The following is a 111,079-nucleotide window of genomic DNA, read 5'->3' on the forward strand; positions in this document are numbered from 1 at the left end:
GACCCTGTCCAAGGCGCTCGGCAGCCAGGGTGGCGCGATCCTCGGGCCGTCCGCCCTGCGCGAGCACCTGGTCAACCGGGCCCGCCCGTTCATCTTCGACACCGGGCTCGCCCCGGCCCCGACCGCCGGCGCGCTGGCCGCGCTGCGCGAGGTCCGTGCCCGGCCCGGCCTGGGCGCGACCGTGCGAACGCGGGTGGCCGCGCTCGCCGACGCCCTCGGCGTGGTGGCGCCCGCGGGCGCGGTGCTCTCGGTGCCGATGTCCTCACCCCAGGCAGCTGTCGCGGCCCAGGCCGCCGCGCTGGCGTCGGGCCTGCGGGTGGGCTGCTTCCGCCCGCCGTCGGTGCCCGACGGCATCTCGCGGCTGCGGATCACCGTCACCGCCGGCGTGCCCGCCGCCGACTGGGCCGACGCCGTCGCCACCCTGGTCGCGCTCGTCAAGGAGCACCAGTGACCCGGCTCGTCGTGGTCACCGGCACCGACACCGGGGTCGGCAAGACCGTCGCCACCGCCGCGCTCGCGGCCCGCGCGGCCGCCGGCGGCAGCCGGGTGCTGGTCGTGAAGCCCGTCCAGACCGGCATCGGCGGCGCCGACCCGGACGTCCCCGACGTCGACACCGTGCGTTCTCTCGCCGGCGTCGAGGCGGTCCAGCTCGCGGCCCTGGACGAGCCGCTCGCCCCCGACACCGCCGCCCGCCGCCAGGGGGTCGCGATCCCGTCGGTGGCCGAGCACGCCACCGCGATCCACGACCTCGCCCCGGCGCACGACCTCGTGCTCGTCGAGGGCGCCGGCGGCCTGCTCGTCCGCATCGACGCCGACGGCGGCACCCTGCTCGACCTCGCCGCCCTCCTGGCGGCCGAGGTCGTCATCGTCACCCGGGCCGGCCTCGGCACGCTCAACCACACCGAGCTGACGGTCGCCGCGCTGCGCCACCGTGGCATCGAGCCGGCCGGCCTGGTCATCGGCTCCTGGCCCGCCGCGCCCGGCCTGGCGGAGTCCTGCAACCGTGCCGACCTGCCCCGCGTCACCGGGGTCCCGCTGCTCGCCGTGCTGCCCGAGGGCGCCGGCTCGGCAGCCGACTTCCGCACGGCCGCGCCGGGCTGGTTCACGACAGCCTGACGGATTTGCGGCAAAGCGCCGGTCCAGCCTGCCGCACCCTGCCAGACTCTGTCATCCCCGCTTGACCGCACGGGCGGGGCACCACCGTCGACGGGTCACGGATGGGGGCGGCATGCCGGTCTCGGGCATCTCCCTGAGCCTGTTCGGCATCCCCTCGATCGACGTCGGCGGCGAACCGCACCCGCTCACCTCCAGTGCCGCGCGGCTCTCGACGTACCTGGCTCTCGGACCGCGGGCCGGCCGGCTCCGCTCGCTCGCCGCGGCCCAGCTCTACCCCGACTCACCTCCCCCACTGGCCCGGCGGCGGCTCAACACGGCGGCGTGGCGGCTGAACAACGAGATCCGGGCGTCGTACGGCAACGACCTGATCGTCACCCCGCAGGGCGCGCAGACCATCGGCATCGACGAGACGGCGCCGGTCAGCGTGGACGTGTGGGCGTTCACCGACCTGGTCAGCGGAGTGGTCCGGCTGCGCCCCGGCGCGATCACCCTCGCCGACGTCGACCGGCTGGAGCGCGCCGTCGCCCTGTACGGCGGGCGGCTGGCGCCCGCCGTCGACGACGAGTGGGTGCTCGGCGAGCGCGCCCGTGTGGAGAACCTCTACCTGGTCGCCCTCAGCCACCTGGTGCGCCACTACGGCACGCTCGGCGACGTCGCCTCCGTCGCCCGCTGCGGCGAGCTCGCCCTGGAGGTCGAGCCGGTGCGCGAGGACATCCACCGCGCGCTGATGCGGGCCTACGCCGAGGCCGGCCGCGGCGACCTGGTGGAGAGCCAGTTCGAGCGGTGCCGGACCAGCCTGCACCACACCCTCGCCGTCGACCCGATGCCGCAGACCGTCGACCTCTTCCGGCGGCTCACCGGGCCGAGCACCCTGGCCCGCGAGGAGGTGAGCGCGCTGCTCGCCGACCTCACCCAGGCCCGCCGCGACCTGGCCCTCGTGTGGGGTCGTCTCGACAGCGCCCTGGAGCAGGTACGACGCCTGCGGTGACCACCGCGTGATCCGCCGTCGCACGAGGTGATCCGCCGGTGATCCGGTGCTCGCAGGCTGGCCGGGCTCGTCCCCCCAACCCCCCGAGAGGCACGTCATGAAGCAAGTCGCGGATCCCGCAGTCAGCACGTTGCTCAACACCACCATCGTCGGCCAGCCCTGGCACGACGACTACCGTCCCGGCCTCGGCGTCGACGCCGTCACCGGCCAGGTCCGGGCCAGGGCCGTCGCGGACTTCGAGGTCCAGGACACCCCGATCCTGAGCCCGATGTACACCTACTCACTCGTGCAGTCCGAGAGCGACATGTCGAGCATGATCTCGGCGTCGGCGCAGGGCTCCTACAACATGGAGGGCGTGACGGTCGGCGCCGGCACGTCGTACCTGGAGTCGATGTCGGTCTCCGAGCTGTCGGTCACCCTGGTCGCCGAGGTGAGCGTCAACCGCAGCCAGTACAGCCTGGCCCCGCAGGGCGACTACCGCCTGGCCGTCGAGCCCGGACCGGACTTCCGCGACAAGTACGGCGACTACTTCGTCGCCGGCTACCGCTCCTCCTCGCAGCTCCACGCGATGTACCAGTGCACCTTCAGCAGCGTGGAGGAGCGCCGCAAGTTCACCGCCACGCTGTCGGCCGAGGTGCCCCAGGTCTTCACCGCGCAGGGCAGCACCGCCTTCGAGAAGGCACGGTCGGAGTGCCACGCCTCGGTCAACATCATCGTCTCGGCCGACGGGGTGAAGACGAACATCCCGACCCCGGCGGACGGCTGGACGCCGGCGACGATCCTGTCGGTGCTGCTGCCGTGGTTCAACGAGAACATGGCGCCGAAGCCGCTCGAGGCCTACCTCATGCACTACCGGGTGATCGACCCGGCGATCTCCGGGGAGGTCCCGGTGAGCCCGGACGTCTTCGCCCAGCTCGCCTTCCTCTACGACCGGTTCTGGCTGGCGCGGGCCCGCTTCCACACGTGCCCGGCGTTCGGCCGGCCGCTCGTCGACGAGCCGTACAAGCAGCTGGAGAAGAAGATCGAGGCCTACCAGGCCTCCCTGCCGCACGACGAGGCGCAGATCGAGCAGCTGACCAGCGACACCAACGAGCTGCTCGGCACGTTCACCGGGATCCTCAACCGGCAGACCTTCTTCTCCCAGGTCATGGAGTCCGCCAAGAGCGAGCCGGCGCGGGACCAGAACTTCGACGCCGACAAGGGCACGGTGCGCTGGAACTACGGCTTCAACAGCTCCAACCTGCCCGGCGTCTCGGTGGCCAGCGCCAGCGACCACGTCGAGCAGGACTGGAAGATCGGGTGGCGTGAGCACACCTTCAACTTCCGCGACAGCACGAAGGTCCTCGTCGGCTGGGACGTCATCTGCAACTGGACCGACGGCACCGGCGGCGACTGGCACAAGGCCTGCGACCAGGTGATCGGCCGCGGTGCGGCCGACGTCTACGTCAAGAGCGACTACGACCGCGGCTACTCGTGGTCGATCGTGTGGTACTTCGTCGAGGCCACCCTCTACCCCACCCCGCGAGGGCAGTGAGATGGCGAACTTCACCTACTTCATCATCTCGCCCGGCTACGACGTGGACACGGCGGTGCTCTACCCCGACAAGCGCCTGGGCAACTACATCAAGTTCGGCGACGCGAGCGCGGACCACGTGACCACGGCGGGGGTGCGCGCGGCGTACCTCACCCACAACCCCGACATCGGGGTGGCCGCGGTGATGGACTCGCAGGCCTTCGCGGGTCCGGCGCTCGGCACCCGGCTCAAGCAGTTCATCATCGGGCTCGGCATCACGCCGGTCGCCACCAGCGAGTGGTTCTCGGTCCAGACCAAGGCGGCGTGGGGGCTCACCCAGGCGATGACCGCGTGGGACCGGGTGACGGTGACCCAGCAGAACCTGCCGGCGCTGCAGAACGTCATCCGCCAGCACCTCGCCTGAGCGGCGCGCGGAGCTCACCAGAGCGGCGGGCGGCGGTCCCGCCACGGGGCCGCCGCCTCGACCTGCGCGGCGAGGGAGAGCAGCAGCTCCTCCTCGGCGGGCCGAGCGGCGAGCATCATCCCGATCGGGAGCCCGTCGCCGCTCTGGTGCAGCGGCAGCGAGATCGCCGGCATGCCGGTCACGTTCCACGCCGAGGTCCACGGCGTGAAGCGCTTCTGCGCCTCGAAGTCCGCCTCCGGGTCGGCGTCGTCACGGATCGCGCCGACCGGGAGCGGCAGGGTGGCCAGGGTCGGCGTCAGCACGGCGTCGTACGGCGCCAGGGCGACCAGCGCCTCGCCGGCGTGGCGCCGCAGGGCGCCGATCGCCGCCCCGAACGCCGGCCCGGAGACCGCCTCGCCCCGCTCGCCCAGCCAGCAGGTGAGCGGTCGCAGGCCGGCCCGCTGCTCGGCCGACAGCGGCGCGGTGGAGAGCCCGGTGAGCACCGCCCAGCAGGTCTCGAACTCCGGCACCGCCTCGGGCGGGATCGGCACGCTGATGTCGACGACCGTGTGGCCCAGCGAGGACAGCAGCCGGGTGGTCTCCTCGAAGGCCGCGCGCACCTCCGGGTGCACCTCGGTGGCGGCGATGACCGGGGCGTCGAAGCGGGCGATCCGCAGCCGGCCCGGCTCGCGCGCGGTCGCGGCGAGGAAGGTGTCGCCCGGGTCGGGCGCCCAGGACGGGTCCCCGGCCCGGCGCCCGGCGAGCACGTCGAGCAGGGCCGCGGCGTCGGCGACGGTGCGCGCGATCGGGCCGGAGACGGCGAGGCCGACCGGGTCGCCGTACATCGGGAAGCCGCTGACCCGGCCCCGGGTCGGCTTGAGCCCGACCAGGCCGCAGCAGGCGGCCGGGATCCGGATCGAGCCGCCGCCGTCGGAGCCCTGCGCCACCGGCACCAGGCCGGCGGCGACCGCCGCCGCGGCGCCGCCCGAGGAGCCACCCGCCATCCGGGTGGTGTCCCAGGGCGTGACGGCCGGCGGCCGGCCCTCCGGCTCGGTGTAGCAGGGCGAGCCGAACTCCGGGGTGCTCGTCTTGCCGAGGCTGACCAGCCCGGCCTCCTCGATCGCCAGCGTCACCGCGTCGGAGACGTCCGGCACGAAGCCGGCGTAGGCCGGTGAGCCGAACTCCGTGGGCACGCCCCGGGTGAGGTTGAGGTCCTTGATCGCCGTCGGTACGCCGGCCAGCGGCGAGGCGCCGTCGCCGACCGGCCCGACGGCCGCGACCTCCCGGGCCCGGCGGCGCGCGGCGTCCGGGTCGCGGAAGACGAACGCGCCGTCGACGTACTCCTGCGGGAGACGCGCGGCGCGTTCGAGGTAGTGCTCGGTGAGCTCGACGGGGCTGAGCTCGCCGGAGCGGATCAGGGCACCCTGCTCGAGGGCGGTCAGGTCGTGGAGATCGGCCACGACCCGACCGTAGCCCCCGTCAGGTTGGCCGGCTCGGTCGGCTCGGTCAGGCGGCGCTGGTCGCCGGGGCGAACTCGGCGAGGCGGGTCAGCGCGTCGAGCAGCTTGGCGCGGACCTCGGCGTCGGTGGTCGGGTCGACCTCGACGGCGGGCTGGGAGACGGTGACGTCCTCGACGACGATCGCACCGGCGATGCCGGCGGAGCGGGCGGTGTCGGCGTGGGCCCACTTGCCGCCGTACGGCGTGGGGGTGGCGCCGATGACGCCGAACGGCTTGCCGACGAGGGCACCGGCGCCGTAGGGGCGGGAGAGCCAGTCGATGGCGTTGTTGAGCACGGCCGGCATGGTGCCGTTGTACTCCGGGGTGACCGCGAGGACGCGGTCGGCGCCGGCGACCCGCTCACGCAGGGCGGCGGCGGCCTCGGGCGCGCTGCCGGCGTCGAGGTCCTCGTTGTAGAAGGGGATCTGCTCCAGGCCCGAGATGAGGTCGAGCTCGACGCCCGCGGGCGCCTCGTCGCGGAGGATCTCCGCGAGCTTGCGGTTGAGGGAGTCGGCGCGCAGGCTGCCGACCAGGACGGCGACGCGGGTGGTGTCAGTCATGCAGGTCGAAACGGACCGCGGTCCGCTTCCATTCCCGACGTTCGGAACTTTTTTCGCTGCGGCTGTCGGTGCCCACCCCTAGGCTGGCCGGACCATGCCGAAGGACCTCCCCCTGCTCACCGCAGCGCCGGTCGAGCGGCGCGACGCGGCACGCAACCGCCGGGCCCTGCTCGACGCCGCCGCCGAGCTGATGGGCGGCTGCGGCGTGGAGGCGCTGACGATGGATGCGCTCGCGGCGAGGGCCGGGGTCGGCAAGGGCACCGTCTTCCGCCGCTTCGGCAGCCGCGAGGGGTTGATGGCCTCCCTGCTCGACCACCGCGAGGCGGAGTGGCAGGCCGGGGTGATCAGCGGTCCCCCGCCGCTCGGTCCGGGCGCCCCGGCGCTGGAGCGGCTGCACGCCTTCGGCGCCTCCCGGCTGCGCCTGCACCTCGACCAGGCCGCGCTGATCGAGGCCGCCGGCCGGACGTGGGGCGAGAACCACGCCGTGCTCGGCTTCGCCGAGCTGCATGTGCGGCTGCTCCTCGGCGAGCTCGGCGTCGCCGGCGACGTCGCCTACCTCGCGACCGCGATCATCGCCCCTCTCGCCGTGCCCGTGCTGCGCCAGCAGATGCACGCCGGGATGAGCGAGCAGCAGATCCTCAGCGGCTGGCGGGACTTCGTGGACCGCCTCGTCGGAAGCGAGTGACCGCTCAGTCCACGTGGTGGCGCAGCAGGCCGTAGGTCAGCCCGTCCATCAGGGCCTCCCACGAGGCCTCGATGACGTTGGCACCCACGCCGACGGTGACCCAGGTCGACTCGCCGTCGCTGGTCTCGATGAGCACCCGGGTGATCGCGTCGGTGCCGTGGCCCTGGTCGAGGATGCGCACCTTGAAGTCGACCAGCTCGAACTTCGCGATCTCCGGGAAGGCCTGCACGATCGCCGTGCGCAGCGCCTGGTCGAGCGCGTTGACCGGCCCGTTGCCCTCACCGGTGACGACGTAACGCACCCCCGCCGCGTGGAGCTTGACCGTCGCCTCGGAGACGGCCTCCTCCCCCGGCTGGGCGTGGGTGAGCGTCTCGGTGATGACCCGCCAGCTCTCCACCTCGAAGTACGACGGCCGACGGCCCTCGGCCTCCTCCTTCAGCAGCAGCTCGAAGGAGGCGTCCGCGGCCTCGAAGGTGTAGCCGCGCGACTCCAGCTCCTTGACCCGCGCGGTCACCCGGTTGACGACCTCCGGCGACTCGGACAGGTCGAAGCCGAGCTCCTTGCCCTTGAGCTCGATCGAGGCGCGCCCGGCCATCTCGGAGACGAGCAGCCGCATGTCGTTGCCGACCCCCGCCGGGTCCATGTGCTGGTAGAGGTCGGGGTCGACCTTGATCGCGCTCGCGTGCAGGCCGGCCTTGTGCGCGAAGGCGGACGTGCCGACGTACGGCTGGCGGGAGGCGGGCGGCACGTTGGTCACCTCGGCGACGGCGTGCGCGATCCGGGTGGCCTCGCCCAGCAGCCCCGGCGGCAGCACCTGCCGGTCGAGCTTGAGCTCCAGGTTGGCGACCACGTTGACGAGGTCGGCGTTGCCGGTGCGCTCGCCGTAGCCGTTGATGCAGCCCTGGACGTGGGTGGCGCCCGCGTCGACCGCGGCGAGGGTGTTGGCGACCGCGCAGCCGGTGTCGTTGTGGCAGTGGATGCCGACCCGGACCTGGGCGTTCTCGATCACGTCGTGCACGACGTCGGAGACCCAGCCGGGCAGCATCCCGCCGTTGGTGTCGCACAGCGCGATCACCTCCGCCCCCGCGTCGTACGCCGTGCGGAGGACCTCGAGCGCGTAGGACCGGTCCAGCCGGTAACCGTCGAAGAAGTGCTCGGCGTCCAGGAACACCTGCTGCCCCTCGGCCCGCAGGTGGCTGACGGTGTCGCGGACCATCGCGAGGTTCTCCTCCAGCGTGGTCCGCAGCGCCTTCTCGACGTGCCCGGCGTGCGACTTGGCGACCAGGGTGACCACGCCCGCGCCGCTCTCGCGCAGCGCCGCCACCAACGGGTCGTCGGCGGCGACGGCACCGGCCCGGCGGGTGGCGCCGAAGGCCGCGAGCCGGGCGTGCTTCAGGTCCAGCTCGGTGGCCGCGCGCCGGAAGAACTCGGTGTCCTTGGGGTTGGCGCCGGGCCAGCCGCCCTCGATGTAGCCCACCCCGAGCCCGTCGAGCTGCCGGGCGATCGCCAGCTTGTCCGCGACCGTCGGGTTGAGCCCCTCCTGCTGCATGCCGTCGCGCAGGGTGGTGTCGTAGACGTGGAAGGAGCCGTGAAGATCGAGCTGCTGGTTCATCGAGGTCTCTCGGGTGGGCGTCGTACGGGCAAAACAAAAGCCTCCCGGCAACGAGAGGCTGGCGCGTCCGGGGCTCCGGACGCGCTAGGTAATGATCGACGTGCTGGTGGTCACAGGCTCAGTCTGCCACGTGCGGCGCCCGCGGCGGCTCACAGTCCGAAAGGACCGCCGACCCACGGCACCCAGCTCACGCCTTTGCCCGCGACCAGCACGCCGAGCAGCGCGGCGAGCGCCAGCAGCCCCGCGCAGGTGAGCGCCCAGGGCAGCGGACGGCGGCAGGCCGGGAACAGCACGCGGGCCACCGGCGAACGGAACCGGCTGCTGCCCGGCCCCGACCACAGCGCCAGCGCGAGCACCGCCCCGCACGCCATCAGGGTGCTCGGCACCTCGACGGCCAGGGCGTAGCAGATCAACCCCGCGGCGGCGCCGAGCCCGGCGCTCCACAGCACCAGCACGGTCGTGCCGGTGACGGCGCGGACCATGTGCCAGGGGCTGGAGGTGACCAGGCGCAGGCCGTCGTACCACTTGATGCCGCGGACGGTACGACGCTGCGCGACGGCCGAGGCGGCCAGCGAGCCCGCGCGCAGCAGCCACACCGCGAGGACGACGAGCGCGAGCGCCACCCAGGGTGCCGCCGCGAAGCCGGCACCGACCGCGACGGCACCCGCACCGAGCGCGGTCCAGCGCCGCAGCCGCTCGGGCAGCGGCACCTGCGGCTCCGGGCCGAACGGGGCGTCGGGGTCGAAGCCGTGCTGCTGGTCCCACTCCTCCTCGATCCGGCGCAGCGCGTCGGGCGTGACGGTCGGCGGTGCCGGCGTCGGGTCCTGGCGCAGGGTCGGTGGCGGCGGCGGAGGCAGCGCGGGCGTCGGCGCGAGCGACTCCGGGGTGGTGCGCGGCGGGGCCGGGGCGGCCGCCGCGACCGGGGCGCCCGCCTGGGCGGCCAGCGCGAGCGGCAGGGTGAAGTCGTCCTCGGCCTCGGCCGGCGGCTCGAAGAGCGCCCCCGGCGGGGCGGCCGGCGGCAGGTCCGGCCGGGTGCTCAACGGCCGCAACCAGGCCAGCACCTCCTCCAGCAGCGGCCGCTCCAGCGGGTCCGGGTGCAGCGCCGCGGCGAGCACGTCGGCCATCGGCTGCGCGATGCCGCTGAGGTCGTGCTGGCCGCGGCGGGTGCGGTCCATGACCGCCATCGCGGGGCCGCGGCCGTAAGGAGCGCGGCCGGTGGCGGCGTACGCGACCGTCACGGCCCACGCGTGCACGTCGGCGGCGGGGGTCGCCTCGTCGCCGTAGAGGATCTCGGGGGCGAGGTAGCCCGGCGTGCCCAGCAGCCAGCCGGTCTGGGTGAGCCGGATGTCGTCGGCGACCCGAGCCAGGCCGAAGTCGATGAGGATCGGGGTGCGGCCCTCCATCAGCACGTTGCCGGGCTTGACGTCGCGGTGCAGGACGCCGACCGCGTGCACCGCGCCCAGGCCCTCCGCGAGGCAGCCGGCGAGCCAGTGCAGGTCGGGGCCCTCGACCGGTCCCTCGGTCGCGACGTGCTCGTGCAGCGAGAGGCCGGGGACGTAGCGGGTCACGACGTAGGGCACCTCGGCCCACGGGTCGGCCGCCAGCATCTCGGCCACCCACGGGCTGCGCACCCGGGTCAGCGAGCTGACCTCGCGGGCCAGCCGGCCGCGGGCCTCCTGGTCACCGACGACCTGCGGGCGCAGCACCTTGAGCGCCACCCGGCGCCCGTCGGAGCCGCGGGCGAGGTGGACGATGCCCATGCCGCCCTCGCCCAGGCGGGTCAGCAGCGTGTAGTCGCCCACCCGGGTGGGCGCGCCGCTGTCAGGTCGCATCGTCACGCAGCGAGATTACCCGGGGAGGCCCCGCTCGAATCAGCGCCGCGCGCGGCCGGCGAGGCACACGGCGCCGCCGACGACCGCGACCAGGCCGAGGAAGAGGATGCCGACACCCGCGAGCGGGATGTCGGCCCCGTCGGCCGGCAGGCTCAGCAGGTGGGCCTCGGCACCCGCGACGGCGACCGCCCCGAGCGCGGTCGCGGCCGCTGCGGCCGGACGGACCGCGCCGCGGCGCACGGCGGCGCCGAGGACGCCGAGGAGGGCGAGCGCGAGGACGGCGGTCACCACGACCACCACCCGGTCGCCACTGCGCGGCAGGGCGACGATCGCGGCGAACGACGCCGCGACCAGTGCGGCGAGGAGACGGGCGGACCGGACCAGGTGGGGGGTGCTCATGGACGGAGCCTCCCGGCCCGCGCGGCCGCCCGGGAGGGTACGGATACTCAGTCCCGTGCGTCGAGCTCGGCGACGAGCCGCCGCGGCGTCACCCGGCGGTACGACGCGTCGACCAGCTCCGCGATCTCCGTCCAGTCCGTCGCGGGGTCGGCCAGGTCGATCGCGCGGCCACCCGAGGGGCCGTAGTAGGCGGGCACGAAGAAACGCTCGTCGGCGTCGAGCGCCGGCAGGTCCACCGGGTCGGGCGTGAAGACCAGCGCGCTCGGGACCATCCGGTGCTCACCCGGCCGGATCTTCTCCGAGCCGCCGAAGACCGCGAAGACCTTGGCGGTGCGGAAGGTCGGCCGGCCGTGGCTGACCCGCTCCTCCGCACCCGGCAGCGCCAGGCAGATCCGGCGCAGCTCGGCCAGCCCGGGGTCGTCGTCGCTGAACATGATCGGGTGCGCCATGGGCTCAGTGAAGCACCCGGCACCGGCATGGCTCCTAGACTTCCCTGGTGCCGATCTCCCTGACGCTCCTCGACGGCGTGCGCTGGGACGGTACGCCGGTGCCGGGCGAGCGTCCGCAGGCGCTGCTCGCCGCCCTGGCCACCGCCGGGCGCACCGTCGGCACCGAGCGGCTGGTCGCCCTGGTCTGGGGCGAGGACGTCCCGGCCAACCCGGGCAAGGCGCTGCAGGTGCTGGTGTCCCGGGTGCGGGCGGTCGTGGGCGCGGCGACCCTGGTGACCGACGGCGACGGCTACCGGCTCACGCTGGCCGCCGACCAGGTGGACGCCCGCCTGCTGCGGACGCAGGCCCGTGCGGCCCGCGAGGCGTTGGCCACCGATCCCGCCGCCGCCCTCGCGCTCGCCGACACGGCGCTCGCCCTGGCCCCGGCCGGTGTCCCCGAGCCGGCCGCCGGCCCGCTCGCCGACCTGCGCCGCGACGCCGAGGAGGACCTCCGCGCGGCGGCGGTCGTCCGGGCCCGCGCGCTGGCCAGGGTCGGCCGTCCCGCCGACGCGCTGCCCGGGCTGGAGCGCGCCGCGCGCGAGCAGCCCGGCGACGAGGCGCTGCTGGCCGACCTGCTCCGTGCCGAGGCCGCCGTGCGTGGGCCGGCGGCGGCGCTGGAGCGCTTCTCCGCCTACCGCGCGGGGGTCCAGGACCGGCTCGGCAGCGACCCGGGCCCCGACCTCCAGCGGGTGCACCGCGAGCTGCTCGCGAGCGACAGCCCGGTGCGCGAGGGCGTGCGCTACGCCGCCGGGCCGCTGCTGGGCCGCGACGACGACCTCCGCACCGTGGAGGGCCTGCTCGCGTCGGCCCGGGTGGTCTCGGTCGTCGGTCCCGGCGGGCTCGGGAAGACGACCCTCGCGCACACGGTCGCCCGCGAGGCCACCCAGCCGGTGGTGCACTTCGTCGAGCTGGTCGGCGTCACCGCGCCGGAGGACCTGGTGGGCGAGGTCGGCTCGGCGCTCGGCGTGCGCGACTCGGTCGCCGGCCGTCGTACCTTGACCCCGGAGCAGCGCGCCGACGTCCGGGCCCGGATCGCCCAGCAGCTCGACCAGGCGCCGACCCTGCTGGTGCTCGACAACTGCGAGCACGTCGTGGCGGCGGTCGCCGACCTCGTCGCCTTCCTCGTCGCGACCACCCGCGAGCTGCGGGTGCTGACGACCACCCGGGCGCCGCTGGCGATCGCGGCGGAGCGGGTGCACCTGCTCCCCCACCTCGGTACGACGGACGCGGTGGACCTGTTCCGCACCCGCGCCGAGGCGGCCCGCCCCGGCGTGCTGCTGGAGGAGACGGCGGTCCGGGCCGTCGTCGACCGGCTCGACGGGCTGCCGCTCGCCATCGAGCTCGCGGCCGCCAAGGTCCGGGTGATGAGCCCGGCCGAGATCGCGCGCCGCCTCGACGACCGCTTCCGGCTGCTGCGCGGCGGCGATCGCAGCGCGCCCGACCGGCACCGGACCCTGCTCGCGGTGATCGAGTGGTCGTGGCGGCTGCTGGAGGAGCGGGAGCGACGGGCGCTGCGCTACGTGTCCGCCTTCCACGACGGGTTCACCCTCGACGCCGCCGGCGCGGTGCTCGGCGAGGACGCGCTCGACGCTGTCGAGGACCTGGTCGACCAGTCCCTGCTGACGGTCACCGACGACGGGACGGCGACGCGCTACCGGGTGCTGGAGACGGTGCGTGAGTTCGGCCGGCTCCAGCGCGAGGCCACCGGTGAGTCGCAGAAGGTCGCCGCCGCGCTGCAGGCCTGGGCCGTGGACCTGGCCGCGCGCGAGGGCGCGCGGCTGTTCAGCCCCCGGCAGGCCGAGGCCATGGCCCACCTGCGCACCGAGGAGACGAACCTCGCCGACGTCCTGCGCGACGCGGTCGCCGGCGGTGACCCGGAGGCCGTGGCCGTGCTGTTCGGGACGCTCGGCGGCTTCTGGTCGATCAGCGGCGACCACTTCCGCAGCATGTCCCTCGCCCCGGCGATCGCGAGCGCGCTGCACGGCTGGGACGCCCCGCCCGCGCTCGCCGACACGGCCCGTGCTGCCCTGTGCGTCGCGTTGTTCAGCGCCCGCTTCACCGGCTCCGCGGATGCCGAGCAGCTCGTCGACCAGCTCGCCGCGCTCGGCCCGGGCGAGGAGGGCCGGGCGCTGGCCGCACTGGTGCGGGTCACCCTGGCCCAGTCCGAGGGGATGGGCACCGACCTCACCTACCTGATCGACGACGCCGACCCCTGGGTGCGCTGCCTGGCCCTGCAGTGGTCCGCCCACCAGTGGGAGAACTCCGGCGACCCGCGCCGCGCCGTCGAGGCGCTGCACGCGGCGCTCCCCCTCGTCCGTCCCGAGGAGGGGCCCTGGCGCCGGGCGATGGTCGACGCCCAGCTCGCCGAGCTGCACGCCCAGCTCGGCGACCCGGCCCAGGCCGCCGCGCACGCCCGCGCCGCGCTGCCCGTCCTGGACCTGCTCGGGGCGACCGACGACGCCATCCAGAGCCGGTCCATCCTCGCGATGGCCGCGATGATCGACGACGACCTCGCCACGGCCACCGCCCTCGTGGAGCAGATCAGTGCGCTCGCGCCCACCGGGCTGCCCGGCGGCGACGTCGCCATCCTCAACAGCCGCGCCCAGCTGGCCATCGCCACCGGCGATGCCGCGGAGGGCCTGCGGCTGCACCGCCAGGCCGCCGAGGCCAGCCGCTCCCTGCGCCTGCCGGGCTCGCTGGAGGGCGCCACCCCGTGGGCGATCTCCGGCGAGGCGGTCGCCGTCTCCGCCTTCGCGTCGTACGGCGTGGGCGAGGAGGGCACCGACCTGCGCGACGCCCTCGCCGCCAAGGCGCTCGACGCGCTCGACCCCGAGCGACCGTTCATGGACTACCCCATCGGTGGGCTCGTCCTCTTCGGGCTCGGGCTGTGGGCCCTGCTGCGCACCGACCGCCCCGCCGCGGACGCGGTGCGGGTGCTGGTCCTCGCGGACCGCTTCTCCTACTACCGCTTCGCCCCGACGATGCAGTGGGACCGGGCCCGCGGGCTGTGCGAGGAGCGCGCGCCCGGCGTGCTGGCCGCGGTGGAGGCGGAGTACGGCGAACGGCGCGGACCCGACCTGCTGGTCGAGGCCCGCGCCGCCCTCCAGCGCCTGCTCTGAGTCACATCTTGCGCGAGTAGGTCCGCACCGCCAGCGGGGCGAAGACCGCCACCACCACGAGGCAGCCGAGCACCGCCCAGCCGACCTGGCCGGTGAGGTCGCCGTCGTTCATCAGGTCGCGCACCGCGGTGACCACGTGCGAGACCGGGTTGACGTTCACGAACGCCTCAAGCCAGCGCGGCAGGGTGTCGACCTCGACGAAGGCGTTGGACAGGAAGGTCAGCGGGAACATGATCATCATGCCGATGCCCTGCACCGCCTGGGCCGAGCGCGCGACGGTGCCCAGCCAGCAGAAGATCCACGACAGCGACCAGCCGGCGAAGACCGTCAACGCCCAGCCGGCGACCACGCCGCCGACGCCACCGCCGGGGCGGTAGCCCATCGCGATGCCGACCAGGATGGTGATCGTCGCGGCCGTGCCGTACCGGATCAGGTCGGCGAGCATCGGCCCCGCCAGCGGGGCGATCCGGGCGATCGGCAGGGACTTGAAGCGGTCGAAGACCCCCTTGTCCATGTCCTCGCGCATCTGGGTGCCCGTCGCCATGCAGGCGGTGAGCGCGGTCTGGGCGAGGATGCCGGGGATGATCAGCGGCAGGTAGTCCGCCACCGAGCCCGACACCGCGCCGCCGAAGATGTAGGCGAACATCGCGGTGAACAGGATCGGCTGCAGGGTCACGTCGAAGAACTGTTCCGGGTTGCGGCGCATCTTCTTGGTGGCCCGCCAGGCCATCGCGAGGGTCTGGTTGAGGGTGTCGCGCAGCGAGGGACGTGCGGCAAGCGGGCGGTCGGGAGCCGCCGCGGCCGGGGCCGTGGTCGTCTCGGGAAGCAGCGTGGTCATCAGGCCACCTCCTCCTGGGTCTCGTGGGTGTCGTCCTCGGCGTGGTGACCGGTCAGGGTCAGGAAGACCTCGTCGAGGGTGGGCTGGCGTACGGCGGCCGTGGTGATGTCGACCTCGCCCTGGCGCAGCGCGATGAGGACGTCGGCGGTCTGGTTGGCGTCGCTCAGCGCGATGTTGAGGCCACCGGCCTCCGGGGTGAGCACGGGCGCCTCGCCGAGCACCCGCTCGACGATCTGCGCGGCGCGGGCGGTCTGCTCGCGCTGGGCGACCCGCAGGTGCAGGGTCGAGCTGCCGACGCTCGTCTTGAGCTGGTCCGGCGTACCCTCGGCGACCTTGCGGCCGCGGTCGATCACCGCGATCCGGTCGGCCAGCTGGTCGGCCTCGTCGAGGTACTGCGTCGTCAGCAGGATCGTCGAGCCCTGCGCCACCAGCTCGCGGATCGTGTCCCACATCTGGCCGCGGGTGCGCGGGTCCAGACCCGTCGTCGGCTCGTCGAGGAAGATCAGCGGCGGCCGGGCGATCAGCGAGGCCGCGAGGTCCAGCCGACGACGCATGCCGCCGGAGAAGTTCTGGATCTGGCGGTTCGCTGCCTCCTCCAGGCCGAACCGGCCCAGCAGGTCCGCCGCCGTACGCCGGGCCTGGCCGGTCGACTGACCGAGCAGCCGGGCGAAGAGGATCAGGTTCTCGGCACCGGTGAGGTTCTCGTCGACCGAGGCGTACTGCCCGGTCACGCCGACCAGCTGGCGGATCTTGTGCGGCTCGCGTCGTACGTCGACGCCGAAGACGTGCGCCTCACCGCCGTCGATCGGCAGCAGGGTCGCCAGCATCTTCAAGGTGGTGGTCTTGCCGGCACCGTTGGGCCCCAGCACGCCGAAGATCTCTCCGGGCCGGACCTCGAGGTCGATGCCGTCGACGGCGTTGAAGTCGCCGAAGGTCTTCACGAGACCCTGGGCCTGCACCGCGTTCGTCGTGGTCATGGTCGCTCCTTCTCGCCGGGGATCGACCCGGCTGATGAGGGAAGCGTGGACCCGAGCGGTTTCACGGTGGTTTCACCGCGCCTTCGCGACCGCCACCTGCGCGTCGCGGGCCCGGCCGGGGCACCGCTCGGCGGCTTCGACGGGGACCCCGCCGCCGGCGTCGGCCAGGCTCGCGACGGAGATCTCGCTCGCTAGCCGGCGGCACCCCGAGGCGCCGGCGAGCGGTGCCCCGTCCTGCCCCGCAACGCGCACGTGGCCGCCCCCGATCCGGGGACGGCCACGTGTCGGGCGGGAGGTGTCAGGAGACCTGGTGCATCCAGCCGAAGGTGTCCTCGTTGCGGCCCAGCTGCACGCCCACGAGCGCCTCGCGGATCCGCATGGTCAGGTCCTGGCCGGCGGGGGCGGGGACCTCGCCGCCGTCGTACTTGAGCGAGCCGACGGGCGTCACGACCGCGGCCGTGCCACAGGCGAAGATCTCGGTGATCCGGCCGCTGGTGACGCCCTCGCGCCACTCGTCGATGCCGAAGCGTCGCTCGGTGACCTGGTGGCCCATCTTGCCGGCCAGCTCGATGATCGAGGCGCGGGTGATGCCCTCGAGGATGGTGCCGGTCTCGGGGGTGACGATGGAGCCGTCGTCGTAGACGAAGTACATGTTCATCCCGCCGAGCTCCTCGACGTACTTGCCCTCCTGGGCGTCGAGGAAGACCACCTGGTCGCAGCCCTGGGCGTAGGCCTCCTGCTGGGCGACGAGCGAGGAGGCGTAGTTGCCGCCGGTCTTGGCGGCACCCATGCCACCGCGGCCGGCACGGGTGTACTCCTCGGTCAGCCACAGGGTGACCGGCTTGACCCCGCCCTTGAAGTAGGCGCCGGCGGGGCTGGCGATGACCATGAAGGTGACGTGCTGCGCGGGCCGCACGCCGAGGAACTTCTCCGAGGCGAACATGAACGGCCGCAGGTAGAGGCTCTTCTCGCCGCCGTCGGCGTTGCCGGGCACCCAACGGGCGTCGACCTTGACGAGCTCGGCGACCGCCTCGACGAAGTCGGGCACCTCGAGCACGGGCAGCGCGAGCCGGTGGCTGGAGCGCTTCATCCGCTCCGCATTGGCCTCGGGGCGGAACAGCCACAGCGAGTCGTCGGCGTGGCGGTAGGCCTTCATCCCCTCGAAGGTCTCCTGGGCGTAGTGCAGGACGGCCGCCGCGGGGTCGAGGGTGATCGGGCCGTACGGCGTGATGCGCGCGTCGTACCAGCCCTTCTCCGGCGTCCACTCGACGGTGAACATGTGGTCGGAGAAGTGCGTGCCGAAGCCGGGGTTGGACAGGATCTCTGCCAGCCGGGCGTCGTCGGTGGGGTGCGCAGAGAGCGTGGTGGTGATCTGCATGGTCAAGAATCTAGTCCTCTCGGGGCGTGGGTACGAGTTGACGACGTGACCCACGCCACCGGGAGTCCGCAGGCGTGGATCAGCCGGCTACTCGCGCGGCGATCGCGTCGCCCACCTCGGGGGTACGACGCTGCGTGGCCGGGTCCCGCTCGGTGAGGTCGGCGAGCACCGCGGCCTCGATCCGGGCGGCCGCCTCGGGGTGGCCGAGGTGGTCGAGCAGGAGCGCGCCGGACAGGATCGCGGCAGTGGGGTCGGCGACCAGCTGGCCGGCGATGTCGGGGGCCGAGCCGTGCACGGGCTCGAACATGGAGGGCGCGGTCCGGTCCGGGTTGACGTTGCCGGACGCGGCCAGGCCGATGCCGCCGGTGATCGCGGCGGCGAGGTCGGTGACGATGTCGCCGAACAGGTTGTCGGTGACGATCACGTCGAAGCGCTGCGGGTCCGTGGCGAGGTAGATCATCACGGCGTCGATGTGGCTGTAGTCGGTCGCGACGTCGGGGTACTCCTGCGCCACCTCCTGGAACAGCCGCCACCACACGGAGCCGGCGTTGACGAGGACGTTGGTCTTGTGGACCAGGGTGAGCTTCTTGCGCGGGCGCTTCTGGGCCCGGGCGAAGGCGTCGCGGATGACCCGCTCGACGCCGAAGGCGGTGTTGACCGACACCTCGGTGGCGACCTCGGCCGGCGTACCGACGCGCAACGCGCCGCCGTTGCCGGTGTAGGGGCCCTCGGTGCCCTCACGGACGACCACGAAGTCGATGTCGCCCTTGCCGAGCACCGCGTCGGACAGCGGCGCGACCGAGCCCGGGAAGAGCCGCGAGGGACGCAGGTTGACGTAGTGGTCGAGCTCGAAGCGGAGCTTGAGCAGCAGCCCGCGCTCGAGGATGCCCGGGGGCAGGTTCGGGTCGTTGGGCTTGCCGCCGACCGCGCCGAGCAGGATCGCGTCCTGGCCCTTGATCTCCTGCAGCACGCTCTCCGGCAGCACCTCACCGGTGGCGAGGTAGCGCTCGGCACCGAGGTCGTACTGCGTCCGGGAGAACTTCAGCTCCGCAGGCGCCGCGACCTCGAGGACCTTGAGGGCCTCGGCGGTGACCTCGGGACCGATGCCGTCTCCGGGGATGACGGCGAGGTCGACCTGTCCGGTCGCGGGCGTGAAGGGGGTGGCGTCGGTCATGGCGAAAAGGCTAGTTGTCGTCCGGGAACGCGTCGTCGCCGTCTCGCAGGGCAGTCCCGTACGACGCGTCGGCGTCGTGCAGGCCGGGCTGCTCGGGGTCGTGGCGGGCGGGGCCCCACTCCGAGGTGCTGGCGCTGAGGTGGGCGTAGCCGGTCGGGTTGGTCCGGCGGTCGGTGCTGAACATCGCTGTCTCTCCTGGGATGAGCTGGCTGGCTGGTGCTGTGCAAGCCCTGACCTCTCCCACCGCGGCGGGTGGGCGTCAGCTCGTGGGTCTCACGGGAGTCGACTGCGTCGGGGAGGCGGATCGCGCTGGTTGCCGATCGGTGGGCCCGCCGCGGTTGCGTCGGAGAAACGCCAGGGCTTCTGTTGGATCGAGAAGCCCGACGCGGTATCGGGGAACGCCGCAGTCACCGCGGCGAGGTGGCCTCTCTCAGGCCTCGCCGCGGCGCACGATTACGAGAAGAGCGCTCCGCATGATGGAGGGACTCTAACCCGCTCCCCCGTCCGTTGTCGCGCGACGTCCCACGATGCGGGCGCCCGGGGTGTCTCTCCATCCGAGATCGCGGTCCCGCCCCTTGAACGCGGAGCGAGACTCGATCCATGAGCGCGCCTCCCGACCTGCCCGACGTGGTGACCCGCGCGTTCGACGTCTCCCGCCGCGCGGGCTACGTCTCCTTCTGCCGCAACGAGACCGGCCGGCTGCTGGCCGCGCTCGCCGCCACCCGCGAGGGCACGATGGCCGAGTTCGGCACCGGCTGCGGCGTCGGTACGGCGTGGCTGCGCTCCGGCGTGCGCAACGACAAGGCCCGCATCCTCACCGCCGAGCTCGAGCCCCGGCTCGCCGCGGCCGCCGGCGAGATCTTCACCGACGACCCGCTCGTCGACGTGCTGGAGGCCGACTGGTCGACGTTGCTCGACAAGGGCCCGTTCTCGCTGCTCTTCCTCGACTCGGGCGACCCGTCCGCCGTACGGGTCGACAAGCTGGCCGACCTCGTCGAGCCCGGCGGCATCGTGGTGCTCGACGACTTCGTCCCGTGCGAGATGTGGCCACCGATCACCGGTGGCCGGGTGGACGTGCTGCGCGAGGAGTGGCTGACCGACGAGCGGTTCACCACCGTCGAGGTGATGGTCGCCCCGGACGCCTCCGCGCTGATCGCGACGCGGCGCTGACCGGTTTCGGTTTCACCACCTAGGTGGTGAAACCGGGTCCGGGCACACGAAAGTTGGTGTGCCCGGAACGAGTTTTCTGCGCTCAGTACGCCGGGACCCGCTCGGCCCTCGGCCCTCAGCCTCAGCCCTCGCCGCCGGCCTTCCGCTTGTCGTTGGCGATGTTGCGCGCGCTCGTCGAGCGACCCAGCGCACGGACCTCGGCGTCCATCCGCGGCAGGATGTCCGGCACCAGCCGCAGCACCGGCAGGTTGCCGACCGCGGAGTTGATGACGTTGCGGTTGAGCCCGGCACCACGCACCCAGCCGGGGCAGTAGACGTGCCGCGAGCGCTTGTCGACGCTCTTGACGAACGCCTTGACGCACGAGTCCACGTCGGTGGTCTTGTTGAGCGGCGGCGGGAGCTTGCTGAGCAGCTCCTGGAAGGTCGGCAGGTCGCTCTTGGCGTCCTGCACGAGCGGGGTGTCGATCCAGGACATATGGGCGCAGCCGACGCCGATGCCGAGGTGGGCGACCTCCAGGCGCAGCGCGTTCGCGAAGTGCTCGGCGCCCGCCTTCGATGCGTTGTACGCCGCCAGGCCCGGCGCCGCCGCGAAGGCGGCCAACGAGGAGACGACCAGCAGATAGCCCTTCGTCTTCTCCAGCTCGGGGATCGCGGCCCGGGCGGTGTTGAACACGCCGACCACGTTGATGTCCAGCGTGCGCTGGAAGGCGGCGGGGTCGATCGCCAGGACCGAGCCGTAGCTCGCGATGCCCGCGTTGGCGAGCACGGAGTCGAGCCGGCCGAAGCGCTCCACCGCGGCGGCCACGGCGGCCTCCATCGCGGCGAGGTCGGTCACGTCGGCGACGATGCCGAGCGCCTTGTCCGCCCCGATCGCGGCGACCGCCTCGTCCAGCGCCGGGCTGTCGAGGTCGGTGAGCACGAGCCTCGCACCGCGCGCGGCGAAGGCCTTGGCGGTCTCGAGGCCGATGCCCCGGGCGCCGCCGGTGATGAGGATGACCTGGTCGTTGATCGCCATGCAGGCGATGCTGTCATGGGCGGCAGCGCGCCGGGAGGCGGTCCGCATGGCAGCTTGCTGACCGCTCATGCCGCCGGAGGCGCGCTCGCCCCGAGGGCTCAGATCTCCCCCGGTTCGGCGCGGCGGACCACGATGCGGGTCCAGGCGCCGAGGTAGACCCGCGCGTCGGGGCCGATCTCACGCTTCTCCCCCGCCGGGATCGGGTCCTTCGGCAGCGCTCCGGTGGTGGTGCCGAGGTAGGTCCCGTTCGACGACCCCAGGTCCTCCACCCACCACCGGGTGCCGTCGGTGGTGAGCTGGCAGTGCCGGCGGCTGATGCCGTTGTCGGCGGTCAGGTCGATGTCGGGGTGGATGCCGCGGCTGCGCGAGGTGCGGCCGACGAGCACCGACGTCGCCCGCAGCGGTACGACGCTCGGCACGCCCGCAGAGGGCAGCGGGTCGCTGGACTCCTGGTCGGCGTACCAGTCCGGGTCGATCCAGACCTCCGCCACCCAGGACTCCGCGAGCGGCGGCGCGACCGGCGCGGCGGGTGCGGGCACGGGCTCGGCCGGGGCCGCCGGTGCGGCCGGCGCCGGGGTGTCGAGGTCGAGCGGCGAGGGCGCCACCGGGCGCGGCATCGAGCCGGTGGTGAAGTCGTAGCCGCAGGCCTCGCAGAACAGCGCGTTCGGCGGGTTGGCGGCCTGGCAGTTCGGGCAGGCGGTCGTGGTCGGCTCGGGCTCGGCGGCCGGCTGCGGCTCCGCGGCGGGAGCGGGTGCCGGGGCCGGCGTGGAGCCGGCGACGATGGGGAGCCCGCAGACGTCGCAGTAGTCGTCGGAGGACGACTCGTGCCCGGAGGGGCAGGTGCTGGTCACGAGGACTCCTTGCGGATCCGGGTGGTCTTCGTGGAAGCGGTGTCGAGGGCCATCTCGTCGGCCTTGTCGACCGCGCGCTTGAGCCGCACGGTGCCGGTCTCCTCGCTCTCGACGTCGACGACCTTGCGCAGCTTGGAGGTGGCCTCGTCGTTGCCGGTCTCGGCGGCGAGCTGGACGGCCCGGCCGAGCTTGGTGGTCGCGGTCGCCTCGTCACCGGACGCCTTGGCCGCGAGGCCCTCCTGGATCATCTGCGCGAGCTCGGCCTGGCCGGTGTAGTGCGCGACCTGCTGGTCGATCCGCGTGGTCAGCTCGGAGTTGTTGGACCAGGTCGCCTTGACCAGGCCCTGCGCGACGACGTCGGAGCCCAGCGCGAGCTGCACCCGCGCGGCGAGCTGCTCCTGCCCGATCGCCTTCGCGGGCACCCGGATCGCGACGTGGTAGTCGCGGGACTCGTCGGCCCACGCGCCGGTCGGGTAGTCACCGGTCAGCGGGTTGACGACCGTACGACGCGCGGTGAGGTCCTCCACGGTCGGCGAGACCTGGCGCACGAAGAGCACCTCCGCACCCTGCGGCGTCCACATCCGCAGCGAGGCGTCGGCGACGCCGCGGGACATGGCGTTGCGCATGATCTCCTCGAACTGCGCCTTCATCTGCGCGGGGCTCGGGATGATGTCGACGGTGCCGAGCAGGGCCTGGGCGATCCGGCGGATCTCGGCGACCTGCCAGTCGGTGCCGGCGCCGCGGCAGTCGGCCTGGAAGTAGCCGGTGGCCCGGTTGATCGCCTCGTCCAGACGGCCTGGGCGCTCGCGGTTCTCGCCGTCGGTCAGCAGCAGCACGTGGCGCTGGGTGACCTCGGTGACCGAGGAGAACAGCTGGCCGGCGAGGTCGAGCCAGGTGCTGATCGCCGTGCCGCCGCTGCCGACGAAGCGGCCGATCGCAGCCGAGGCGGCCTTGCGGCTCTCGGCGTCCATCCGCACCATGCCGGGTCCGCTGGAGACCTGCGGGAAGGCCAGCATCGCGCGGTCGGCGCCGGCGATCACGGCGAACCAGGTGCCGTCGACGATCTCGGCGAGGGCTGCCTGGGCCGCCTCCTTGGCGGCCGCCATCGTCGCCGGCCCCATCGATCCGGAGGTGTCGACGATGATGATCTCGCCCGCGGCACCGGAGCCGGACTGACCGGCGGTGCCCGCCCCCTTGCAGGTGATGGTGACGATCGCGTTGACGTCGGTCCCGCCGTCGGGCAGGAACTCGTTCTGGTAGACGGCGGCGCTGAACTCAGCCATCGCTCGGCTCTCCTCCTGGGGTCGGCGTCCTGTCATTCTGCCCGAGGTCGACACGGGCCAGGGCGGCGGTGATGTTGTCGTGACCGCCCGCGCCGTTGGCGAAGGCGACGAGCGCGAGCGCGAGGGCGCCGGGCTCCGTGGCACCCGCGCCGTGCACCTGGGCGGCGAGCTCCTCGGGGGTCGAGGCGTAGTTCCACAGCCCGTCGGAGCAGGCCAGCACCCAGCCGGGCTCGCTGACGTCCAGCGCCCCCACGGTCGGTACGACGTCCTCGGAGTCGCGTCCCAGCCACTTGGTGATCGCGTGCGCCTGCGGCCCGGTCTCGGCGACCTCGCGCGGCACGCCACTGGCGATCTGCGCCTGGGCGACCGAGTCGTCCACCGACAGCTGCAGCGGTACGCCGGCGTCGGGGATCCAGTACGAGCGCGAGTCGCCGATGTTGGCCCAGGTCAGCCGGGTGCCCTCGACGACGACCGCGGTGAAGGTGGCCGAGGCGGGGTTCGGGGAGTCGGGATCGGTGACCGCGACGATGGCGGTGTTCGCGGCGGCGGCCGCGTCGGTGAACACCTTGCGCACCGCGGCGTCGCGGCTCTCCGGCGTACCCATCCCGGCCGGCAGGGGCATCCGCAGCACCTCCCGCGCGGCGCGGGCGCCGGCGAGCGAGGCGACGTCGGAGTCGATCGAGTTCGAGACGCCGTCCATGACGACGAGGACCGCGCGCGAGCCGGGCGCCTCGCCGGCGAGGAGCGCCATCGCGTCCTCGTTGCGGGTCTTGCGCAACGCCTTGTCGCACACCCCGGCCACCCACGACGCCGGCTGCTCGCGGAAGTGGTCGCGCTCGCTGGGCGCCTTCGTGCCGCACTCCAGGCAGTAGAGGTCGGGACCGACCTCTCCCCCGCACTCCGTGCACGGCCGTCGGCCCGGCGCCGGCGGGTCTGGCAGCGCGGCCGCGGGCTTGCGGGTCGGTGCACTGATCGGGGCGTCGCCGAGCGGGTGGTCGGCGGAGGCGACTGGCAGCCCGGCGTCGGGGACCGCGACCGGGGCGCCGATCTGGGCACCGCAGTTCTCGCAGAACCGGGCGCCCTCGGTGAGCGCGGCGCCGCAGGTCGGACAGGTCACGTGAGGCTCCAGTTCCGTACGGCGTTGGCCTGGTTGACCAGGCTCACGCGCTCGTGCAGGTCGATCGCGTCGCGGGCGAGCGCGCGCAGGGCGTTCTCCAGGCCGTCGCGGACGCCCGCCTCGGTGGCGGCCACCGAGCCGATCCGCGCACCGTCGGGCAGCTTCGCGCCCGAGGTGACCACGGGGAGCGCCTCGTTGAGGATCCGCACCGTGTAGCGCTGCCGGGTCTGCCCGTCGACGCTCGACGCGTCGATGGTGCGCATCGCCTGGTCGAGCACCGCGAGGTCCTGCACGCCGCCGGAGAGCAGCACCTCGGCCCGCTGCTGGCGGCTCTCGGTGTAGCCCCGGCTGGTGGTCGGCACCAGGTCGAGCGCGGCGACCGCGCCCGCGGTGTCCTGGCGCTCGGCGCGCACCCGGGCCATCCCGAAGGCCGCCGGCGGGACGTACGCCGCGTCGGTCGAGGCGCACACCTGGTAGAGCCCCTCGGCCACCTCGGGCAGCCCGCCGCGCTCGCACGCGAAGGCCAGCGCCAGCTTGGGCGCGAGCTCGCCGGGCACCTGCTGGTAGACCGCGTTGAACGACGCCTTCGCCGTCTCCCAGTCCTCGGCCTGCACCGCGGCCAGGCCCTCGATCCACAGCGCCCGCCACTCCCAGGGGTCGTCGGCGAGCAGCGACTGCGCGTGCGCCTTCGCGGTCACCGGGTCACCGAGGTCGAGGGCCGCGCGGGCGCGGGCGAGCCAGACCTCGGCACTGTCCTCGGGGGCCTGCTGCAGGTCGGCGAGGCGCTGCTTGGCGTCGTCCGTCCCGATCGAGGACAGCCAGGAGTACTGCGGGTCGGTGGTGTCCTCGCGCAGCTTGGGCAGCTGGCTCCACTCCGTGATCGGGCGCGCGGTGGCCGGCGACTCGAAGAGCACCGACGAGGCGGAGGTCATCGCCGTGCCCTGGCGCTTGCGGGCCACCACCTCGCGCAGCACGCCGAGCACCTGCGAGCGCATCTCGTCCACCGAGGCGAACCGGTCGGCCGGGTCGGGCGCGCAGCACTTGGCGACGAGCTGGTAGAGCGAGTCGTTCTCCTGGAAGAGCGGCGTCGCGTCGACCGGCGGCAGGCTGTGCAGGTAGGTGCCCTGGTAGCCGCGGAACTCCATCGTCAGCACCACCAGGGTGCGGCCGATCGTGTAGATGTCGGAGGCGACCGACGGACCGATCTCGGCGACCTCGGGCGCCTGGTAGCCGACCGTGCCGTAGATCGCCGACTCCTCGTCGTCGATGCGCCGCACACCGCCGAGGTCGATCAGCTTCATCGCGTCGCCGACCTGGATCATGTTGTCCGGCTTGAAGTCGCAGTAGACCAGGCCGAGGTCGTGGAGGTACTGGAAGGCCGGCAGCAGCTCGAGGATGTAGGCCAGCGCCTGGTCCACCGGGAGCGGGTCGTAGGCGCCGTTGTTGGCGCTCATCCGCTGCTTGAGGATCTGCTTGAGGGACTTGCCGCCGACGTACTCCATGACGATGTAGCCCGCGCCCTCGTGCGTCACGAAGTTGTAGATCTCCACGATCAGCGGGTGCTCGACCTGCGCGAGGAACTGCTGCTCGGCGATCGCGGCCGCCAGCGCGTCCGGGTCGCCGGAGTTGAGCAGGCCCTTGAGCACCACCCAGCGGTTGGAGACGTTGCGGTCGCGCGCCAGGTAGATCCAGCCCAGGCCTCCGTGCGCCAGTGCGCCCGCCACCTCGTACTGCCCGGCGACGAGGTCGCCCGGGTGCAGCTTGGGCGTGAAGGAGAACTGGGTGCCACAGCTGGGGCAGAAGCCCTCGCTGCGCCCCGGCTGACCGTCGATGCTGCGGCCCACGGCGTGCCCGCACTTGGCGCAGGAGCGCTTGTCCTCGGGCACCTGCGGGTTGGCCATGATCGCCTTGGCGGCGTCCACCGGCGGCGCGGGCGGTACGACGGTGAGGCCGGCGCCGAGGCGCGCCGAGCGCATCCGCTGCGACCCGGTGCGGGTGCGACGGGTGGCGTAGCTGCCCGTCGTACCGGCTCGCTTGGAGCCGATCGCCGCCGACTGCACCCGGCTCGCGGCGGTCGCCGAGGTGCCCTCACGACCCGAGAGCGGCTGGGCCTCCGCGATCGCGGAGGCCTCCGCCACCCGGGCGCCGGGCAGGGCGGGCGAGCCGCACACGTCGCAGTAGCCGTCGAGGATCTTGCCCGTGCAGCCGGGCTGCTCGCAGGGGTCACCGTTGGCGGCCCGGGTGCGCTTGGACGTGGTCTCCGCGGCGATGCCGGCGGGCGTGGCGGGAGCGTTGGTCGAGCTCCCCCCGTTGGTCGAGCCCGCCCCATTGGTCGAGCCCGCCCCGTTGGTCGAGCCCGCCCCGTTGGTCGAGCCCGCCCCGTTGGTCGAGCTTGTCGAGACCCCCGCCATGCCGCACACGTCGCAGTAGCCGTCGACGATGCTGCCCGTGCAGCCGGGTTGGGTGCAGGCCGTTGCGCTCATGGCGTCTCCTTGGTGAGCCAGGCTCGGTAGGTGCTGACGAGCTGCTCGGCGATCGCCATCGGGCAGGGCCGGCGCTCCAGCAGCGCGCGGGCGGCGCGCTCGCTCTCGGCGAGGTCGGGATGGGTGTCGAGACCAGCCGCCCGGGCCTTGGCGACGTAGCCGTCGAGCAGGCCGACGAGCTGCGCGTGCTGCTCGAGCGCGGCGGCGTAGGCGTGCTGGGCGACCTCGAGCGCCTGCGAGACCCGGTCGAGGCGCTGCAGGTAGGGCTCGATCTCGTCGGGCGTCACCGGGACCGGGCCCAGCGCGTCGACGTCCGGCACGGCGTAGCGCGGGGCGGGGTCGACGGTGGCGACGCAGGTCGCGGCGAGCTTCTGCAGCGCCGCCTCGCGGGCCTCCAGGTCGGCGCGCAGCTCGCGAGCGGAGATCACCTTGCTGCGGGCGTCGCGGCGCCGGGCGTTGCCGACGATGAGGTCGCGCTCGAAGGTGGTGGCCTCGGCCTCCATCGGCCCGAGCAGGCCGCCCACGTCGCCCCCGCGCTCAGCCTTGGCGGTGATCACCTCCAGCCGCGAGAGCAGCTCGGCGAGGGTCGCGATCGCGGCGTCGCGGGAGTTGGCCGGCTCCAGGCCCACCTGGTCGCGGATCCGCTCCAGCTGCGCGCGCAGCTCACGGATCCGGGCCGCCGACTCGTCGGCGCCCGGCACCAGCGCGAGCCGGCTGCGCAGCTGCCCGGTGAGCGCGTCGCACAGGCGTCCCGCCTCCGGCAGCGAGACCGCCAACCCGCCGGGCAGCTCGGTCGCGCCGTCGAGGCGGCCCCAGACCAGCGCCGAGATCCGCTCCCGCTCCTGCTGGAGCACCCGGCCGCCGTCCCAGGTCGCGAAGACCAGCTGGTAGCGGTCGGAGATCGCCTTCCACAGCGCCAGCGCCAGCGACATGTCGCCCGCCAGCTCGCCCCCGCGGCCCGCCCCGATCGCGGCCTGGTCGAGCTCGTCGAGCTCGGAGCGTCGTACCCGCAGCCAGGTGTCGAGGGCGCCCAGGTACTGCTGGATCGCGGCAGGCTCCAGCGCGTCCCCGAGCTTGCCGGGGGCGCTGGGTGCGGTGGTGGTCGTGGTCTGCTGCACGCTCACCCGCGGAACTTCGTGGGAGCCGGCGGCGGGTTCTTGTCCTTGAGGTAGGGCTTCAGCCACGTGTCGTACGACGACTGCCAGTCGCCGTTGTTCCGGCGCCGGTCGAGCACGGAGTTGATGTAGCGGATCAGGTCGACGTTCTCCTTGGCCACGCCGACGCCGTACGGCTCCTGGCTCAGGCCGTCCTGGTCGGGCACCTTGGCGTAGGGATCCTGGGCCGCGAGGCCGGCGAGCACGGTGTCATCGCCGGTGATCGCGTCGACGGCACCCTGCTGGAACAGCACCAAGCAGCCGGTGTGGTTGGCCGCGCCGACCGCGATCGCCGTGGACTCGATCGACTTGATGTTGTCGAGGCTGGTCGAGCCGGTCGGCGCGCAGACCTTCTTCTTCGCCAGCGACTTCACGCCCGTCTTCTCGAAGGCCGCGACGTCGTCGGCGCGGACGAGCACCTTCTGGGCGGCGTTGTAGTAGACCTCGGAGAAGCCGATCTCCTCCCAGCGCGCGCAGTTCATCGTCATGTTGCGCACCACCAGGTCGATCTCGCCGGACTTCAGCAGCTTGATCCGGTCGGCCGCGGTGATCACCCGCAATCGCAGCTTGACCCCGAGCTCCTTGGCGATCGCCTCGGCCACGTCGATGTCGAAGCCCTGGATGGCGAACTTGTCGAACGGGTTGGCCGAGCCGAGCTTGAGGGTGTCGGCGGAGACGCCGACGACGAGCAGGTTGCGGTTCTTCAGCTCCCGCACGGCCGCAGCCCGGTCGGAGCTCGACCGGTAGGACTCGGTGGCGTTGCTGCACTCCACGGGGTCCGTGGTCGGGCTGCCGGACGGGGAGGAGGCCGACGGCTTCGTCTCCGGGACCGTGGTCGCGTCGTACCCGCAGGCCGCGAGCAGCGCCAGGCTGGCCGTCAGTGCGCCCGCCAGGAGCCGGGTGCGCCTCATGAGAACTCCCTCCGTCGCTCGCCGATACCTCGGGCCACCGCGACGGCCGCGACCACGCCGAGCAGGACGGTCAGGCCGCTGAACAGCAGCGCGAGCAGGCGCCCGCTGTCGAGGTCCTCCACCGCGATGTCGGACTGCTTCTGCGCCTCGGCGGCCGTCTCCTCGTCGAAGTCCTGGAAGGGCGCGGTGGTGCCCTCCGGGGAGGACGTCGTGGCCAGGTCCTTCGCCCGGTCCCAGTCACCGCCGTCGTCGAGCGCGACGAGGGCCTGGTGACGCTCGGCGTAGGCGTTCCAGTCGGCGACCGCGTCGGCACGGCCCAGCCCCTTCTCGACCTCGGTCCGCGCCGCGGCCCACTTCTCCTCGGCCGCGGCGCCGGAGCCGCGCTGGATCAGCCGCAGGCTCTCGATGGCCTTCGCGTCGTTGGCGGCCGTGCGGGTGTTGGCGAGGCTCACCGCCGCCGCGAACTCGTTGTCACGCAGGCTGTCGTTGGAGCTGTCCCGGATGAACGCGGCGAACACCGTCACCACGGTCACGCCCAGCACGATGATCGCGGCGACCACCAGCCCCTTGTTGAGCCGGCGGTGGAAGGCCTGGGCCAGCTGACGGTTGAGCACGAAGAGCGCCGCCAGCGCGAGGAGTCCGACGAGCAGGAGCCAGAACGGGTGCTGGCCGGCCATGGAGCCCTCGGCCCGGTCGGTGTTCGCGGCGACGAGCGCGTCGAGGATCGGGATCGCGGTGGCCCGGAGCTCGGCACTGGCTCCGCTGAGGTACTCCGCCCCGATCGGGTAGCCGAGCCGGTTGTTGGCCCGGGCCTGGGCCACGGCCGTGGCGTAGGTGGTGACCGCGACGTTCAGGTCCTTCAGGACCTCGAGGTCGGCCTCCTGGGCACGCGACGCGCTGGCGATCTCCCGCAGCACCTCGTCGATCGCCGCGTCGTACTTCGCGCGCTGGTCGGGGTCCTCCAGGCCGCCGACCAGGAAGGCGTTCGTCGCGAGCGCGTCCGCGCTCAGCAGCGTGGACTGGATCTTCTGCACGCGGCCGAGCTGCTCGGTGTCCGCGGCGGCTCGCCCGTCGGCCTGCCAGCCGACGAACTGCACCAGGGCGCTGACGAGCCCGAAGACGATGGCGACGCTCATCCCGATGAGCTGCCACTGGTTGAGCCGGCGCGGGGTGTCGACGTGGGTGGGCGCCGCGTCGGGCACCGCGACCGGCGCGGGGGCCGCCGCGGTCGCGGGAGGCGGCGGGGCCGCCTGCGGGGTGGCGGTCTGGCTCACGACTCCTCCTGGGGGGCGCCGGGCCGGTCGGGCCGGCGCGGGTGCTGGGGCAGGGTGGTCTCGGTGCCGAACGGACCGGCCGCCTCGGGGGCCGGCGGGGCCGGCGGCGCAGGCGGCGCAGGCGGCGCAGGCGGAGGTACGTCGCCCGGCCTGACGATCACCGTCGGCTCGGCGCCCAGCGGCGCGGGGTCGGGCGCCGGGCCGGGCTCGGGGTCCGCGAACGGCTCGACGGGCTCTGCGGGCGGCGCGGGCGGCGCGGGCTGCTCGTCCTGCTCGTTCGGGTCGGCGACCAGGTCCTCGGGCTCCAGCGTGCGCAGCTGCTCCAGGCTGGGCTCGGCGATGTCGCGCAGGCGCCAGGCGTGGCGGCCGATCGCGGCCTCCATGAGGTTGCGGACGAAGCGCGCGTTGCCGAACGACGGCCCGCGCTGTGCGGCGCCGAGAATCTCGCGGAGCCGGCCGAGGACCGGCTCGCCCGCGTCGTAGTCGGCACCGGCGACCATCGAGGCGAAGATGGCGGCGAGCTCGTCGTCGGTGTAGTCGGCGAAGTCGATGGTGGTGCGGAAGCGGCTCTCCAGACCGGGGTTCTCGGAGATGAAGACGGCCATCGGGAGCGGGTATCCGGCGACGATCACGACGAGGTCGTCGCGGTTGTCCTCCATCTCCTTCACCAAGGTGTCGATGGCCTCCTTGCCGTACTGGTCGCCGGAGAGGGAGTAGGCCTCGTCGATGAACAGCACGCCGCCCTTGGCGGAGGCGACCACCTCGGCGGTCTTCGCGGCGGTCTGGCCGAGGTAGCCCGCGACCAGCTCGGAGCGGTCGACCTCGACGAGCTGGCCCTTGGTCAGCAGACCGAGCGCGCGGTAGATCCCCGCCACCAGGCGGGCGACCGTGGTCTTGCCGGTGCCGGGGTTGCCGTTGAAGACGAGGTGCCGGGTGATGGTCGGGGTGTCGAGACCGGCCTGCTTGCGCAGCCCCTCCACCCGCAGGACCGCGGCCTGGCGGTGGATCTCGCCCTTGACGTTCGCCAGCCCGGTGAGCGCGTCGAGCTCGGCGAGCAGCTCCTCGACCGTCTTGGTCGGCTCCTCGGGCTCCGCCTCCTCCGCGGGAGGTACGACGGGCTCGGCCGCCTGGGTCTGCACGCCACCGGTCGGCCCCACCGGCGACGCCGGCTGGGTCGGCTGGGTCGGCTGGGCCGGGTCGGCGGGTGACACCGGAGCGGTGCCGTTGAGCGCGCTGAGCTGGCGGCGCACCTGGTCCCCGACCCGGCGTACCTGGTCGAGCACCTCGGTGCCGATGCCGGGCACCGGCTGGCGGGTGGGCAGGTCGAAGGCGCCGGGGGTCGAGGCGGGCACGTTCAGCGAGGCGCCGCCCCCCATCTGCGCGGTGGTCACGGTGGCCGCGGCGCCGACGGCGTCGGGACCCGGCTCGCCGAGCCGGGAGCCGGCGAGGGCGACGTCGGCCAGCGCGCCGGCGTAGTCGGCGGAGGCGGCGGACTTCGTCAGCAGCAGCTCGGCCATCAGCGGCGTCGGGCCCGCCCGGAAGCGGTTGCCGCGCTTGGCGGCGAGCTGGTGCTCCTCGGCCGACACGGCCCGGCCGGTCTGCTCCGACCACCCCACGAAGGCCCCCCGCGAGCGCTCGGAGACGGTCGCGGCGACGGCTTCCCCCTCGGCGCGCGCGGCGGCCTCGTCGAGGCCGGCGGCACGGGCCGTGGCGACGAGCGCGTCGAGTGCTGCGGCGAGGGTCATGGGGTTCCTAGGGTGAGGTCGGGGCCGTCGGAGGAGTGGCCGAACTTGGCGTCGAGGAAGCGGCTGTGGGCGATCAGCGCCTGGGCGTCGGAGCGGTTGGCCGCGTCGAGGATCTGGTCCATCGTCACGCCGAGCAGCTCGAGCGCCTCGATGAGCACCATGAGCGCGGTCTTCGGCCCGTCGATGGGCCGGGTGTCGGCCCAGTCCCGCGGCAGGCGGAGGTAGGACTGCAGCGCCTCAGGGAGGTAGTCGGTCGCGGTGGCCACGACCGAGTAGCTCTCCTCGCTGCCGAGGCCGAGCTGGCTCAGCCGCGGAAGCGTGGCGTTGATGGTGCGCATGATCCGCTGCACCCGCGCGCTCACGAAGGTCGGCGCGTTGCCGTTGGTCAGCATCGCGTTGACGTCGTTGAGCGCGGCACGGATGTCCTGCTCCGTCGGCGCCGGGGGCACGACGTAGCCCTCCTCCGCGGCGCCTCCCCGGTTCCTGCGCCACCACGACCTCAGCCCCACGCGCGTCTCGGTCAGCCGATGTCGAGCGTGCCGGCGGCGTTGCGGGCGTCGTGCTGCTGCACCCGCTCGAGGTAGGCCTTGGACTTCTGGACCTCGTTCTCCAGCACGCCGATGGTGGTGGACATGTTGTCGAGCGCCTTGAGCTTGAACTCGTCGATGGAGTCCATCGTGGCGTAGATGTTGGCGAACGCGGCCTGCAGCTGCTCGATGCCGATCGTGGAGGACGCGGCCTGCTCCTGGATGGCCGCGGAGTTCTCCTTGAGCATCTCCGAGGTGCGCTGGATCATCGCCGAGGTCGTCGTGTTGAGCGCGGTGATCTGGTCGAGGACCAGCTTCTGGTTGTTGAGCGCCTGGGCCACGATGACGGCGGTGCGCAGCGCCGAGATCGTCGTGGTGGTGGCGCGGTCGACGCCCTTGATGAGCTCGATGTTGTTCTTGATGATGATGTCGATCGCCAGGTAGGCCTGGATCGACACCGCGAGCTGGGTGAGCAGGTCCTGGTGCTTCTGGCGCACGTAGAACAGCACGTCCTGCGACAGCGTCTTGGCTGTCTCGGGGTCGCTCAGCTCGAGCTCGGCGATCTTGGCGGACAGCTTGGCGTCGAGCTTCTCGGCGACGTAGATGTACTGGTTGAGCCGGCCCATCACGCCCCAGAGGTTCGTCTTCTCCAGGTTGAGCGCGACGTTGTCGCGGGTCAGCTCGTCCTGGCCGCTGCGCAGCGAGTGCAGGATGCCGTTGAGCTGGCTCTGCGAGGACTGGTACTTGCGGAAGTAGTCCTCGACCTTGTCGTTGAAGGGCAGCTTGTCCCACCACTTCTTCACCCCGGTGGCCTGGCCGGGGTCCAGGTCCTCGACCGTACGACGCAGCTCCAGCAGGGTCTTGCCGACCGTCGAGCCCTGCGCGATCCCGCCCTCCTTGAGCGCGTTGACCGGCCGGTCGAGCATCCGGTTCGACGTCTCCGCGGCCTTGCGGATGTCGGCGTCACCCATGGTGCGCACGTTCTCCGCCTGCGCCGCGAACTCCGGGCTGCCGGCCTTGGTGGAGGTCAGCGAGGTCAGGAAGTTGTCGACCTTGGCGTCCAGCTCGGGCACCATCGCCGCGTCGACCTGGGGCGCCATCTTGGGCGCCTGCGTCTCCACGACCGGGGCGGGGGCCTCGGGCGCGGTGAGGGTCAGGACCGGCTCGGGGGGTGCGAGCGGGCTGGGCTCGGGTGCTGCGGCCTGGGAACCGTCGGTGGTCATGCCCCGGAGCCTATCCAGGGACACCACCGGTTATGCAGGCTCAGCCGGGCAAATCAGGGACCGATCAGGGGCAACCCCGGCTCGCGGCGCGAGGTCCACCAGGAACCACGGCATCATCCACTGCGCGATCGGGCCGATGGTGAGCGCGTAGGCGATGGTGCCGATGCCGAGCGTGCCGCCGAGCGCGAGACCAATGAGCACGACGGTGACCTCGATGCCGGTGCGGACCAGCCGGATCGACAGCCCGGTACGACGGGCGAGCCCGGTCATCAGCCCGTCCCGCGGCCCTCGGCCGAGCTGGGCACCGATGTAGAGCGCGGTCGCGAAGCCGCACAGCACGATGCCGCCGACCATCAGCGGGATCCGCGCGAGCAGCGCGTCGGGCGCGTCGAACATCGCCAGCGTGGTGTCCGCGGCGATCCCGACGACGAGGGCGTTGGAGACCGTGCCGAGGCCGGGCTTCTCCCGCAGCGGGATCCAGAGCAGGAGCACCACGAAGCTGAACACGATGACCGCCTGGCCGAGCGTGATCGGCACGTGCTTCGTCACGCCGGAGTGCAGCACGTCCCACGGGGCCAGGCCGATGGCGCCGAGCACCATCAGGGCCAGGCTCACGCCGTAGAGCCACAGGCCGACGTACAGCTGGACGAGGCGGCGGGGCAGCCGGCCGGCGCGGAGCTGGGCGATCGGACCGAGGTCGGCGAGCGGGGTCGTGGGCATGGCTCCATAGTGGCCCCGATTGGACTGTTCCCCAATAGCCAATCGTGAGAGAGTGGACTGCATGGCGCAGTCCACTTTGTCCGCCGCCCGGCTCGCCGTCCTCGTCGACGGCTTCGACCGCTCCCCCGCCTACGCCGGCCTGGCCGACGCGCTGCGCGAGCTGATCGGCGACGGCCGGATCGGCTACGGCACCCGGCTGCCCAGCGAGCGCGACCTCACCGACGCCCTCGGCGTCTCCCGCACCACGGTGACCCGCGCCTACGCACTGCTGCGCGAGACGTCGTACGCCGAGGCCCGGCAGGGGGCGGGCACCTTCACCCGCCTGCCCGGTGGGCGCACTCGCGCGCTGGACCGGGCGCTGTGGCCCAGCGACGTCGGCAACGGCGTCATCGACCTCGTCTGCGCCGCCGCCACCGCGCCGCCCGGCATGGCCGCGCGCTACGCCGAGGCAGCCGCCGAGCTGCCCGCCCACCTCGGCGGGCACGGCTACTTCCCCGCCGGCATGCCGGCCCTGCAGGCCGCCGTCGCCGCGTCGTACGACGCCCGGGGGCTGCCGACCGACCCCGACCAGGTCATCGTCACCCCCGGCGCGCTCGCGGCCACCGCCGTGATCGGCGCCGCTCTCGCCGGGCCGCGCGAGCGGGTGCTGATGGAGGCGCCGACCTACCCCAACGCGGTGCGGGCCCTGCGCACCGGCGGCGGCCGGCTCGCCACCCTCACCCTCGACCCGTTCGGCTGGGACCTCGACGCGATCGGCAGCGCACTGGCCCGGCACCGGCCGCGGCTGGTGCACGTGATGCCGGACTTCCACAACCCGACCGGGCTGGTGATGGCCGAGTCCGAGCGCGCCGCCTACGCCGACCTGCTCGCCCGCCACGGCGCCACGGCGGTCGTCGACGAGGCCCACCACCTGCTGCACCTGGACGACGAGCGGGCCGGGCGGCCGTTCGCGTCGTACGCCGAGGACGCGATCTGCGTCGGCAGCGCCAGCAAGAGCGTGTGGGGCGGTCTGCGGCTGGGCTGGATCCGCGCCCCCCGGGACCTCGTCGACCGGCTGACCCGGGCGCGCGTCGGGCTCGACCTCGGCGTGCCGGTGCTGGAGCAGCTGGTCCTCACCCGCCTGCTCACCGACGGGTACGACGAGCTGGTCGCCGTCCAGCGCGACCGGCTCCGCGAGCAGCGCGACGCCCTCGTCGCGGCCCTGGCCGAGCGACTCCCCGACTGGACCTTCCGCCCGCCCGCGGGCGGGATGGCACTGTGGTGCCACCTGCCGGCGGCCGGCGCCACCGCGCTGTCGGCCGAGGCCGAGCGGCACGGCGTGCTGCTGGCGCCCGGGCCGTCGTTCGCGCCCGAGGGCGGGCTGGACCGCTACGTCCGGCTCCCCTACGCGATCGCCGCGCCGCAGCTGGTCGAGGCCGTGGACCGGATCGCCGACGCCTGGGCGGTCGTCACCTCCGGCCGCGCGACGAAGCAGGCCGCCGGGACGGGCACCGACCCGGTCCTCGTCGCCTGACGACACCGTCGGCGACCGCGGGACGCGGTCGGCCCTGAGCCGAAGAGAGCGACGAAGGAGCGACCGGAGGCGAAGGGAGAGCGCGTCCCGCGGGCCGACAGGCTTGCCGCCAGGCGGGCGTTCGTCCTACGAGAGGCAACCGCGCGCGGCAGCGCGGCGCGAGGCACGAGCGACGCGCTCGCGCCATCCAGTTCAGAGGTCGACGGCGCGGATCGAGGTGGCCTCGATGGCGGACTCGATCTCGGCGAGGATCTCGGCCGGGATGGCGGAGTCGACGGACATCGCGACCAGCGCCTCGCCCCCGCGGTCCTCCCGCGACACCTGCATGCCGGCGATGTTGACGCCCGCCTGGCCGAGCACCTGGCCGACGGTGCCGACCATGCCGGGCCGGTCGACGTAGGTGAAGAACGCGAGGTGGTCGGTGGGCTCGATGTCGATGTCGAAGCCGTTGACCTCGACCAGCCGCTCGCGCTGGTGGATGCCGACCAGGGTGCCGCTGACCGAGACCTGGGAACCGTCGGCGAGGGCGCCGCGCAGGGTGATCAGGTTGCGGTGGTCGGGGCTGTCGCTCTCGGTGACGAGGCGTACGGCGAGCCCACGCTCGGCGGCGAGCAGCGGCGCGTTGACGTAGGAGACCTGGTCCTCCACGACGCTGCTGAACACGCCCTTGAGGGCCGCGAGCTCGAGCACCTTGACGTCGGTCTCGGCGATCTCGCCGCGGACCTCGACGTCGAGGCTCTGGGCGACCTCGCCGGCGACGGCGGTGAAGACCTGGCCGAGCTTCTCGGTGAGCGGGATGCCGGGGCGCACGTCCTCGGCGATGACCCCGCCCTGGACGTTGACGGCGTCGGGGACCAGCTCGCCGGACAGCGCGAGGCGCACCGACCTGGCGACGGCGATGCCGGCCTTCTCCTGGGCCTCGTCGGTGGAGGCGCCGAGGTGCGGGGTCGCGACGACGTTCTCCAGCTCGAAGAGCGGGCTGTCGGTGCACGGCTCCTGGGCGAAGACGTCGAGGCCGGCAGCGCCGATGCGCCCGGTCTTCAGGGCGTCGTAGAGGGCGGCCTCGTCGACGATGCCGCCGCGCGCGGCGTTGACGAGGACCAGCTGCGGGCGGGCCTTGGCGAGCTGGTCGGCCCCGATCAGGCCGACCGTCTCGGGGGTCTTGGGCAGGTGCACGGACATGAAGTCCGACTCGGCCATCAGGGTGTCGAGGTCGACCAGGCGCACGCCCATCTGCGCGGCACGGCCGGGCTGGACGTAGGGGTCGTAGGCGATGACGTTCATGCCGAAGGCGGCCAGCCGCTGCGCCACGAGGACGCCGATCCGGCCCAGGCCGACGATGCCGACGGTCTTCTCGAAGAGCTCGATGCCGGTGTACTTCGAGCGCTTCCACTCCCCTGCGCGCAGCGCGGCGTGCGCCGGCGAGACGTGGCGCGCGGCGGCGAGCATCAGCGCGACGGCGAGCTCGGCGGCGGAGACGATGTTGGAGGTCGGTGCGTTGACGACCATCACCCCGGACTGGGTCGCGGCCTTGACGTCCACGTTGTCGAGACCGACGCCGGCCCGGGCGACCACCTTGAGCCGCTTCGCCGCGGCGAGCGCCTCCGCGTCGACCTTCGTCGCGGACCGGACGAGGATCGCGTCCACGTCGGCGATCGCGGGCAGCAGCTCCGCGCGGTCGGCGCCGTTGCAGGACCGGATCTCGAAGTCCGGGCCGAGCGCCTCCACGGTGGCGGGGCTGAGCTCTTCGGCGATGAGTACGACGGGGCGAGCGGTCACAGCGATGTCCTTCGCGGGGTGGTGCGGGTGGAGCAGTGGCACGGCGCTGTGCGTACCGCCACACTACCCGCTCGGCTCAGGCGAAGAGGGCCTGTCCGACGTACTCCCCCTCGGCGACGCCGGGCGGCACCGCGAACAGCGCCTGGCCGGTGAAGCGGAGGTACTCCATGAGCGCGTCCTGCTTCGACATCGCCCGCTGCAGCGGGATGAAGTGGGTGCGCGGGTCGCGCAGGTAGGCGATGAAGAACAGTCCCGCGTCGAGGCCGCCGACGTCGTTGCTGCCGTCGACGAAGTTGTAGCCGCGGCGCAGGATCCGCACGCCCTCGTTGAGGTCGGGGTGCACCACCCGCACGTGCGCGTCGACCGGGATCACCGGCCCCGTGCTGCCCTTCATCGCGAAGTCGGGCTCGGTCATCTCCTCACCGCCCGACAGCGGCGCGCCGCTGCCCTTGGTGCGGCCGACGAACTGCTCCTGGGCGTCGAGCGACTGCCGGTCCCAGACCTCGATGGTCATGTTGATCCGGCGGGTGACCAGGTAGGAGCCACCGGCCAGCCAGCCGGCCTTCGGGTCGTCGTCCGCGCCCACCCACACGTGCCGCCCGAGGGCGTCGTGCTCCTCGGCCTTGATGTTGGCGGTGCCGTCCTTGAAGCCGAACAGGTTGCGCGGCGTCGACTGGCTCGTCGAGGTCGTCGACGTACGCCCGAAGCCGAGCTGCGACCAGCGCACGGCCGTCGTGCCGAAGCCGATCCGGACGAGGTTGCGGATCGCGTGCACGGCGACCTGCGGGTCGTCGGCGCAGGCCTGGATGCAGATGTCGCCGTCGCTGCGGGCCGGGTCGAGCACGTCGGCGGAGAAGCGCGGGAGCTGCTCCAGCGCCTCCGGACGGCGCGCGGCGATGCCGAAGCGGTCCTTGCCGTCCTTGGTGAACAGCCCGGGGCCGAAGCCGAAGGTGATGGTGAGCCGGCTCGGCGCGAGGTCGAGCGCCTCACCGGTGTCGTCCGGCGGGGCGTTGCTCGGCCCGTCCACGGCTCCCACCGGACCGGCGGAGGCACCCTGGGTCATCCGGGCGGCCGCCTCGGTCCAGGCCTTCAGCAGCGCGACGAGCTCGTCGCGGTCCTCGGTCGTCACGTCGAGCGCGACGAAGTGCAGCCGGTCCTGGGCGGGCGTGACGATGCCGGCCTGGCGCTCCCCGTGGAAGGGGTACGACGCCACCGGCGCCGTGCTCGACGCCGGCTCCGCCGCACTGACCCGCCCGGCCGCGAAGGCGCCGGCCACCCCGGCGGCCGCCGCGCCGCCGCCGAGGAGACCGCGCCGGCTGACGCGGGGAGCCCCGGTCAGGAGGTCACCGCCGCGGTGAGCTTCGACAGCGGCTCGGAGAGCGCGTTGACGGCGTCGGTCATCTTCTTGGTGTCGTCCTTGGTGAGCTCGGTGTAGAGGACGAAGCCGTCACCGGACTTGTAGGAGTCGAGCAGCTTCTGGAGCGCGGCGAACTTGGCGGTCAGCTCCGCCGACAGCGCCTCGTCCTTGGAGTCCAGCAACGGCTTGACGCCCTCGAAGGCGACCCGGGCGCCGTCGACGTTGGCCTGGAAGTCCCACAGGTCGGTGTGCGACCAGGCCTCCTCCTCGCCGGTGATCTTGCCGTTGGCGACCTCCTCCAGGAGGCCGATCGAGCCGTTGGCGATCGCGTCGATCGGGTAGGTCAGCGCCTTGGCGCCGGTGGCCTGGATCCGGCCGTCGAGCTCCTTGGTGTTGGCGAGCAGGTCGTCGGCGTACGTCGCGCGCTCCTTGGTCGTCAGCGCGGTGTAGCCCTTCGCGTCCTGGGGCCACAGGTCCTTCTCGATCCGGTGCCAGCCGGTCCACTTCTCCCCCGCGGCGAAGTCGACGTCGGCCTCCCGGGCGTCGGTCTTGGGGTCGAGGTCGCCGAAGGACTCCGCGACCGTCTCGATCCGCTCCCAGTGCTCGCGCGCCTGCGGGTAGAGGGTGCGCGCCTCGTCGTCCTTGCCGTCCTTGTAGAGCTGGACGAACTGCTGGGTCTTGACGAGCAGCTGGCCGGACTGGTCCTGGATGTAGCTGCGGTAGTTGTCCTGCGCCTGGTCGATCAGCTCCTGGTCGGACGCGCTGACCTTCTGCTCGTCGTCGGAGTGGCTGACGGTGAACGCGGCGCGGATGCCCTCGCCGACCATGCCCGGCTTGCAGGCGGTGAAGTACTTGCCCTCGGGCGCGTTGACGGTGAGCTTCTTGGTGAGGTTCGGGCCGATGTTCTCGACCTCGCCGACGATCCGCAGGCCGTCCTCGCCGAGCAGGTAGAACTCGGTGACGTCGCTGCCGGTGTTGGTCACGTCGAAGGTGAGCCTGCCGGCGGGCGCCTCGACCGCGGAGAGCTCGCAGCCGTCCTTGCTCGAGGTGACGCTCAGCGCGCGGCCGTCGCCCTTCTTGTCGTCGCTGGAGGCGTTCTCGGTGCAGGCCGCCAGGGCCGGTACGACGGCGAGGGCCGCCACCGAGGCGAGGATCTTGCGCATGGGTCGTGCTCCTGGTTCAGGACGACGCGGGCGTCGTCGTACGGGGTCGGGAGGATCGGGTGCGGGACAGGAAGAGCGCGCCGACCGGCAGGACGTAGAGCGTCCAGACCAGGGCCTCGAGCTTGGTCGTGGCCGGCGAGAAGTTGAAGACGCCCTTGAGCAGCGTGCCGTACCACGAGGACGGCGGGATGGCGTCGGAGACGTCGAAGGCGAGGTCGTGCAGGCCGGGCAGGATGCCGGCCTCCTGGAGGTCGTGGACGCCGTAGGCGAGCACGCCACCGGCCACGACGATGAGGAAGGCGCCGGTCCAGGTGAAGAAGACGGTGAGGTTGAGCCGGATCGCGCCGCGGTAGATCAGGTAGCCGAGCGCGACCGCGACGAGCAGGCCCAGCAGCGCGCCGAGCAGCGGCTCCCAGGTGGGGGTGACGGCGCCGGCGCTCTCGCGGGTGCCGGCCTGGGTGGCCGCCCAGAGGAAGAGCGCGGTCTCCAGGCCCTCGCGGCCCACGGCCAGCGCGGCGACGACCGCGAGCGACCAGCGGGCCCCGTCGGCGGCCTTGTCGATCTGCCCGCGCAGCTCGGCGCCCAGACCGCGCGCGGCCTTGGACATCCAGAAGATCATCCAGGTCACGAAGACCACCGCGACGATCGAGAGCGTCCCGCCGATGGCCTCCTGCGCCTCGAACGTCAGCCCGCGCGGCCCGAAGGTGAGCGCCGCGCCGAAGCCGAGCGAGATCGCGACGGCGAGGGCGACGCCGGCCCAGATCCGCGGCAGCAGCTCCCGGCGCTCGGACTTGACGAGGTAGGCCACCAGGATGCTGACCACCAGCGCGGCCTCGAGGCCTTCACGCAGTCCGATGAGAAAGTTGGCGAGCACGATCGGCCAATGTACGCCGGTCTGCTTAGCCTCACCTAAACCATGTCCATTTCTGAGCACGCCGCCCACATCCCGACCACGGTGCGGCGTTGCGCCCCCGGCTCACCGGATGTGCCCTAAGGTCGGGCGGACCGGCTTCCCCGACGACGAAGGAGTCCATGGCCATGCGGGTGTTCACCACGTTCGAAGAGGTCGCCGAGGCGGCCGGCACCGAGCTCGGGTCCAGCGAGTGGGTGACCATCGACCAGCGTCGCGTCAACCAGTTCGCCGACGCCACCGGCGACCACCAGTGGATCCACGTCGACATGGAGCGCGCCAAGGAGGGACCCTTCGGCGGCACCATCGCGCACGGCTACCTGACCCTGTCCCTCGTGCCGTGGCTCGGCAGCCAGGTCTTCACCCTGCGCACCCCCGGCGCCAAGCTCAACTACGGCGTCAACAAGGTCCGCTTCCCGAACCCGCTGCTCGTCGGCAAGCGGATCCGGCTGCACGTGAAGATGGGCGAGGTCATCGACATCCCCAGCGGCAAGCAGCTCACCGTGCAGCACACGGTCGAGATCGAGGGCGAGCAGAAGCCGGCCTGCGTCGCGGAGACCGTCGTCCTGCTGCTCCCCTGAGCCGCTGACAGGTCAGGCTCAGCCCTCGCGGCTGGACCAGGCCTGCGCGAGCGCCTGCTCGAAGACCTCGGCCGGCTGCGCGCCGGAGATGCCGAAGCGTCCGTCGAGGACGAAGAACGGTACGCCGGAGGAGCCGTAGGCCCGCGCCTGCGCCACGTCAGCCATCACCTCGTCGCGGTACTCGTCGCTGCCCAGCACCTCCTCCACCCGGCCGGCGTCCAGGCCGGCCGCGGAGGCGGCAGCCCGGAGCACGGCGGGGTCGCCGAGCGACTCGCCCCGGGTGAAGTACGCCGCCAGCAGCTCCTCCACCATCGCGTGCTGCCGGCCCTCGGCGGCAGCCAGGTGGATCAGCCGGTGCGCGTTGAGGGTGCGCGCGTGCAGGGTGTCGGCGTGCGCGAAGGTGAGTCCCTCGGCGGCGGCGACCTCGTCGGCGCGGGCCATCATCTCCCGGGTGCCGGCCTCGTCGGCGCCGAGCTTGCGGCCCAGCACGGTCACCGTGGACTCGGTGCCGACCTCGGGCGCGAAGGGGTCCAGCTCGTAGGAGCGGTAGACGACCTCGACCTCGTCGCCGTGCTCGAAGCCGGCGATCGCCTTCTCCAGCCGTCGCTTGCCGATGTAGCACCAGGGGCAGACGACGTCGGCCCAGATCTCGATACGCACGAGGGAGCCAACACGGCGTACCCCTGATTGCTTCCCCCGAGTCCCCTCAGGGTCGGGTCAGGGGCGGGTCAAGGGATCCACCCGAAGCGGCGCACGGCCCGCCGGAGCGAGGCTTCGGGACATGATCACAGTCGAGTCCCTCTCCAAGAGCTACGGCAGCTTCACGGCCGTCGACAACGTGTCGTTCACCGCTGCCCCCGGCCGGGTGACCGGCTTCCTCGGGCCCAACGGTGCCGGCAAGTCCACCACCATGCGGGTCATGGTCGGCCTGACCGAGCCGGGCAGCGGCGAGGTCCGCGTCCTCGGCCGGCGATTCCGCGACCTGCCCGACCCGGGCCGCGAGGTCGGCGTCCTGCTCGACGCCTCCGCCCAGCACGCGGGCCGCACCGGCCGCGAGATCCTCACCATCGCCGCGCTCACCATGGGCCTGCCGCGCACCCGCGTCGACGCGATGCTGGAGCGGGTCAGCCTCACCGAGGACGAGGCCAGCCGCCGGGTCCGCAACTACTCCCTCGGCATGCGCCAGCGGCTCGGCATCGCGACCGCGCTGCTCGGCGACCCCGAGGTGCTCATCCTCGACGAGCCCGCCAACGGCCTCGACCCGGCCGGCATCCGCTGGATGCGCGACCTGCTCCGCGGCTTCGCCGACCAGGGCGGCACCGTGCTGCTCTCCTCCCACCTGCTGCACGAGATCGAGGTCGTCGCCGACGACATCGTCGTCATCGGCAACGGCCGGATCGTCGCCCAGGGCACCAAGGACGAGCTGCTGGCCGGCGCCGGCACGCTGGTCCGGGCGGCCGACGGCACCACCCTCGCCACCGCCCTCCAGGCCGCCGGCATCGCCGCCCGGCCGACCTCCGGCGGCGCCGTGCTGGCCGAGGCGGCCCTGCCCGCCGTCGGCCAGGCGGCCTTCGCCGCCGGCATCGCCGTCACCGAGCTCCGGGCCGCCGAGGGGGCGGGCCTGGAGGAGATGTTCCTGGCGCTCACCGCCGAGAGCCAGCGCGAGAGCACCACCACGACCAGCACGAGCACCGAAGGAGCGGCGGCATGAGCGCCACCACCACCGAACCGAGCCCCGCCGCCGTCGTACCGGCGGCCGGGAGGACGCGCCCCGCGCCCGCCCCCACCCCGTTCCGCCGGGTGATGCACGTCGAGCTGCGCAAGATGTTCGACACCCGCTCCGGTTTCTGGCTGATGGCCAGCATCGTCATCGTCTCGGCGATCGCGACCACGCTGACCGCCCTGCTGGGCGACCGCGACAGCCTCACCTTCGAGTCGTTCGCGGCGGCCATCGGCAGCCCCATGTCGATCATCCTGCCGGTCATCGGCGTGCTCGCCGTGACCAGCGAGTGGAGCCAGCGCACGGCGCTGACCACCTTCACCCTGGTCTCCAGCCGGCCCCGGGTGCTCGCCGCCAAGCTGATCGACATCCTCGTCGTCGGCGTGGTCGCGATGTTCGTCGCGCTCGGCGTCGGCGCCCTCGGCACGATCGTCACCTCGATGATCACCGGCTACGACGTGCAGTGGGACATCAGCCCCGCGGCCTTCGCCCAGATCATCCTCGCCAACAGCCTCGGCATGGTGCTCGGCTTCGCCTTCGGCCTGCTCTTCCGCAGCTCCCCCGCCGCGATCGTCGCCTACTTCGTGGTCAACCTGGTGCTGCCCGGCCTGTCCGGTGCCCTCGGTGCGGCCCAGGAGTGGTGGGCCGACCACGCCGCGTGGTTCGACCTGAACGAGACCCGCTTCCAGCTCTTCGACGGCGCCGTGCACGGCCAGGACTGGCTCCAGCTCGCGATCACCGCGCTGCTGTGGATCGGGCTGCCGCTGCTGGTCGGCCTGCGGCTGGTGCTCCGCTCCGAGGTCAAGTAGCGCTACCGTCGTACGGCCCGGTCACCTCGGTGGCCGGGCCGTCTCGACGTCCCGCAGCGGAGGTGCCCGTGGAGCTGACCTCGACCTGGTGGTTCTGGGCGCTGCTGTCGGCGGTCTTCGCCGCGCTGACGGCGATCTTCGCCAAGGTCGGGGTCAAGGAGGTCGACTCCGACGTCGCGACCTTCGTGCGCACCATCGTCATCCTGGTGACCCTGGGCGTCATCCTGCTGGCACTGGGCAAGCTGCACTCCCCCGGCGAGGTCACCGGCCGCACGTGGCTGTTCCTGGTGCTCTCGGGCCTGGCGACCGGGGCGTCGTGGATCTGCTACTTCCGTGCGCTCAAGATCGGCGACGCCTCGCTCGTCGCGCCCGTCGACAAGCTGAGCGTGGTCCTGGTCGCGGTCTTCGGCGTCACCCTCCTGGGCGAGCGGCTCTCGCTGCTGCAGTGGGGCGGGGTGGCCCTGGTCGGTGCCGGCGCCGTGCTGCTCGTGCTGAGCGGCTGAGCCCGGCCCTCGACCGTCAGCCCACGTCGTGGGTGAACACGCAGAACGTGTGCCCGGCGGGGTCGGTGTAGACCCGCAACGGCTCCTCGGGGTCGTCCACCTGCTCGCGCCGTACGACGGCGCCCAGCTCCAGCGCGCGCCGGTGGGTCTCCTCCAGGTCGGCCCGGGTCTCGGCCAGGAGGTCGAGGTGCAGCTGCTGGGGCACCTCGGCGTCCGGCCAGGTGGTGGGCGGCAGCACCTCCACCTGCTGGAAGGACAGCCGCTCACCGGACGGTCCGACGATCGAGAGCCAGTCGGTGACACCCTCCACCTCGAGGCCCGCCGGATAGGACCAGCCGAGCAGGAGGCGGTAGAACTCCGCCAGTCGCGGGACGTCGGTCGTGTCGAGCACGACGCCGCGCAGCCGCGGGAGGGACATCAGCGCTCGCCGAGGTCCGGCTGGAAGTCGGGCAGCAGCTCGGCGAGCGGGACCTTGAGCACCTGGCTCAGCGAGACCAGGGTGAACAGCTGCGGGTTCATCGGGGTCCCGGGACGGGACTCCCCCTTCTCGTACTTCTGGTAGGTGAAGCCGGCGATCCCGGCCAGGTGGGCCACCCGCTCCTGGCTCAGGCCGAGCGCGGTGCGCGCCTTCTGCAGGTTGAGCCCGAGAGCGCGGGCGTAGGCCAGCCAGGAGTGGTCGGTTGCCATGGCGCCATCATCCGCGTATGACCATGCCCTGGCGACCATACCTGCATGGGTACCCGCTCATCGCGAGATCACCCGACGGCCGGCAGGTCCGGGGCGAAGGCGGGCAGCAGCTCCTCCACCGGCACCTCCAGCACGTGGCTGATGCACACCAGGTTGACCAGCTGGGGATTCATCGGCGTCCCCGGCTTGGAGTGACCGGTCTCGTACTTCTGGTAGGTCTTGGACGAGATCCCGACGCGCAGCGCCACCTGCTCCTGGCTGAGCCCCCGCGCACCCCGCGCCCGGCGCAGGTTGAGACCCAGCTCGATCGCGTACGCGCCCCACGCGTAGTCGGCCTTCAGGTTCTCCATGCCTTCATCATCTTGGTATGGGCATGTCCTGGCGACCATACTGGTATGGGAACATTCGAGCACGCCATCCGTGCCTGTGGACAACCGAGGACGATCGGGGCTTTGTGTCGTACCCCTCTCGTATGGTGCCGGGCACGGATCGACATCTTGGGGGATGACGCACATGACCGGAGCAGACGCACCGACATGGCTGGCAGAAGGGTGCCCGGCCTGGTGCGCGCGCGAGCACCTCGAGGACGACCACCCGGAGGACCGTTACCACCACAGCGAGCCATCGCTGGTGCCGGCCGTCGCGGCCACGGCCGACACCGTGCCCGTCACCGCCTCGCTGGAGTCGATGACCCTCGTGGTCTGGCTCGGGCGCCACGTCGGGACCCCGCTGGTCTGGGTCGCGATCGAGCCCGCGGAGCGCCGCGAGCCGCGGCTGGTGCTCACCGAGGAGTCCGCCCGTGCCCTGCACGAGCACCTCGGCCACCAGCTCGCGCTGACCGAGCCGTGAGGCCGGGCCCGGGACGCACGAGCGCCCCCGGGCCGTGCGGACCGGGGGCGCTCGTCGTACGACGGGTGGGAGCTCAGCGCGCGGCGGAGCCCTCGGTGTAGTCGTCGTCGCTCTGCTTCCAGGAGAAGTGCGCCCGCAGCGCCTTGCCGGTCGCCTCGATCGGGTGCGCGGCCTCCTCCTCGCGGAGCTTGAGGAACTCGGTGCCGCCGTTGTCCTGGTCGCCGATGAACCGCTCGGCGAAGGCGCCGCTCTGGATGTCGGCGAGGATCGCCTGCATCGACGCCTTGACCTCGGGGGTCACCACGCGCGGACCGGAGACGTAGTCGCCGTACTCCGCGGTGTCGGAGACCGACCAGCGCTGCTTGGCGATGCCGCCCTCCCACATCAGGTCGACGATCAGCTTCAGCTCGTGGAGCACCTCGAAGTAGGCGATCTCCGGCTGGTAGCCCGCCTCGGTGAGGGTCTCGAAGCCGGCCTGCACCAGGTGCGAGACGCCGCCGCACAGCACGGCCTGCTCACCGAACAGGTCGGTCTCGGTCTCCTCGGTGAAGGTCGTCTTGATGACGCCGGCGCGGGTGCCGCCGATGGCCTTGGCGTAGGACTTCGCCAGGTCCCAGGCGGCGCCGGAGGCGTCCTGCTCGACGGCGATGATGTCCGGGATGCCGCGGCCGGCGACGTACTCGCGGCGCACCGTGTGGCCCGGGGCCTTCGGGGCGACCATGATCACGTCGACGCCCTCGGGCGCCTTGATGTAGCCGAAGCGGATGTTGAAGCCGTGGCCGAAGACGAGGGTGTCGCCCGCGGCGAGGTGCGGCTCGATCGACTCGGCGTAGATCGTGCGCTGGTGCTGGTCGGGGGCGAGGATGACGATGACGTCGGCCTCCTCCACGGCCTCGGCGACGGAGAGGACCTTCAGGCCCTCCTCCTCGGCCTTGGGACGGCTCTTCGAGCCCTCCTTGAGGCCGACCCGCACGTCGACGCCGGAGTCGCGCAGGTTGAGCGCGTGGGCGTGGCCCTGGCTGCCGTAACCGATGACCGCGACGTTCTTGCCCTGGATGAGGGACAGGTCGGCGTCGTCGTCGTAGAAAATCTCAGCCACTGGGGCCTCTCCTTGCTGTGGTTGGGTGGGGATTCAGGCGTGGGCGGCAGGCGGCACCGGTACGGCGACGGGCTTGCCCCGCTCCGAGATGGAGCGCGAGCCCCGGCCGATGGCGACCATGCCGGACTGCACGAGCTCGCGGATCCCGAAGGGCTCCAGCACGCGCAGGAAGTCGGTGATCTTGTCCGCGTTGCCGACCACCTGCATGGTGACGGCGTCCGCGGCGACGTCGATGACCTTGGCCCGGAAGAGCTGGACCACGTCGAGCACCTGGCTGCGGTTCTCGGCCGTGGCACCGACCTTGACCAGGACCAGCTCACGGGTGACCGAGGCCGCGTTGTCGAGCTCGACGATCTTGATCACCTCGACCAGCTTGTTGAGCTGCTTGGTGACCTGCTCCAGCGGGGAGGACTCCACGTTGACGACGATCGTCATCCGGGAGATCTCCGGGTGCTCGGTCGGACCGACCGCGAGCGAGGTGATGTTGAAGCCGCGGCGGCTGAACAGCGCCGAGATCCGGGCCAGGACGCCGGGCTTGTCCTCGACGAGGACCGAAAGGGTGTGCTGGGCCATCACAGGTCGTCCTCGTCGAACTGGGGCGCGAGGTCGCGCGCGTACTTGATCTCGTCGTTGCTGGTGCCGGCGGCGACCATCGGCCACACCATCGCGTCGCGGTGCACCCGGAAGTCGACGACGACGGGCACGTCGTTGATCTCCATCGCCTTCTGGATCGTGGCGTCCACGTCGTCGGGCGAGTCGCACGCCAGGCCCACGCAACCGTAGGCGTCGGCGAGCTTCACGAAGTCCGGGATCCGCTTGGACTGCAGGTCGGTGTTGGAGTAGCGGCTGTTGTAGAACAGCGTCTGCCACTGCCGGACCATGCCGAGCGACTCGTTGTTGATGATCGCGACCTTGATCGGGATGTTGTTGATCGCGCAGGTGGCGAGCTCCTGGTTGGTCATCTGGAAGCAGCCGTCGCCGTCGACCGCCCACACCGTCTGGTCGGGCATCGCGACCTTGGCGCCCATCGCGCCGGGGACCGCGAAGCCCATGGTGCCGAGGCCGCCGGAGTTGATCCAGGTGTTGGGCTGCTCGTAGCTCACGAACTGCGCGGCCCACATCTGGTGCTGGCCCACGCCGGCGGTGTAGATCGTGCCGGGGCCGGAGATCGCGCCGAGGCGCTCGATGACGTACTGCGGCGCGAGCCCGCCGTCGGCGGGCTTGTCGTAGCCGAGGGCGTACTTCTTCTTCACCCCGGCGCAGAAGGCGACCCAGCCCTCGTAGTCACCGGTGCGGCCGGCCTCGGCCTCGGTGCGCAGGGTGGTGACCAGGTCGACCAGGACCTCGCGGACGTCGCCCACGATCGGGACGTCGGCATAGCGGTTCTTGCCGATCTCCGCGGGGTCGATGTCGGCGTGGATGACCTTGGCGCCGGGCGCGAAGGAGTCCAGGTTGCCGGTGACCCGGTCGTCGAAGCGGGCGCCGAGGCTGATGATCAGGTCGCTCTTCTGCAGCGCGGCCACCGCGGCGACCGTGCCGTGCATGCCGGGCATGCCGAGGTGCTGCGGGTGGCTGTCGGGGAAGGCGCCGCGGGCCATCAGCGTGGTGACCACCGGGATGCCGGTCAGCTCGGCGAGGGTGGCCAGCTCCCGGGCCGCGCCGGAGCGGATGGTGCCGCCGCCGACGTACAGCACGGGCTTGCGCGACTCCAGGATCAGCCGGGCCGCCTCGCGGATCTGCTTGGCGTGCGGGCGCGTCACCGGGCGGTAGCCGGGCAGGCTGATCTCGCTGGGCCACTGGAAGCCGGTGGTCGACTGCAGCGCCGACTTGGTGACGTCGACGAGGACCGGCCCGGGGCGGCCGGTCGAGGCGATGTGGAAGGCCTCGGCGATCTTGGCCGGGATCTCGGCGGGGTCGGTGACCAGGAAGTTGTGCTTGGTGATCGGCATCGTGATGCCGCGGATGTCGGCCTCCTGGAAGGCGTCGGTCCCGATCAGCGAGGCGCCGACCTGACCGGTGATCGCCACCATCGGCACCGAGTCCATGTGCGCGTCGGCCAGCGGGGTGACCAGGTTGGTCGCACCCGGGCCGGAGGTCGCCATGCAGACGCCGACCCGGCCCGACGCCGAGGCGTAGCCCTGCGCCGCGTGGCCGGCGCCCTGCTCGTGGCGCACCAGGATGTGGCGGATGCTGCTGTCCATCAGCGGGTCGTACGCCGGGAGGATCGCGCCTCCCGGGATGCCGAAGATGTCCGTCACCCCGGCCGCCTCGAGGGAGCGGACCAGGCTCTGCGCCCCGGTGATCGACTCGCCCGAGCCCTGCTGCTCAGTCATCCGACTCATTTCCGTTCTGTGCCTGTTCTGTGCTGTTCCGCGCTGTCCCGCGGGGGGCTGTGGTCCGTCGTACAAGCAAAAACCCCTCGGTTGCCGGGCAACGAGGGGCGGGACGCGTCGACTGACGAGGTCAGGCGGCGCGTCCGGTGCGTACGAGAAGCTGGTCGAGCATGGGCCCACCGTACGCCGTCCGTCGTCGTGCCGTCGAATAAGTGTGCCACCCCGTCCCACATCGCAAGACGGCTGTCTCAGGAATCGGCCTTCGCCCGGAGGGCGTCGAGCGGCTCCGCAAGGTGGGCGCGGGCCACGGCCGCCGCCTGCTCGGCGTACGCCGCCAGCGGCTCCGCGCCGCACCGGCGCGCGTGCTCGGCCAGCAGCTGTGCGTCCCGGGCATCCCCGAGGACTCCCTGGACGCGGTGCCCGAGCCTGCCCAGCGCGGCGGCGTCCGGGTGCACCGAGGCCACCGCGTCCGCGGTGTGCCGCAACCGCCGCGCCGCCTTGCGCAGGTCGTGCTCGGCCCCCTGCTCGGCGCGGCGCAGCACCCGCCGTACCTGGCGGCGCACCGCCTTGCGGGCCGTCGTCCCCGCCGGCCGCCGCGCGCGCTTGCGCAGCGGCGGGTCCTGCACCCAGCGCTCGAGCAGCGCGTCCAGGGCCGCCGCGTCCGGGCCCGCGTGCCACGCCACGAGCCGGGCACGGGCCGCGGCGTGCACCCGCTCCAGCGGCGCGACGACCGTCGGCTCCCACGCGTCGGTGAGCCCGAGCACCACCAGCGCGGCACGCGCGTCCGCCGCCCGGACCTCCAGGTCGCGGCACTCCCCCAGCAGGCTGCCGTACGACGCCAGGGCGGCCCCGAGCTCGTCCGCCCCCGCGCTGTCGAAGCAGCGGCGGAACGCCGCCAGGAGGTTCCGCAGGCGTCGTACCGTCGTGCGGAGCTGGTGGACCGCGTCCGGCTCGTCGGCGAGCGCGGCCGGGCGGTCCCTGCGGATCCCGGTGGCCAGGTCGGCCACGACCGAGCCCAGCAGGTCGCCCGCCGTGGCGCTCACGGAAGCACGATCGCGCCCAGCGCCGGGTCCGGGTTGTGCGCGACCTCCCAGCGGAAGCCGTCCGGGTCGGCGAAGTAGCCCGTGTAGCCGCCCCAGTCGCGGCGCACGCCGGGCTGCACGTGCGGCGACCCGGCCGCGCGGGCGGTGGCGAGCACCGCGTCGACCTCGTCGGGCGAGGCCACGTTGTGCGCGATCGTGACCGGCGCGACGCCGGGGCCGGCCATCAGCGCGCCGACCTCGGCCTCGAACTCCGCGCGCGCCCACAGCGAGAGCACCAGCTGGGGCCCGGCGCGGAACATCATCACCTCGCCGGGGACGTCGAGCTCGGGGACCCAGCCGAGACCGTCGACGTAGAAGCGGCGGGTGGCGTCCAGGTCGGCGACGGCGAGGGTGACGAAGCTGATCCGCTGGTCCATGCCGTCGAGTCAAGCACGCAGCGAGGACAGCTGGTGACCGTCGGCCCCGAAGTTCGCCGGGTCCAGCCACCGCTCGTGCGCGGCGCGCACCGCCGGCCACTCCGCGTCGGTGACCGAGAACCAGTCGGTGTCGCGGTTGCGGCCCTGCACGACCATGTGGTTGCGGAAGCGACCCTCCTCGACGAAGCCCAGCCGCAGCGCCGCGCGCCGCGACGCCTCGTTGCGGCTGTCGCACTTCCACTCGAACCGGCGGTAGCCGAGGTCGTCGAAGGCGTACCTCATCAACAGGTGGATCGCCTCGGTCGCCGCACGGGTGCGCTGCAGCGCCCTGCCGAGCAGCACGCCGGCGACCTCGACCTGCCCGTGCGCCTCCTCGATCCTCAGGTACGACGCGATCCCGGTCGCCCGGCCCGCCCGCTCCCCCTCCCGCGGCACCAGCGCGAAGCTCACCCAGGCGGGGTCCTCCAGCTGGCCGGCCAGGTGCATCCACAGCCCCGGCAGGGTCTCCGGCCGCGGGATCGGCCGGTAGGTCCACAGGTCGTCGTCACCGGGACCGCAGGTGGCGGCGTGCAGGTCGGCGTAGTGGGCCGAGGTCAGGGGGCGGACCTCGACGTACCGGCCGGTGCGGGTGACCGGCTCGGGCCGCGGGCGCGGCTCCCAGCCGGGGACCGGCGCCCCGCTCATCCCCGGACCGGGTCGGGGTCGAAGTCGAAGGCGGGCAGGCCGTCGATGCTGGTGCGGTTCTTGCGGCGTCGGTACTCCGCGGAGCCGACGGGCCCCTTGCGGTCGAAGTACGACGTCAGGAGCTCCCGCTCGCCGGCATACTCCATCAGCGGGACGCCGTAGCCACACGCGTCGGAGATCCGCTCGATGTCCACGACGATCACCGCCCGGGCACCGGGCAGGTCGGCGAAGCGGCCGGCGAGGCCGGCGTACTCCTCGTCGTAGATCGTCACGACGCGGCCGCGGCCGTGGAAGCGCACGATGTTCGGAGCGCCGTCGAAGGCGCAGAACATCACCGCGACCCGGCCGTTCTCCCGCAGGTGGGCGATGGTCTCGCTGCCGCTGCCGCTGGTGTCGACCCAGGCGAAGGTGTGCTCGTCGAGCATCCCGAAGCTGCCCGGGAGGCCGCGCGGGGACAGGTTGACGTGCCCGTCGCCGGCGAGCGGCGCGGACGCGACGAAGAACACCTGCTGGCGCTCGACGAACTCCCGGAGCCGGCCGTCGACCCGGGCGTGGACCTTGGCCACGGCTCAGTCCGGGACGCGGCGGTAGGCACCGTCGGAGGCGGCCGTCGCCATCGAGGCGTAGGCCCGCAGCGCCGCGGAGACCGGGCGCTGCCGGTCGAGCGGGGTGTAGGGCTTGTCGCGCTTCTCCTGCAGCACCCGGCGCTGGGACAGGGTGTGCTCGTCGACGTCGAGGTGGATGGTGCGGTTCGGGATGTCGATCGAGATCGGGTCGCCGTCCTCGATCAGCGCGATCGTGCCGCCGCCGGCCGCCTCGGGCGAGATGTGCCCGATGGAGAGCCCGCTCGTGCCGCCGGAGAACCGGCCGTCGGTGATCAGCGCGCACTTCTGGCCCAGTCCGCGGCCCTTGAGGAAGGCCGTCGGGTAGAGCATCTCCTGCATCCCCGGGCCGCCCTTGGGGCCCTCGTAGCGGATGACCACGACGTGGCCCTCCTCGACCTTCTTGCCGAGGATGCCCTCGACCGCGGCGTCCTGGGACTCGAAGACGATCGCGGTGCCGTGGAAGACGAGGCTCTCCTCGGGGACACCGGCCGACTTCACGACGCAGCCGTCGACGGCGATGTTGCCGGTGAGGATCGCCAGCCCGCCGTCGGCGGAGTAGGCGTGCTCGAAGTCGCGGATGCACCCCTCGGCGGCATCGGTGTCGAGCGTGCCCCACCGGTTGTCCGTGGAGAACGGCTCCGTCGTACGGACGCCACCGGGGGCGGCCTGGAAGAGCTCCAGCGCCTCGGGCGAGGGGTCCTCGACCCGGATGTCCCACTTCGCCAGCCAGCTGTCGAGGTCGGGTGAGTGCACCGAGTGCACGCCCTCGTTGAGCGCGCCGCCGCGGCGCAGCTCGCCGAGGAGTGCGGGGATGCCGCCCGCGCGGTGGACGTCCTCCATGTGGAACTTGGGCGAGTTCGGGGCGACCTTGGACAGGCAGGGGACGCGGCGCGAGATCGCGTCGATCGCGTGCACGTCGAAGTCCAGCTCGGCCTCACGGGCCGCCGCCAGCAGGTGCAGCACCGTGTTGGTCGAGCCGCCCATCGCGACGTCGAGGGCGACGGCGTTCTCGAACGCCTCCCGGTTGGCGATGTTGCGCGGGAGCACGGACTCGTCGTCGTCGCCGTAGTAGCGGTTGCAGAGGTCCATGACCACGCGGCCGGCCTCCTCGAAGAGCGCGCGGCGCTTGGCGTGCGTGGCCAACGTCGAGCCGTTGCCCGGCAGGGACAGGCCGATCGCCTCGGTCAGGCAGTTCATCGAGTTCGCGGTGAACATGCCCGAGCACGAGCCGCAGGTCGGGCACGCGGAGCGCTCGATGACGTCGAGCTGCTCGTCGCTGACCGCCTCGTTGGCAGAGGCCACCATCGCGTCGACCAGGTCGAGCTTGGAGTGCACGATCCCGTCGATCGCCGTCGTCTTGCCGGCCTCCATCGGCCCGCCCGAGACGAACACGACGGGGATGTTGAGCCGCAGGCTCGCCAGCAGCATGCCGGGGGTGATCTTGTCGCAGTTGGAGATGCACACGATCGCGTCGGCGCAGTGCGCCTGGACCATGTACTCCACCGCGTCCGCGATCAGCTCACGGCTCGGCAGCGAGTAGAGCATGCCGCCGTGGCCCATCGCGATCCCGTCGTCGACGGCGATCGTGTTGAACTCCTTCGCCACGCCGCCGTTCGCCACGACCGACTCCGCCACGATCTTGCCCAGGTCGCGCAGGTGGACGTGACCGGGGACGAACTCGGTGAAGGAGTTCGCGATGGCGATGATCGGCTTGCCGAAGTCCGAGTCGGTCATGCCGGTCGCGCGCCACAGGGCACGCGCGCCGGCCATGTTGCGGCCCGAGGTGGACGTCGCGGAACGAAGGGTGGGCATGGGTCAAGGCTACGCCTGTCGCACCAGCCCCAGAATTCACCACCTAGGTGGTGAAACACCGACTGGGCACACCGAATTCGGTGTGCCCGGACCAAGTTTCACCACCTAGGTGGTGAAACCTCGGGCACTCACGCCTCCGCGGCCGCCTTCAGCGAGACGAGCCCCTTCGTGAAGTCCTTGCCGATCGCCTTGTCGAAGAACAGCCGGCCCATCATCGCGAACGCCGCGTTGCGCTCCCCGCGCATGGTCCACGCCACGTGCGTGCCGGAGCCCGCCCGGGTGATGTCGAAGACGACCTCGTTGCGTGCCTTGAACGGCTTCAGGAACTCCAGGTCGACCGTCACCCGCTCGGGCGTGATCGAGGTGAGGGTCATCGAGCCCTGGCCGGCCTTGTTGTTGCCGGACCAGGCGTAGCGGGCGCCGACACCCGTGCCGTCGTACGTGCGCTGGAGGTCCGGGTCGAGGCCTTCCCACGGCGACCACTTGACCCACTCGTGGAAGTCGTCGACCAGCGCGTGGACGACCTCGGGCGGGGCGGCGACGGTGGTCTCGTAGGTGTGCGAGAACGCGGGCATGGCCGCACCCTAGGCGACGCCCACCTTCACCGACATCACGTCGGGCAGGTCGGCGGCGATCTGGCGCCAGGTCTCGCCGTCGTCGGCGGAGGCCCAGACCGAGCCGTTGCGGGCGCCGAGGTAGAGGCCGGCCGGGTCGCCGGAGTCGACGCACAGGGCGTCGCGCATGACGCCGACGTAGAAGGCGTCCGGCAACCCCTCGCCGTACGACGACCACGACTCGCCCGCGTCGTCGGAGCGCCAGACCCGGGCCTTCGCCTCGGGCGGGTAGCGGCGCTCACCGCCGCCGAGCGGGAACACCCAGATCGTGTCGGGCCGGTGCGGGTGGACCACGATCGGGAAGCCGAAGTCGCTCGGCAGGTCGTCGCCGATCGAGGTCCAGGCGCCGCCCTCGTCGTCGGAGCGGTAGACGCCCCCGTGGTTCTGCGCGTAGAGCCGCTCGGGGCGGGAGGGGTGGCGGTCGACCTTGTGGACGCACTGGCCGAACTCGGGGTAGCGCTGGTCCTCGGGCAGGAAGTCGGCGCGGATTCCCTGGTTGCGCGGCGCCCAGGACGCCCCACCGTCGGTCGTGCGGTAGACGCCGCCCGTCGAGATCGCGACGGTCAGCGACGCCGGGTCGCCGGGGTGGGGCAGCACCGTGTGGAAGGCCTGGCCGCCGAAGCCGGCGTCCCACTGCGGCCGGTGCGGGTGGTTCCACAGGCCCTCCTCCAGCGTGAAGGACGCGCCGCCGTCGCGTGAGGTGAACACCGCCCCCGGCTCCGTGCCGGCGTGCAGCACGCCGTCCTCGACACCCGGCACCAGCTGCCAGATCCGCTCCACGGAGGCACCGGCGCCGTCGGGGAACCGGATCGCCCCGTTGGGCGTCTCCTGCCAGGAGGCGCCGAGGTCGTCGGACCAGCGCAGCTGCGGGCCCAGCCAGCTCGAGGACGCGCCGGCGAACAGGCGCGGCGTGCCGCCGCGGGTGTCGACCAGGCAGGAGTACACCTCCTCCATGTCGTGGTGCGGGCCGGTGAAGGTCCACTCGTCCCGGTCCGGGGAGGTGCCCACCCACAGACCCTTGCGCGTGCCGACCATGAGGATCGTCGTCATCCCAGCCTCCTGCTGCCTCACCTGTGTGCCGCTCTGCCCAGGATGACCTGGCCCGGCGCCGGAAGTCATCGGTGCGGCCCCTAGGTTGTCCGGATGACGACCACCCACCACCGGCCCACGCTGCCCACGGCGGTCGGCCTGGTGGTGGTCGGGGTGGCCTCGGTCCAGCTCGGCGCGGGCTTCGCGAAGCTGCTCTTCAGCGACATCGAGCCCAACGGCGTCGTCTGGTTGCGGCTGGCCACCAGCGCCGTCGTGCTGCTGCTGTGGGCGCGGCCCCGGCTCACCGGGCGCTCGCGAGCCGACTGGTGGGTCGTGGTCCGGTACGGCGCGTGCCTGGGCACCATGAACTGGGCGATCTACCAGTCCTTCTCGCGGATCCCGATCGGGGTCGCGGTGACCATCGAGTTCATCGGCCCCCTGGTGCTGGCCGCCCTCGGCTTCCGCCGCCCGCGCGACCTGGCCTGGGTCGGGCTGGCCGCCCTCGGCGTGGTGCTGCTGGGCTTCGAACGCGGCCACCTCGACCCGCTCGGCGTCGCCCTGGCCCTGCTCGCAGGCGCGCTCTGGGCCGGCTACATCGTCTCCAGCGCCGCGACCGGGCAGCGCTGGGAGGGCCTCGACGGGCTGGCCGTGGCCGCCCTGATCGCGGTCGGCATGCTCTCCCCGCTGCTGCTCACGGTCGACGGCGACGACCTGGTCGACGGACGGATCCTGCTGATCGGCGCAGCCGTCGGCTTGCTCAGCTCGGTGGTGCCCTACAGCGCCGAGCTGGTCGCGCTGCGCACCCTGCCCGCGGCCACCCTCAGCGTGCTGCTCAGCCTGGAGCCGGCGGCCGCGGCGCTGGCCGGGCTGGTCGTGGTCGGCGAGGACCTCGCGCCGGTGCAGTGGCTGGCGATCGGCTGCGTGGTCGTCGCCAGCGTGGGCGCGACCCGGGCGACCCGCCGACCTCTTCACCCAGATGTCATCTCGGAGTGACCCGGGGCACATCCGCGGCTCCTAGCGTGGAGGGCCTCCCCCATCCGCCACCGCCTCGGAGGCGCACCCATGTCCCTCCTCTCCCTGCCCCGCACCTGGGCCGAGCGGGCCGCCTCCCGGGCCCAGCTGACCGCCCGCCGCAACGCGATGGTCGCGCTCACCGCGTGCACGCAGCGCCGTACCGAGCGGGAGGAGGTGGAGCGCTTCCTGTGCGAGCGGGCCGCCGCCCGCGCGGCCCGGCACGACGCTCCCGTCTCGCTCCACGCCTAGCCGCCGGGCCGCCGCGGCGCGGTTCGGGCAGAATCGGGGCATGGCGACCTCTGCTCCCCGCCCCGAACAGGTCGTCCGGTCGGCGTCGCTCGCCTTCCGCGACATCCTGTCCGACGACGGCACCCACGTCCGGGCCTGGACGAACGACCCCGACGGGGTGATCGACGGTCCGACCGTCGTGCTGTGCAACGGCCTCGGCACCAACCCCTACCTGTGGCCCTGGCTGCTGGACCCCGACTGCGGGGTCCGGGTCGTCTCCTGGAACCACCGCGGTGTCGGCGGCTCCGAGCGTCCCCGCGACCGCAGGCACGTCGAGATCGAGCACTTCGTGCAGGACGGTCTCTCGGTCATGGACCACTTCGGGATCGACCACGCCGTGCTGATGGGCTGGTCGATGGGCGTCAACACCGCCTTCGAGCTGGCCTACCGCCACCCCGAACGGGTCCGCGGCATCTTCGCCATGTGCGGCGTGCCCGGCGACACCTTCGCCACCATGCTCGCGCCCCTCCACCTGCCCCGCCTCGTGGCGCGCACGATCACCGTCAACGCCTGCCGGGTCGCCGCGCACGCCGGCGTCATCGCCAACCCGATCGCGCGGCGGCTGCCGATGGGCCCGCGGACGGTCCGGCTGCTCGGCCGCACCGGCTTCATGTTCCCGGTGCCGGACCCCGAGGCGGCCGCGCTCGGCCTGCAGGAGTTCGTCACCACCCCGGTCGACTGGTACGCCCGGCTCGCCATCGCCACCTCACGCCACGCCCGGGTGCGGCTGAGCAAGATCGACGTGCCGACGCTCTTCGTCGCCGCGACGTACGACGTCCTGGCGGGCGCGCGCGACATGGCCAGCGCCTCGCGCCGGCTCGCCGAGCGCGGCGTCCCCTCCGAGTACGTCGAGCTGCGCGGCTCGCACTTCGTCCAGCTGGAGCAGCCAGAGACGGTGCACCAGCTGCTGCTGGGCTTCCTCGAGGGCATCGGATGACGCGCCGCTCGGCGGCTGCACTGGCTCCCGGGCTGCTCGTCCTCGGGCTGCTGGCCGCCGGGTGCGGCCAGGGCGGCAACGAGTCGGACGTCGAGGTGGCCGGCACCTCCGCGCCCACCCAGGGCTCGGCCGACGGCGCGAGCACGGTCGTCATCGACGGCGTACCGGACGTGGTGGCGACGATCGCCACCGGCCTGGCCACCCCGTGGGGCATCGACTTCCTGCCCGACGGCAGCGCGATCGTCACCGAGCGCGACTCCGCGCGGGTGCTCCACGTGACCGCGCCCGAGCTGACCGACGGCACGTCGAAGGAGCAGGGGAAGGTCGTCGAGCTCGGGCGCATCCCCCAGGCCGCGCCCCAGGGCGAGGCCGGCCTGCTCGGCGTCGCCGTCTCTCCCGGCTTCGCCAGCGACGGGTTGCTCTACTTCTACGTCAGCACCGCGAAGGACAACCGGGTGGTGCGCGCCCGTCTCGAGGGCACGAGCCTCGGCAAGCCGCAGCCGGTCCTCACCGGCATCCCGGCCGGGCTGCGCCACGACGGCGGCCGGATGGCCTTCGGTCCCGACGGCTACCTGTACGTCTCCACCGGCGAGACCGGCGACGACCAGCTCGCGCGCGACAGGAAGTCCCTGGCCGGCAAGATCCTGCGGATCACCACCGATGGCCGGCCGGCCCCCGACAACCCCTTCGGCACGCTGGTCTGGTCGTGGGGCCACCGCAACGTGCAGGGCCTGGCCTTCGACCCCGACGGCTCGCTGTGGGCCACCGAGCTCGGCGACAAGAAGGCCGACGAGCTCAACCGCATCCTGCCCGGCGAGGACTACGGCTGGCCGGTCGTGGAGGGCTTCGGCGGCCCGAAGCGGTTCACTCCCCCACAGCTGACCTGGAAGACCTCCGAGGCCTCCCCCTCCGGCCTCGCCTACGCCGGCGGCTACCTCTGGATGGCCGCGCTGCGTGGCGAGCGGCTGTGGCGGGTCAAGGTCGCCGGTGGCCAGGTGAGCGACCCGACGGCGTACTTCACCGGCACGGACGACGACGGCTACGGTCGCCTGCGCACCGTGGTCGCCGCCCCCGACGGCCGGCTCTGGCTGGCCACCAGCAACAAGGACGGACGCGGTGAGGCCGCCGCGGACGACGACCGGATCCTGCTGATCGACCCCTAGGCGGGCGTGCGGGTGATCCGCGCCCGCCGCGACGCCCGGCGCAGCGTGGTCAGCACCGCCGGGCCGAGCAGGGCGATGGCGAGCGCGTTGGTGATCGCCCGGCCGGTGTCCCAGCCGCCGGTCGAGGTGAGCACCGTGTAGACCAGGAAGTGGTGCAGGTTCTCCAGCACCGGGGCGCCCGGGGCGTAGGACACCGCGGTCGAGTCCTGCCCCGGCACCTGCACGCCGGCGATGAACGGCCAGCCCTGGAGGTTCATCAGCAGGCCGTAGAGGTACGCCGACAGCACGCCGTACGCCGCCAGCAGCACGATCTCCGCCCGCCCGGTGAAGCGCCGCGGCAGCAGCCCGGCACCCATCCCGACCCAGCCGGCGACGAGCATCTGGAAGGGCAGCCACGGGCCGGCGCCGGCGGTCATCAGCGCGGAGGCGAACAGCGAGGTGCAGCCGAGCACGAAGCCGAAGCCCGCACCGAACACCCGCCCGCCGAGGATCAGCAGGAAGAAGACGAGCTCCAGGCCCGCCGTACCGGCGCTGAGGAGGCGGAGCACGGCGTTGACCGCGCTGAGCACGCCGAGCAGGGCGAGCACCCGGGCGTCCATCCCGCCCTCGCTCAGCTCCGCGGCGACGACGGCGAGCAGCAACGGGAGCAGGGCGAGGAAGAGGAACGGCGGGTCGACGCGCTCGGCGCTCGGGTCGATGTCGAGCAGCAGCGGCCAGGCCAGCATGAGCAGGCCGATGACCGAGGTGAGGACCAGGACGACGCGTGAGCGCGCGGCGAGCGGGACCGCGACGCCGTCCCTCATGAGTCCTCCAGCGCGGCCGCGACCTCGGCGACGGTGAGCCAGCCGGGCCCGAGCACCTTGGTGACCTGCGGGGCGAAGGCCGGGGACTCGGCGACCGCGGCGGCGACCGGGCCGTGCGAGACCACCTCCCCCTCCGCCAGCACGACGAGCTCGTCGGCCACCTGCGCCACGAACTCCACGTCGTGGGTCGCCACCAGCACCGTCCGCTCGGCGGCCAGGTCGCGCACGACCTCCGCGAGGGCGTGCTTGGCGGGGTAGTCGAGCCCGCGGGTCGGCTCGTCGAGCAGCAGCACCGGCGGTCGGGCGGTGAGCACGATGGCGACCGCCAGCGCGAGCCGCTGGCCCTCGGACAGGTCCCGCGGGTGCTGGTCGTCGTCGATGCCGGGCGCGAGCCGGCCGAGCAGGGCGCGACACGTGCCGTCGGCGGCCTCGGCGGACCGGTCCGCGGCGGCGCACTCCTCCGTGACGGTCTCCAGGTAGAGCAGGTCCGCCGGGCTCTGCGGCACCAGACCGGTGGTCGCGCGGCGCTGCTCGGGCCGCAGGCCGGCCGGGTCGTGGCCGGCCACCCGGACCGTGCCGCTCGCCGCGCCGTAGCGGCCCTGGAGCGCCCACAGCAGGGTCGACTTGCCCGCGCCGTTGCGGCCCATCAGCGCGGTGACGGTGCCGGGCCGCAGGCTCAGGTCGACCTCGCGGAGCACGGGTGTGCGGCCGTGGCTGACCACCAGGCGTCGTACGTCGACCACGGGCTCCGCGGCCCGCGGGAGCGGACGCTCCGGCGGCTCCGGCAGCCGCTCGCGCACGGCCGGCGCGAGACGGCGGGCGTCGCGCACGGTCAGCGGCAACGGTTCCCAGCCGGCGAGGCGGCCGAGCTCGACGAGCGGCGGTGCGGTCGGGGCGTCGCGCAGCACCTCGGCCGGGTCGCCCACCCGCAGCCGGCCGCCCGCCTCCAGCACGCAGAGCCGGTCGGCGAACGGCACGACCCGCTCCAGCCGGTGCTCGGCGAGCAGCACGGAGACGTCGAGGTCGTGCACCAGCCGGGTGAGGGTGGCCAGCACGTCCTCCGCGGCGGTCGGGTCGAGCGCGGAGGTCGGCTCGTCGAGCACGAGCAGCCGCGGGTGCGTGGTGAGCACGGCCCCGATCGCGACCCGCTGCTGCTGGCCGCCGGACAGGGTGCGCAGGTCGCGGTGCCGCAGCTCGGCGATGCCCAGCAGGTCGAGGGTCTCCTCCACCCGGCGGCGCATGGTCGCCGGCGCCAGGCCGAGCTGCTCCATGCCGAAGGCCAGCTCCTCCTCGACCGTGTCGGTGACGAACCACGCGGACGGGTTCTGCCCGACGAAGCCCACGGCGTGGGCGCGCTCGCGCGCCGGGAGCCCGATCACGCTGGTGCCGTCGAGCAGCACCTCGCCGCTCAGCACGCCGCCGCTGAAGCCGGGGACCAGCCCGGCGACGACGCCGAGCAGGGTGGACTTGCCGACGCCGGTCGGGCCGGCGAGCACGACCAGCTCACCGGGCTCGAGGGTGAGGTCGACGCCGTCGAGGACCGGAGTGCCGTGCTCGTCGTAGGCGAACCGGACGTCGCGCAGCTCCATCACGCCACGCTCACCGCCTCCCGGCTGCGCTCCCGGCTGTGCGCGGTGAGCGGCGGCGGGGCCACCCAGACCGGCAGCACCGCGACCAGGACGGCGACCACCGCCAACGGCGACAGCGCCGGTACGCCGAGCACGCCCGGGTGCGCGACGTCGACGTCCCAGCGCTGGACGGCCCACAGGCCGGCACCCGTCGCGATCCCGGAGAGCGCCACGACGACCTCGGCCGGTCGCCAGCGGTCGGGCCGGTAGCGGGTCCGCTCCACCCGGCGCCCGGCCGAGACGAAGCCCGCGAGCGCGACGAGCGTCCCCCCGAGCAGCATCGGCAGCGCGAGCACCTGCGGCGCGGAGGCGTCGAGGAAGGCGTAGACGCCGACCACGACGCCGAGCAGCCCCGCCACCATCAGCGCGCCGGTGGTGCGCCGCTGGGCGGGCGTCGCGGCCCCGCTGCGGCCGTAGCCCCGGGCGTCCATCCCCGCCGCCAGGGCGAGCGAGCGCTCGAAGGCGTCCTCCAGCACCGGCACCAGGAGCCGGCGCAGGCCACGGACCCGGCCCTCGGCTCCCCCGCGCAGCTGCTGCGCCGCGCGCACCCGGGCGGCGCTGTCGGCGAGCTGCGGCAGGACGTTGATGGCGACCGTCATCGCCGTGCCGATCTCGTAGAGGGCGGGCGGCAGCGACTTCATCAGCCGCTTCGGGTTGGCCAGCGCGTTGGCGGCACCGACGGCGATGACCAGGGTGGAGAGCCGCAGCCCCTCGTAGGTCGCCGCGAGCAGCTCCTCGCGGGTGAACGGGCCGAGCAGGTCGATGCCCGCCACCCAGTCGGGCAGCGCGACCGAGGGCAGCGTGAAGAGCACGTGCCCGGGGACGTCGCCGCCCAGCAGCACGCGGAACCCGATCCGGACCACCACCAGCACCACGCCGAGCCACACGTAGAGCCGGAACGAGCGAGCCCACGGCTGGTCCGAGCGGCAGGTGAGGACCGTCAGCGTGATGGCGCCGAGCAGGAGCGCGAGGAGGAACGGGTTCGTCGTGAACGACGTGCCGACCGCCAGTCCCAGCGCCCAGGTCCACCAGGCGACGGGATGCAGGTCCCGCGGGATCCTCATCGCCGTGCGTCAGCCCAGCCGGCGCCGGATCAGCGGGACGGCGCCCGCCGCGCCGAGCACGCCCACGCCCGCCCCGACGCCGAGCCAGGTGCCCAGCGAGGAGTCGTCGTCGCCGGTGTGCGCGCGGTCGGTCTCCGGGCCCGCGGTGATGTCCTCGACGCCCGGCAGCGCGCTGCTGGTCGCCGTGGTCGGTGTGGTCGGCGTGGTCGGCGTGGTCGGTGCCGTGGTCGTCGGTGCGGCGGAGGTCGCGCTGGTCGGGGTGGAGGTCGGCGTCGCGCTGGACGTCACCGTGCCGCTCGGGGTCGCGGACGGCGTCGCGGTCGGGGTCCGCCCCGGCCCGCCCTTCGTGCCCCCGCCCTTGGTGCCCTGGGTCGCCTGGGTGCTCGGCGCACCGGACGTGGTGGGCGTCGCCTTCGGCACCCGCGGGGTCGGTACGGCGTCCGGCGGGGCCGCCTTGCCCGCTCCCTCGTGCCACGCGAAGGCGACGTAGCCACCGGTCGGCACCCGCAGGCTGGTCACGCCCCGGGTGGCGAAGGTCCACTTCCCGGTCTTGCCGTCGGAGACCCACAGGCTCCAGAAGGCGTCGGTGGCCGCGCAGTCTCGGTCCGCCGGCTGGCCGTTGATCTGGCAGGTGAAGCCGGGGTCGGTCGCCCGCGGGGTGAGCGCGAACCCGGCGTTGGCGAAGTTGTCGACCGCCCGGGCACCGGGCTTGCTGTCGCAGCCGACCTGGATCTCCGAGCCCGCCGGCAGCTCGTTGAAGTCGACGACCACCGTCACCCCGGTCGCGCCCGGGCAGGCACCGGCCGCGGCGGCGGCCGGTGAGGCAGGCAGGAACACCAGCCCGGCCGCCGCGAACGCACTCGCGACGACCGGTCCGAGAAGGCCGGTGACCCGCACGGTCAGCGCACCACCCGGAAGGTGGTCGTGCCGCGCCGGTCGGAGAACTGGCCGAGCACGACCACGCTCTTGAGGCCCTTGACCCGGCCGACCCGGAAGCTCACCCGGGCCACGCCGGTCGAGGTCGCCGTGGCGGTGCGGATCGCGCGGCCGGCGTACCGGACGGTGAAGCGCTCGGCCGGGGCGAGGCCGGTGACCGTGACGACCTGCAGGCCGCCACGCTTGACCCGGGTGCTGCGCACCTTCGGACGGAAGGTCTTCGCGCCCAGGGTCTTGATGGTCGTGGTGACGCCGCCGCCGGTCCAGCGCAGCGCGAGCACGCGGTTGCCGGTCGCGGCCGGCAGCGTGACCTTCGCGTAGCCGGGACCGGCGATCGCGCGGGCGTTGCCGAAGCCGGCGAGGCAGGCCGGCTGGCCGGCGCGCAGGCCGGTCGACCGGACGGTCACGGTGGTGCCGGCACGGACGTAGCCCGTCGGGCCGTAGACCCGGCCCGCCACGGGGTTGCTCAGGTAGGCGAGGCCGGCGAGCGCCTGGGCGCTGGCGAGGATCCAGGTCGGCCGGTCGGCGGCCGCGATCTCGCGGTCGGCGCGGGCATCGGCGATGGCCGTGGCGTCGTAGGCGATGGCTCCGGCCTCGGGGTCGAGGACGGAGGTGCAGCCCGCGAGCTTCGTCAGCTGGCGGCTCGCCACCCAGGCCGCGGCCCTGGCGGCAGCGGCGGTCTCGCCGGCTTCGCCGAGCGCCCACGCGGCGAGCCCGGTCGAGTTGGAATTGTAGGGCAGGAAGTCGCTGAGGCCGAGCGAGCCGTCCGCCGCCTGCTGGCTCACGAGCCACGCCGTGCCCTTGTCCACCGCCGTCTGCGAGGCGGCGGCCTCCTGCGAGGCCAGCGCCGCGACCGCGAGCGAGGTGGTGTCGACGTCGGGGACACAGGTCGCCGGAGTGGTGGAGGTGTCGAAGTAGCCCCACCCGCCGTTCGCGCACTGGCCGCCGACCAGGAAGTCGGTCGCGGCCTGGGTCTCGCCGCTGCCGGCGATCTCCAGGGCGAGGACGGCCGAGGACTGGCCGAAGTAGTCGGCGTCGCCCCACGACGGGGTCAGCCGGCCGGACGGCTCCACGACGCCCTCGAGCCGCGCGATCAGGTCGACGTGATCGGTGCCGGCGTCCTTCGGGTTCGCGGCCTCGGCGTAGAACGCGGCGGCCTTCGCGACCCGGCCGCTCTTGGACGTGTCGCCCTCGGTGCCGATGAAGTCGGCAAGGGCGCCGTCGACGCCGGTGGTGACCTGGGTGAGCAGGCTCGCGTCGACACCGGTGCGGGCGAGCGCCGTACCGAAGTCGAGGGTGGCGGACACGCTCGAGGCGTCGGCGCCGAAGACCCCGGCCTCGGTGAGCTGCGCCTTCAGCCAGGTGGCGGCGGCCTTGGCCTCCGGGGACGGGACGTCGGCGGCGTGCGCCCCCGGCGTGGGGCCGGCGAGGGTGAGGCCGGAGGCGACGAGCGCTCCCCCGGCCAGCAGGGCGCCGGCGCGCGTACGGATCGACATGGGTTTCCTTCCCGCTGCAGGCAGCGGGCGCCGGCGAGGCCGTCGACCGCTGCGATTCCACGACAGCGTGGTGTCAGGACGTCCGCGGCAGGTGCTCCGGCTCGCCACCCCGAGGTGGCCTACGGTTGCGGGTCAGCGCCGGACTTCGACCGGCTTCCCCCGCGACGGGCGCATGGTGGGTTATCGAGCGCAGCGTACCTTTCGCGCGCGCTCTCGGCCCCATCCCCGGCGGATCAGGCCGTCAGCAGCGAGCGCGGCTCCTCGCGGGTGAGCCGCCAGCCGGCCCGCAGCTCCAGCACCGGGACGCTGGTGGTGAGGGCGCCGGTGAGCCGGGTCAGCGCCAGCCGTACGTCGGCGGCGGTCATCGTGAGACCGACGCTGCCCAGCAGCGTGAGCAGCTCGGCGTCGAGGACCAGGAACGCGAGCGCCGGGTCGACGGCGACCAGGGGCAGCACGGCGACCAGGCCGAGGACGAGCAGCAGGCGACGCTTCACGTCTCGATGATGGCCCGCAACTTTCTGCCGAAACACAGCGTCTGTCCAGGCAAGCAACCACTCTCGGAAGGCAGACCCATGAACCGTCACCTCGCCTCGCTCACCGCCGCCGGCCTCGTCGCCGCGGCAACGCTCGTCGCCGGCGCCGCGCCGGCACCCGCCGCGCCGGCGTACCAGGGCCGGGTGGTCGCCACCGGCGGCGTCGTCCAGCGCACGGCCCCCTCCACCCACGTCGGTACGACGGGCGCGGGCATCCGCAAGGGCACGGTCGTCACGCTCGACTGCCAGCTCAACGGCACCGTCGTCGGGGGCAACCAGCGCTGGTACAAGATCCACGGCCGCGACGCCTGGATCGCCGCCCGCTACGTGCAGAACATCGGCCGCGCGCCGGTCGCCTGCACCGGCGGCCAGTGGGCCTACGAGACCCGCACGGGCACGAACATCCGCCGCGGGCCGAGCACCCGGGACGCCAAGATCGGCTCGCTGCCGCGCGGCACCGAGGTGCTCAGCCGCTGGGTGGCCCGGCGGGGTCAGTCCGTCGGTGGCAACCGCACCTGGGTGGCGGTGGAGACCACGAACGGCAACCGTGGCTGGATCTCGGTGACCGCGCTGCGCAGGACCGCCTAGGAGAGCTTCTCCAGGATCAGCTCCCGCACCCGGGCCGCGTCGGCCTGGCCGCGGGTGGCCTTCATGACCGCGCCGATGACCGCCCCCGCGGCGGCGTGGTTGCCACCCCGGATCTTGTCGGCGATGTCCGGCTGCGCGGCGAGCGCCTCGTCGATGGCCGCCAGCAGCGGGCCGTCGTCGGAGACCAGGGCCAGTCCGCGCTTCTCGATGACCTCGGCGGCGCTGCCCTCGCCGGCGATGAGGCCGTCGAACACCTGGCGGGCGAGCTTGTCGTTGATGGTCTTCGCATCCACCAGCGCCTGCACCTCGGCCACCTGCTGCGGCGTGACACCGACCTCGGCCAGCTCGACGCCCGCGTCGTTGGCCCGGCGCAGCAGGTCGGCGACCCACCACTTGCGGGCCGACTGCGGGGCGGCGCCGGCGGCGACGGTCGCCTCGATGAGGGGCAGCGCACCGGAGGCCCAGACGTCGCGCATCTCCAGGTCGGAGAAGGCGTACTCCTCCTGCAGGCGCGCGCGCTTCGTCGCGGGGTTCTCCGGCAGCGTGGCGCGCAGCTCCTCGACCCACTCCCGGCTGGGAGCGACCGGCACCAGGTCCGGCTCGGGGAAGTAGCGGTAGTCCTCGGCGTCGGACTTCTCCCGGCCCGAGGACGTCGAGCCGTCGTTCTCGTGGAAGTGCCGGGTCTCCTGGAGCACCGAGCCACCGGCGTCGAGGATGCCCGCGTGCCGTGACATCTCGTAGCGCACGGCGCGCTCGACCGAGCGCAGCGAGTTGACGTTCTTGGTCTCCGAGCGGGTGCCGAGCGCGTCCGAGCCCTTCGGGGCCAGCGACAGGTTGACGTCGGCACGGATGGAGCCCTGGTCCATCCGCGCGTCGGAGACACCGAGCGCGACGATCAGGTCCCGGATCGCCGAGACGTAGGCCTTCGCGACCAGCGGCGCCTTCGCCCCCGCGCCGAGGATCGGCTTGGTGACGATCTCGATCAGGGGGATGCCGGCCCGGTTGTAGTCGACCAGCGAGTAGTCGGCGCCGTGGATCCGGCCGTCCGAACCACCGACGTGGCTCGACTTGCCGGTGTCCTCCTCCATGTGGGCGCGCTCGATGTCGATGCGGAAGGTCTCGCCCTCCACCTCGACGTCGAGCCAGCCCTCGAAGGCGATCGGCTCGTCGTACTGCGAGGTCTGGAAGTTCTTCGGCATGTCCGGGTAGAAGTAGTTCTTCCGGGCGAAGCGGCACCACTCGGCGATCTCGCAGTTGAGCGCGAGGCCGATCCGGATCGCCGACTCCACGGCCTTGCCGTTGACGACCGGCATCGCGCCCGGGAGACCCAGGCAGGTCGGGCAGACCTGCGTGTTGGGCTCGCCGCCGAAGGTCGCCGGGCAGCCGCAGAACATCTTGGTGTTGGTGTTCAGCTCGACGTGGATCTCCAGACCCAGCGCCGGGTCGTACGCTGCCACGACGTCGTCGAAGTCGACCAGCACGTCGCTCATCGCGCACCTTCTTCCTGGAGGTCGAGCTTGTCGAGGCCGAGGATGGGGCCGCCCCAGCGGGCGGTCAGGGCGGTCTCGACGGCCGCGCCCACCCGGTAGAGCCGGTCGTCGGCCAGCGCCGGGGCCAACACCTGGAAGCCGACCGGGAGGCCGTCCTCGTCGGCGAGGCCGGCCGGGACCGAGATGCCGGGGACGCCGGCGAGGTTGGCCGGGATGGTGGCCAGGTCCTGCAGGTACATCGCCAGCGGGTCGTCGAGCTTCTCCCCCAGCGGGAACGCCGTGGTCGGCGAGGTCGGCGAGACCAGCACGTCGACCTGCTCGAAGGCGGCGGCGAAGTCGCGCGAGATCAGCGTGCGGACCTTCTGCGCCTGGCCGTAGTAGGCGTCGTAGTAGCCGCTGGACAGGGCGTAGGTGCCGATCATGATCCGGCGCTTGACCTCGTCGCCGAAGCCGGCGTCGCGGGTCGCCTTCATGACCGCCTCGGCGCTCGGGTCGCCCTCCGGGACGACGCGCAGGCCGTAGCGCATGGCGTCGAACTTGGCGAGGTTGGAGGAGCACTCCGCCGGCAGGATGAGGTAGTAGGTCGCCATCGCGTGCACGAAGGTCGGGCAGGAGATCTCGGTGACCTCCGCGCCCAGCTCCTTCAGCAGGTCGACGGTCTCGGCGAAGCGGGACAGCACGCCCTGCTGCCAGCCGGGCCCCCCTGAGCCTGTCGAAGGGTCGCCGGCCAGCTCCTTGATGACGCCCACCTTGAGGCCGGCCAGGTCGCCGGTCGCGCCCTGCTGGGCGGCCTGCACGTAGGCGCCGACCGGTGCGTCGACCGAGGTCGAGTCCAGCGGGTCGTGCCCGCCGATCAGCTCGTGCAGGAGCGCGGAGTCGAGCACGGTCCGGGTGACCGGGCCGACCTGGTCCAGGCTGTTGGCGAGGGCGACCAGGCCGTAGCGGGAGACCCCGCCGTAGGTCGGCTTCACGCCCACGGTGCCGGTGACGGCGCCGGGCTGGCGGATCGAGCCGCCGGTGTCGGTGCCCAGGGCCAGCGGCGCCTCGAAGGACGCCACGGCCGCGGCCGACCCGCCGCCGGAGCCGCCCGGGATCCGGGTCCGGTCCCACGGGTTGCGGGTCGGGCCGTAGGCCGAGTGCTCGGTCGAGGAGCCCATGGCGAACTCGTCCATGTTGGTCTTGCCGAGGATCGGGAGGCCGGCGGCCTTGATCTTGCGGACCACGGTCGCGTCGTACGGCGGCACCCAGCCCTCGAGGATCTTCGAGCCGCACGTCGTGGGCAGGCCCTGGGTGGCCAGCACGTCCTTGACGGCGATCGGCACGCCGTCGAGCAGGTGGCGGGTCTCCCCGGCGGCCCGGCGCGCGTCGGACTCGGCCGCCTGGGCGAGCGCACCCTCGGCGTCGACGTGCAGGAAGGCGTGCACGCCGGACTCGGCGCTGCCGTCGACGGCGGCGATCCGGTCGAGGTGGACCTGGGTCAGCTCGACCGAGGTGGTCTCGCCGGCGGCCAGCGCGTCGGCGAGCTCGGCGGCGGTCTTCGTGATGATCTCGCTCACTGCTCCTCCCCCAGGATCCGCGGCACCCGGAAGCGCTGCGCCTCGGCCTCCGGGGCGCCGGAGAGCGCCTGCTCGGCGCTCAGCCCGGGCACCACGACGTCCTCACGGAAGACGTTGGTGAGCGGGATCGGGTGGGAGGTCGGCGGCACGTCGTCGCCGGCCACCCCACTGATCGAAGCGACCGCCTCGAGGATCACGTTGAGCTGGGGAGCCAGGTGGTCCAGCTCGGCGTCGTCGAGGTCGATCCGGGCGAGATCGGCCAGGTGGGCCACCTCGTCGCGGGAGATCTGAGCCATGCCGTTCATCTTAGGGTTCGGGACACTCCCTAGAATCCGGCGGGTGCACGCCTCTGACTCCTCGCCACCGCGGATCCCGCAGCGCGCACTCGTCGCGGGCGGCCCCGCCGACCTGCTCGACGGCTTCGCGGCGCGCCTCGCCACCGCCCTCGACGTCCCCCTCGTCCCCGCCGACGGGCTCGCCGGCCGAGCGGAGGTGCAGCAGCTGGCCGCCTTCGAGGGGTGGGTCAGCACCGCCGAGCAGTACGCCGACCGGGCGGTCCTGCTCCCCCGGGCCGAGGTCGTCGTGGTGGTCCTGGGCGAGGAGCCGGGCACGCTGCGCAGCCTGGTGCGCCGTACCGTCCGCCGGATCCGGGCGGAGGGCGCCGAGCCGGACCTGGCGTGGGTGGACCTTGTCCCGGCGACGTACCCGGAGGCCGAGGTGGTGCGCCTGGCCGGCACCGAGGCGACCGAGGCCTGGCTCTCCCAGCTCAGAGGTTGACGCGCAGGAAGCGCTCGGTCTCCTCCATCGCCGCCTCGAACCGCGGCCCGAAGGCGTGCCCCTCGCCGGCGTAGGTGCGCAGCGTGACGTCGACCCCGGCCCGGCGCATCAGCCGGGCGGTCTGCCGGCTCCACGCGATCGGGCAGGTGTCGTCGGCGGTGCCGTGCAGCAGCAGGACCGGCTCGGTGATGTCGTCGAAGCGGCTCCGGGCGCTGATCCCGGCCCAGAACGCGGGCCGGTCGGCCGGCTCGCCGTGGGCACGCAGGATCGCCCTGGTGGCCACGCCGCGGCCGTCGTCGCCGCGGATGAAGTGCTCGAAGTTCTCGGCCGCGTCCGAGCTGACCGAGGCGAAGGCCACGCCGGCCCGGACCAGCCCGGGCTGCACCGTCAACGCGTTCTGGACGACGCCGCCGCCCATCGAGCGCCCCACCAGCGCGATCCGTTCGTCGTCGACCGGGCCGTCCCAGGCGCGCAGCGCGAGCACCGCGTTGACGACGTCCTCGGTGTAGCCCATCCGCATGTCCAGGCCGCCGCTGCGGTCCGGGCTCGACTCCGCGTGGCCGCGGTAGTCGACGTGCAGCGCGACGTAGCCGTGCTCGCCGAACCAGGCCCGCTCCCGGGTCATCCCCTGGCCGTTCACGTAGACGGCCGGGTCGATGTAGCCGTGGGCCAGCACCACCGCCGGGAAGGGGCCCTTGCCGTCGGGCACCGCGATCCGGCCGGAGAGGGTCAGCCCGCCGCCGCGGTAGGTGACCCGGTACTCCCGGTGGCGCGGCCCCCGCAGCACCTCCTCGCCGAGCCGGAGCCGGGCGCCGTCGTAGGTCGTGGCGGCGAGGGCGGCCAACGACACCGGGTCGGGTGCGGCGGCCGAGGGGCTCGCCGACGTGGCCGGGCTCGTCGTGGCCGAGGGCCGGGGCGCGGGCGGGTCCGCCTCCGGCGTCGTGGCGCTGCAGGCGCCGAGCAGCAGCGCCAGCAGGACCGCCCCGACCACCCGTCTCATCGACTCACCCCGCCGCCGGCCCGTTCTCCAACAGGTCCTTGAACCCGTCCTCGTCGAGCACGGGAACGCCGAGCTGCTCGGCCTTGTCGGCCTTGGAGCCGGCGTTGTCGCCGACCACGACGTAGTCGGTCTTCTTCGACACCGACCCGGCCGCCTTGCCGCCACGGGACAGGATCGCCTCCTTGGCAGAGTCGCGGGAGAAGTCCACCAGCGAGCCGGTCACGACGACGGTCAGGCCCTCCAGGGTGCGGGCCACGGACTCGTCGCGCGCGTCGGCCATGGAGACGCCCGCGGCGGCCCACTTCTCGACGATGGCCACGTGCCAGTCGACCTCGAACCACTCGATGACGGCGCGCGCGATGACCGGCCCCACGCCCTCGGCGGCGGCCAGCTGCTCCTCGGTGGCCGCCCGGATGGCCTCCATCGAGCCGAACTCCTGGGCGAGCGCGCGGGAGGCGCTGGGGCCGGTGTGGCGGATCGACAGCGCGACGATCACCCGCCAGAGCGGGACCTGCTTGCGGCTGTCGAGGTTGGCGAGCAGCTTCTCCCCGTTGGCGCTGAGCTGCGGGCCGTCCTCGTCCTTCTTTGCGGCCCGGGTGAACAGCGGTGCCGTGCGCAGCTTGCCGGCGTCGAGGTCGAACACGTCGCCCTCGTTGGTGATCGCGCCCGCCTCCAGCAGGGCGACCGCCGCCTCGTAGCCGAGGCCCTCGATGTCGAAGGCGTTGCGGCTCGCGACGAAGAAGACCCGCTCGCGCACCTGGCCGGGGCACCTCTCGTGGTTGGGGCAGCGCCGGTCCTTGTCGCCCTCCTTCTGCTCGACGAGCTCGGTCCCGCAGGCGGGGCAGGTCGTCGGGGGCACCCACGGCGCGAGCCCGTCGGGGCGCAGGTCGCGCACCGGGCCGACGATCTCCGGGATCACGTCGCCGGCCTTGCGCAGGATCACCGTGTCCCCGGGCCGGACGTCCTTGCGCTCGACCTCGTGGAAGTTGTGCAGCGTGGCGTTCTCGACCGTGGAGCCCGCGACCTTGACCGGGGTCATCACGCCGTACGGCGTCACCCGGCCGGTGCGCCCGACGTTGACCGCGATGTCCAGCAGCTCGGTGTTGACCTCCTCAGGCGGGTACTTGAACGCGATCGCCCAGCGCGGCGCCCGGCTCGTCGAGCCCAGCCGGCGCTGGAGCGCCACGTCGTCGACCTTCACCACGACGCCGTCGATCTCGTAGGGCACGATCGTGTGCCGGTGCTTCCCGGCGTTCTCGATGTAGGCCTCCACCTCGGCCAGCGTGGCGAGCACCCTGACCTGCTCGGAGATCGGCAGCCCCCACGCGGCCAGCGCGGCGTAGGCCTGCGACTGCGCGGTCGGCTCGAAGCCCTCGCGCGCGCCGATGCCGTGGCACACCATGCCGAGCGCGCGGGTCGCGGTCACCCGCGGGTCCTTCTGGCGCAACGACCCGGCGGCGGCGTTGCGCGGGTTGGCGAAGGCGGGCTTGCCGGCCTCGGTCATCGAGACGTTGAGCGCCTCGAACGCCTCGGCGGGCAGGAACACCTCGCCGCGCACCTCGACGAGGTCCGGCACGGCGTACTCGTCGGTGGGGGTCAGCCGGTGCGGCACCGCCGCGATGGTCTTGACGTTGGGCGTCACGTCCTCGCCGGTGCGCCCGTCGCCGCGGGTCAGCGCGCGGACCAGGCGGCCCTTCTCGTAGAGCAGGTTGATCGCCAGGCCGTCGACCTTCAGCTCGCACAGCAGCGGCGGCTCGCCGGCACCCTCGCGGGCCAGCCGGGCATACCACGCCGCCAGCTCCTCGCTCGAGAAGGCGTTGTCGAGGCTCTCCATCCGCTGCAGGTGGTCGACCGCGGTGAACTCGGTGGACACGGCGCCGCCGACCTTCTGGGTGGGCGAGTCCGGCGTACGGAGCTCGGGGAACTCCTCCTCCAGGGCCTCCAGCCGCCGCATCCGGACGTCGAAGTCGGCGTCGGAGAGGGTCGGGTCGTCGAGCACGTAGTAGCGCCACCGCGCCTGCTCCACCTCGTCGGTGAGGGTGGCGTGCTCGTCGCGGGCCGCGGGGGGTACGACGGGGAGGTCGGCCTGGCTCATGGAGGACATCTTGCCGGTCACCACCGACCACCCGCTCCTCCGGCGGCCGGGTGTCGGTGGTCCGCGGCAGGCTCGGCCCCGACGGTCCGGGAATGGTCCGGATCGTCGCGCGCTTGACAGAACGAAACCGTTCCGTACCATCTACGTGGAACGAAACCGTTCCGTTCCATCCAATTCCGTCAGGAGGTGCCCGTGGTCCCGCGCATCAGCCGCCGTGAGGCGCCGAGCCGTCCCCGCGTGGAGGGCGACCGCGAGCAGGAGATCCTCGACGCCACCATCGCCGTGCTCATCGAGTCCGGCTACGACCGGCTCACCATGGACGCCGTCGCGGCGAAGGCCAAGGCCTCCAAGGCGACGCTCTACCGCAAGTGGGAGGGCAAGGCCGCCCTCGTCATCGACGCCCTCATGTCACAGAAGACCCCGCTCGCCGTACCCGCCGACACCGGGAGCCTGCGCGGCGACCTGCTCGCGGTGTTCTGCGGCTCCGGCGGGCTCACCGACGAGCACCAGACCGCGCTGCTCGGCAGCGTGATCACCGCCATCGGCCGGGACGCGGAGTTCGCGGCCGGCTTCCGCGAGCGCTTCATCGCGCCCAAGGCCGCCGTCGCGCGGGAGATCTACGAGCGTGCCCACGCGCGCGGCGAGATCTGCGACGACGTCGACCTCGACCTGCTCACCGCGGCGCTGCCCGGCATCGTGCTGCACCGCATGTTCCTCCTCGGCGACCAGCCGACCCCCGACCTGATCGCCCGTGTCGTCGACCAGGTCATCCTCCCGGCCGCCACCCGCGGCTGACCCTTCTCACCCCAAGGAACCACCTTGACCGACATCACGTCCTCGGACCTGCCGGACGACACCACGTCGTCCCACGTGGCCGACCCGCCGTCCTCCCCCGGCCACTACGGCTGGGCCCTCGTGCTGATCTGCATGGCGCAGCTGATGGTGGTGCTCGACAGCACCATCGCCAACATCGCCCTGCCCTACATCGGCACGGACCTCAAGATCGACGCCTCCAACCTGTCCTGGGTCGTCACCGGCTACGCCCTGGCCTTCGGTGGCCTGCTCCTGCTCGGCGGCCGGCTCGGCGACCTGTTCGGCCGCCGCCGGATCTTCATGATCGGTGTCGCGCTCTTCGCGGTCGCCTCCGCGCTCGGTGGGATCGCGCAGAACGAGGCCATGCTGCTGGGCTCGCGGGGCCTGCAGGGTCTTGGCGCCGCGCTCGCCTCGCCGACCGCCCTCGCGCTGATCACCACGACGTTCCCGGCCGGGCCCGCCCGGAACCGCGCGTTCTCCGTGTTCGCGATGATGTCCGGCATCGGTGCCGCCATCGGCCTGATCCTCGGCGGCTGGCTGACCGACCTCGACCCCAGCTGGGGCTGGCGCCTGACCTTCCTCATCAACGTCCCGATCGGCCTCGTGGCGGCCTTCCTCGCCCCGCGCCTGCTCCCGGACACCGACCACCACGCGGGTGCGCTCGACCTGCCCGGCGCCATCCTCGGCACCGGCGGCCTGCTCGCCCTGGTCTACGGCATCACCCGCACCAGCAACGTCGACCCGGACACCATCTCGCAGGTCAACCCGCAGGGCAGCACCTACGGTTGGGGCGACCCGGTCGCACTGACGGCGATGATCGTCGGCGTCGTGGCCCTGATCGCCTTCGTCCTCGCCGAGAGCCGGATCAAGAGCCCGCTCATGCCGCTGTCGATCTTCGCCAGCCGCGCTCGGGCCGTGGCGTTCGTGTCGATGATGATCACCCCCGCCGCGATGTTCGCGATGTTCTTCTTCCTCTCCCTCTACATCCAGAACGTGATGGGGTACTCCCCGCTCAAGGCCGGCTTCGCGTTCCTGCCGTTCTGCTTCGGCATGGTCTTCGGTGCCACGCTGTCCTCGAAGCTGATGACGAAGTTCGACCCGCGCTTCCTGGCCGGCACGGGCACGCTGCTCGCGGGCTTCGCGCTGTTCATGTTCTCGCGCATCGAGTTCGGCTCGGAGAACTACTGGACCGACATCGCGCCGTTCATCGTGGTGATGTCGCTGGGCATGGGCCTGACCTTCGTGCCGATGACCCTGGTCGCCGTGCACGGCGTGCGCACCCAGGACGCCGGCATCGGCTCGGGCGTCCTCAACACCATGCAGCAGGTCGGTGGCGCGCTCGGCCTGGCCACCCTCTCGGCCGTCGCCTCGCACTACACCACGCAGAAGCTCGGCGACCTCGCCGCGGCGAACCCCACCAACCCGCTCAACGGGCTGGAGGCCTTCGCCGACGGTGCGACCCACGCCTTCCTCGTCGGCGCGTTCATGATCTGGGCCGCCTCGCTGATCGTGTGGCTGCTGCTCAACGTCAAGCACGAGGAGATCGCGACCGACGGCGTCCCGGAGGGCGTCCACGTCGGCTGAGGTTCCCCGCGCAGACCAGGGCCCGCCGGAGCGAGATACTCCGGCGGGCCCTGTCCCGTTCTCAGGTGGTCAGCTCGTGAGGAGCCGCTCGATCGCCTCCACGAAGGCCGGTACGTCGTCCGGCTTGCGGCTGGTCACCAGCTTGCGGTCCACGACCACCTCGGCGTCGACCCAGTCGCCGCCCGCGTTGCGGATGTCGTCCTGCAGGCTCGGCCAGCTGGTGAGCCGGCGGCCCTCGACGAGCCCGGCGGAGACCAGCAGCCAAGGCCCGTGGCAGATGACGGCGAGCGGCTTGTCGGCCGCGGCGACCTTGCGGACGAGTGTCTGGGCGCGCTGGTCGACGCGCAGGTGGTCGGCGTTGACCGTGCCGCCGGGGACGACGAGCGCGTCGATCGTGTCCACGTCGAGGTCGGCGTACGCCCCGTCCGTCTCGATCTTCTGCGTCGGCGTCACGTCGCCCTCGGCGGCCTGGATCGGCGACCCGTCCCGGGACAGCACCCGCACCTCGGCGCCGGCCTCGCGCAGGCGGTCGCGGGGGCCGACGAGCTCGGGCTCCTCGACGTAGTCACCGGCGATGATGGCGACGACCTTGCCGCTCAGGTCGGGCATGGCACAGCTCCTCAGGTGGGGGAACCCCCTGTTACCCAGCGGCGCACCGGGCAGTCGGTCAGCCCAGCGAGCGGGCGACCGAGCCGAGCAGCTCCGTGGCGCGTCGCGCACCGGCGGCGCCGGCCCCCGCGAGCCCGCACGACGGCGTGACCACGAGGTGCTCCCCCACCGTGGCCGGGTCGAGGCCGAGCAGGTCGAGCCAGCGCAGCACCCGCTCCACGACGGCCTTGTCGGAGGGCAGCTCTCCCGAGGTCGGTACGACGCCGAGGGCCACCGTCGCGGCAGCCTCCAGCGCCTCGGCGGCGGCGTCCATCCCCTCAGGTCCCAGCAGGTCCAGGTCGATCATCACCCCGCGCGCGCCCGCCCCGCGCAGCAGGCCGATCGGCACGTCCGGCGCGCAGCAGTGCACCCAGGCGGTGGCGCCGGCGGCCGTGGCGGCAGCGAGCACCTCCTCCAGCGCCTCGCTGGCCTCGGGCGGGTGGATGGTGCGGTGCCGGCCGAAGCCGGACGCGGTGGGGACCTGCGCCGCGAGCACCGCGGGCAGGGCGGGCTCGTCGAGCTGGAGCACCAGCTCGGTGGCGCGGGGCAGCCGGCGACGCACGTCGGCGAGATGGTCGCTCACCGCCAGCGCGAGCGCCTGGGCGAGGTCACGACGGGCGCCGTGGTCGGCGAGCAGCTTGTCGCCGCGCGGGCGCTCGACGGTCGCGGCGAGCGTCCAGGGGCCGGTGACCTGCACCTTGAAGGGGCCGGCGTGGTCGGCCGCCCGCTCCTCCAGCGCGTCCAGGTCCTGGGCGAGCAGGCTGCGGGCCCGGCGCTGGTCGAGCGGCGGGGCGCCGGAGGTGCCGGTCAGCCGCCAGCCCCCGGGCTGCAGGTCGGCGTCCAGCTCACCGACCAGTCCGAGGGTGCGCCCGGTCATCGCGGCGGTGGCGCCGCGGCCGGGCACCTCGGGGAGGTAGGGCAGGTCCTCGGCGAGCTCGCCCAGCACGATCGCCAGCGCCTCGTCGTACGCCTGCTGGGTGGTGCCGGGGAAGGAGCCGATCCCGGATGCCCTCACGCGGGCACCCGCTCGGCGAGGGTGATGGTGGCCGAGCCGACGACGCGCGTGCCGTCGTAGACGACGACGGCCTGGCCGGGGGCGATGCCCTCGGCGCGGTCGATCAGCTCGACGTCGAGGACGCCGTCCCCCACGCGGACCACCGCGCGGTGCTCCGCCCCGTGGGCCCGCAGCTGCACGGTGACACCGGGCCCGTCGAGGATCGCGCCGGCGGGCAGCGCCGCACCGCACCAGCGCAGCCGGTCGCCGGTGATCCGCTCGATGGCCAGCCGCTCGCGCGGGCCGACGGTGACCGTGCCGCTCACCGGCTCGATGTCGAGCACGAAGCGCGGCCGGCCGTCAGGGGCGGGGTGGCCGAGCCGCAGCCCGCGGCGCTGGCCGATCGTGAACGCGTAGGTGCCCTCGTGGTGCCCGAGCACCGCGCCGGTCGCCTCGTCGCGGATCTCCCCGCCGTGGTTGGGTGCGCGGTCACCGAGCTTCTCCCGCAGCCAGCCCGCGTTGTCACCGTCGGCGACGAAGCAGATGTCGTGGCTGTCGGGCTTGTCGGCGACGAGGAGACCGCGGGCGGCGGCCTCCGCGCGCACCTGGGGCTTGGGGGTGTCGCCGAGCGGGAACAGCGAGTGCCGCAGCTGCTGCTCGTCGAGCACACCGAGCACGTAGGACTGGTCCTTCGCCCCGTCCGCCGCCCGGTGCAGCTCCACCCCGGACGGACCATCCACGACCGTGGCGTAGTGACCGGTCGCGACCGCGTCGAAGCCCAGCCCGAGCGCCCGGTCGAGGACCGCGGCGAACTTGATCCTCTCGTTGCAGCGCAGGCACGGGTTCGGGGTCTCGCCGGCGGCATAACTGTCCATGAAGTCCTCGACCACGTCGGTGTGGAAGCGGTCGGAGAGGTCCCAGACGTAGAACGGGATACCGATCACGTCGGCCGCGCGGCGGGCGTCGTTCGCGTCCTCGATGGTGCAGCAGCCGCGCGCCCCCGAGCGGTAGGACTTGGGGTTGCGCGAGAGCGCGAGGTGGATGCCGGTGACGTCGTGGCCGGCCTCGTGGGCGCGCGCGGCGGCGACGGCCGAGTCCACTCCCCCGGACATGGCGGCGACGACCTTCATCGCGCCCGCCTCAGGCGCGGGCCGCGCGGGCCCGCTCGACGCACGGCGCGATCGCGGCGACGACGGCGTCGACGTCGGCCTCGGTGCTGGTGTGGCCGAGGCTGAACCGCAACGAGCTGCGCGCCTCCGCGGCCGAGCGACCCATGGCGAGCAGCACGTGCGAGGGCTGGGGCACCCCGGCCGAGCAGGCCGAGCCCGTCGAGCACTCGATGCCGCGGGCATCGAGCAGCATGAGCAGCGAGTCGCCCTCGCAGCCGGGGAAGCTGAGGTGCACGTTGCCCGGCAACCGGTCGACGCCGCTGGCCGAGCCTGCCGAGGCCCCGTTGAGCACGACGTCCGGCACCGCCCGTCGTACGCCGGCCACGAGCCGCTCACGCAGCACGCTCAGCCGCGCCGCGAGGTCGGCCTGCTGCTTCACCGCCAGCTCCACCGCCGCGGCGAAGCCGGCGATGGCGGGCACGTCGAGGGTCCCGCTGCGCACGTCGCGCTCCTGGCCGCCGCCGTGCAGCAGCGCGGTGAGGTCCACCTCGCGTCGTACGACGAGCGCACCGACGCCCTGCGGACCGCCCACCTTGTGCCCCGAGACCGACAGCGCGTCCACGCCGCTGGCCGCGAAGTCGACCGGCACCGCGCCGATCGCCTGCACCGCGTCGGTGTGCACGGGGATGCCGTGCTCGGCGGCGATCCGGACGACCTCCTCGATCGGCTGGACGGTGCCGACCTCGTTGTTGGCCCACATGACGGTGATCGCGGCGACGGAGACCGGCTCGGTCTCGATCGCGGCCCGCAGGCCCTCCGGCGAGAGCCGGCCCTCGCCGTCGACCGGCAGCAGGTTGATGCCCGCGCCCTCGTGCTCCTCGAGCCACTCCAGCGGGTCGAGGACCGCGTGGTGCTCGACCGCGGTGGCGAGGATCCGCAGCCGGCGCGGGTCACCCGCGCGACGCGACCAGTACAGGCCCTTGATCGCCAGGTTGTCGGCCTCGGTGCCGCCGGAGGTGAAGACCACCTCGCCCGGGCGGCAGTTGAGCGCCTGGGCCAGCGTCTCGCGGGACTCCTCGACGATCCGCCGGGCCCGGCGGCCGGAGGCGTGCAGCGAGCTGGCGTTGCCGACCGCGCCGAGGTGGGCCGTCATGGCCTCGATCGCCGCGGGGACCATCGGGGTGGTCGCGGCGTGGTCGAGGTAGACCGTCGGCACAGCGTTCATGGCATCTCCCAGCGTACGGCGCCGCCGGGCGTCGTACCCAATGCGGCCACCTGTCGTTCATGCCGCTCTCCTAGCCTCCGGCGCATGTTGCAGGACGTGCGCGCGTACATCGACCGCCTCGGCGTCGACGGTCATCGGATCGGCGAGGACCACGACGACGACCCGGTGCTGATCGACCCCTTCGGCAGGGCCGTCGACACCTGGCGGGAGAACTACCCCTACGCCGAGCGGATGCCGCGGGCGGAGTACGACGAGCAGAAGTACCTGCTCCAGGTCGAGCTGCTGAAGCTCCAGGCACAGGCGTTGGCCGACGGCTCGCGCCACGTCCTCATCTTCGAGGGCCGCGACGCCGCCGGGAAGGGCGGCACGATCAAGCGCTTCATGGAGCACCTCAACCCGCGCCACGCCCGCGTCGTCGCGCTCACCAAGCCCAGCGACCGCGAGGCCGGGCAGTGGTACTTCCAGCGCTACGTCCAGCACCTGCCGACCGCCGGCGAGATGGCCCTGCTCGACCGCTCCTGGTACAACCGCGCCGTCGTGGAGCGGGTGATGGGCTTCTGCTCCGACGAGGAGTACGAGACCTTCGTGCGGCACGTGCCCTACTTCGAGGAGATGCTCGTCGAGTCCGGCATCACGCTCACCAAGTTCTGGTTCTCCGTCACCCAGGCCGAGCAGCGCACCCGCTTCATCATCCGCCAGGTCGACCCGGTGCGGCAGTGGAAGCTCTCCCCGATGGACCTGGAGTCGCTCGACAAGTGGGAGGCCTACACCGAGGCGAAGGAGGCGATGATCCGTCGTACCGACACCGACGTGGTGCCGTGGACGACCATCAAGTCCAACGACAAGAAGCGCGCCCGGATCAACGCGATGCGGCACTTCCTGTCCCGCTTCGAGTACGACGGCAAGGACGCCGAGGTCGTGGGACAGCCCGACCCGCTGATCGTCCAGCGCGGGATCGACGCGGTCGGCGACTGAGCCCGGCCGTGCCTCAGAGCACGACGAGCGCGTCGCGGTGGATGACCTCGCGCTCGTAGCCCTCGCCCAGCTCGCGACGCAGGTCCTGGGAGGAGCGGCCGAGCAGGGCCGGCACCTCGGCGGCGTCGAAGTTGACCAGGCCGCGACCGACCAGGCCGCCGTCGGGGTCGAGCAGGTCGACCGGGTCACCGGCGGTGAAGTCGCCCTGCACGCCGGTGATGCCGGCCGCCAGGAGCGAGGCACGGCGCTCGACGACGGCGCGCACGGCACCCGGGTCGAGCACCAGGGCACCCTTGCCCTCGCTCGCGTGGCGCAGCCAGAGCAACCGGGTCGGACGGCGCTTGCCGGTGGTGTGGAAGAACGTGCCGACCGGCTCGCCCGCGAGCGCGGCGCCGGCCCGCTCGGCGGAGGTGAGCACGACCGGGATGCCGGAGCCCGTGGCGATCGCGGCGGCCTCCACCTTGGTGACCATGCCGCCGGTGCCGACCCCGGCGGAGCCGGCGGAGCCGATGCTGACGGCGTCGAGGTCCGCCGGACCGTGCACCTCGGCGATCAGCTGCGTGCCGGGGCGGGTGGGTGGGCCGTCGTACAGGCCGTCGACGTCGGAGAGCAGGACCAGCAGGTCGGCGTGGACCAGGTGTGCGACGAGCGCGGCGAGCCGGTCGTTGTCGCCGAAGCGGATCTCGGTGGTCGCGACCGTGTCGTTCTCGTTGACGATCGGGATCACGCCGAGCTCGAGCAGCTTGGTGAAGGTCTGGTGGGCGTTGCGGTAGTGCGAGCGCCGGGTGACGTCGTCGAGGGTGAGCAGCACCTGCCCCGCGGTGAGCCCGTGGCGGGCCAGCTCCTCGGTGTAGCGGTGCACCAGCAGCCCCTGGCCCACCGACGCGGCGGCCTGCTGCGCGGCCAGCCCGCGCGGCCGCTTCTTCAGGCCCAGCGGTGCCAGTCCGGCCGCGATCGCGCCGGAGGACACCAGCACGACCTCGGCCCCGCGCGCCCGCGCGGCCGCCAGCACGTCGACGAGCGCGCTGACCCGGTCCGGGTCGATGCCGCCGGTCGCGGTCGTCAGCGACGACGACCCGACCTTGACCACGATGCGGCGGGCGGCGGTGACGGCCCCCCGGTCACTCACCGGGGTCGTCCTCGGCCCATGCGTCCGCGTCGCTCGCCGCCCGGACGTCGGGGTCGTCCTCCGAACCGATCTCGTAGGACTGCGGGCCGTACTCGTCGGGCCGGTCGAGGCGCCGGGCGACGTCGGCCCGGGTCTCGTTCTCGCCGCGGTCGTCCATGTTCTCCTGGATCTCGCGGCGCCGCGCAGCAGCCGGCCGGTCCGGGTGGAAGCGGTCGTCCTCGCCACGACGGGACAGGTTCTCCGCGCCCGCGTCGATGCCCGGCTTGAAGTCGAAGACCACGGAGTTGTCGGTCGGCCCGATCAGCACGGCGTCACCCTCCTCGGCGCCGAGCTGGACCAGCTTCGCCTCCACACCGAGCCGGTTGAGCCGATCGGCGAGGTAGCCGACCGCCTCGTCGTTGCTGAAGTCGGTCTGGCGCACCCAGCGCTCGGGCTTGGTGCCGCGCACCCGCCAGCCGGCGCCGGTGCGCTTGACGGTGAAGCCGTCGTCGTCGATGGCCTTGGGCCGCACGACGATCCGGGCCGGGATCTCGGCCGCCTTGGCGCGGCGGGCCTCCGCCACGATCTCGGCCATCGCGAAGACCAGCTCACGGGTGCCCTCGCCGGACACCGCGGAGATCTCGAAGACCCGCAGCCCGCGCTCGCGCAGCTCGTCGAGGACCAGCTCGGCGATGCCGCGGCCGTCGGGGACGTCCACCTTGTTGAGGGCCACCAGCCGCGGTCGGTCCTCCAGGCCGCCGTACCGGCTGAGCTCGGCCTCGATCACGTCGAGGTCGTCGGCCGGGTTGCGGCCGGGCTCCAGGGTGGCGGTGTCGAGCACGTGCACCAGCGCGGCGCAGCGCTCGATGTGGCGCAGGAAGTCGTGGCCGAGGCCGCGGCCCTCCGCGGCGCCCTCGATCAGGCCGGGGACGTCGGCGACGGTGAAGGTGATGTCACCGGCGGTGACCACGCCGAGGTTGGGGACCAGGGTGGTGAAGGGGTAGTCCGCGATCTTCGGCCGGGCCCGCGAGATCGCCGCGATCAGGCTGGACTTGCCCGCGCTGGGGAAGCCCACCAGGCCGATGTCGGCGACGACCTTGAGCTCCAGGACCACGTCGAGCTCGTCGCCGGGCTCGCCGAGCAGCGCGAAGCCGGGCGCCTTGCGGGACTTCGAGGCCAGCGAGGCGTTGCCGAGCCCGCCCCGGCCGCCCTGGGCGACCACGATCTCGGTGCCGGGCACCACGAGGTCGGCTATCACCTCGCCGTTGCGCTGCTTGACGACGGTGCCGGCCGGTACGGCGAGGACCAGGTCCGCCCCGTGCGCACCGTTGCGGCGGTCGCCCGCCCCGTGCCCGCCGTGCTCGGCCTTGCGCTGCGGGCTGTGGTGGTAGTCGAGCAGCGTGGTCACGTCGGGGTCGACGCGCAGGATGATCGATCCGCCGGGACCGCCGTTGCCGCCGTCGGGGCCGCCGAGCGGCTTGAACTTCTCGCGGTGCACCGACGCCACGCCGTTGCCTCCGCGACCGGCAGCCACGGAGAGGGTCACGCGGTCGACGAAGGTGGGCACGGCCATGGGATCAGTCTTTCAGGAGAAATGGACGAAGGGCGCCCCGTCCGGGACGCCCTTCGATGTCAGGTCGGGTGAGCGTCAGCTCACTCGCCCGGGACGATGTTGACGACCTTGCGGCCGCGCTTCTTGCCGAACTCGACGTTGCCCGCGACCAGCGCGAACAGGGTGTCGTCGCCACCGCGACCGACGCCCGAGCCGGGGTGGAAGTGGGTGCCCCGCTGGCGGACGATGATCTCGCCGGCGTTGACCAGCTGGCCGCCGAAGCGCTTGACGCCGAGGCGCTGGGCGTTGGAGTCGCGGCCGTTCTTGGTGGACGCCGCGCCCTTCTTGTGTGCCATGTTTCAGTCCTTCGGAGAGTGCTGAGCCGGAGGCTCAGAGCGAGATGTCGGTGACCTTGACCTGGGTGTACTTCTGGCGGTGACCCTGGCGCTTCTTGTAGCCGGTCTTGTTCTTGTACTTCTGGATGACGATCTTCGGGCCCTTGGTGGCGCCGAGGACCTCGACCGTCACCGACGCCTTGTCCAGGCCGGTGGCGGTGACGGTCTCGCCGTCCACCGCGAGCACGACCGGAAGGGTCAGGGTGTCGCCGACCGGCGTGGAGACCTTGTCGATCTCGATGACGTCGCCGACAGCGACCTTCTCCTGCTTCGCGCCTGCGCGCACGATCGCGTACACCACCGCGGGCTCCTTACTCGTCAACGTCTGTCCGAAGGTCTCGGCTGCGGCACACACAGCTGTTCGGTCGGGGATCCGGCCGGGTTGCCGGGTGCCAGCAGAACGGCGCGCCTCGGCGGCGCACCGACGGTCAATACTACGGGTGGCACCGGTTTCCGCCAAAACCGCAGGCCCCGGTGCCCCGCCGGGCTCAGCGCTTGCGCGCCCCGCCCTTCTTCTTCACCGGCACGTGCTCCACGTGCGGCTCGGTCTCGCCGTCCGCGTCCACCGCGGTCGTGGGCGTCTCGGCAGCCTCCTCGGCGGGAGCCTCCTCGACGGTGGGCGTGGCGGCGCGGCTGCTCGAACGGCGACGCGTCTGCTTCACCACGGGGGCGGTCACGACCGGCTCCGGCGCGGGCTCCTCGGCCGGCTGCTCGGCGGCGGGCGCCGGCTCCGGGACGGGGGCGGGCGCGGGGGCAGCGGCCGGGGTGAGCGGGCCGGTGCTGGCCCGCTTGCGGGTCCGGGTGACGACCGTGGTCTTGGCGACCGGCTCCTCGGGCTCCTCGGCCTTGGGCTCCTCGGCCTTCGGCTCCTCGACCTTCGGCTCCTCGACCTTCGGCTCCTCGGCCTTCGGCTCCTCGACCTTGGGCTCCTCGGCCTTCGGCTCCTCGACCTTCGGCTCCTCGACCGTGGGCTCCTCGGCGGGCTCCTCGTCGTGGTGCTTGGCCATCGCGGCGACGTCCTTGGGCGAGGGCACCGGCTTCGGAGCGGCCTCGGCCTGCTCGCCACCCTGGCCCCGGCCCTTGCGGCGGCGGTTGCCGCGCCGCGGCTCGTCGCCGTTCTGCTCGCCGCCGTTGCCCCCGCCGTTGCCGCCGCGCTTGGGCTCGACGGGCAGGTCGTGGACCACGATGCCGCGCCCCTGGCAGTGCGAGCAGTTCTCGCTGAACGCCTCCACCAGGCCGGTGCCGATCCGCTTGCGGGTCATCTGCACCAGGCCGAGCGAGGTGACCTCGGCGACCTGGTGGCGGGTCCGGTCGCGGCCCAGGCACTCGACCAGCCGGCGCAGCACCAGGTCGCGGTTGGCCTCCAGGACCATGTCGATGAAGTCGACGACGATGATGCCGCCGATGTCGCGCAGCCGGAGCTGGCGAACGATCTCCTCCGCCGCCTCGAGGTTGTTCTTGGTGACCGTCTCCTCCAGGTTGCCCCCGGAGCCGGTGAACTTGCCGGTGTTGACGTCGACGACGGTCATCGCCTCGGTGCGGTCGATGACCAGCGAGCCGCCGGAGGGCAGCCACACCTTGCGGTCGAGACCCTTGGCGATCTGCTCGTCGATGCGGTACGTCGCGAACAGGTCGCCGTCGGAGGGCTCGTGGTGCTCGAGCCGGTCGGCGAGGTCCGGAGCGATCTGGTCGACGTACTCCTTGACCGAGGCCCACGCCTCGTCGCCCTGGACGACGAGCTTGGCGAAGTCCTCGGTGAACAGGTCGCGGACCACCTTGAGGGTCAGGTCGGGCTCCCCGTGCAGCAGCTGCGGGGCGTTGCCCTTGGCGACCTTGGCCTCGATGGCCTCCCACTTGGTCTTGAGCCGCTCGATGTCGCGGGTCAGCTCGTCCTCGGAGGCACCCTCGGCCGCGGTGCGGACGATGACGCCGGCCGAAGCGGGCACGGCCTCCTTCAGCAGGGCCTTGAGCCGGGCCCGCTCGGTGTCGGGCAGCTTGCGGGAGATGCCCGAGGTCGTGCCGTCGGGCACGTAGACCAGGAAGCGGCCGGCCAGGCTGACCTGGCTGGTGAGGCGGGCGCCCTTGTGGCCGATCGGGTCCTTGCTGACCTGGACCAGGACGGTCTGGCCCGACTGGAGCACCGACTCGATCTTGCGGGGCTGGCCGTCCTTGTGGCCCAGCGCGGACCAGTTGACCTCGCCGGCGTACAGCACGGCGTTGCGGCCCTTGCCGATGTCGATGAAGGCGGCCTCCATCGAGGGCAGCACGTTCTGGACGCGGCCGAGGTAGACGTTGCCGATGAGCGAGGTCTGAGACTCGCGGGCGACGTAGTGCTCGACCAGCACCTTGTCCTCGAGGACGGCGATCTGGGTGAGGTCCTTGCGCTGGCGCACGACCATGACCCGCTCGACGGACTCGCGGCGGGCCAGGAACTCGGCCTCGCTCACGATCGGCGCACGGCGGCGGCCGGCCTCGCGGCCCTCGCGGCGGCGCTGCTTCTTGGCCTCCAGGCGGGTGGAGCCGGAGATCGAGGTGATCTCGTCCTCGGACGAGCGCGGCTTGCGGACCCGGGTGACGGTGTTCTCCGGGTCGTCGCCCCCGTCGTCGGGGCCCTCGCCCGCACGACGGCGACGGCGACGGCGACGCGAGGAGCTGCTGCCCCCGCCCTGGCCGCCGGACTCGTTCTGCTCGCCGTCGGTGTCCTCGGCCTCGGGGGCCGCGGTCTCGGTGCTCTCGCCCTCGGCGGGCTGCTCGGCGGCGTCCTCGCCGGACTCGTCGTTGCCCTGGCCGGCACCGGCGGGCTTACGACGGCGACGGCCGCCCCGGCGGCGGCGACGGCGGGCCGGACCGGTGGTGCCGTCCGACTCCTCCTCGTCGTCCTCGTCGTCGTCGGACTGCTCCGCGTCCTCGGCCGGCTTCGCGGGCTCCTCGGCCGGGGTCTCGTCGGCGGCGGGCGTCTCCTCCTCGACGGCCTCCTCCTCGACCGGCGCGGCGGGCTCGACGGCCTCGGCCGGCGTGGCGGCGGGCGCCTGGAAGAGCACGGCGGCCGAGGAGGTGGACTCCTCGGCGGGCGTCTCCTCGAGCGTGAGCTGCTCGGACGCGGCGGCCTTCTTGGCGGTGGTCTTCTTCGCCGCGGTCTTCTTGGCGGTGGTCTTCTTCGCCGCCGTCTTCTTCGCGGCGGTCTTCTTCGCCGCGGTCTTCTTGGCCGGCTCGTCGCCCTCGGGCGCGGCGGCGGCCTTCTTGGCGGCGGTCTTCTTCGCCGCCGTCTTCTTCGCGGCGGTCTTCTTGGCCGCCGTCTTCTTCGCGGCCGCCTTCTTGGCGGGCTTCGCGGGCGCCTCCGGGGGCTGAGCGGCCTCGGGAGTCTCGGACGGGGTCTCGGTGGGCGCGTCAGTCATGCGCTTCTCCTCCACCCGGCCGCGCTGCGGCCGGGGTGTCATCGGCACACGCGGTGCCGTAAGCCTTCGTGGGACGACACCCTCCGCGGAGCGTCACTGGGAGCCGGGCCCTCGCCTGCCGCGGTCGCCGTGTGCGTCGCGTCTAGCGGGTGTCCGACCTCCACCGTGCCGTCCGGTCAGTCTCCTGCCGGGCGGCGAGAACGTCGTCAGATCGTGGGGCGCGGTCCGGTGGGACGCGCCGGGTGATCTGTGGCGAGTATCGCACACCCGGATCGGGCGGTGGGCATCAACGGGTGGCCAGCGGGTCGCCGAGCGTCCCCGCGGCGCGGTCCAGGACGCCCTGGGCGACCCGGGTCAGCAGCACCGTCGACGGTACGTCGAGCCCGCCCGCCTCACGCAGGCCGGTGAGCACGTCGTCAGGCCGCACCGCCGGCACCGTGTGCTCCAGGAGCAGGTCGAGCCCGCCGTCCTCGGTCACGGCCAGCCGGACGACGGCCGCGCGGCAGTCGAAGGCGCGCATGCCCTTCTTCGTCATCCGCTCCACCACGATCGACTCGGTCGCGAGGAAGGCAGCGACCCCCGCCTCGACGTCGGCGCGCGGCGTGTCGCCGAGGTCGATCAGCCAGTGGCTGGCGGTGAGCAGGTCGGACAGCGAGCCGGCGAGGGACTCCGCGGCGTCGACGGTGGCGACGACGTCGAGCCCCTCGGGCAGCACCGCGTCGAGCTCGGCGGCGATGCTGGCGGGCTCACGGACCTCGGCGAGACCCAGCTCGACGTACTCCGCCTCGCTGGCCGCCCCGGTCGGCGACGCACCGGCGTAGGAGATCCGGGGGTGCGGGTGGAAGCCCGAGGAGTAGGCCATCGGGATCCGGGCCCGGACGACGGCGCGCTCGATGGCACGGCTCACGTCACGGTGGCTGGTGAAGCGCAACCGGCCGCGCTTGGCGTAGCGGATCCGCAGCCGCTGGACCGGGGGTGCCTGCTGCTCGGGCTGCTGACGACTCACGGGCCCTCATGCTAGGTCAGGGGAGGCGGGCGCCGCGCATCTGCGGCGACGCGTAGACGTTGGTGATCCGGGTGCCGTCGAGCCAGGCGGTGAGCCGCTCGGCCTCCTCCTCCAGCGCCGCCCGCCCCGCGGCGGGCACGTCCTCACGCAGCACCAGGTGCACCCGCGCGGCGTCGTCCTGCACCCAGCAGCCGACGATCCGGCCGTCCCACCAGGCGGTGTTGCCGGCGTTGCCGTTGCTGTCGAAGAGGTACGGCGTGTCGGCCGGGTCCAGGTAGAACCCGCGCTCCTTCCAGCCCATCACCGTCGGGTCCAGGGTCGGCAGCAGCGCCGCCCACGGCGAGACCTCCTCGTCGGTCCCGGTGTCGCCCGGCAGCACCCACCCGGTCCCGCCGTCGTCCAGCCCGACCTGCTCGGCGTCGAGGTCGGCGAGCGCGCGGCGAACGGCCGTCTTGGTGGCGCCCAGCCACCAGACGATGTCCGCCTCGGTGCCGGGCCCGAAGGTCGCCAGCCACCGGGCGACGAGCGCGGCGTAGCCCGCCGCCTCCGGCAACGGCTCGGGGACCTCGCCCAACCAGTGCGCCGTCGTGGTCCAGGCCGGCTTGTTCAGCCGCCAGTGCCCGGCGTTGGCGGCCCGGACGATCCGGCCCTCGGCGCCGAGGGTGCCCATCACCCAGGACCCGACGGGGAGCTCACCGCCCCACTTCTTCCCCGGTCCCCCGCCGACGCTGATCCGTCCGTCGAGCGCGGGCACCCGCTCGCGCACCTCGCGGGTGGTCCGCGCGGTGCCGTCCGCGAGCACGGCGAGCACGGCCTCCGCGGCCGCCTCGATCCACTCCTCGACGGCCGCCTCGCCCTCGGCGAGCCCCGCGGCGGCGACGTTCTTGGCGAGCTGGGCCCGCTGCTGGCGCGCCACCCGTAGGGACGCGCTCCCCCAGGCCGCCGGCAGCAGGTCGCGCGGGAAGGCGAAGAGGGTACGACGCATCGCGAGCTGCTTGACGATGCTCTGCTCGTCGTACAGCGCCCGGTCGACGGCGGCCACGGTGACGCCCTCGACCCGCGCCCACAGCGCGAGGTGGACCGTGGCGGCCTCGGTGGCGTGCAGGGCCGTCATCGCCTCGGTGGCGGCGGCGACGGAGTCGTGGCGGCGCACCAGGCCGTGGCGGGAGGCCAGCCGGTGCCGCCTGACCAGGTCTGATAACTGACGCACCTGTCCATCCTCGCCCACTAGGGTGACCCGCGTGAGCAACCCCTACGGCGGCGCCACCCCGCCGCCGCCCCCGAACCCCTACGGCGCGCCCCACGGCTACGACGGAGGCGGCGAGCCGCCCAAGACCGACGGCGTCTCCGTCGCCTCGCTCGTGCTCAGCGTCCTGTGCTGCACCGCGCTGATCGGCGTGATCCTCGGTTTCGTGGGCCTGTCCCGCACCAAGGGTGGCCAGCGCAAGGGCCGCGGCTTCGCCATCGGTGGCCTCGTCGTGGGCCTGCTCGTCGTCCTGCTCCAGATCGGCGGCGGCGTCGCCATCGTCCTGATCCGCCAGAGCATGGTCTCCCCCAGCGACGCCGAGGTCGGCCAGTGCGTCAACGTGACCACCAGCGACGACAACATCTTCCTGCGCAAGAAGGACTGCTCCGAGGAGCACGACGGCGAGGTCGTCTACGTCGGCAAGTGGGGCGACGTCCCCACGCCGCCGGCCACCGTGACCACCGACGAGGAGGCGCAGAAGGCCGTCTGCAGCGCGCTCGTCGGCGCGAAGGCCGCCACCTTCCCGAAGGACCTGAGCTGGAAGATCGCCTTCGACGAGGACGACGCCGACGACCCGGCCGCCAGCGACCCCTTCATCTGCTACGTCGAGAGCGACGCCAAGCTCGACGAGTCCCTGCTCTGACGCGATGACCCAGGGTCCTCCCGGGCCGCCGAACCCCTACGGCGGCGGCTACCCGCCGTACGCCGCCGGGCCGCCCCGCACCGACGGGGTGTCCCTGGCGGCGTTCGTGTGCTCGCTGACCTGCTGTGCCGCGCCCGTCGCGATCGGGCTCGGCATCGCCGGGCTGGTCCGCACCAAGGGCGGCCGGCGCGGCGGGCGGTGGGCCGCGGTCACCGGCCTGGTGCTGGGCATCGTGCTCACCTCGGTCATCGTCGCCTTCGGCGTGCTCGTCACGGTGACCTACCAGCGCACCATCTGGGAGGACCAGGCGCGGGTTGGGCAGTGCCTGGACCTCGACTTCATCGACGAGCCCGCGAAGGCCGAGTGCGGCGACCCGCACGACGGGGAGATCGTGGCAGTCGGCAGCTTCGACCAGGACCTGCTGGACGCCTACGACGACCTCTCCACCGCCGACTTCTGCGCCGGGCTCGACGGCATCGACCCGGCGTACCGCGCGGCCCTGGGCGAGGCCCGCTACGAGGCCGGCATCTCGATGGACTCCCTCGAGGAGGGCGACCCCGGCGAGGGCGACCTGTTCTTCTGCTACGTGCTGGACGCCGACGGCGACAAGCTCACCGGCACCCTGCGCGGCACGGACACCGACGCCGCATGAGCGCCTCGGACGGCGGCCTGACACCGCCCGGGCCGCCGCAGCCCACCGAGCCCGCGGCCGAGACCCCGGCGCACCCCGCGCCGCCCGCTCCGCACGGGTGGGGCGCACCGTCGTACGCCGGCCCCCCGGCGCCCGCGCCGAGCCAGGACACCGGCCTGGGCTGGACGGCGTTCGGCCTGGGCGTCACCCTCTGCGTGCCCTGCCTGCCGCTGGTCGGCGCGGTGCTGGCGATCGTCACGCTCGCGCGCCGCCGGTTCCAGCCCCGCTGGCTCGCCGTGCTCACCCTCGTCGTCGGCATCGGCGCGACCGGGCTGCAGGCCGCGGCGGTCCCGCCCTTCCTCGAGGGCTTCCGCGAGGGGATGCAGGAGAGCGCCGAGCAGGACGCGGACGACGCCCGCAGCTCCGGCGACCCGGCCCAGGTGTCCGTCCTGGCGCTCGAGGTCGGTGACTGCTTCGACTCCGCGCAGCTCAAGGCGGTGGACGAGGAGGAGACCGTCCTGACCGAGACGGTCACGCTGGTGCCGTGCGCGAAGAGGCACGACCTGGAGATCTACGCGGCCTTCCCGGTGCCCGGCGAGGACTTCCCGGGCCAGCCAGCTCTCGACCGCCGGGCCGCGCGCTGCGTCGCGGCGTTCAAGACCTTCGTGGGCATCGCCTACGGCGACTCCGCCTTCGACTTCATCTACACCTATCCCACCGCGTCCAGCTGGAAGCTGGACGACCGTGACATCCAGTGCGCGATCGGCCACCCGAAGCACAAGGTCACCGGGTCGCTGCGCGGCCGTCGCCGCTGAGCGCGCCCCGGCCGCCGAGCCACTGCTCGGCGCCGTGCTCGGTGAACCGCTCGATCTCGGTGAAACCGAGTCGCACCGCGAGCCGCAGCGAGCGCACGTTCGCGGTCTGCGTGGTGACCAGCACCCGCCCACCCGGGCGTACGGCGGCCAGCCAGTCGAGGACGCCCGCGACCGCCTCCGCGGCATACCCGTGTCCCCAGTGCGCGGGCAGGAAGAGGTAGCCGAGATCGAGCGCATCCGGGTGCGGGTGGTGCTCCGCACGCGGGTCGAGGGTCACCGTCCCGAGTGTCGTGCCCTCGCGCTCGACGGCGAAGAAGCCCGGGCGCTGGCCCGGGGCCTCCGGGACGACCTGCTCCAGCTCGGTGCGGGGACGTGCCCCGCCGACGTACCGCCCGACCTCCTCGGAGGCGAACAGCTCGATCACCGCGGACCGGTCGTCCGCACACGCGGCACGCAGCAGCAGGCGGTCCGTGCGGATCGGCACCGGCGGCCAGACGTTCCCGAGGTCGCTCACCCGGCCAACCTGCCAGACGGCTGGGCGTCGTCCGTGGAGCCGCCGGGGCGGGCGGCTCCACGGACGGGGCGTCCTACTGCCAGATCCGCACGTAGTCGATCTCGGTGGTGCCGACGTCCGGGACGGCGCCCGGGGTCAGCGTGTACTCGTTGAGCGTCTCCGCGTTGCCGAACGCCTGCATGAGGATCAGGTAGAACCCCTTGTTGAACGGCCCGCCCGAGATGGCGAGGTCCGTGCAGGGCGTGGGGTTGTCGTTGACCCAGGTGGTCAGCCGGGTCGAGGTCCACAGGAACTTGTAGGTGTTGAAGCCGCCCACGGTCCCGCCGGTCGCCGGGTCGATGTTGCAGCCGGGGCTCTTCCACCCGCCGGTCGTCGTACCCGACAGCTGGTGCATGGCCGGCGCGTCGAGGTTGCCCGCGGCGCTGTAGAACTCCGCGAAGTCCATCTCCCCCGACAGCGGCCAGAAGCCGTAGCGGTCGGTCGTCGGCCACAGGTAGAACGTCTCCTGCAGACCCTTGGCCGTGTCCGTCGGGTACGCCGGCGTGGCCGGCGGCGCCACGGCCCGGCCTTCGGTGCCGCCGTGCAGGCCGGGCAGCTGGGCGCGGACCTCGTAGTAGCCGAAGGTCTGCTGAAGGGTCGGTTCGGTGCCGTCGGGCGAGTTGTGCCACACCGTCGCGCCGAACTTCCGCGAGCTCTTCGTCGGGTGCCCGGGGCACGCCGTCGCGGCCGCCTTCACGCTCGCGGTCAGCTTGAGGGTGCCGCCGCCGACCGCGACGTTGCCGGTGCTCTGGTCACCGAAGCAGGCCTTCTCCGTCTTGGGCTGGGTCATCAGGCCCTGCGCCGCGACGTTCCAGTACGTCGTGTCGAGCGCCGTCCCGGAGAACTCGTCGTTGAAGGTGCACTGCCACGCGCCGCCGCCGGGGTGCGCGATCGAGGACGCGGGCGAGGCACCGGCACAGCCGTAGACGCCGGGGACAGCGACCGGGGTCGCGCTGGCGACGACGCTGAGGGTGCTCACGGCCGACGTACCGGCGGTGTGGTTGGCGTTGGCCACCACCTTGGCCCGGTACTGGTAGCTGCCGAGCAGGCCCTGCTTCACCGCGAACCGGGCGGTGGAGTCGGCGTCGAGTGTGGCCGTGTCGACCAGCGACCACAGCAGCCCGGCGACCTTGAGCTCGAGGGAGACCGTCTCCCCGGCGAGACCCGGATCGACGGTGACGGTGAGGGTGGAGGTGTCGTTCTGGCCGACGGGGTTGGGAGCGGCCACGACGGAGATCGCCGGGGCCGGTGGGGTCGCCTGCGCGACCATGGGAGCGACAACCGTCGCAGCGCCCAGGAGCAGGGCGAGCGCGACGAGGCGAGGACGCCTTGGGGGGTGAGTCGTCATGGCGCCAACCTGCCGTGACCCACGTCACTTCCGCCATGGCACGTTGGGCCTATTGTGCCAAACCTTCACCAACTGCTACGCGCCGCCAGGGCGCCGACCCCCGACTTCGGCAAAGCACTGCGCGGCGGCGACTGAGCAGACAGACTCGCATGGTGCTCCCCGTGCGGCTCGTGGCCGCGGCGTCGTTGTCCTTCCTGCTGCTCGCCTCGATCGACGCCGGCACTCCGGCCCGAGCGAGCGCGTCGAGCCCGTCGCGGTCCACCGACACCGGGCCCGGCCTGCGTGGGCAGGCGGCGATCGACCGGCTCGGTGACGAGCTCACCGACATCGCCGCACGTTCCGGGCTGAGCCCGCGCGAGCTGCGCCGGGTCCTGGAGACCGACGACTCCGCGCGCGTGGCGTCGGGCGGACGGCTCGTGTACGCCGACAGCCTCCCGGCCGCGCCCACGGGCGCCCAGGCCGCCGCGGAGACTGCCGCGGCACCGCTGCCCGAGACCGCGACCTTCACGTTGCACAGCCGCCCGGGCTCGAAGCACACCATCTTCCTGGACTTCGACGGCGCCGAGGTCAGCGACACCTACTGGAACCACGTGGCCGGCATCCCCGACGGCCACTACGACGGGTTCTCCATCGACGCGGACCTGTCCACCTTCAACGGTGACGAGCACGCCTACATCCAGAAGAACTGGCAGATCCTCGCCGAGGTCTTCGCGGCGTACGACGTCGACGTCACCACCGAGGACCCCGGCCCCGCGGCGTACGACCGCGACGGCGTCGCCGACGACACCTACGGCGACCACGTCCTGTTCAGCAACGACCCGGACTCGGGCCCGATCTGCGCGGGCTGTGCCGGGATCGCGGTCTTCGGCGCCTTCGCCGACCCGTCCGAGGAGGGCACGAACAGCCTGGAGCCGGTCTGGGTGCGCAAGCAGCCGAACGCCTTCCTCGCAGCGACCGTCGCCGCCCACGAGATCGGGCACACCCTGGGCCTGAAGCACGACGGGGTCACCACCGCCTCGACCGAGCAGACCCGGGAGTACTACGGCGGCCAGGGGTCGTGGACCCCGATCATGGGCTCGGGCCTCCACGGGATCGTCCAGTTCAGCAACGGCGACTACGCCAATGCGACCAACAAGCAGGACGACTTCGCGACCATGGTCGCCACCGGTCTCCCGCTGCTGCCGGACGACGCCGGGAACACCGCCGCCGCCGCGACCACCCTCGGGGCCCGGACCGACTACGTCGTCGACGGCATCATCACCAGCCGCGACGTCGACTACTACAAGGTCGGTCCGTGCACCGCGGCTCCCTCGGTGGAGGCCCTCGGCAACGGCGACGGCAGCGCGCTCGACCTGCGCGTCGACCTGCGCCGGGCCGACGACAGCCTCCTCGCCTTCTCCGATCCCCCGTCGGCGGAGGTCGTCCCGGGCGGGTTCGCCCACCGGACGGCCACCGGCATGGACGCGCCCCGGATCTCGCCGACCGGCGGAGCGGGGACCTACTACGTCAAGGTCGACGGCGTCGGCAACGGCAACCCGCTCACGACCGGCTACTCCGACTACGGCAGCGTCGGCACCTACACCCTGTCGGTCGACGGCTGCGCCGCCACCAACGGCACCGCCCCGAACGCCCCCGCCTCGATCGACCTGACCACCAGCAAGGGCGCCGGCACGCTCACCTGGTCGGCGCCGACGGCCGGACCGGCGCCCACCGGCTACCGGATCAGCGGGATCGCCGGCGGTCCGGTCGAGGTCCCTGCCAGCACCACCACGAAGGCGATCACCGTCCCGGGCGGGTACGACGCCAACGTGGCCGTCGCGGCGCTGAACGGCGCCGGCGCCGGGGAGCCCGCCACCCTGAGCCGCCACATCGCCTCCTGGGTGCCGACCGCGGCTCCCGCCGTCACGGTGACCACCAGCGGTCGGACGGCGACGATCCGCTGGACGCCCGCCGCGAATCCCGGCAACGCCTACCTGAGCTACTGGCTGCTGGCCGTCGACGGCCGGCTCCTCCCGCAGGTCGGCGCGACCCGCAGCGTCACCACGACGTTCGCCGCCTACGGCACCCACACCATCAGGCTGACGCCCGAGATGGAGGCCGAGCTCCCCGGCACTGCGCCGTCCCGCACCCTCCAGGTCCTGGTCGCCGTCAAGCCGTCAGCTCCGCGGATCGGCACCGCGTCCTCGGGTGCCACCGGCGGGCCCGTCACCGCGACCGCGCGCTGGGCACCGCCCACGAGCAACGGCGGCGCCGCCGTCACGTCGTACCGGGTGGTCGCGGCGCGGATCGTGCGCGGCAAGGTGGTCGGCACGAAGGTCTCCGGCGCGCTGCCGGCCTCCGCCCGCTCCTACGCCTTCCGGCTCGCCAAGGGCACCTACCGGTTCCGCGTCGTCGCCGCCAACGTCAAGGGATCCTCGCCTGCGTCGGCGTACTCGCGGGCGGTCGTCGCGCGGTAGCGCAGATGGACCGGGCGGCTCAGACGACCTGGAGCGGCAGCAGCTTCTGCCCCGTCGGACCGACCTGGATCTCGGTGCCCATCTCCGGGCAGACCCCGCAGTCGTAGCAGGGGGTCCAGCGGCAGTCCTCGACCTCGACGTCGGCCTCGCCGGAGGCCACGGCGAGCGCGTCCTCCCAGTCCGACCACAGCCAGTCCTTGTCGAGACCGGAGTCGAGGTGGTCCCAGGGCAGGACCTCGTCGTACTCCCGCTCGCGGGTGGTGAACCAGGCGACGTCGACGCCGGTGCCGTCCAGGCCGCGCTCCGCGGCGGACATCCAGCGCTCGAAGGAGAAGTGCTCGCTCCAGCCGTCGAAGCGGCCGCCGTCGCGCCAGACCTCCTCGATGATCCGGCCGACACGGCGGTCGCCGCGCGAGAGCAGTCCCTCGACGATGCCGGGCTGGCCGTCGTGGTAGCGGAAGCCGATGGCACGGCCGAACTTCTTGTCGGCGCGCACGGTGTCGCGCAGCTGGCGCAGCCGGTCGTCGGTGGTCTCGGAGTCGAGCTGCGCGGCCCACTGGAACGGGGTGTGCGGCTTGGGGACGAAGCCGCCGATGGAGACGGTGCAACGGATGTCGTTGCGTCCGGAGACCTCGCGGCCGGTCGCGATCACCCGCTTGGCGAGCTCGGCGATCTGCAGCACGTCCTCGTCGGTCTCGGTGGGCAGTCCGCACATGAAGTAGAGCTTCACCTGCCGCCAGCCGTGGGAGTACGCCGTCGCGACGGTCCGGATCAGGTCGTCCTCGGTGACCATCTTGTTGATCACCTTGCGCATCCGCTCGCTGCCGCCCTCGGGCGCGAAGGTCAGCCCGGAGCGGCGACCGTTGCGGGAGAACTCGTTGGCGAGGGTGATGTTGAACGCGTCGACCCGAGTGGAGGGCAGGGAGAGCGAGACGTTGGAGCCCTCGTAGCGGTCGGCCAGGCCGGAGGCGACGTCACCGATCTCGGTGTGGTCGGCGCTCGACAGCGAGAGCAGGCCGACCTCCTCGAAACCGGTCTTGCGCACGCCGTTCTCGACCATCGCGCCGATCGTCTCGATCGAGCGCTCGCGCACCGGCCGGGTGATCATCCCGGCCTGGCAGAACCGGCAGCCGCGGGTGCAGCCACGGAAGATCTCGACCGAGAAGCGCTCGTGGACCGTCTCGGCGAGCGGCACCAGCGGGTTGCGCGGGTAGGGCCACTGGTCGAGGTCCATCAGCGTGTGCTTGCGGACCCGGTCGGGCGCCTCCGCGTGGTTCGGTACGACGGCGGCGATGCGGCCCGCGTCGTCGTAGGACACGTCGTAGAAGCGCGGCACGTAGACCGCACCGGACACGGCGAGCCGCCGCAGCAGCTCCAGCCGACCGCCGGGGCACCCCTCGCCCTTCCACTCCCGGACCAGCTCGGAGATCTTGAGCACGACCTCCTCGCCGTCACCGAGGACGGCGGCGTCGACGAAGTCCGCGATCGGCTCCGGGTTGAAGGCGGCGTGGCCGCCGGCGATGACCACCGGGTGCGTCTCGTCGCGGTCGACGGCGTGCAGCGGGATGCCGGCCAGGTCGAGCGCGGTCAGCAGGTTGGTGTAGCCGAGCTCGGTGGAGAAGCTCACACCGAACAGGTCGAAGGCACCGACCGGGCGGTGGCTGTCGACGGTGAACTGCGGGATCTGCTGCTCACGCAGCAGCTTCTCCATGTCCGGCCACACGGCGTAGGTGCGCTCGGCGAGGATCCAGTCGCGCTCGTTGAGCACCTCGTAGAGGATCTGCACCCCCTGGTTGGGCAGGCCGACCTCGTAGGCGTCGGGGTACATCAGCGCCCAACGGACCGTCGGCCCGTCGGTGGCGGCGTCCCAGTCCTTGGCGACCATGTTCAGCTCGCCGCCGACGTACTGGATCGGCTTGGAGACCGACAGCAGGTGCGGCTCCAGCCGGGGGAAGACGGACTCGACGGACATGACCCCGATTCTACGAGCGGTCCCGGGTGCGGGCGGCATCGTCGCAACCCGCCCCCCGTAGGATCGCTCCCATGAGTGCCTCCACCTCGGGTCGGCTCGGGTGGACGGTGTTCACGCCGCCGATCGCCGCCGTCGTGCTCGCGATCAGCTGGGGGTCGCACCCCGGGCCGCTTGCCGCGAGCCTGATCGGCATCGCCCTGATGGGCTCCGTGCTGGCGGGCGTCCACCACGCCGAGGTCGTCGCCCACCGGGTCGGCGAGCCGTTCGGGTCGCTGCTGCTCGCGGTCGCCGTCACGGTGATCGAGGTCGGCCTGATCGTGATGCTGATGGTCTCCGGCAGCGGCGAGACCGCCACGCTGGCGCGGGACACCGTCTTCGCCGCCGTGATGATCACCGTCAACGGCATCGTCGGGATCGCGCTCGCGGTGGGTGCGCTGCGCCACCACCTCGCGAACTTCAACCCCGAGGGCACCGGCTCGGCGCTGGCCACCGTCATCACCCTCGCCGGGCTGACGCTGGTCGTGCCGACGTTCACCACCAGCGAGGCCGGGCCCGTGCTGACCGGCAGCCAGCTCACCTTCGCCGCGCTCGCCTCGCTCGCGCTCTACGGCTCCTTCGTCTTCACCCAGACCGTGCGCCACCGCGACTTCTTCCTGCCCGTGCCGACCAGCACGCCCGGCTCCTGGGCCGGCGGCGAGGACGCCGACGGCGACACCCACGCCGACCCGCCGACCGACCGCGAGACGTGGACCAGCGTCGGCCTGCTGCTGCTCTCGCTGCTGACGGTGGTGGGCCTGGCGAAGGTGGAGTCGTACTCCATCGAGGACGTCGTCGCCTGGGCCGGCGCCCCGCACGCCGTGGTCGGTGTCGTGATCGCCATGCTCGTGCTGCTGCCGGAGACCATCGCCGCCGTGCGCGCGGCGCTGCTCGACAACGTGCAGATCAGCCTCAACCTGGCCTACGGCTCGGCAATGGCCTCGATCGGCCTCACCATCCCGGCCATCGCGATCGCCTCGATCTGGCTCGACGGCGACCTCGCGCTGGGGCTCGAGCCGCTCCAGCTCGTGCTGCTCGCGCTCTCCGCCGTGGTGAGCGTGCTGACCGTCGTACCCGGGCGGGCGAAGCCGATGAACGGCATCGTCCACCTGATCCTGCTGGCGGCGTTCCTGCTGCTGACGGTGGCGCCGTGAGCCGTCGACGGCGTACGACGGCCGGGGCGGCCGCCGCCCTCCTCGCCCTCGGTCTCGCTGCCTGCTCCGGCGAGGAGCAGCCGAAGGACGACGACCGGATCGTGCTCACCCCCGCCGCCGACGGCGTCCAGTCCACCCGCACCCCCGCCGGCGACGGCACCCAGGCCTCGGTCGCCGGCTTCACGATGGGCGCGGTCCGCCTGCCCGGCGCCGACCGGCCCGGCGAGGTGTCCTTCCGGATCACCGGCGAGAGCGGCGCCCCGCTGCGCGACTACCTCCCCGAGCAGACCAAGCTCCTGCACCTGTACGTCGTGCGCGACGACCTCGCGCAGTTCCGCCACGTGCACCCCGAGCTCGGCGCCGACGGGACCTGGCGCGGCCGGGTCGACCTCGGCAGCGGCGGCCGGTGGCGGGTGGTCGCGGAGTTCATCCCCGCGTCCGGCGACCGGCCCGTGGTGCTGGGCACGGTGCTGCGCGTGCCCGGCGCCGAGCCGCGCGCGACCAGCCCGGACGCGGCCGAGAGCGCCGACGACGGCGTCGTCCGGGTGCGCCTGCTCGACCAGGGGGCGACCGGGTCCAACGGCCGGCTGCGGATCGCGGTGAGCACACCCGACGACCGGCCGCTGCAGCTCGGCAGCTATCTCGGAGCCACCGCGCACCTCACCGGATTCGCCGTCGGCACCCGCGGGTTCGTCCACGTGCACCCGCTCGGCGCGCCGGAGATCGAGAAGGACGGCACCGTGCTGACCTTCCACACGGCGTTCACGAAGCCCGGCCCGTACCGGATGTTTGTGCAGGTCCGGGTCGACGGAATGCTCCACCAGCTCGCCGTGACGACCGACGTCACCGCCGCCGAATGAGGAGAACGATGAACCGCACCTCGACCCGCGCCACCCTCGCCGCCCTGCTGGCCGCCTCGCTGCTGCTGGCCGGGTGCAACGGCGACGACAAGGGCGACGACGAGCCGACCAAGGCCGGCTCGGACACCACCTCGTCGGCCTCGACCGACGCCTCGGCGTCCTCCTCCCCCTCGTCCTCGGGGACGACGAGCACCGGCTCCGGGCTCGACAAGGCCGACTTCTACGAGACCATCAGCCGGGCCCAGCAGGACGCGGGCAGCTACCGCACCTCGTCCACGACGAGCGCGGGCGGCACCTCGTCGACGCTCGAGGGCGAGGCGACCTACCAGGGCGGCAAGCTGCTGGCGCACGTCAAGAGCGCCGGGAGCAGCCCGCAGCAGATCGAGAGCGTGATCGCCAAGGGCATCCTCTACCTCAAGGGCGCCGGGCTCGCGACGCCGGCAGGCAAGTGGCTGAAGCTCGACCCCAACGACCCCGACAACGCCGACAGCCCGCTCGCGGGCATCGCCTCCGCCGCCGACCCCGAGGCCACCCTGCGCGCCGTCGGCCAGCTGGAGAAGCTCGACCTCGTCGGCAAGCAGGACGTCGACGGCGTCCAGGCCGACCACTACAAGGCCGTGATGAACACCGCGCGCTTCGCGGACGCGCTGGGCCTGCCGGCGGACGCCGCCAAGGAGCTGCCCGCGCAGCTGCCGTTCGACATCTGGGTCGACGGCGACAACCGCCCGGTCAAGATGACGATGACCTTCACCATCGCCGGCACCACGTCGACCTCGGAGCAGAAGTACTTCGACTACGGCACCGACGTCTCGATCACCGTGCCGAAGGACTCCGACACCGTGACCCCGGCGTCCCTCGGCCTCAAGGGCTGACGTCGAGGTCCACCGTCGTCACCGGGCTGGTGAACTCGTCCACCCGGACGCTCACCTGGGCCTGCCACCGGCCGGCGGTCGGGAACACCACGTCCGCGACGTAGGTCCCCGCGCCGTCCGGCACCACCGGGACCTCGCCGAGGTCGACGTCGCCGTTGCGCAGCGCGACGGCGGGGGCGTCGTACAGGTCGAGCGGGTCGCCGGCGAGGTCCTGCACCTGGACGATGAGCCGGCGCTGCAGGCCCGGGCCGGGGTCGAGGACGGCGAGCACCTTGAGGTCCTCACCGGCGAGACCGGTCGCGACCCCGGTGTCGGCGGTCGCGGGCGCGGCCGGCGCCTCGCCGCCGGGCGGCTTCTGGGTGAGGAAGCCGGTGACGCCGAGGACGGCGACGAGCAGGGCCGCCTCCGCGGCGACGGTACGACGCACCAGGCCGCTGGCCCGGCGCCGGTCGTCGTGGCCGATCCCGTCGGTGACGCGCGGCAGCAGCCGGTAGCGGTTCCAGGCGGCGATCGCGACCACGACCAGGACCAGCGCCACCTTGACCAGGAGCAACCGGCCGTAGGTCTCGCCGACGAGCCGTGACCACGAGCCGACGATCCGCCAGCCCATCAGCACGCCGGTCAGCGCCAGCGCAGCGAGCAGACCGCCGGCGAGCGTGGAGAAGCGGCTGAGCAGCAGCGCACCGTCGCGGGGACGGCCGGCGACCGCGGGCAGGGTGAGCGCGAGCCCGACCAGACCGCCCAGCCAGACCGCGCCCGCGGACAGGTGCACGGCGTCGGTGACCACGAGCAGCGCGCTCGGCTCGTACGCGCGGGTGTGGCCGACCAGCGCCGGCGACCAGACCGCGAGCGCGGTGACCAGGTCGACGACGAGCGAGGAGCGCTGGAGCCCGGCGGCCCAGGCCGCCACCCCGAGGCCGGCCGCCTGGAGCGCCAGCACCTGGAGGTCCTGGCCCACGAGCGAGGGGTCGAGGGCGTCGGGGTCGACGAGGCCCGAGACACCGGCGCCGAGCTGGTAGGCCCCGGCGAGCGGTACGGCGAGGGCCGCGGCGAGCACGGCCACGAGCGCGGAGACGCGCAGGGTGCGGACCACGCGCCGTCGTACGGGATCGGGCAGGCGGAGCCCCCGGCTGGTCCAGGCGAGGAACACCGCGAGCCCGCCGGCCAGCAGCAGGGCGGCGTAGTCGATGCCGTGGACGACCGCCTGGATCGTGGCGACCGGTCCGGGGTCGGTGGGCTCCAGCTTGGGCGCCTCGACCTTGGGGCTGGGCGCGCCGATGTGGAAGGTGAGGGAGCCGGCGATCGGGTGGCCGTCGGCGGAGACCACGCGCCAGGTGATCACGTAGGTACCGTCGTCCAGGTCGTCGGGCAGGTCGCCCTCGACCTCGGTGCCGCTCGCGGAGGCCTCGATGTCGACCTGGTCACCGGAGGCGTCGAAGGCGAGCAGGCCCTTGGGGACCAGCTGGACCGGCTCGTCGAAGGTGAAGGTGACCCCGCCGGGGGCGGTCGGCAGGACGGCGCCCTCGGCGGGATCGGTGGAGACGAGCGTGGCGTGCGCCGACGCGGGCGACGCCAGCCCCACCACCGCGGCGGCGGCGACGAGGAGGGCGGCGAGCAGCGCCGGCACACGCTTCAGCATCGAGGGATCAGGCCTTCTTGCCCGAGCGGGCCAGGGCGACGCCGCCCAGCGCCAGGCCACCGATGCCGGCGACGAGGCCGCCGATGGCCAGCCCCTTGCCGTCGGAGTCGTCGGCGTCGGCCTTCTCGGCCTTGGTGTCGCCGTCCTCGGACTCGTGCGCGTCCTCCTCGGCGGCCGCGCCGCCGTGGTGGTCCTCGCCCGTGGCCGCGGTGATGGCGAACGCCGGCGCCGGCGCCTCCAGCTCCTCGGGGTCCTGGCCGTCGGCCGGGGTCTCGACCCAACCGGTCTGGCCCTTCTCGCAGGTCTGGACGACGGGGAAGGTGAGCGTCTCACCCTCCTTCTCCGGCACCTGGACCTGGAGCTCGAAGGTGTCGCGGTAGCCGTCGGCCAGCGGCGTCTTCGCGGTGTAGACGACCTGGGCGATCCGCTCGGTGATCTCGTTGCCGTGGGCGTCCTTGATCGGGGCGTCGAGCTTCTTCGCGACCTTCTGCACGGTCCAGCCGCTGTTGAGGGTGGGCGTCACCTGGGGGACGTCCTCGGGCATCTGGATGGCGATCTTCGTGGTCGGCGAGCCCTCGCAGCCGTGCCCCACGCTGAAGGTGAGGACGGTGTAGGCGCCCGCCGCGGTGGTGCTCGGCGTCACCGTGACGTGGGCGCTCGCGGCGCCCGCGCCGACGGCGACGATGCCGAGCGCGGCGAGACCCGCGCCGGCGGCGCGGACGGGCAGGGACAGGGTGGTACGACGGTTCTGCATGGAGCGATCTCTCTGTTCGGGTGGTGTCGGGGCGGGCAGCAGCGACCCACCCGGCACCTTCCGAGGAGAGGGCTCAGGCGGGCACTGGCGAGAGCGTCGGTGGACCGCGCACCGGCGTGATCGCGGCGCGGGGACGGCGCCGCGGCAGGACGCGGCGCACGAGGACCCGCACCCGGGCGGGGCGGGGAAGCGGCGCGAGGCCGAGGTCGGACCAGGCCAGCAGCACCTGGCTCGCGCGGCGCCGCAGCGCCCACATCACCCCGGTGACGACGCCCGCCACCGCGTGCGCGAGGAGCATCGCGGGGCTCAGCCCGAACAGGCCCCCGGCGTCGGCGCTGTGGCCCGCGTGCATCCCCGGGGTCAGCGCGACCAGCCATGCGTGACCGAGCACCTGTGCGGCGAGGAGCAGCGGCAGGACCACCCGGATCCCGGCCCGGCGGCGCAGCACGGGCCGGCCGGCGGCGTACGCCAGGGCGGCGAAGGCCGCCAGCCACAGCGGCTGCGGCACCTCTCCCCCGGCCGCGACGTGGGCCAGGACGAGGGCGGTCACGCTCTCGATGCTGCCGAGGGTCGCCGGCACGGCCACGCTGCTGCGTGGGGCTCGGCGGACGGTCAGCACGGGCACCATCTTGCCCGAGCCTCCCTCACTCCTCCGCAGCGGGCGGGACGACCTCGACGTCGGTCAACCGCCGCCCGTCCACCGCCAGCACCCGCAGCAGGGCGCCGTCGAGCGCCACCTCGTCGCCCACCTCGGCGACCCGGCCCAGCCGTGCCAGGACGTAGCCCGCGACCGTCTCGTAGTCGCCGTCGGGCAGCACGATGCCGGTCTCCTCGGCGAAGTCCTCGATCGTCAGGCCGGCGTTGAGCACGACCGCGCCCGTCAGCCCGGAGCCGGTGTGCGCGACGGCGGGCTCGACGTCGTGCTCGTCGCGGATGTCGCCGACGATCTCCTCGACGAGGTCCTCCAGGGTCACGATCCCGTCGGTGCCGCCGAACTCGTCGACGACCACGGCGAGGTGGACACCCTCCTCGCGCATCGCCACGATCGTGGGCAGCACCAGGTTCGTGCCCGGCAGGTGCGGCACCTCGCGTCGTACGTCGGCCACGCTCCGCGCCGCCTCGTTCGGGACGAGCAGGTCGCGCACGTGGACGAAGCCGATCACGTCGTCGAAGCTCTCGCCGATCACCGGGTAGCGGGAGTACGGCTGGTCCGCGACCCACGCCGCCGCCTCGGTCAGCGGCAACGACCCACGCACGAAGGTGACGTCCGCGCGCGGCCGCATCACCTCCTTGAGGTTGCTGCGCGTCGCGGAGAACACGTCGCCCAGGATCCGGCGCTCCTCGTCGGCCAGGCCCTCGTGGCTGGTGACGATGTCGCGCAGCTCCTCGGTCGACACCTCCTCCGAGGTGGCGTCCGGGTCACCCCCGAGCAGCCGGACGATCGCGTTCGTCGACTTCGAGAGCAGCCAGATCACCGGCCGCATCAACGTCGCGAACCGATCGAGCACCGGCCCCGTCGTCATCGCCACGCCCGCCGCGCGCTGCAGTGCCAGCCGCTTGGGCACCAGCTCGCCCAGCACCAGCGAGAGGTAGGCGATGAGCAGGGTCATCACGATCAAGGCCGCGGTGTCGGCCGCGTCGTCGCTCAGGCCGAGGTCGACGAGGTAGGGCGCCACGTCCGGCGCCAGGGTCGAGCCGCCGTACGCCGCCGAGAGGAAGCCCGCCACGGTGACGCCGATCTGCACCGCGGACAGGAAGCGGTTGGGGTCGCGCGCGATGGCGGCCACCCGCTCACCGCGCCCCCCGCGCCGCGCGAGCTGGTTGACCTGGGTCTCCCGCAGGGAGACCAGGGCCAGCTCGGTCGCGGCGAAGACGCCGCCGACGAGCACGAAGACCAGCACCAGGCCGAGGTTGAGGAAGGTCTGCGAGTCGATCACGCCCGTCCACCCTCCTGTGCGCGCGGGGCGCGGGCAGGTGGACGGAAGGGACTTCGGGGGTCATCCATGGGCACGATCCTAGAGATCGGCCCAACGCCGCCGCTTGTAACTACGTGTTCATGCCTCTACCAGGGTGGTAGACCACCCTGGTAGATGCCACAACACCCGGGTAGAGGTCTGAACACGTAGTTACATGTTCGCCGCGTATGACCACACCCGACAGCGCGCTCCGGCAGCGGCCGAGGCTCACGCCCGGACCAGCACCCGCTTCTGCGGCGCGAGCCGGGAGGCCGGCGAGGTGAGCGTGCGCAGGTGGATGTTCTGCAGCAGGCCGACGGCGAGCATGCCGGCGAACATCGACGAGCCGCCGTACGACACGAACGGCAGCGGTACGCCGGTCACCGGCATGATCCCCAGGCACATCCCGATGTTCTGGAAGGCCTGGAAGCCGAACCAGCAGGCGATCCCGGCGGCCGCCATCCGGCCGAAGACGTCGTCGGTGCGGGTCGCGATGAGCAGGGCCCGCCACAGGATCACGCCGAGCAGGGCGACGATGACGGCGGCGCCGACCAGGCCGAGCTCCTCGCCGGCGACGGTGAAGACGAAGTCGGTGTGCTGCTCGGGCACGAAGCCGGACTGGGTCTGCGAGCCGTCGAAGAGGCCCTGCCCGAACATCCCGCCGTTGCCGACCGCGATCCGGGCCTGCTCGACGTTGTAGCCGGCGCCCTTCGGGTCGAGCTCGGGGTTGGTGAAGGCCAGGAAGCGGTCGACCTGGTACTCCTTCAGGAAGCCGCTCACCACCGCGAACACCGCGACCGCGACGCCACCACCCGCGAGGGCGCCGAGCCAGCGGCGGTCAGCGCCGGAGGCCGCGATCACGCCGAAGACCGTGGCCGTCAGCACCAGCATCGTGCCGAGGTCGGGCTGGGCCAGGATGAGCACGGCGGGGATGCCGGCGACGACGAGCATGAGGACCACGTCCGTCGTACCGACCCGGTCACGCCAGCGGCCCTCGCTGCGCTCGGCGACGACCAGCGCCATGCCGACGACGACCGCGAGCTTGGCCAGCTCCGCGGGCTGCAGCGACATCCCGCCGATGATCAGCCAGGAGCGGGAGCCGTTGATGGTGGAGCCCATGACCAGCACCAGCAGCAGGCCGACGACAGCCACCAGGTAGGCGATCGGCGCCAGGATCCGCACCCACCGGTGGTCGGTGAGAACGACGAGCGCCATCAGCCCGAGGCCGATCACGACATTGACGCCCTGCTTGACGAAGAAGGCGCGCGAGTCGCCGCCGGTGAGGTCGTCGCGCTCCAGGGTCGCCGACCAGATCAGGACGCACCCGATCAGCGACAGCAGTACGACGGCCCCGAGCAGGATGCGGTCGACGTCGCCCCACAGCGGGAAGGCGACCCGGCGCGAGGCGGTCGTGCGGGTCGGCCGGGACGTGGCCCGCGAGACCTGGATGCGGTTGCTCATCGGTCCTCCTCCCGGGCCGGCGGCAGGATCGAGCCGTCGGCGTCGAAGATCGGCAGCGAGGCCGGCGGGGTGACGCCGGGGATGGTGGCCTTGCCCTCGCGCACGTCCTCGCCCTGCACGCCGTAGAGCGCCTCCCAGATCTTGCGCACGCCGTCACCGTTGGAGCCGGAGCCGGTGCCGCCCTGGGTCATCATCATCACCACGACGTAGTCCTTGGTGTAGGACGCCACCCAGCCCGTCGACTGCTTGCCGTAGACCTCCGCGGAGCCGGTCTTGGCGCGGATCTTGACCTTGTCGAGCGGGAAGCCGCCGAGCTTCCACGACATCGTGCCGCGGGTGGCGACACCCTGCAGCGCGTCGTCGAGGTAGCGCAGCACGGACTTCGGGATCTTGAGGTCGCGCTCCTTCTTCGGCGCGATCTCGCGGATGGTCTTGCCGTCGGGCGAGACGATCGCCTTGCCCACCCGCGGCTCCCACAGCGTGCCGCCGTTGGAGATCGCGGCGTAGGCACGGGCGAGCTGCAGCGGGGTGACGATGGTGTCGCCCTGCCCGATCGCGAAGTTCGCGGCGTCGGTGATCTTGTACTTCCAGCCCTCGATGCAGAACTCACGGGCGAACTTGTAGACGAAGTCCGAGGTCTTCTTCGTCTGCGGCTTGTCGGCGATGCCGCAGTAGTAGGACTTCATCGAGTCGTAGTAGGACTTCTTCCACTTGCGGTCGGCCACCCGGCCGGACGCCTCGCCCGGCAGGTCGACGCCGCTGCGCTCGCCGAAGCCGAACTTCTCGGCCTGGGACACCAGAGGGTCCTTGGCGTTCACGTCGTCGGGGTCGGAGCCGTACTTCTGCCAGAACTTCATGCCGACCTGGAAGAAGAAGGTGTTGCAGGAGACCTCGAGGGCGCGGGCGAAGCTGATCGGCCCGTACGCCGCCGACTCGTGGTTGTGGAAGGCGCGGTTGCCGATCTGCACCGCCGAGGAGCAGTTGAGCGTGGTGTCGGGCGAGAACCCGTGGGTCAGCGCGCCGACCGTCATCACCGGCTTCCACGTCGAGCCGGGCGCGAACTGGCCCTGGAAGGCCCGGGAGAGCAACGGCGTGCCCGCGGCCTCGGAGTAGAGCCGGCTGAGCTGCTTGTCGGTGATGCCGCCCACCCACACCGAGGGGTCGTACGTCGGCTGGCTGGCCATCGCGATGATCCGGCCGGTCTTGGCGTCCAGCACCACGGCGGCGCCGGAGTCCGCCTCGAACTTGCGCTTGGTCACCGGGTCGGTGGTGGCCCGCTGGGTCTGGATCATCTTGTGCAGCTGCTGCTCCACGACGCTCTGCACCTTCGCGTCGATCGAGGTGACGAGGGTGTCGCCGGGCTGGGCGTCGAGGTCGGAGACGTCCTCACGGACCCGGCCCTTGGAGTCGACCGCGACCTGCTGGTAGCCGGGTTGGCCGCGCAGGTACTCGTCGTACTCCTTCTCGACGCCGGCGCGGCCCACGACCGAGGCACCGTTGACGGAGCTGTCGCCGTCGTCCTCGGCGTCCTCCAGCTCCTCCTTGGTGATCGGGCTGAGGTAGCCGAGCACGTGCGCGGCGTTGATGCCGTAGGGCGAGGGGTACTGGCGCAGGCTCTGGCGGTCCACCACGACGCCCGGGTAGTCCTCGGGCTGCTCCAGGATCCGCAGCGCGGCGGTCTCCTTGACGTCCTTGGCGACCGGGACGGGCTGGTACGGCGAGCCGTTCCAGCACTGTCCCGCGACGGCGCCGTCGTCGCCGCACAGCAGCAGCTTGCCCTCGATGGTGGCGACCTTCATGCCGATCGCGCGGCTGGTGCGCTGGAGCAGCTCGGCGCGGTCGGCCTCCGACATCCGGCCGATCAGGGTGCGGTCGAGGGAGACGACCCAGGTGAGCCGGTTGGAGACCAGCGGCCGGCCCATCGCGTCGACGACCAGCCCGCGCTGGGGCTGCACGACGATCTCGCGCACCGACTGGGAGGCGGCCTGGCCCTGGTACTCCTCGCCGGAGACGACCTGGAGGTAGTAGAGCCGGGCCCCGAGCGTCGCGAGCAGCGAGAAGACGAGCGTCTGGATGACGACCAGGCGCAGCCGGCTGCGGTGCGAGGCGGCCGTCACGTCTGCGCCCAGACGCCCTGCGGGGCGCGGTCGCGGCCCAGCCGCCGGAACAGCCAGTACGTCGCCGGCACCACCAGCAGCGCCGCGACGGTGTCGAGGACGAGCGCCACCAGGGCCACCTGGAGCAGGTCGCCCACCGAGGCCGAGGAGTCACCCAGGAACAGCCCGCTCAGCGCGAAGACCGAGGTGCCCAGGAAGGACCCTCCCGCGGAGGCGGCCAGGACCAGCGAGAGCGGCGGGCGCCGGGCACCGTCGAGTTCCATCCGGCCCACGTCGGAGGTGTGGTCGTGGGCGAGCCGGCCGACGACGTACCCGACGACCATGAGCGCGAGCGCCCACCGCCCGGCGACGTGGTCGGCCGGCGGGGCGAGGTCGATGAGCAGGCCGCCGAAGAAGCCGGCGAGCGTGCCGTAGCGGGTGTCGGTGGCGAGCGCCGTGGCGACGACGACCAGCAGCACGACGTCCGGTACGACGCCGAGCCCGCCCACCTTCCAGGCGAACGGCGGCAGCACGGTCACCTGCACGAGCAGGGCGGCGAGCAGGGCGAGGGCGACGGCGACGAGCCGGCCGGTGGAGGTGGTCCTCATCGCGGCAGGCTCCCGTCGGGCTCGATGGCGGCATGGCTGGTGCCGGAGGGCACCACGATGCCGACCAGGTCCAGGGCGGTGAAGTCGACCGCCGGCTCGATCACCGCGCGGTAGGAGGTCTCACGCAGGGACTCGAAGACCTTGGCGACCTTGCCGATCGGGACGCCCGAGACGTAGGGCGCGCCGCCCTTGCTGCCCCAGGTGACGATCTCCTGGCCGACCTTGGGCACCACGTTGCGGTCGGCGAGCTCCATCTCCAGCCGGTCGTCGGTGCCGAGCGTGCCCTGGCCGCGCACGAAGCCGAGCTCCATGTTGTCGCCGATCCGGCCGCCCACGTTGGAGGTGTCGTCGACCAGCAGCAGCACGGTGGCGGTGTGGCTGGTGACCGCGGTGACCCGGCCGACCAGGCCCTCGGCGGCGACGACCGTCATGTCCGGGTGCAGCCCGGCGTCGGTGCCGGCGTCGATGGTGACGGTGCTGGAGAAGTTCTGCGCGGGACCGATCGCGATCACCCGGGCCGGCACCAGGGCGTAGCCGGAGTCACGCGACAGCGAGCGCAGCCCCTGGAGCTCACGGAGCCGGTTGTCGTCGTACCCGGCCTTGTCGGCCCGGGCGCGCAGCTGGGCGTTCTCGGCCTCGAGGTCCTCGACCTGGCTGCGCAGGTCGTCGTTGGTGCGGAAGACGCCGGGCAGGCCGGAGACCGGCCGGACGACGGTCGCCACCCCGGCCTGGACCGGGCCGACGACCTCGCCGACGGCGTGCCGCACGTTCGCGACCGGCGAGTCGTCGCCGCCGGCCTTGTCGAGGACCATCAAGGTGGCGCAGGCCAGCAGCAGCGCGACGACCAGCGAGCGCGAGGGGCGTCCGCGGTCGTCGTTCGGGTCGCGTTGCGGCGCCGGGCGGCGGAGGGGTCCGCTGCTCGACGTGGAGCGGATCGGGCGGGTGTCGATGGCCATGACGTCCTCAGAACCGCCGCGGGTTGGTGACGAGGACCTGCTGGAGCGCCTCGAACTCCTCGACGCACCGGCCTGCGCCCATCGCGACGGAGACCAGCGGGTCCTCGGCGACGTGCACCGGCATGCCGGTCTCGTGGCGGATCCGCTCGTCGAGGCCGCGCAGCAGCGCTCCCCCGCCGGTGAGCACGATGCCGCGGTCCATGATGTCGCCGGCCAGCTCGGGCGGGGTCTGGTCGAGGGTCACCCGGACCGCGTCGACGATGGCGTGCAGCGGCTCCTCCAGCGCGTGGCGTACGTCGGCGCTGCTCACCTGCACCGTGCGCGGCAGGCCGGTGACCATGTCGCGGCCGCGGACCTCGCCCTCGGGCTCGCCGGGGCGCGGGAAGGCCGAGCCCAGGGTGATCTTGACGTCCTCGGCGGTGCGCTCGCCGAGCATCACGCCGTGCTCCTTCTTCATCCACGCGATGATCGCGGCGTCCAGGTCGTCGCCGGCGGTGCGGATGGAGAGCGAGGTGACGATGCCGCCGAGGGAGATCACGGCCACCTCGGTGGTGCCGCCGCCCACGTCGACGATCATGTTGCCGGTGGCCTCGTGGACCGGCAGCCCGGCACCGATGGCGGCGGCCATGGGCTCCTCCACGACGTACACCCGCCGGGCGCCGGCCTGGTAGCCCGCCTCCTTGACCGCGCGCTGCTCGACCGGCGTGATCGAGCTCGGCACGCAGATGACCATGCGGGGCTTGGCGAAGTAGCGCCGACGGTGCACGCGGGCGATGAAGTGCCGCAGCATCTGCTCGGTCGCCTCGAAGTCGGCGATCACCCCGTCGCGCAGCGGGCGCAGGGCGGTGATGTTGTCGGGGGTGCGTCCCAGCATCTGCTTGGCCTGGTGCCCCACGGCGATGACCTCGCCGGTGCTGTCGTTGAGCGCCACGACACTCGGCTCGTCCAGCAGCACGCCGCGACGGCGGACGTAGACGAGGGTGTTGGCGGTGCCGAGATCGACGGCCATGTCCCGGCCGATGATGGAGTTCGCCCTCACGCTTCCTCGCAAGACGTCGCCGGGCTCGGCCGAGGTCGGCCAAGCCCTCGTGCGCGTCTGGGGAAGCCGCCGTCCGTCCGTGGTGCCGTACGTGCGCCGGGGGCGACGGCCGGGCGCACGGACCGACTGTCTCCGCTTGCGAGGGTAGGCACCGGGGCGCGGTCTGCCGGGGAGCCACGCCGGTACGGCGTGGCGCGGGCTCAGCGCTTGGAGAGCAGCAGGCTCTCGCTCCGGGGCCCGGCCGGGTCGGTGAC

General features: G+C 73.0%; 107 protein-coding genes (2 of these 107 cut by a window edge). 30 read left to right on the plus strand and 77 right to left on the minus strand.

The window, feature by feature from the left end:
• The 5 genes from MRBLML1_RS15655 to MRBLML1_RS15675 form a co-directional block, all read left to right on the plus strand.
• Window positions 1–451, plus strand: the final stretch of a protein-coding gene (locus tag MRBLML1_RS15655) for an 8-amino-7-oxononanoate synthase (protein ID WP_364517550.1). 677 nt of this gene lie to the left of the window's left edge; only the last 451 of its 1,128 coding nucleotides appear in the window; its start codon lies beyond the left edge, outside the window; the stop codon is at window positions 449–451.
• A complete protein-coding gene (gene bioD / locus MRBLML1_RS15660; protein WP_364517552.1) occupies window positions 448–1,116 on the plus strand; it encodes a dethiobiotin synthase in 669 nt (222 codons plus the stop codon). Before MRBLML1_RS15655 ends, bioD begins: the two co-directional genes overlap by 4 nt.
• A gap of 112 nt (window positions 1,117–1,228) precedes the next feature.
• On the plus strand, window positions 1,229–2,104 hold the full coding sequence (locus MRBLML1_RS15665) for an AfsR/SARP family transcriptional regulator (protein ID WP_364517554.1): 876 nt from the start codon (window positions 1,229–1,231) through the stop codon (window positions 2,102–2,104).
• A gap of 97 nt (window positions 2,105–2,201) precedes the next feature.
• Complete coding sequence (locus MRBLML1_RS15670) at window positions 2,202–3,638, plus strand: hypothetical protein (RefSeq protein ID WP_364517556.1); 1,437 nt, start codon at window positions 2,202–2,204, stop codon at window positions 3,636–3,638.
• Between the two features lies 1 nt (window position 3,639).
• A complete protein-coding gene (locus tag MRBLML1_RS15675; protein ID WP_364517558.1) occupies window positions 3,640–4,041 on the plus strand; it encodes a hypothetical protein in 402 nt (133 codons plus the stop codon).
• Between the two features lie 14 nt (window positions 4,042–4,055).
• Here MRBLML1_RS15675 and MRBLML1_RS15680 read toward each other — a convergent pair whose 3' ends face one another.
• Both MRBLML1_RS15680 and MRBLML1_RS15685 read right to left on the minus strand, forming a co-directional pair.
• The gene (locus tag MRBLML1_RS15680; RefSeq protein WP_364517560.1) at window positions 4,056–5,480 is read right to left on the minus strand and encodes an amidase; all 1,425 of its coding nucleotides are present in this window, start codon (window positions 5,478–5,480) and stop codon (window positions 4,056–4,058) included.
• 46 nt (window positions 5,481–5,526) lie between these two features.
• Complete coding sequence (locus MRBLML1_RS15685) at window positions 5,527–6,078, minus strand: NAD(P)H-dependent oxidoreductase (RefSeq protein ID WP_364517562.1); 552 nt, start codon at window positions 6,076–6,078, stop codon at window positions 5,527–5,529.
• 94 nt (window positions 6,079–6,172) lie between these two features.
• Between MRBLML1_RS15685 and MRBLML1_RS15690 the strand changes: the two genes are divergently transcribed.
• Window positions 6,173–6,763, plus strand: a complete 591-nt coding sequence (locus MRBLML1_RS15690) for a TetR/AcrR family transcriptional regulator (RefSeq protein WP_364517564.1) — start codon at window positions 6,173–6,175, stop codon at window positions 6,761–6,763.
• 4 nt (window positions 6,764–6,767) lie between these two features.
• On the opposite strand, the gene cimA is transcribed toward MRBLML1_RS15690, so the two are convergent.
• The 4 genes from cimA to MRBLML1_RS15710 all read right to left on the minus strand — a co-directional run bounded on the left by cimA (window position 6,768) and on the right by MRBLML1_RS15710 (window position 11,055).
• Complete coding sequence (gene cimA, locus MRBLML1_RS15695; RefSeq protein ID WP_364517566.1) at window positions 6,768–8,375, minus strand: citramalate synthase; 1,608 nt, start codon at window positions 8,373–8,375, stop codon at window positions 6,768–6,770.
• A 149-nt stretch (window positions 8,376–8,524) separates the two neighbouring features.
• A complete protein-coding gene (locus MRBLML1_RS15700; RefSeq protein ID WP_364518176.1) occupies window positions 8,525–10,207 on the minus strand; it encodes a serine/threonine-protein kinase in 1,683 nt (560 codons plus the stop codon).
• A 39-nt stretch (window positions 10,208–10,246) separates the two neighbouring features.
• Window positions 10,247–10,606: a hypothetical protein gene (locus MRBLML1_RS15705; RefSeq protein WP_364517568.1), complete on the minus strand. Its 360-nt coding sequence runs from the start codon at window positions 10,604–10,606 to the stop codon at window positions 10,247–10,249.
• A gap of 47 nt (window positions 10,607–10,653) precedes the next feature.
• Window positions 10,654–11,055 carry an MmcQ/YjbR family DNA-binding protein gene (locus tag MRBLML1_RS15710; RefSeq protein ID WP_364517570.1) on the minus strand — a complete coding sequence of 134 codons (402 nt, stop codon included), beginning with the start codon at window positions 11,053–11,055 and terminating at the stop codon, window positions 10,654–10,656.
• A gap of 47 nt (window positions 11,056–11,102) precedes the next feature.
• Here MRBLML1_RS15710 and MRBLML1_RS15715 point away from each other — a divergent pair, with 47 nt between their 5' ends.
• Window positions 11,103–14,213: an ATP-binding protein gene (locus MRBLML1_RS15715; protein ID WP_364517572.1), complete on the plus strand. Its 3,111-nt coding sequence runs from the start codon at window positions 11,103–11,105 to the stop codon at window positions 14,211–14,213.
• 1 nt (window position 14,214) lies between these two features.
• Here MRBLML1_RS15715 and MRBLML1_RS15720 read toward each other — a convergent pair whose 3' ends face one another.
• The 6 genes from MRBLML1_RS15720 to MRBLML1_RS15745 form a co-directional block, all read right to left on the minus strand.
• Window positions 14,215–15,051: an ABC transporter permease gene (locus tag MRBLML1_RS15720; protein ID WP_364517574.1), complete on the minus strand. Its 837-nt coding sequence runs from the start codon at window positions 15,049–15,051 to the stop codon at window positions 14,215–14,217.
• The gene (locus tag MRBLML1_RS15725) at window positions 15,051–16,028 is read right to left on the minus strand and encodes an ATP-binding cassette domain-containing protein (protein ID WP_364517576.1); all 978 of its coding nucleotides are present in this window, start codon (window positions 16,026–16,028) and stop codon (window positions 15,051–15,053) included. Before MRBLML1_RS15725 ends, MRBLML1_RS15720 begins: the two co-directional genes overlap by 1 nt.
• Window positions 16,029–16,100: 72 nt before the next feature.
• Window positions 16,101–16,280 (minus strand): hypothetical protein, encoded by a 180-nt coding sequence (locus tag MRBLML1_RS15730; protein WP_364517578.1) that lies wholly within the window; start codon window positions 16,278–16,280, stop codon window positions 16,101–16,103.
• A 46-nt stretch (window positions 16,281–16,326) separates the two neighbouring features.
• Complete coding sequence (locus tag MRBLML1_RS15735) at window positions 16,327–17,406, minus strand: branched-chain amino acid aminotransferase (protein ID WP_364517580.1); 1,080 nt, start codon at window positions 17,404–17,406, stop codon at window positions 16,327–16,329.
• A 79-nt stretch (window positions 17,407–17,485) separates the two neighbouring features.
• Window positions 17,486–18,580: a 3-isopropylmalate dehydrogenase gene (locus MRBLML1_RS15740; RefSeq protein ID WP_364517582.1), complete on the minus strand. Its 1,095-nt coding sequence runs from the start codon at window positions 18,578–18,580 to the stop codon at window positions 17,486–17,488.
• 10 nt (window positions 18,581–18,590) lie between these two features.
• The gene (locus tag MRBLML1_RS15745) at window positions 18,591–18,764 is read right to left on the minus strand and encodes a hypothetical protein (RefSeq protein ID WP_364517585.1); all 174 of its coding nucleotides are present in this window, start codon (window positions 18,762–18,764) and stop codon (window positions 18,591–18,593) included.
• A gap of 416 nt (window positions 18,765–19,180) precedes the next feature.
• On the opposite strand from MRBLML1_RS15745, the gene MRBLML1_RS15750 reads away from it, so the two are divergent.
• Entirely contained in the window at window positions 19,181–19,750 is a 570-nt protein-coding gene (locus MRBLML1_RS15750; protein ID WP_364517587.1) for an O-methyltransferase, read from the plus strand.
• 121 nt (window positions 19,751–19,871) lie between these two features.
• On the opposite strand, the gene MRBLML1_RS15755 is transcribed toward MRBLML1_RS15750, so the two are convergent.
• The 12 genes from MRBLML1_RS15755 to MRBLML1_RS15810 all read right to left on the minus strand — a co-directional run bounded on the left by MRBLML1_RS15755 (window position 19,872) and on the right by MRBLML1_RS15810 (window position 34,053).
• Window positions 19,872–20,765, minus strand: a complete 894-nt coding sequence (locus MRBLML1_RS15755; RefSeq protein ID WP_364517589.1) for an SDR family oxidoreductase — start codon at window positions 20,763–20,765, stop codon at window positions 19,872–19,874.
• Window positions 20,766–20,863: 98 nt separating this feature from the next.
• The gene (locus tag MRBLML1_RS15760) at window positions 20,864–21,616 is read right to left on the minus strand and encodes an FHA domain-containing protein (RefSeq protein WP_364517591.1); all 753 of its coding nucleotides are present in this window, start codon (window positions 21,614–21,616) and stop codon (window positions 20,864–20,866) included.
• Window positions 21,613–22,899 (minus strand): vWA domain-containing protein, encoded by a 1,287-nt coding sequence (locus MRBLML1_RS15765; protein WP_364517593.1) that lies wholly within the window; start codon window positions 22,897–22,899, stop codon window positions 21,613–21,615. Before MRBLML1_RS15765 ends, MRBLML1_RS15760 begins: the two co-directional genes overlap by 4 nt.
• Complete coding sequence (locus MRBLML1_RS15770) at window positions 22,892–24,016, minus strand: protein phosphatase 2C domain-containing protein (RefSeq protein ID WP_364517595.1); 1,125 nt, start codon at window positions 24,014–24,016, stop codon at window positions 22,892–22,894. Before MRBLML1_RS15770 ends, MRBLML1_RS15765 begins: the two co-directional genes overlap by 8 nt.
• Window positions 24,013–26,499 carry a serine/threonine-protein kinase gene (locus MRBLML1_RS15775; protein ID WP_364517597.1) on the minus strand — a complete coding sequence of 829 codons (2,487 nt, stop codon included), beginning with the start codon at window positions 26,497–26,499 and terminating at the stop codon, window positions 24,013–24,015. Before MRBLML1_RS15775 ends, MRBLML1_RS15770 begins: the two co-directional genes overlap by 4 nt.
• Entirely contained in the window at window positions 26,496–27,623 is a 1,128-nt protein-coding gene (locus MRBLML1_RS15780) for a hypothetical protein (protein ID WP_364517599.1), read from the minus strand. Before MRBLML1_RS15780 ends, MRBLML1_RS15775 begins: the two co-directional genes overlap by 4 nt.
• Window positions 27,620–28,564, minus strand: a complete 945-nt coding sequence (locus tag MRBLML1_RS15785) for a glutamate ABC transporter substrate-binding protein (RefSeq protein ID WP_364517601.1) — start codon at window positions 28,562–28,564, stop codon at window positions 27,620–27,622. Before MRBLML1_RS15785 ends, MRBLML1_RS15780 begins: the two co-directional genes overlap by 4 nt.
• Window positions 28,561–29,838, minus strand: coding sequence for a hypothetical protein (locus MRBLML1_RS15790; RefSeq protein ID WP_364517603.1), 1,278 nt, complete (start codon window positions 29,836–29,838; stop codon window positions 28,561–28,563). The genes MRBLML1_RS15785 and MRBLML1_RS15790 overlap by 4 nt, the downstream gene beginning before the upstream one ends.
• Window positions 29,835–31,583: an AAA family ATPase gene (locus MRBLML1_RS15795; protein ID WP_364517605.1), complete on the minus strand. Its 1,749-nt coding sequence runs from the start codon at window positions 31,581–31,583 to the stop codon at window positions 29,835–29,837. Before MRBLML1_RS15795 ends, MRBLML1_RS15790 begins: the two co-directional genes overlap by 4 nt.
• Window positions 31,580–32,032, minus strand: a complete 453-nt coding sequence (locus tag MRBLML1_RS15800; RefSeq protein WP_364517607.1) for a hypothetical protein — start codon at window positions 32,030–32,032, stop codon at window positions 31,580–31,582. The genes MRBLML1_RS15795 and MRBLML1_RS15800 overlap by 4 nt, the downstream gene beginning before the upstream one ends.
• A 71-nt stretch (window positions 32,033–32,103) precedes the next feature.
• On the minus strand, window positions 32,104–33,333 hold the full coding sequence (locus MRBLML1_RS15805; RefSeq protein WP_364517609.1) for a toxic anion resistance protein: 1,230 nt from the start codon (window positions 33,331–33,333) through the stop codon (window positions 32,104–32,106).
• A 30-nt stretch (window positions 33,334–33,363) separates the two neighbouring features.
• Window positions 33,364–34,053, minus strand: coding sequence for a YczE/YyaS/YitT family protein (locus tag MRBLML1_RS15810; RefSeq protein WP_364517611.1), 690 nt, complete (start codon window positions 34,051–34,053; stop codon window positions 33,364–33,366).
• A 61-nt stretch (window positions 34,054–34,114) separates the two neighbouring features.
• Here MRBLML1_RS15810 and MRBLML1_RS15815 point away from each other — a divergent pair, with 61 nt between their 5' ends.
• Entirely contained in the window at window positions 34,115–35,566 is a 1,452-nt protein-coding gene (locus MRBLML1_RS15815) for a PLP-dependent aminotransferase family protein (protein WP_364517613.1), read from the plus strand.
• Window positions 35,567–35,758: 192 nt separating this feature from the next.
• Here MRBLML1_RS15815 and serA read toward each other — a convergent pair whose 3' ends face one another.
• From serA to efeU, 4 genes are all read right to left on the minus strand, one after another.
• Window positions 35,759–37,345, minus strand: a complete 1,587-nt coding sequence (serA, locus tag MRBLML1_RS15820; protein ID WP_364517615.1) for a phosphoglycerate dehydrogenase — start codon at window positions 37,343–37,345, stop codon at window positions 35,759–35,761.
• A gap of 76 nt (window positions 37,346–37,421) precedes the next feature.
• Window positions 37,422–38,684, minus strand: coding sequence for an iron uptake transporter deferrochelatase/peroxidase subunit (gene efeB, locus MRBLML1_RS15825; protein WP_364518178.1), 1,263 nt, complete (start codon window positions 38,682–38,684; stop codon window positions 37,422–37,424).
• Window positions 38,681–39,865 carry an iron uptake system protein EfeO gene (efeO, locus tag MRBLML1_RS15830; RefSeq protein ID WP_364517617.1) on the minus strand — a complete coding sequence of 395 codons (1,185 nt, stop codon included), beginning with the start codon at window positions 39,863–39,865 and terminating at the stop codon, window positions 38,681–38,683. Before efeO ends, efeB begins: the two co-directional genes overlap by 4 nt.
• 16 nt (window positions 39,866–39,881) lie before the next feature.
• Window positions 39,882–40,739 carry an iron uptake transporter permease EfeU gene (gene efeU / locus MRBLML1_RS15835; protein ID WP_364517619.1) on the minus strand — a complete coding sequence of 286 codons (858 nt, stop codon included), beginning with the start codon at window positions 40,737–40,739 and terminating at the stop codon, window positions 39,882–39,884.
• A 164-nt stretch (window positions 40,740–40,903) separates the two neighbouring features.
• Between efeU and MRBLML1_RS15840 the strand changes: the two genes are divergently transcribed.
• A complete protein-coding gene (locus MRBLML1_RS15840; RefSeq protein WP_364518180.1) occupies window positions 40,904–41,356 on the plus strand; it encodes a MaoC family dehydratase in 453 nt (150 codons plus the stop codon).
• Between the two features lie 18 nt (window positions 41,357–41,374).
• Here the strand turns inward: MRBLML1_RS15840 and MRBLML1_RS15845 are convergent, their stop codons facing one another.
• Window positions 41,375–42,016 carry a DsbA family oxidoreductase gene (locus tag MRBLML1_RS15845; protein ID WP_364517621.1) on the minus strand — a complete coding sequence of 214 codons (642 nt, stop codon included), beginning with the start codon at window positions 42,014–42,016 and terminating at the stop codon, window positions 41,375–41,377.
• Between the two features lie 121 nt (window positions 42,017–42,137).
• Here MRBLML1_RS15845 and MRBLML1_RS15850 point away from each other — a divergent pair, with 121 nt between their 5' ends.
• The 3 genes from MRBLML1_RS15850 to MRBLML1_RS15860 all read left to right on the plus strand — a co-directional run bounded on the left by MRBLML1_RS15850 (window position 42,138) and on the right by MRBLML1_RS15860 (window position 44,388).
• On the plus strand, window positions 42,138–43,067 hold the full coding sequence (locus tag MRBLML1_RS15850) for an ABC transporter ATP-binding protein (protein WP_364517624.1): 930 nt from the start codon (window positions 42,138–42,140) through the stop codon (window positions 43,065–43,067).
• Window positions 43,064–43,885 carry an ABC transporter permease gene (locus MRBLML1_RS15855; protein WP_364517626.1) on the plus strand — a complete coding sequence of 274 codons (822 nt, stop codon included), beginning with the start codon at window positions 43,064–43,066 and terminating at the stop codon, window positions 43,883–43,885. The genes MRBLML1_RS15850 and MRBLML1_RS15855 overlap by 4 nt, the downstream gene beginning before the upstream one ends.
• A 74-nt stretch (window positions 43,886–43,959) precedes the next feature.
• Entirely contained in the window at window positions 43,960–44,388 is a 429-nt protein-coding gene (locus tag MRBLML1_RS15860) for an EamA family transporter (RefSeq protein WP_414691266.1), read from the plus strand.
• Between the two features lie 16 nt (window positions 44,389–44,404).
• Here MRBLML1_RS15860 and MRBLML1_RS15865 read toward each other — a convergent pair whose 3' ends face one another.
• The 3 genes from MRBLML1_RS15865 to MRBLML1_RS15875 form a co-directional block, all read right to left on the minus strand.
• Window positions 44,405–44,806: a VOC family protein gene (locus MRBLML1_RS15865; RefSeq protein WP_364517630.1), complete on the minus strand. Its 402-nt coding sequence runs from the start codon at window positions 44,804–44,806 to the stop codon at window positions 44,405–44,407.
• A complete protein-coding gene (locus tag MRBLML1_RS15870; RefSeq protein WP_364517632.1) occupies window positions 44,806–45,075 on the minus strand; it encodes a helix-turn-helix domain-containing protein in 270 nt (89 codons plus the stop codon). Before MRBLML1_RS15870 ends, MRBLML1_RS15865 begins: the two co-directional genes overlap by 1 nt.
• Window positions 45,076–45,143: 68 nt before the next feature.
• Window positions 45,144–45,425 carry a helix-turn-helix domain-containing protein gene (locus MRBLML1_RS15875; RefSeq protein ID WP_364517634.1) on the minus strand — a complete coding sequence of 94 codons (282 nt, stop codon included), beginning with the start codon at window positions 45,423–45,425 and terminating at the stop codon, window positions 45,144–45,146.
• A gap of 163 nt (window positions 45,426–45,588) precedes the next feature.
• Here MRBLML1_RS15875 and MRBLML1_RS15880 point away from each other — a divergent pair, with 163 nt between their 5' ends.
• On the plus strand, window positions 45,589–45,924 hold the full coding sequence (locus MRBLML1_RS15880) for a DUF6907 domain-containing protein (protein ID WP_364517636.1): 336 nt from the start codon (window positions 45,589–45,591) through the stop codon (window positions 45,922–45,924).
• Window positions 45,925–45,997: 73 nt separating this feature from the next.
• On the opposite strand, the gene ilvC is transcribed toward MRBLML1_RS15880, so the two are convergent.
• The 10 genes from ilvC to MRBLML1_RS15930 all read right to left on the minus strand — a co-directional run bounded on the left by ilvC (window position 45,998) and on the right by MRBLML1_RS15930 (window position 55,580).
• Complete coding sequence (ilvC, locus tag MRBLML1_RS15885; RefSeq protein WP_364517638.1) at window positions 45,998–47,023, minus strand: ketol-acid reductoisomerase; 1,026 nt, start codon at window positions 47,021–47,023, stop codon at window positions 45,998–46,000.
• 33 nt (window positions 47,024–47,056) lie between these two features.
• A complete protein-coding gene (gene ilvN / locus MRBLML1_RS15890; protein ID WP_364517640.1) occupies window positions 47,057–47,596 on the minus strand; it encodes an acetolactate synthase small subunit in 540 nt (179 codons plus the stop codon).
• Entirely contained in the window at window positions 47,596–49,356 is a 1,761-nt protein-coding gene (locus MRBLML1_RS15895) for an acetolactate synthase large subunit (RefSeq protein WP_414691257.1), read from the minus strand. Before MRBLML1_RS15895 ends, ilvN begins: the two co-directional genes overlap by 1 nt.
• A gap of 248 nt (window positions 49,357–49,604) precedes the next feature.
• The gene (locus MRBLML1_RS15900; protein ID WP_364517645.1) at window positions 49,605–50,399 is read right to left on the minus strand and encodes a CHAD domain-containing protein; all 795 of its coding nucleotides are present in this window, start codon (window positions 50,397–50,399) and stop codon (window positions 49,605–49,607) included.
• Complete coding sequence (locus MRBLML1_RS15905; protein ID WP_364517647.1) at window positions 50,396–50,815, minus strand: VOC family protein; 420 nt, start codon at window positions 50,813–50,815, stop codon at window positions 50,396–50,398. The genes MRBLML1_RS15900 and MRBLML1_RS15905 overlap by 4 nt, the downstream gene beginning before the upstream one ends.
• A 9-nt stretch (window positions 50,816–50,824) precedes the next feature.
• Window positions 50,825–51,499, minus strand: coding sequence for a GNAT family N-acetyltransferase (locus MRBLML1_RS15910; RefSeq protein ID WP_364517649.1), 675 nt, complete (start codon window positions 51,497–51,499; stop codon window positions 50,825–50,827).
• A complete protein-coding gene (locus MRBLML1_RS15915; protein WP_364517651.1) occupies window positions 51,496–52,065 on the minus strand; it encodes a pyridoxamine 5'-phosphate oxidase family protein in 570 nt (189 codons plus the stop codon). Before MRBLML1_RS15915 ends, MRBLML1_RS15910 begins: the two co-directional genes overlap by 4 nt.
• Window positions 52,066–52,068: 3 nt before the next feature.
• Entirely contained in the window at window positions 52,069–53,916 is a 1,848-nt protein-coding gene (ilvD, locus tag MRBLML1_RS15920; RefSeq protein ID WP_364517653.1) for a dihydroxy-acid dehydratase, read from the minus strand.
• Window positions 53,917–54,044: 128 nt separating this feature from the next.
• The gene (locus tag MRBLML1_RS15925) at window positions 54,045–54,491 is read right to left on the minus strand and encodes an SRPBCC family protein (protein WP_364517655.1); all 447 of its coding nucleotides are present in this window, start codon (window positions 54,489–54,491) and stop codon (window positions 54,045–54,047) included.
• A 9-nt stretch (window positions 54,492–54,500) separates the two neighbouring features.
• Window positions 54,501–55,580: a WD40/YVTN/BNR-like repeat-containing protein gene (locus MRBLML1_RS15930; RefSeq protein ID WP_364517657.1), complete on the minus strand. Its 1,080-nt coding sequence runs from the start codon at window positions 55,578–55,580 to the stop codon at window positions 54,501–54,503.
• 93 nt (window positions 55,581–55,673) lie between these two features.
• Between MRBLML1_RS15930 and MRBLML1_RS15935 the strand changes: the two genes are divergently transcribed.
• The 4 genes from MRBLML1_RS15935 (at window position 55,674) to MRBLML1_RS15950 (ending at window position 58,961) form a co-directional block, all read left to right on the plus strand.
• Entirely contained in the window at window positions 55,674–56,552 is an 879-nt protein-coding gene (locus MRBLML1_RS15935; protein ID WP_364517659.1) for an EamA family transporter, read from the plus strand.
• A 69-nt stretch (window positions 56,553–56,621) separates the two neighbouring features.
• Entirely contained in the window at window positions 56,622–56,822 is a 201-nt protein-coding gene (locus MRBLML1_RS15940) for a hypothetical protein (protein ID WP_364517661.1), read from the plus strand.
• Between the two features lie 40 nt (window positions 56,823–56,862).
• A complete protein-coding gene (locus MRBLML1_RS15945) occupies window positions 56,863–57,798 on the plus strand; it encodes an alpha/beta fold hydrolase (RefSeq protein ID WP_364517663.1) in 936 nt (311 codons plus the stop codon).
• Entirely contained in the window at window positions 57,795–58,961 is a 1,167-nt protein-coding gene (locus tag MRBLML1_RS15950) for a PQQ-dependent sugar dehydrogenase (protein WP_364517665.1), read from the plus strand. Before MRBLML1_RS15945 ends, MRBLML1_RS15950 begins: the two co-directional genes overlap by 4 nt.
• Here MRBLML1_RS15950 and MRBLML1_RS15955 read toward each other — a convergent pair.
• From MRBLML1_RS15955 to MRBLML1_RS15980, 6 genes are all read right to left on the minus strand, one after another.
• On the minus strand, window positions 58,958–59,764 hold the full coding sequence (locus MRBLML1_RS15955; RefSeq protein ID WP_364517667.1) for an ECF transporter S component: 807 nt from the start codon (window positions 59,762–59,764) through the stop codon (window positions 58,958–58,960). The genes MRBLML1_RS15950 and MRBLML1_RS15955 overlap by 4 nt on opposite strands.
• The gene (locus MRBLML1_RS15960) at window positions 59,761–61,356 is read right to left on the minus strand and encodes an ABC transporter ATP-binding protein (RefSeq protein WP_414691259.1); all 1,596 of its coding nucleotides are present in this window, start codon (window positions 61,354–61,356) and stop codon (window positions 59,761–59,763) included. The genes MRBLML1_RS15955 and MRBLML1_RS15960 overlap by 4 nt, the downstream gene beginning before the upstream one ends.
• Window positions 61,353–62,456 (minus strand): energy-coupling factor transporter transmembrane component T, encoded by a 1,104-nt coding sequence (locus tag MRBLML1_RS15965; RefSeq protein WP_364517671.1) that lies wholly within the window; start codon window positions 62,454–62,456, stop codon window positions 61,353–61,355. Before MRBLML1_RS15965 ends, MRBLML1_RS15960 begins: the two co-directional genes overlap by 4 nt.
• Window positions 62,457–62,465: 9 nt before the next feature.
• Window positions 62,466–63,353 carry a hypothetical protein gene (locus tag MRBLML1_RS15970; protein WP_364517673.1) on the minus strand — a complete coding sequence of 296 codons (888 nt, stop codon included), beginning with the start codon at window positions 63,351–63,353 and terminating at the stop codon, window positions 62,466–62,468.
• Between the two features lie 2 nt (window positions 63,354–63,355).
• Window positions 63,356–64,888 carry a hypothetical protein gene (locus MRBLML1_RS15975; RefSeq protein ID WP_364517675.1) on the minus strand — a complete coding sequence of 511 codons (1,533 nt, stop codon included), beginning with the start codon at window positions 64,886–64,888 and terminating at the stop codon, window positions 63,356–63,358.
• Between the two features lie 233 nt (window positions 64,889–65,121).
• A complete protein-coding gene (locus tag MRBLML1_RS15980; RefSeq protein WP_364517677.1) occupies window positions 65,122–65,382 on the minus strand; it encodes a hypothetical protein in 261 nt (86 codons plus the stop codon).
• Window positions 65,383–65,460: 78 nt separating this feature from the next.
• Between MRBLML1_RS15980 and MRBLML1_RS15985 the strand changes: the two genes are divergently transcribed.
• Window positions 65,461–66,009 carry a hypothetical protein gene (locus MRBLML1_RS15985; protein WP_364517679.1) on the plus strand — a complete coding sequence of 183 codons (549 nt, stop codon included), beginning with the start codon at window positions 65,461–65,463 and terminating at the stop codon, window positions 66,007–66,009.
• Here MRBLML1_RS15985 and gatB read toward each other — a convergent pair.
• From gatB to gatC, 3 genes are read right to left on the minus strand one after another with little or no spacing between them, the layout of a single operon-like run.
• Complete coding sequence (gene gatB / locus MRBLML1_RS15990; RefSeq protein WP_364517681.1) at window positions 66,006–67,499, minus strand: Asp-tRNA(Asn)/Glu-tRNA(Gln) amidotransferase subunit GatB; 1,494 nt, start codon at window positions 67,497–67,499, stop codon at window positions 66,006–66,008. The two genes, MRBLML1_RS15985 and gatB, sit on opposite strands and share 4 nt — an antisense overlap.
• Window positions 67,496–69,055: an Asp-tRNA(Asn)/Glu-tRNA(Gln) amidotransferase subunit GatA gene (gatA, locus tag MRBLML1_RS15995; protein ID WP_364517683.1), complete on the minus strand. Its 1,560-nt coding sequence runs from the start codon at window positions 69,053–69,055 to the stop codon at window positions 67,496–67,498. The genes gatB and gatA overlap by 4 nt, the downstream gene beginning before the upstream one ends.
• Window positions 69,052–69,351 carry an Asp-tRNA(Asn)/Glu-tRNA(Gln) amidotransferase subunit GatC gene (gene gatC, locus MRBLML1_RS16000; RefSeq protein WP_364517685.1) on the minus strand — a complete coding sequence of 100 codons (300 nt, stop codon included), beginning with the start codon at window positions 69,349–69,351 and terminating at the stop codon, window positions 69,052–69,054. The genes gatA and gatC overlap by 4 nt, the downstream gene beginning before the upstream one ends.
• Before the next feature lie 43 nt (window positions 69,352–69,394).
• On the opposite strand from gatC, the gene MRBLML1_RS16005 reads away from it, so the two are divergent.
• Window positions 69,395–69,832, plus strand: coding sequence for a hypothetical protein (locus MRBLML1_RS16005; protein WP_364517687.1), 438 nt, complete (start codon window positions 69,395–69,397; stop codon window positions 69,830–69,832).
• Here MRBLML1_RS16005 and MRBLML1_RS16010 read toward each other — a convergent pair.
• Both MRBLML1_RS16010 and ligA read right to left on the minus strand, forming a co-directional pair.
• Window positions 69,822–70,832, minus strand: a complete 1,011-nt coding sequence (locus MRBLML1_RS16010; protein ID WP_364517689.1) for an alpha/beta hydrolase family protein — start codon at window positions 70,830–70,832, stop codon at window positions 69,822–69,824. The two genes, MRBLML1_RS16005 and MRBLML1_RS16010, sit on opposite strands and share 11 nt — an antisense overlap.
• 4 nt (window positions 70,833–70,836) lie before the next feature.
• Complete coding sequence (gene ligA / locus MRBLML1_RS16015; protein WP_364517691.1) at window positions 70,837–72,927, minus strand: NAD-dependent DNA ligase LigA; 2,091 nt, start codon at window positions 72,925–72,927, stop codon at window positions 70,837–70,839.
• A gap of 192 nt (window positions 72,928–73,119) precedes the next feature.
• Between ligA and MRBLML1_RS16020 the strand changes: the two genes are divergently transcribed.
• Together MRBLML1_RS16020 and MRBLML1_RS16025 are read left to right on the plus strand one after the other, a co-directional pair.
• On the plus strand, window positions 73,120–73,722 hold the full coding sequence (locus tag MRBLML1_RS16020; RefSeq protein ID WP_364517693.1) for a TetR-like C-terminal domain-containing protein: 603 nt from the start codon (window positions 73,120–73,122) through the stop codon (window positions 73,720–73,722).
• Window positions 73,723–73,746: 24 nt separating this feature from the next.
• Window positions 73,747–75,324 (plus strand): MFS transporter, encoded by a 1,578-nt coding sequence (locus tag MRBLML1_RS16025; RefSeq protein WP_364517695.1) that lies wholly within the window; start codon window positions 73,747–73,749, stop codon window positions 75,322–75,324.
• Window positions 75,325–75,393: 69 nt separating this feature from the next.
• Here the strand turns inward: MRBLML1_RS16025 and MRBLML1_RS16030 are convergent, their stop codons facing one another.
• The 4 genes from MRBLML1_RS16030 to MRBLML1_RS16045 are packed head-to-tail and all read right to left on the minus strand — an operon-like array spanning window position 75,394 to window position 79,300.
• Window positions 75,394–75,933 (minus strand): type 1 glutamine amidotransferase domain-containing protein, encoded by a 540-nt coding sequence (locus tag MRBLML1_RS16030; RefSeq protein WP_364517697.1) that lies wholly within the window; start codon window positions 75,931–75,933, stop codon window positions 75,394–75,396.
• Window positions 75,934–75,991: 58 nt separating this feature from the next.
• The gene (locus MRBLML1_RS16035) at window positions 75,992–76,987 is read right to left on the minus strand and encodes a methionine synthase (RefSeq protein WP_364517698.1); all 996 of its coding nucleotides are present in this window, start codon (window positions 76,985–76,987) and stop codon (window positions 75,992–75,994) included.
• Entirely contained in the window at window positions 76,984–78,096 is a 1,113-nt protein-coding gene (mnmA, locus tag MRBLML1_RS16040; RefSeq protein ID WP_364517700.1) for a tRNA 2-thiouridine(34) synthase MnmA, read from the minus strand. The genes MRBLML1_RS16035 and mnmA overlap by 4 nt, the downstream gene beginning before the upstream one ends.
• Before the next feature lie 10 nt (window positions 78,097–78,106).
• Window positions 78,107–79,300: a cysteine desulfurase family protein gene (locus tag MRBLML1_RS16045; protein WP_364517702.1), complete on the minus strand. Its 1,194-nt coding sequence runs from the start codon at window positions 79,298–79,300 to the stop codon at window positions 78,107–78,109.
• 84 nt (window positions 79,301–79,384) lie between these two features.
• On the opposite strand from MRBLML1_RS16045, the gene ppk2 reads away from it, so the two are divergent.
• Window positions 79,385–80,275, plus strand: a complete 891-nt coding sequence (gene ppk2 / locus MRBLML1_RS16050) for a polyphosphate kinase 2 (protein WP_364517704.1) — start codon at window positions 79,385–79,387, stop codon at window positions 80,273–80,275.
• A gap of 13 nt (window positions 80,276–80,288) precedes the next feature.
• On the opposite strand, the gene proB is transcribed toward ppk2, so the two are convergent.
• The 7 genes from proB to MRBLML1_RS16085 all read right to left on the minus strand — a co-directional run bounded on the left by proB (window position 80,289) and on the right by MRBLML1_RS16085 (window position 88,941).
• Window positions 80,289–81,404, minus strand: coding sequence for a glutamate 5-kinase (proB, locus tag MRBLML1_RS16055; protein ID WP_364517706.1), 1,116 nt, complete (start codon window positions 81,402–81,404; stop codon window positions 80,289–80,291).
• Complete coding sequence (gene obgE, locus MRBLML1_RS16060) at window positions 81,397–82,956, minus strand: GTPase ObgE (RefSeq protein ID WP_364517708.1); 1,560 nt, start codon at window positions 82,954–82,956, stop codon at window positions 81,397–81,399. Before obgE ends, proB begins: the two co-directional genes overlap by 8 nt.
• Window positions 82,957–83,036: 80 nt before the next feature.
• Complete coding sequence (gene rpmA, locus MRBLML1_RS16065; RefSeq protein ID WP_107780716.1) at window positions 83,037–83,291, minus strand: 50S ribosomal protein L27; 255 nt, start codon at window positions 83,289–83,291, stop codon at window positions 83,037–83,039.
• A 34-nt stretch (window positions 83,292–83,325) separates the two neighbouring features.
• Window positions 83,326–83,628, minus strand: a complete 303-nt coding sequence (gene rplU / locus MRBLML1_RS16070; protein ID WP_364518182.1) for a 50S ribosomal protein L21 — start codon at window positions 83,626–83,628, stop codon at window positions 83,326–83,328.
• 190 nt (window positions 83,629–83,818) lie between these two features.
• Entirely contained in the window at window positions 83,819–86,725 is a 2,907-nt protein-coding gene (locus MRBLML1_RS16075) for an Rne/Rng family ribonuclease (RefSeq protein WP_364517711.1), read from the minus strand.
• Between the two features lie 286 nt (window positions 86,726–87,011).
• A complete protein-coding gene (locus tag MRBLML1_RS16080; RefSeq protein WP_364517713.1) occupies window positions 87,012–87,731 on the minus strand; it encodes a TIGR03936 family radical SAM-associated protein in 720 nt (239 codons plus the stop codon).
• Window positions 87,732–87,747: 16 nt separating this feature from the next.
• Window positions 87,748–88,941, minus strand: a complete 1,194-nt coding sequence (locus MRBLML1_RS16085) for a winged helix DNA-binding domain-containing protein (protein WP_364517715.1) — start codon at window positions 88,939–88,941, stop codon at window positions 87,748–87,750.
• Window positions 88,942–88,972: 31 nt separating this feature from the next.
• Between MRBLML1_RS16085 and MRBLML1_RS16090 the strand changes: the two genes are divergently transcribed.
• Genes MRBLML1_RS16090 through MRBLML1_RS16100 form a run of 3 tightly spaced genes read left to right on the plus strand, consistent with a single transcriptional unit; the run spans window position 88,973 to window position 91,066 of the window.
• Window positions 88,973–89,620, plus strand: a complete 648-nt coding sequence (locus MRBLML1_RS16090; protein WP_364517717.1) for a DUF4190 domain-containing protein — start codon at window positions 88,973–88,975, stop codon at window positions 89,618–89,620.
• A 4-nt stretch (window positions 89,621–89,624) separates the two neighbouring features.
• Complete coding sequence (locus MRBLML1_RS16095) at window positions 89,625–90,272, plus strand: hypothetical protein (protein ID WP_364517719.1); 648 nt, start codon at window positions 89,625–89,627, stop codon at window positions 90,270–90,272.
• Window positions 90,269–91,066 carry a hypothetical protein gene (locus MRBLML1_RS16100; RefSeq protein ID WP_364517721.1) on the plus strand — a complete coding sequence of 266 codons (798 nt, stop codon included), beginning with the start codon at window positions 90,269–90,271 and terminating at the stop codon, window positions 91,064–91,066. Before MRBLML1_RS16095 ends, MRBLML1_RS16100 begins: the two co-directional genes overlap by 4 nt.
• On the opposite strand, the gene MRBLML1_RS16105 is transcribed toward MRBLML1_RS16100, so the two are convergent.
• Both MRBLML1_RS16105 and MRBLML1_RS16110 read right to left on the minus strand, forming a co-directional pair.
• A complete protein-coding gene (locus tag MRBLML1_RS16105) occupies window positions 91,035–91,580 on the minus strand; it encodes a GNAT family N-acetyltransferase (RefSeq protein WP_364517723.1) in 546 nt (181 codons plus the stop codon). The genes MRBLML1_RS16100 and MRBLML1_RS16105 overlap by 32 nt on opposite strands.
• A gap of 73 nt (window positions 91,581–91,653) precedes the next feature.
• Complete coding sequence (locus MRBLML1_RS16110) at window positions 91,654–92,967, minus strand: glycoside hydrolase family 16 protein (RefSeq protein ID WP_364517725.1); 1,314 nt, start codon at window positions 92,965–92,967, stop codon at window positions 91,654–91,656.
• Between the two features lie 149 nt (window positions 92,968–93,116).
• On the opposite strand from MRBLML1_RS16110, the gene MRBLML1_RS16115 reads away from it, so the two are divergent.
• Window positions 93,117–95,423 carry a zinc-dependent metalloprotease family protein gene (locus MRBLML1_RS16115; RefSeq protein WP_364517727.1) on the plus strand — a complete coding sequence of 769 codons (2,307 nt, stop codon included), beginning with the start codon at window positions 93,117–93,119 and terminating at the stop codon, window positions 95,421–95,423.
• Between the two features lie 19 nt (window positions 95,424–95,442).
• Here MRBLML1_RS16115 and MRBLML1_RS16120 read toward each other — a convergent pair whose 3' ends face one another.
• Complete coding sequence (locus MRBLML1_RS16120; protein WP_364517729.1) at window positions 95,443–97,395, minus strand: TIGR03960 family B12-binding radical SAM protein; 1,953 nt, start codon at window positions 97,393–97,395, stop codon at window positions 95,443–95,445.
• A gap of 71 nt (window positions 97,396–97,466) precedes the next feature.
• Here MRBLML1_RS16120 and MRBLML1_RS16125 point away from each other — a divergent pair, with 71 nt between their 5' ends.
• From MRBLML1_RS16125 to MRBLML1_RS16135, 3 genes are read left to right on the plus strand one after another with little or no spacing between them, the layout of a single operon-like run.
• Complete coding sequence (locus MRBLML1_RS16125; RefSeq protein WP_364517731.1) at window positions 97,467–98,585, plus strand: calcium:proton antiporter; 1,119 nt, start codon at window positions 97,467–97,469, stop codon at window positions 98,583–98,585.
• The gene (locus MRBLML1_RS16130) at window positions 98,582–99,445 is read left to right on the plus strand and encodes a hypothetical protein (RefSeq protein ID WP_364517733.1); all 864 of its coding nucleotides are present in this window, start codon (window positions 98,582–98,584) and stop codon (window positions 99,443–99,445) included. Before MRBLML1_RS16125 ends, MRBLML1_RS16130 begins: the two co-directional genes overlap by 4 nt.
• A gap of 8 nt (window positions 99,446–99,453) precedes the next feature.
• Window positions 99,454–100,317 (plus strand): hypothetical protein, encoded by an 864-nt coding sequence (locus tag MRBLML1_RS16135; RefSeq protein ID WP_364517735.1) that lies wholly within the window; start codon window positions 99,454–99,456, stop codon window positions 100,315–100,317.
• Here the strand turns inward: MRBLML1_RS16135 and MRBLML1_RS16140 are convergent.
• From MRBLML1_RS16140 to MRBLML1_RS16185, 10 genes are all read right to left on the minus strand, one after another.
• Window positions 100,307–101,956, minus strand: coding sequence for a CopD family protein (locus tag MRBLML1_RS16140; protein WP_364517737.1), 1,650 nt, complete (start codon window positions 101,954–101,956; stop codon window positions 100,307–100,309). The genes MRBLML1_RS16135 and MRBLML1_RS16140 overlap by 11 nt on opposite strands.
• 7 nt (window positions 101,957–101,963) lie before the next feature.
• Window positions 101,964–102,710 carry a YcnI family protein gene (locus MRBLML1_RS16145; RefSeq protein ID WP_364517739.1) on the minus strand — a complete coding sequence of 249 codons (747 nt, stop codon included), beginning with the start codon at window positions 102,708–102,710 and terminating at the stop codon, window positions 101,964–101,966.
• A gap of 73 nt (window positions 102,711–102,783) precedes the next feature.
• Window positions 102,784–103,338, minus strand: a complete 555-nt coding sequence (locus MRBLML1_RS16150; RefSeq protein ID WP_364517741.1) for a hypothetical protein — start codon at window positions 103,336–103,338, stop codon at window positions 102,784–102,786.
• Between the two features lie 16 nt (window positions 103,339–103,354).
• Window positions 103,355–104,647 carry a hemolysin family protein gene (locus tag MRBLML1_RS16155; protein ID WP_364517743.1) on the minus strand — a complete coding sequence of 431 codons (1,293 nt, stop codon included), beginning with the start codon at window positions 104,645–104,647 and terminating at the stop codon, window positions 103,355–103,357.
• Between the two features lie 246 nt (window positions 104,648–104,893).
• On the minus strand, window positions 104,894–106,126 hold the full coding sequence (rodA, locus tag MRBLML1_RS16160; RefSeq protein WP_364517745.1) for a rod shape-determining protein RodA: 1,233 nt from the start codon (window positions 106,124–106,126) through the stop codon (window positions 104,894–104,896).
• On the minus strand, window positions 106,123–108,243 hold the full coding sequence (mrdA, locus tag MRBLML1_RS16165; RefSeq protein ID WP_364517747.1) for a penicillin-binding protein 2: 2,121 nt from the start codon (window positions 108,241–108,243) through the stop codon (window positions 106,123–106,125). Before mrdA ends, rodA begins: the two co-directional genes overlap by 4 nt.
• A complete protein-coding gene (gene mreD, locus MRBLML1_RS16170) occupies window positions 108,240–108,830 on the minus strand; it encodes a rod shape-determining protein MreD (RefSeq protein WP_364517750.1) in 591 nt (196 codons plus the stop codon). The genes mrdA and mreD overlap by 4 nt, the downstream gene beginning before the upstream one ends.
• A complete protein-coding gene (gene mreC, locus MRBLML1_RS16175) occupies window positions 108,827–109,786 on the minus strand; it encodes a rod shape-determining protein MreC (RefSeq protein ID WP_364517753.1) in 960 nt (319 codons plus the stop codon). Before mreC ends, mreD begins: the two co-directional genes overlap by 4 nt.
• Before the next feature lie 7 nt (window positions 109,787–109,793).
• Window positions 109,794–110,825, minus strand: a complete 1,032-nt coding sequence (locus tag MRBLML1_RS16180; RefSeq protein WP_364517755.1) for a rod shape-determining protein — start codon at window positions 110,823–110,825, stop codon at window positions 109,794–109,796.
• Between the two features lie 200 nt (window positions 110,826–111,025).
• A protein-coding gene (locus tag MRBLML1_RS16185; RefSeq protein WP_364517757.1) for a septum formation family protein crosses the window boundary here: on the minus strand, window positions 111,026–111,079 show its 3' end. It continues 645 nt past the right edge of the window; 54 of the gene's 699 nt are visible here — the last part of the coding sequence; the start codon falls outside the window, past its right edge; its stop codon occupies window positions 111,026–111,028.

It is taken from the genome of Nocardioides sp. LML1-1-1.1 (genome assembly GCF_040676175.1).
Lineage (GTDB): Bacteria > Actinomycetota > Actinomycetes > Propionibacteriales > Nocardioidaceae > Nocardioides.

Coding starts and splice junctions, on each gene's coding strand:
- MRBLML1_RS15665 (WP_364517554.1), top strand. CDS start 1,229: ATGCCGGTCTCGGGCATCTCCCTGAGCCTGTTCGGCATCCCCTCGATC.
- MRBLML1_RS15670 (WP_364517556.1), top strand. CDS start 2,202: ATGAAGCAAGTCGCGGATCCCGCAGTCAGCACGTTGCTCAACACCACC.
- MRBLML1_RS15675 (WP_364517558.1), top strand. CDS start 3,640: ATGGCGAACTTCACCTACTTCATCATCTCGCCCGGCTACGACGTGGAC.
- MRBLML1_RS15685 (WP_364517562.1), bottom strand. CDS start 6,078: ATGACTGACACCACCCGCGTCGCCGTCCTGGTCGGCAGCCTGCGCGCC.
- MRBLML1_RS15690 (WP_364517564.1), top strand. CDS start 6,173: ATGCCGAAGGACCTCCCCCTGCTCACCGCAGCGCCGGTCGAGCGGCGC.
- cimA (WP_364517566.1), bottom strand. CDS start 8,375: ATGAACCAGCAGCTCGATCTTCACGGCTCCTTCCACGTCTACGACACC.
- MRBLML1_RS15700 (WP_364518176.1), bottom strand. CDS start 10,207: ATGCGACCTGACAGCGGCGCGCCCACCCGGGTGGGCGACTACACGCTG.
- MRBLML1_RS15705 (WP_364517568.1), bottom strand. CDS start 10,606: ATGAGCACCCCCCACCTGGTCCGGTCCGCCCGTCTCCTCGCCGCACTG.
- MRBLML1_RS15710 (WP_364517570.1), bottom strand. CDS start 11,055: ATGGCGCACCCGATCATGTTCAGCGACGACGACCCCGGGCTGGCCGAG.
- MRBLML1_RS15720 (WP_364517574.1), bottom strand. CDS start 15,051: ATGACCACGCTGCTTCCCGAGACGACCACGGCCCCGGCCGCGGCGGCT.
- MRBLML1_RS15725 (WP_364517576.1), bottom strand. CDS start 16,028: ATGACCACGACGAACGCGGTGCAGGCCCAGGGTCTCGTGAAGACCTTC.
- MRBLML1_RS15735 (WP_364517580.1), bottom strand. CDS start 17,406: ATGCAGATCACCACCACGCTCTCTGCGCACCCCACCGACGACGCCCGG.
- MRBLML1_RS15740 (WP_364517582.1), bottom strand. CDS start 18,580: ATGACCGACGCCACCCCCTTCACGCCCGCGACCGGACAGGTCGACCTC.
- MRBLML1_RS15745 (WP_364517585.1), bottom strand. CDS start 18,764: ATGTTCAGCACCGACCGCCGGACCAACCCGACCGGCTACGCCCACCTC.
- MRBLML1_RS15750 (WP_364517587.1), top strand. CDS start 19,181: ATGAGCGCGCCTCCCGACCTGCCCGACGTGGTGACCCGCGCGTTCGAC.
- MRBLML1_RS15755 (WP_364517589.1), bottom strand. CDS start 20,765: ATGGCGATCAACGACCAGGTCATCCTCATCACCGGCGGCGCCCGGGGC.
- MRBLML1_RS15765 (WP_364517593.1), bottom strand. CDS start 22,899: ATGGCTGAGTTCAGCGCCGCCGTCTACCAGAACGAGTTCCTGCCCGAC.
- MRBLML1_RS15775 (WP_364517597.1), bottom strand. CDS start 26,499: ATGAGCGCAACGGCCTGCACCCAACCCGGCTGCACGGGCAGCATCGTC.
- MRBLML1_RS15785 (WP_364517601.1), bottom strand. CDS start 28,564: ATGAGGCGCACCCGGCTCCTGGCGGGCGCACTGACGGCCAGCCTGGCG.
- MRBLML1_RS15795 (WP_364517605.1), bottom strand. CDS start 31,583: ATGACCCTCGCCGCAGCACTCGACGCGCTCGTCGCCACGGCCCGTGCC.
- MRBLML1_RS15805 (WP_364517609.1), bottom strand. CDS start 33,333: ATGACCACCGACGGTTCCCAGGCCGCAGCACCCGAGCCCAGCCCGCTC.
- MRBLML1_RS15810 (WP_364517611.1), bottom strand. CDS start 34,053: ATGCCCACGACCCCGCTCGCCGACCTCGGTCCGATCGCCCAGCTCCGC.
- MRBLML1_RS15815 (WP_364517613.1), top strand. CDS start 34,115: ATGGCGCAGTCCACTTTGTCCGCCGCCCGGCTCGCCGTCCTCGTCGAC.
- efeO (WP_364517617.1), bottom strand. CDS start 39,865: ATGCGCAAGATCCTCGCCTCGGTGGCGGCCCTCGCCGTCGTACCGGCC.
- MRBLML1_RS15840 (WP_364518180.1), top strand. CDS start 40,904: ATGCGGGTGTTCACCACGTTCGAAGAGGTCGCCGAGGCGGCCGGCACC.
- MRBLML1_RS15850 (WP_364517624.1), top strand. CDS start 42,138: ATGATCACAGTCGAGTCCCTCTCCAAGAGCTACGGCAGCTTCACGGCC.
- MRBLML1_RS15855 (WP_364517626.1), top strand. CDS start 43,064: ATGAGCGCCACCACCACCGAACCGAGCCCCGCCGCCGTCGTACCGGCG.
- MRBLML1_RS15865 (WP_364517630.1), bottom strand. CDS start 44,806: ATGTCCCTCCCGCGGCTGCGCGGCGTCGTGCTCGACACGACCGACGTC.
- MRBLML1_RS15870 (WP_364517632.1), bottom strand. CDS start 45,075: ATGGCAACCGACCACTCCTGGCTGGCCTACGCCCGCGCTCTCGGGCTC.
- MRBLML1_RS15875 (WP_364517634.1), bottom strand. CDS start 45,425: ATGGAGAACCTGAAGGCCGACTACGCGTGGGGCGCGTACGCGATCGAG.
- MRBLML1_RS15880 (WP_364517636.1), top strand. CDS start 45,589: ATGACCGGAGCAGACGCACCGACATGGCTGGCAGAAGGGTGCCCGGCC.
- ilvN (WP_364517640.1), bottom strand. CDS start 47,596: ATGGCCCAGCACACCCTTTCGGTCCTCGTCGAGGACAAGCCCGGCGTC.
- MRBLML1_RS15895 (WP_414691257.1), bottom strand. CDS start 49,356: ATGACTGAGCAGCAGGGCTCGGGCGAGTCGATCACCGGGGCGCAGAGC.
- MRBLML1_RS15905 (WP_364517647.1), bottom strand. CDS start 50,815: ATGGACCAGCGGATCAGCTTCGTCACCCTCGCCGTCGCCGACCTGGAC.
- MRBLML1_RS15910 (WP_364517649.1), bottom strand. CDS start 51,499: ATGAGCGGGGCGCCGGTCCCCGGCTGGGAGCCGCGCCCGCGGCCCGAG.
- ilvD (WP_364517653.1), bottom strand. CDS start 53,916: ATGCCCACCCTTCGTTCCGCGACGTCCACCTCGGGCCGCAACATGGCC.
- MRBLML1_RS15925 (WP_364517655.1), bottom strand. CDS start 54,491: ATGCCCGCGTTCTCGCACACCTACGAGACCACCGTCGCCGCCCCGCCC.
- MRBLML1_RS15930 (WP_364517657.1), bottom strand. CDS start 55,580: ATGACGACGATCCTCATGGTCGGCACGCGCAAGGGTCTGTGGGTGGGC.
- MRBLML1_RS15935 (WP_364517659.1), top strand. CDS start 55,674: ATGACGACCACCCACCACCGGCCCACGCTGCCCACGGCGGTCGGCCTG.
- MRBLML1_RS15940 (WP_364517661.1), top strand. CDS start 56,622: ATGTCCCTCCTCTCCCTGCCCCGCACCTGGGCCGAGCGGGCCGCCTCC.
- MRBLML1_RS15945 (WP_364517663.1), top strand. CDS start 56,863: ATGGCGACCTCTGCTCCCCGCCCCGAACAGGTCGTCCGGTCGGCGTCG.
- MRBLML1_RS15950 (WP_364517665.1), top strand. CDS start 57,795: ATGACGCGCCGCTCGGCGGCTGCACTGGCTCCCGGGCTGCTCGTCCTC.
- MRBLML1_RS15955 (WP_364517667.1), bottom strand. CDS start 59,764: ATGAGGGACGGCGTCGCGGTCCCGCTCGCCGCGCGCTCACGCGTCGTC.
- MRBLML1_RS15965 (WP_364517671.1), bottom strand. CDS start 62,456: ATGAGGATCCCGCGGGACCTGCATCCCGTCGCCTGGTGGACCTGGGCG.
- MRBLML1_RS15975 (WP_364517675.1), bottom strand. CDS start 64,888: ATGTCGATCCGTACGCGCGCCGGCGCCCTGCTGGCCGGGGGAGCGCTC.
- MRBLML1_RS15985 (WP_364517679.1), top strand. CDS start 65,461: ATGAACCGTCACCTCGCCTCGCTCACCGCCGCCGGCCTCGTCGCCGCG.
- gatB (WP_364517681.1), bottom strand. CDS start 67,499: ATGAGCGACGTGCTGGTCGACTTCGACGACGTCGTGGCAGCGTACGAC.
- gatC (WP_364517685.1), bottom strand. CDS start 69,351: ATGGCTCAGATCTCCCGCGACGAGGTGGCCCACCTGGCCGATCTCGCC.
- MRBLML1_RS16010 (WP_364517689.1), bottom strand. CDS start 70,832: ATGAGACGGGTGGTCGGGGCGGTCCTGCTGGCGCTGCTGCTCGGCGCC.
- ligA (WP_364517691.1), bottom strand. CDS start 72,927: ATGAGCCAGGCCGACCTCCCCGTCGTACCCCCCGCGGCCCGCGACGAG.
- MRBLML1_RS16030 (WP_364517697.1), bottom strand. CDS start 75,933: ATGCCCGACCTGAGCGGCAAGGTCGTCGCCATCATCGCCGGTGACTAC.
- mnmA (WP_364517700.1), bottom strand. CDS start 78,096: ATGAAGGTCGTCGCCGCCATGTCCGGGGGAGTGGACTCGGCCGTCGCC.
- MRBLML1_RS16045 (WP_364517702.1), bottom strand. CDS start 79,300: ATGAACGCTGTGCCGACGGTCTACCTCGACCACGCCGCGACCACCCCG.
- ppk2 (WP_364517704.1), top strand. CDS start 79,385: ATGTTGCAGGACGTGCGCGCGTACATCGACCGCCTCGGCGTCGACGGT.
- obgE (WP_364517708.1), bottom strand. CDS start 82,956: ATGGCCGTGCCCACCTTCGTCGACCGCGTGACCCTCTCCGTGGCTGCC.
- rpmA (WP_107780716.1), bottom strand. CDS start 83,291: ATGGCACACAAGAAGGGCGCGGCGTCCACCAAGAACGGCCGCGACTCC.
- MRBLML1_RS16075 (WP_364517711.1), bottom strand. CDS start 86,725: ATGACTGACGCGCCCACCGAGACCCCGTCCGAGACTCCCGAGGCCGCT.
- MRBLML1_RS16095 (WP_364517719.1), top strand. CDS start 89,625: ATGACCCAGGGTCCTCCCGGGCCGCCGAACCCCTACGGCGGCGGCTAC.
- MRBLML1_RS16100 (WP_364517721.1), top strand. CDS start 90,269: ATGAGCGCCTCGGACGGCGGCCTGACACCGCCCGGGCCGCCGCAGCCC.
- MRBLML1_RS16110 (WP_364517725.1), bottom strand. CDS start 92,967: ATGACGACTCACCCCCCAAGGCGTCCTCGCCTCGTCGCGCTCGCCCTG.
- MRBLML1_RS16115 (WP_364517727.1), top strand. CDS start 93,117: ATGGTGCTCCCCGTGCGGCTCGTGGCCGCGGCGTCGTTGTCCTTCCTG.
- MRBLML1_RS16120 (WP_364517729.1), bottom strand. CDS start 97,395: ATGTCCGTCGAGTCCGTCTTCCCCCGGCTGGAGCCGCACCTGCTGTCG.
- MRBLML1_RS16125 (WP_364517731.1), top strand. CDS start 97,467: ATGAGTGCCTCCACCTCGGGTCGGCTCGGGTGGACGGTGTTCACGCCG.
- MRBLML1_RS16135 (WP_364517735.1), top strand. CDS start 99,454: ATGAACCGCACCTCGACCCGCGCCACCCTCGCCGCCCTGCTGGCCGCC.
- MRBLML1_RS16140 (WP_364517737.1), bottom strand. CDS start 101,956: ATGCTGAAGCGTGTGCCGGCGCTGCTCGCCGCCCTCCTCGTCGCCGCC.
- MRBLML1_RS16145 (WP_364517739.1), bottom strand. CDS start 102,710: ATGCAGAACCGTCGTACCACCCTGTCCCTGCCCGTCCGCGCCGCCGGC.
- MRBLML1_RS16150 (WP_364517741.1), bottom strand. CDS start 103,338: ATGGTGCCCGTGCTGACCGTCCGCCGAGCCCCACGCAGCAGCGTGGCC.
- rodA (WP_364517745.1), bottom strand. CDS start 106,126: ATGAGCAACCGCATCCAGGTCTCGCGGGCCACGTCCCGGCCGACCCGC.
- mreD (WP_364517750.1), bottom strand. CDS start 108,830: ATGAGGACCACCTCCACCGGCCGGCTCGTCGCCGTCGCCCTCGCCCTG.
- mreC (WP_364517753.1), bottom strand. CDS start 109,786: ATGGCCATCGACACCCGCCCGATCCGCTCCACGTCGAGCAGCGGACCC.